Source organism: Streptomyces sp. NPDC090032 (assembly GCF_044748025.1).
Lineage (GTDB): Bacteria > Actinomycetota > Actinomycetes > Streptomycetales > Streptomycetaceae > Streptomyces.
On sequence record NZ_JBIVFF010000009.1, the window covers coordinates 115,344 to 230,686 of the forward strand.

Annotated in this window: 92 protein-coding genes, 5 tRNA genes and 3 pseudogenes (2 of these 100 cut by a window edge); 63 read left to right on the plus strand and 37 right to left on the minus strand. The window is 70.6% G+C overall.

Going from position 1 to position 115,343, the window contains the following annotated elements:
* A protein-coding gene (locus ACIPWY_RS23320; RefSeq protein WP_362904646.1) for a GNAT family protein crosses the window boundary here: on the plus strand, window positions 1-51 show its end. It extends 513 nt beyond the left edge of the window; the window shows 51 of its 564 coding nt (coding positions 514-564); the start codon falls outside the window, past its left edge; it ends in the stop codon at window positions 49-51.
* 39 nt (window positions 52-90) lie between these two features.
* Here the strand turns inward: ACIPWY_RS23320 and ACIPWY_RS23325 are convergent, their stop codons facing one another.
* The gene (locus ACIPWY_RS23325) at window positions 91-1,053 is read right to left on the minus strand and encodes a DUF6777 domain-containing protein (protein WP_401534767.1); all 963 of its coding nucleotides are present in this window, start codon (window positions 1,051-1,053) and stop codon (window positions 91-93) included.
* 544 nt (window positions 1,054-1,597) lie between these two features.
* Here ACIPWY_RS23325 and ACIPWY_RS23330 point away from each other — a divergent pair.
* On the plus strand, window positions 1,598-2,893 hold the full coding sequence (locus ACIPWY_RS23330; protein WP_362904650.1) for a streptophobe family protein: 1,296 nt from the start codon (window positions 1,598-1,600) through the stop codon (window positions 2,891-2,893).
* Window positions 2,894-2,902: 9 nt separating this feature from the next.
* Here ACIPWY_RS23330 and ACIPWY_RS23335 read toward each other — a convergent pair whose 3' ends face one another.
* The 3 genes from ACIPWY_RS23335 to ACIPWY_RS23345 are packed head-to-tail and all read right to left on the minus strand — an operon-like array spanning window position 2,903 to window position 7,158.
* A complete protein-coding gene (locus tag ACIPWY_RS23335; RefSeq protein WP_362904652.1) occupies window positions 2,903-3,904 on the minus strand; it encodes a serine/threonine-protein kinase in 1,002 nt (333 codons plus the stop codon).
* Complete coding sequence (locus tag ACIPWY_RS23340) at window positions 3,904-4,701, minus strand: hypothetical protein (RefSeq protein ID WP_362904654.1); 798 nt, start codon at window positions 4,699-4,701, stop codon at window positions 3,904-3,906. Before ACIPWY_RS23340 ends, ACIPWY_RS23335 begins: the two co-directional genes overlap by 1 nt.
* Window positions 4,702-4,725: 24 nt before the next feature.
* Complete coding sequence (locus ACIPWY_RS23345) at window positions 4,726-7,158, minus strand: FHA domain-containing protein (protein ID WP_401534772.1); 2,433 nt, start codon at window positions 7,156-7,158, stop codon at window positions 4,726-4,728.
* A gap of 162 nt (window positions 7,159-7,320) precedes the next feature.
* Here ACIPWY_RS23345 and ACIPWY_RS23350 point away from each other — a divergent pair, with 162 nt between their 5' ends.
* The 4 genes from ACIPWY_RS23350 (at window position 7,321) to ACIPWY_RS23365 (ending at window position 12,039) form a co-directional block, all read left to right on the plus strand.
* On the plus strand, window positions 7,321-7,986 hold the full coding sequence (locus ACIPWY_RS23350) for a hypothetical protein (protein WP_401534775.1): 666 nt from the start codon (window positions 7,321-7,323) through the stop codon (window positions 7,984-7,986).
* Between the two features lie 204 nt (window positions 7,987-8,190).
* Window positions 8,191-8,388 (plus strand): hypothetical protein, encoded by a 198-nt coding sequence (locus tag ACIPWY_RS23355; RefSeq protein ID WP_362904660.1) that lies wholly within the window; start codon window positions 8,191-8,193, stop codon window positions 8,386-8,388.
* 167 nt (window positions 8,389-8,555) lie between these two features.
* On the plus strand, window positions 8,556-11,615 hold the full coding sequence (locus ACIPWY_RS23360; protein WP_362904662.1) for an AAA family ATPase: 3,060 nt from the start codon (window positions 8,556-8,558) through the stop codon (window positions 11,613-11,615).
* 127 nt (window positions 11,616-11,742) lie between these two features.
* Complete coding sequence (locus tag ACIPWY_RS23365) at window positions 11,743-12,039, plus strand: DUF6191 domain-containing protein (RefSeq protein WP_393704275.1); 297 nt, start codon at window positions 11,743-11,745, stop codon at window positions 12,037-12,039.
* 35 nt (window positions 12,040-12,074) lie between these two features.
* Here the strand turns inward: ACIPWY_RS23365 and ACIPWY_RS23370 are convergent, their stop codons facing one another.
* Entirely contained in the window at window positions 12,075-13,226 is a 1,152-nt protein-coding gene (locus ACIPWY_RS23370) for a PQQ-dependent sugar dehydrogenase (protein ID WP_401534965.1), read from the minus strand.
* Window positions 13,227-13,431: 205 nt separating this feature from the next.
* A complete protein-coding gene (locus ACIPWY_RS23375; protein WP_362904666.1) occupies window positions 13,432-14,430 on the minus strand; it encodes an aldo/keto reductase in 999 nt (332 codons plus the stop codon).
* 98 nt (window positions 14,431-14,528) lie between these two features.
* Here ACIPWY_RS23375 and ACIPWY_RS23380 point away from each other — a divergent pair, with 98 nt between their 5' ends.
* The 6 genes from ACIPWY_RS23380 to serA all read left to right on the plus strand — a co-directional run bounded on the left by ACIPWY_RS23380 (window position 14,529) and on the right by serA (window position 24,519).
* Entirely contained in the window at window positions 14,529-15,479 is a 951-nt protein-coding gene (locus tag ACIPWY_RS23380) for a 2-hydroxyacid dehydrogenase (RefSeq protein WP_393704200.1), read from the plus strand.
* Window positions 15,480-15,811: 332 nt separating this feature from the next.
* Entirely contained in the window at window positions 15,812-18,844 is a 3,033-nt protein-coding gene (locus ACIPWY_RS23385; protein ID WP_393704202.1) for a putative bifunctional diguanylate cyclase/phosphodiesterase, read from the plus strand.
* Window positions 18,845-19,087: 243 nt separating this feature from the next.
* Entirely contained in the window at window positions 19,088-20,929 is a 1,842-nt protein-coding gene (locus ACIPWY_RS23390; RefSeq protein ID WP_362904672.1) for an acetolactate synthase large subunit, read from the plus strand.
* Between the two features lie 29 nt (window positions 20,930-20,958).
* Window positions 20,959-21,483: an acetolactate synthase small subunit gene (ilvN, locus tag ACIPWY_RS23395; RefSeq protein WP_362904674.1), complete on the plus strand. Its 525-nt coding sequence runs from the start codon at window positions 20,959-20,961 to the stop codon at window positions 21,481-21,483.
* Between the two features lie 109 nt (window positions 21,484-21,592).
* The gene (gene ilvC / locus ACIPWY_RS23400) at window positions 21,593-22,594 is read left to right on the plus strand and encodes a ketol-acid reductoisomerase (RefSeq protein ID WP_127830023.1); all 1,002 of its coding nucleotides are present in this window, start codon (window positions 21,593-21,595) and stop codon (window positions 22,592-22,594) included.
* Between the two features lie 299 nt (window positions 22,595-22,893).
* A complete protein-coding gene (gene serA / locus ACIPWY_RS23405) occupies window positions 22,894-24,519 on the plus strand; it encodes a phosphoglycerate dehydrogenase (RefSeq protein WP_362904677.1) in 1,626 nt (541 codons plus the stop codon).
* A gap of 99 nt (window positions 24,520-24,618) precedes the next feature.
* Here serA and ACIPWY_RS23410 read toward each other — a convergent pair whose 3' ends face one another.
* On the minus strand, window positions 24,619-26,154 hold the full coding sequence (locus ACIPWY_RS23410) for an MFS transporter (RefSeq protein WP_393704206.1): 1,536 nt from the start codon (window positions 26,152-26,154) through the stop codon (window positions 24,619-24,621).
* A gap of 135 nt (window positions 26,155-26,289) precedes the next feature.
* Here ACIPWY_RS23410 and ACIPWY_RS23415 point away from each other — a divergent pair, with 135 nt between their 5' ends.
* Window positions 26,290-26,871 (plus strand): TetR/AcrR family transcriptional regulator, encoded by a 582-nt coding sequence (locus ACIPWY_RS23415; protein WP_362904682.1) that lies wholly within the window; start codon window positions 26,290-26,292, stop codon window positions 26,869-26,871.
* Here the strand turns inward: ACIPWY_RS23415 and ACIPWY_RS23420 are convergent.
* A complete protein-coding gene (locus tag ACIPWY_RS23420; RefSeq protein ID WP_393704208.1) occupies window positions 26,860-28,038 on the minus strand; it encodes a PucR family transcriptional regulator in 1,179 nt (392 codons plus the stop codon). The genes ACIPWY_RS23415 and ACIPWY_RS23420 overlap by 12 nt on opposite strands.
* Window positions 28,039-28,221: 183 nt before the next feature.
* Here ACIPWY_RS23420 and ACIPWY_RS23425 point away from each other — a divergent pair, with 183 nt between their 5' ends.
* Window positions 28,222-29,148, plus strand: coding sequence for a proline dehydrogenase family protein (locus ACIPWY_RS23425; RefSeq protein ID WP_362904686.1), 927 nt, complete (start codon window positions 28,222-28,224; stop codon window positions 29,146-29,148).
* 32 nt (window positions 29,149-29,180) lie between these two features.
* Window positions 29,181-30,812, plus strand: a complete 1,632-nt coding sequence (gene pruA, locus ACIPWY_RS23430) for an L-glutamate gamma-semialdehyde dehydrogenase (RefSeq protein ID WP_362904688.1) — start codon at window positions 29,181-29,183, stop codon at window positions 30,810-30,812.
* A gap of 84 nt (window positions 30,813-30,896) precedes the next feature.
* Here pruA and bla read toward each other — a convergent pair whose 3' ends face one another.
* From bla to ACIPWY_RS23450, 4 genes are all read right to left on the minus strand, one after another.
* Window positions 30,897-31,799: a class A beta-lactamase gene (bla, locus tag ACIPWY_RS23435; RefSeq protein ID WP_362904690.1), complete on the minus strand. Its 903-nt coding sequence runs from the start codon at window positions 31,797-31,799 to the stop codon at window positions 30,897-30,899.
* 84 nt (window positions 31,800-31,883) lie between these two features.
* Window positions 31,884-33,080: a lysophospholipid acyltransferase family protein gene (locus ACIPWY_RS23440; protein WP_362904692.1), complete on the minus strand. Its 1,197-nt coding sequence runs from the start codon at window positions 33,078-33,080 to the stop codon at window positions 31,884-31,886.
* Window positions 33,077-33,931, minus strand: coding sequence for a phosphatidate cytidylyltransferase (locus ACIPWY_RS23445; protein WP_362904694.1), 855 nt, complete (start codon window positions 33,929-33,931; stop codon window positions 33,077-33,079). Before ACIPWY_RS23445 ends, ACIPWY_RS23440 begins: the two co-directional genes overlap by 4 nt.
* Window positions 33,928-34,821 (minus strand): CDP-alcohol phosphatidyltransferase family protein, encoded by an 894-nt coding sequence (locus ACIPWY_RS23450; protein ID WP_362904696.1) that lies wholly within the window; start codon window positions 34,819-34,821, stop codon window positions 33,928-33,930. Before ACIPWY_RS23450 ends, ACIPWY_RS23445 begins: the two co-directional genes overlap by 4 nt.
* Before the next feature lie 76 nt (window positions 34,822-34,897).
* On the opposite strand from ACIPWY_RS23450, the gene ACIPWY_RS23455 reads away from it, so the two are divergent.
* Window positions 34,898-35,434, plus strand: a complete 537-nt coding sequence (locus tag ACIPWY_RS23455) for a GNAT family N-acetyltransferase (protein WP_362904698.1) — start codon at window positions 34,898-34,900, stop codon at window positions 35,432-35,434.
* Between the two features lie 253 nt (window positions 35,435-35,687).
* Window positions 35,688-35,828: a hypothetical protein gene (locus ACIPWY_RS23460; RefSeq protein ID WP_362904700.1), complete on the plus strand. Its 141-nt coding sequence runs from the start codon at window positions 35,688-35,690 to the stop codon at window positions 35,826-35,828.
* Window positions 35,829-35,840: 12 nt separating this feature from the next.
* On the opposite strand, the gene ACIPWY_RS23465 is transcribed toward ACIPWY_RS23460, so the two are convergent.
* The gene (locus tag ACIPWY_RS23465) at window positions 35,841-37,472 is read right to left on the minus strand and encodes a purple acid phosphatase family protein (RefSeq protein ID WP_393704218.1); all 1,632 of its coding nucleotides are present in this window, start codon (window positions 37,470-37,472) and stop codon (window positions 35,841-35,843) included.
* Between the two features lie 155 nt (window positions 37,473-37,627).
* Between ACIPWY_RS23465 and ACIPWY_RS23470 the strand changes: the two genes are divergently transcribed.
* Entirely contained in the window at window positions 37,628-38,677 is a 1,050-nt protein-coding gene (locus ACIPWY_RS23470) for a 3-isopropylmalate dehydrogenase (protein WP_362904705.1), read from the plus strand.
* A 289-nt stretch (window positions 38,678-38,966) separates the two neighbouring features.
* Window positions 38,967-40,055 (plus strand): branched-chain amino acid aminotransferase, encoded by a 1,089-nt coding sequence (locus tag ACIPWY_RS23475; protein ID WP_362904707.1) that lies wholly within the window; start codon window positions 38,967-38,969, stop codon window positions 40,053-40,055.
* 70 nt (window positions 40,056-40,125) lie between these two features.
* On the opposite strand, the gene ACIPWY_RS23480 is transcribed toward ACIPWY_RS23475, so the two are convergent.
* Window positions 40,126-41,568: a cytosine permease gene (locus ACIPWY_RS23480; RefSeq protein ID WP_401534793.1), complete on the minus strand. Its 1,443-nt coding sequence runs from the start codon at window positions 41,566-41,568 to the stop codon at window positions 40,126-40,128.
* 226 nt (window positions 41,569-41,794) lie between these two features.
* Between ACIPWY_RS23480 and ureA the strand changes: the two genes are divergently transcribed.
* The 6 genes from ureA to cimA all read left to right on the plus strand — a co-directional run bounded on the left by ureA (window position 41,795) and on the right by cimA (window position 49,257).
* Entirely contained in the window at window positions 41,795-42,484 is a 690-nt protein-coding gene (ureA, locus tag ACIPWY_RS23485) for an urease subunit gamma (protein WP_362904715.1), read from the plus strand.
* Window positions 42,481-44,232, plus strand: a complete 1,752-nt coding sequence (locus ACIPWY_RS23490) for an urease subunit alpha (protein WP_362904717.1) — start codon at window positions 42,481-42,483, stop codon at window positions 44,230-44,232. Before ureA ends, ACIPWY_RS23490 begins: the two co-directional genes overlap by 4 nt.
* Window positions 44,233-44,242: 10 nt before the next feature.
* On the plus strand, window positions 44,243-45,271 hold the full coding sequence (locus tag ACIPWY_RS23495) for an agmatine deiminase family protein (RefSeq protein WP_362904719.1): 1,029 nt from the start codon (window positions 44,243-44,245) through the stop codon (window positions 45,269-45,271).
* 76 nt (window positions 45,272-45,347) lie between these two features.
* Window positions 45,348-45,902, plus strand: a complete 555-nt coding sequence (locus ACIPWY_RS23500) for a TetR/AcrR family transcriptional regulator (RefSeq protein WP_401534968.1) — start codon at window positions 45,348-45,350, stop codon at window positions 45,900-45,902.
* A gap of 117 nt (window positions 45,903-46,019) precedes the next feature.
* Window positions 46,020-47,336, plus strand: a complete 1,317-nt coding sequence (locus tag ACIPWY_RS23505) for an MFS transporter (protein ID WP_401534798.1) — start codon at window positions 46,020-46,022, stop codon at window positions 47,334-47,336.
* 295 nt (window positions 47,337-47,631) lie between these two features.
* Window positions 47,632-49,257, plus strand: a complete 1,626-nt coding sequence (cimA, locus tag ACIPWY_RS23510; RefSeq protein ID WP_362904723.1) for a citramalate synthase — start codon at window positions 47,632-47,634, stop codon at window positions 49,255-49,257.
* A gap of 85 nt (window positions 49,258-49,342) precedes the next feature.
* Here the strand turns inward: cimA and ACIPWY_RS23515 are convergent.
* A pseudogene (locus ACIPWY_RS23515) lies at window positions 49,343-50,821 on the minus strand (glycoside hydrolase family 30 beta sandwich domain-containing protein); the annotation flags it as partial.
* 279 nt (window positions 50,822-51,100) lie between these two features.
* On the opposite strand from ACIPWY_RS23515, the gene ACIPWY_RS23520 reads away from it, so the two are divergent.
* Together ACIPWY_RS23520 and ACIPWY_RS23525 are read left to right on the plus strand one after the other, a co-directional pair.
* A complete protein-coding gene (locus ACIPWY_RS23520; RefSeq protein WP_393704224.1) occupies window positions 51,101-54,127 on the plus strand; it encodes a glycoside hydrolase family 3 N-terminal domain-containing protein in 3,027 nt (1,008 codons plus the stop codon).
* 91 nt (window positions 54,128-54,218) lie between these two features.
* Complete coding sequence (locus tag ACIPWY_RS23525) at window positions 54,219-55,595, plus strand: hypothetical protein (protein ID WP_362904727.1); 1,377 nt, start codon at window positions 54,219-54,221, stop codon at window positions 55,593-55,595.
* A gap of 157 nt (window positions 55,596-55,752) precedes the next feature.
* On the opposite strand, the gene ACIPWY_RS23530 is transcribed toward ACIPWY_RS23525, so the two are convergent.
* Window positions 55,753-56,331 carry a TetR/AcrR family transcriptional regulator gene (locus ACIPWY_RS23530; RefSeq protein ID WP_393704226.1) on the minus strand — a complete coding sequence of 193 codons (579 nt, stop codon included), beginning with the start codon at window positions 56,329-56,331 and terminating at the stop codon, window positions 55,753-55,755.
* Window positions 56,332-56,421: 90 nt separating this feature from the next.
* Between ACIPWY_RS23530 and ACIPWY_RS23535 the strand changes: the two genes are divergently transcribed.
* Window positions 56,422-56,868 carry a DUF1772 domain-containing protein gene (locus tag ACIPWY_RS23535; protein ID WP_362904731.1) on the plus strand — a complete coding sequence of 149 codons (447 nt, stop codon included), beginning with the start codon at window positions 56,422-56,424 and terminating at the stop codon, window positions 56,866-56,868.
* A gap of 50 nt (window positions 56,869-56,918) precedes the next feature.
* Window positions 56,919-57,344: a DUF4267 domain-containing protein gene (locus ACIPWY_RS23540; RefSeq protein ID WP_362904733.1), complete on the plus strand. Its 426-nt coding sequence runs from the start codon at window positions 56,919-56,921 to the stop codon at window positions 57,342-57,344.
* A 142-nt stretch (window positions 57,345-57,486) separates the two neighbouring features.
* Here ACIPWY_RS23540 and ACIPWY_RS23545 read toward each other — a convergent pair whose 3' ends face one another.
* Entirely contained in the window at window positions 57,487-59,130 is a 1,644-nt protein-coding gene (locus ACIPWY_RS23545) for a cytochrome bc complex cytochrome b subunit (RefSeq protein ID WP_393704229.1), read from the minus strand.
* Between the two features lie 211 nt (window positions 59,131-59,341).
* Window positions 59,342-59,950, minus strand: coding sequence for a YceI family protein (locus ACIPWY_RS23550; protein WP_362904737.1), 609 nt, complete (start codon window positions 59,948-59,950; stop codon window positions 59,342-59,344).
* Window positions 59,951-60,194: 244 nt separating this feature from the next.
* On the opposite strand from ACIPWY_RS23550, the gene ACIPWY_RS23555 reads away from it, so the two are divergent.
* The 5 genes from ACIPWY_RS23555 (at window position 60,195) to ACIPWY_RS23575 (ending at window position 69,068) form a co-directional block, all read left to right on the plus strand.
* A complete protein-coding gene (locus tag ACIPWY_RS23555; RefSeq protein WP_329433917.1) occupies window positions 60,195-60,704 on the plus strand; it encodes a hypothetical protein in 510 nt (169 codons plus the stop codon).
* Window positions 60,705-60,821: 117 nt separating this feature from the next.
* On the plus strand, window positions 60,822-64,661 hold the full coding sequence (locus ACIPWY_RS23560; RefSeq protein WP_393704231.1) for an endo-alpha-N-acetylgalactosaminidase family protein: 3,840 nt from the start codon (window positions 60,822-60,824) through the stop codon (window positions 64,659-64,661).
* A gap of 91 nt (window positions 64,662-64,752) precedes the next feature.
* Window positions 64,753-67,095, plus strand: a complete 2,343-nt coding sequence (locus tag ACIPWY_RS23565) for a polysaccharide lyase 8 family protein (RefSeq protein ID WP_393704233.1) — start codon at window positions 64,753-64,755, stop codon at window positions 67,093-67,095.
* A gap of 154 nt (window positions 67,096-67,249) precedes the next feature.
* The gene (locus tag ACIPWY_RS23570) at window positions 67,250-68,851 is read left to right on the plus strand and encodes an acyl-CoA carboxylase subunit beta (protein ID WP_362904743.1); all 1,602 of its coding nucleotides are present in this window, start codon (window positions 67,250-67,252) and stop codon (window positions 68,849-68,851) included.
* Window positions 68,852-68,873: 22 nt separating this feature from the next.
* Window positions 68,874-69,068 carry an acyl-CoA carboxylase subunit epsilon gene (locus tag ACIPWY_RS23575; RefSeq protein WP_362904745.1) on the plus strand — a complete coding sequence of 65 codons (195 nt, stop codon included), beginning with the start codon at window positions 68,874-68,876 and terminating at the stop codon, window positions 69,066-69,068.
* 111 nt (window positions 69,069-69,179) lie between these two features.
* On the opposite strand, the gene ACIPWY_RS23580 is transcribed toward ACIPWY_RS23575, so the two are convergent.
* The 8 genes from ACIPWY_RS23580 to ACIPWY_RS23615 all read right to left on the minus strand — a co-directional run bounded on the left by ACIPWY_RS23580 (window position 69,180) and on the right by ACIPWY_RS23615 (window position 79,864).
* Window positions 69,180-69,761 (minus strand): ATP/GTP-binding protein, encoded by a 582-nt coding sequence (locus ACIPWY_RS23580; RefSeq protein WP_054239772.1) that lies wholly within the window; start codon window positions 69,759-69,761, stop codon window positions 69,180-69,182.
* A complete protein-coding gene (locus tag ACIPWY_RS23585) occupies window positions 69,742-70,344 on the minus strand; it encodes a DUF742 domain-containing protein (RefSeq protein WP_393704236.1) in 603 nt (200 codons plus the stop codon). The genes ACIPWY_RS23580 and ACIPWY_RS23585 overlap by 20 nt, the downstream gene beginning before the upstream one ends.
* Before the next feature lie 93 nt (window positions 70,345-70,437).
* A complete protein-coding gene (locus ACIPWY_RS23590) occupies window positions 70,438-70,851 on the minus strand; it encodes a roadblock/LC7 domain-containing protein (RefSeq protein WP_033321188.1) in 414 nt (137 codons plus the stop codon).
* Between the two features lie 10 nt (window positions 70,852-70,861).
* The gene (locus ACIPWY_RS23595) at window positions 70,862-74,104 is read right to left on the minus strand and encodes a nitrate- and nitrite sensing domain-containing protein (protein ID WP_362904749.1); all 3,243 of its coding nucleotides are present in this window, start codon (window positions 74,102-74,104) and stop codon (window positions 70,862-70,864) included.
* A 367-nt stretch (window positions 74,105-74,471) separates the two neighbouring features.
* Entirely contained in the window at window positions 74,472-75,053 is a 582-nt protein-coding gene (locus ACIPWY_RS23600) for an ATP/GTP-binding protein (RefSeq protein ID WP_100595019.1), read from the minus strand.
* Window positions 75,034-75,444, minus strand: a complete 411-nt coding sequence (locus ACIPWY_RS23605) for a DUF742 domain-containing protein (RefSeq protein WP_227297383.1) — start codon at window positions 75,442-75,444, stop codon at window positions 75,034-75,036. The genes ACIPWY_RS23600 and ACIPWY_RS23605 overlap by 20 nt, the downstream gene beginning before the upstream one ends.
* A 109-nt stretch (window positions 75,445-75,553) precedes the next feature.
* The gene (locus tag ACIPWY_RS23610; RefSeq protein ID WP_362904909.1) at window positions 75,554-75,967 is read right to left on the minus strand and encodes a roadblock/LC7 domain-containing protein; all 414 of its coding nucleotides are present in this window, start codon (window positions 75,965-75,967) and stop codon (window positions 75,554-75,556) included.
* A gap of 9 nt (window positions 75,968-75,976) precedes the next feature.
* Window positions 75,977-79,864, minus strand: coding sequence for a nitrate- and nitrite sensing domain-containing protein (locus tag ACIPWY_RS23615; protein ID WP_401534813.1), 3,888 nt, complete (start codon window positions 79,862-79,864; stop codon window positions 75,977-75,979).
* Window positions 79,865-80,442: 578 nt separating this feature from the next.
* Between ACIPWY_RS23615 and ACIPWY_RS23620 the strand changes: the two genes are divergently transcribed.
* The 9 genes and pseudogenes from ACIPWY_RS23620 to ACIPWY_RS23660 all read left to right on the plus strand — a co-directional run bounded on the left by ACIPWY_RS23620 (window position 80,443) and on the right by ACIPWY_RS23660 (window position 84,428).
* Window positions 80,443-80,637, plus strand: coding sequence for a hypothetical protein (locus ACIPWY_RS23620; protein ID WP_362904756.1), 195 nt, complete (start codon window positions 80,443-80,445; stop codon window positions 80,635-80,637).
* Between the two features lie 170 nt (window positions 80,638-80,807).
* Window positions 80,808-81,596 carry a fumarylacetoacetate hydrolase family protein gene (locus ACIPWY_RS23625; RefSeq protein ID WP_266559665.1) on the plus strand — a complete coding sequence of 263 codons (789 nt, stop codon included), beginning with the start codon at window positions 80,808-80,810 and terminating at the stop codon, window positions 81,594-81,596.
* The gene (gltX, locus tag ACIPWY_RS23630) at window positions 81,589-83,067 is read left to right on the plus strand and encodes a glutamate--tRNA ligase (RefSeq protein ID WP_362904760.1); all 1,479 of its coding nucleotides are present in this window, start codon (window positions 81,589-81,591) and stop codon (window positions 83,065-83,067) included. Before ACIPWY_RS23625 ends, gltX begins: the two co-directional genes overlap by 8 nt.
* A gap of 10 nt (window positions 83,068-83,077) precedes the next feature.
* Window positions 83,078-83,816 (plus strand): annotated as a pseudogene (locus ACIPWY_RS23635) (HAD family hydrolase).
* Between the two features lie 88 nt (window positions 83,817-83,904).
* Window positions 83,905-83,976, plus strand: a tRNA-Gln gene (locus ACIPWY_RS23640).
* 41 nt (window positions 83,977-84,017) lie between these two features.
* Window positions 84,018-84,090 (plus strand) — tRNA-Glu (locus ACIPWY_RS23645).
* 62 nt (window positions 84,091-84,152) lie between these two features.
* A tRNA-Glu gene (locus tag ACIPWY_RS23650) sits at window positions 84,153-84,225 on the plus strand.
* A gap of 30 nt (window positions 84,226-84,255) precedes the next feature.
* Window positions 84,256-84,327 (plus strand) — tRNA-Gln (locus ACIPWY_RS23655).
* 28 nt (window positions 84,328-84,355) lie between these two features.
* Window positions 84,356-84,428, plus strand: a tRNA-Glu gene (locus ACIPWY_RS23660).
* 153 nt (window positions 84,429-84,581) lie between these two features.
* On the opposite strand, the gene ndgR is transcribed toward ACIPWY_RS23660, so the two are convergent.
* Complete coding sequence (gene ndgR / locus ACIPWY_RS23665) at window positions 84,582-85,298, minus strand: IclR family transcriptional regulator NdgR (RefSeq protein WP_100595026.1); 717 nt, start codon at window positions 85,296-85,298, stop codon at window positions 84,582-84,584.
* A gap of 185 nt (window positions 85,299-85,483) precedes the next feature.
* On the opposite strand from ndgR, the gene leuC reads away from it, so the two are divergent.
* The 4 genes from leuC to ACIPWY_RS23685 all read left to right on the plus strand — a co-directional run bounded on the left by leuC (window position 85,484) and on the right by ACIPWY_RS23685 (window position 88,815).
* Window positions 85,484-86,914: a 3-isopropylmalate dehydratase large subunit gene (gene leuC / locus ACIPWY_RS23670; RefSeq protein WP_362904765.1), complete on the plus strand. Its 1,431-nt coding sequence runs from the start codon at window positions 85,484-85,486 to the stop codon at window positions 86,912-86,914.
* A gap of 6 nt (window positions 86,915-86,920) precedes the next feature.
* Window positions 86,921-87,514 (plus strand): 3-isopropylmalate dehydratase small subunit, encoded by a 594-nt coding sequence (gene leuD / locus ACIPWY_RS23675; protein ID WP_362904766.1) that lies wholly within the window; start codon window positions 86,921-86,923, stop codon window positions 87,512-87,514.
* Between the two features lie 269 nt (window positions 87,515-87,783).
* Entirely contained in the window at window positions 87,784-88,014 is a 231-nt protein-coding gene (locus ACIPWY_RS23680) for a hypothetical protein (RefSeq protein WP_362904767.1), read from the plus strand.
* A 138-nt stretch (window positions 88,015-88,152) separates the two neighbouring features.
* Entirely contained in the window at window positions 88,153-88,815 is a 663-nt protein-coding gene (locus ACIPWY_RS23685; protein WP_362904769.1) for an HU family DNA-binding protein, read from the plus strand.
* Window positions 88,816-88,910: 95 nt separating this feature from the next.
* Here the strand turns inward: ACIPWY_RS23685 and ACIPWY_RS23690 are convergent, their stop codons facing one another.
* Window positions 88,911-89,132, minus strand: coding sequence for a hypothetical protein (locus ACIPWY_RS23690; RefSeq protein ID WP_362904771.1), 222 nt, complete (start codon window positions 89,130-89,132; stop codon window positions 88,911-88,913).
* Window positions 89,133-89,145: 13 nt separating this feature from the next.
* Complete coding sequence (gene cofC, locus ACIPWY_RS23695; RefSeq protein WP_362904773.1) at window positions 89,146-89,781, minus strand: 2-phospho-L-lactate guanylyltransferase; 636 nt, start codon at window positions 89,779-89,781, stop codon at window positions 89,146-89,148.
* A gap of 165 nt (window positions 89,782-89,946) precedes the next feature.
* On the opposite strand from cofC, the gene ACIPWY_RS23700 reads away from it, so the two are divergent.
* The 3 genes from ACIPWY_RS23700 to ACIPWY_RS23710 are packed head-to-tail and all read left to right on the plus strand — an operon-like array spanning window position 89,947 to window position 92,968.
* A complete protein-coding gene (locus ACIPWY_RS23700) occupies window positions 89,947-90,747 on the plus strand; it encodes a lysophospholipid acyltransferase family protein (RefSeq protein WP_362904775.1) in 801 nt (266 codons plus the stop codon).
* A complete protein-coding gene (locus ACIPWY_RS23705) occupies window positions 90,744-91,754 on the plus strand; it encodes an NAD(P)H-dependent glycerol-3-phosphate dehydrogenase (RefSeq protein ID WP_362904777.1) in 1,011 nt (336 codons plus the stop codon). The genes ACIPWY_RS23700 and ACIPWY_RS23705 overlap by 4 nt, the downstream gene beginning before the upstream one ends.
* A 56-nt stretch (window positions 91,755-91,810) precedes the next feature.
* Window positions 91,811-92,968 (plus strand): D-alanine--D-alanine ligase family protein, encoded by a 1,158-nt coding sequence (locus tag ACIPWY_RS23710; protein ID WP_393704246.1) that lies wholly within the window; start codon window positions 91,811-91,813, stop codon window positions 92,966-92,968.
* A 30-nt stretch (window positions 92,969-92,998) separates the two neighbouring features.
* On the opposite strand, the gene ACIPWY_RS23715 is transcribed toward ACIPWY_RS23710, so the two are convergent.
* Together ACIPWY_RS23715 and ACIPWY_RS23720 are read right to left on the minus strand one after the other, a co-directional pair.
* Window positions 92,999-93,490 carry a DUF3515 domain-containing protein gene (locus tag ACIPWY_RS23715; RefSeq protein WP_393704248.1) on the minus strand — a complete coding sequence of 164 codons (492 nt, stop codon included), beginning with the start codon at window positions 93,488-93,490 and terminating at the stop codon, window positions 92,999-93,001.
* Window positions 93,491-93,510: 20 nt separating this feature from the next.
* On the minus strand, window positions 93,511-93,744 hold the full coding sequence (locus ACIPWY_RS23720) for an Lrp/AsnC ligand binding domain-containing protein (RefSeq protein ID WP_362904783.1): 234 nt from the start codon (window positions 93,742-93,744) through the stop codon (window positions 93,511-93,513).
* Window positions 93,745-93,968: 224 nt separating this feature from the next.
* On the opposite strand from ACIPWY_RS23720, the gene ACIPWY_RS23725 reads away from it, so the two are divergent.
* The gene (locus tag ACIPWY_RS23725; RefSeq protein WP_393704251.1) at window positions 93,969-94,934 is read left to right on the plus strand and encodes a thiamine-phosphate kinase; all 966 of its coding nucleotides are present in this window, start codon (window positions 93,969-93,971) and stop codon (window positions 94,932-94,934) included.
* A gap of 5 nt (window positions 94,935-94,939) precedes the next feature.
* Here ACIPWY_RS23725 and ACIPWY_RS23730 read toward each other — a convergent pair whose 3' ends face one another.
* From ACIPWY_RS23730 to rpmB, 4 genes are all read right to left on the minus strand, one after another.
* On the minus strand, window positions 94,940-96,247 hold the full coding sequence (locus ACIPWY_RS23730; protein ID WP_362904785.1) for an FAD-dependent monooxygenase: 1,308 nt from the start codon (window positions 96,245-96,247) through the stop codon (window positions 94,940-94,942).
* Window positions 96,248-96,281: 34 nt separating this feature from the next.
* A complete protein-coding gene (locus ACIPWY_RS23735) occupies window positions 96,282-96,986 on the minus strand; it encodes a tetratricopeptide repeat protein (protein ID WP_393704253.1) in 705 nt (234 codons plus the stop codon).
* A gap of 24 nt (window positions 96,987-97,010) precedes the next feature.
* Window positions 97,011-99,302, minus strand: coding sequence for a BTAD domain-containing putative transcriptional regulator (locus tag ACIPWY_RS23740; protein WP_393704255.1), 2,292 nt, complete (start codon window positions 99,300-99,302; stop codon window positions 97,011-97,013).
* A gap of 129 nt (window positions 99,303-99,431) precedes the next feature.
* Window positions 99,432-99,617: a 50S ribosomal protein L28 gene (gene rpmB / locus ACIPWY_RS23745; RefSeq protein WP_003951095.1), complete on the minus strand. Its 186-nt coding sequence runs from the start codon at window positions 99,615-99,617 to the stop codon at window positions 99,432-99,434.
* A 247-nt stretch (window positions 99,618-99,864) separates the two neighbouring features.
* Between rpmB and ACIPWY_RS23750 the strand changes: the two genes are divergently transcribed.
* The 9 genes and pseudogenes from ACIPWY_RS23750 (at window position 99,865) to mutM (ending at window position 108,879) form a co-directional block, all read left to right on the plus strand.
* Entirely contained in the window at window positions 99,865-101,526 is a 1,662-nt protein-coding gene (locus tag ACIPWY_RS23750) for a DAK2 domain-containing protein (protein WP_362904789.1), read from the plus strand.
* Between the two features lie 38 nt (window positions 101,527-101,564).
* A complete protein-coding gene (gene recG, locus ACIPWY_RS23755; protein WP_393704258.1) occupies window positions 101,565-103,793 on the plus strand; it encodes an ATP-dependent DNA helicase RecG in 2,229 nt (742 codons plus the stop codon).
* A 63-nt stretch (window positions 103,794-103,856) separates the two neighbouring features.
* Window positions 103,857-104,471, plus strand: a pseudogene (rsmD, locus tag ACIPWY_RS23760) (16S rRNA (guanine(966)-N(2))-methyltransferase RsmD); the annotation flags it as partial.
* A 26-nt stretch (window positions 104,472-104,497) separates the two neighbouring features.
* Window positions 104,498-104,977: a pantetheine-phosphate adenylyltransferase gene (gene coaD / locus ACIPWY_RS23765; RefSeq protein ID WP_199841845.1), complete on the plus strand. Its 480-nt coding sequence runs from the start codon at window positions 104,498-104,500 to the stop codon at window positions 104,975-104,977.
* Window positions 104,978-105,050: 73 nt separating this feature from the next.
* Window positions 105,051-106,109: an ATP synthase F0 subunit B gene (locus ACIPWY_RS23770; protein ID WP_362904911.1), complete on the plus strand. Its 1,059-nt coding sequence runs from the start codon at window positions 105,051-105,053 to the stop codon at window positions 106,107-106,109.
* A gap of 154 nt (window positions 106,110-106,263) precedes the next feature.
* Window positions 106,264-106,899 (plus strand): YceD family protein, encoded by a 636-nt coding sequence (locus ACIPWY_RS23775; RefSeq protein ID WP_362904913.1) that lies wholly within the window; start codon window positions 106,264-106,266, stop codon window positions 106,897-106,899.
* 2 nt (window positions 106,900-106,901) lie between these two features.
* Window positions 106,902-107,075, plus strand: a complete 174-nt coding sequence (rpmF, locus tag ACIPWY_RS23780; RefSeq protein WP_362904793.1) for a 50S ribosomal protein L32 — start codon at window positions 106,902-106,904, stop codon at window positions 107,073-107,075.
* A gap of 19 nt (window positions 107,076-107,094) precedes the next feature.
* Entirely contained in the window at window positions 107,095-107,895 is an 801-nt protein-coding gene (rnc, locus tag ACIPWY_RS23785; protein WP_362904795.1) for a ribonuclease III, read from the plus strand.
* A gap of 117 nt (window positions 107,896-108,012) precedes the next feature.
* Window positions 108,013-108,879 carry a bifunctional DNA-formamidopyrimidine glycosylase/DNA-(apurinic or apyrimidinic site) lyase gene (mutM, locus tag ACIPWY_RS23790; protein WP_362904797.1) on the plus strand — a complete coding sequence of 289 codons (867 nt, stop codon included), beginning with the start codon at window positions 108,013-108,015 and terminating at the stop codon, window positions 108,877-108,879.
* Here the strand turns inward: mutM and ACIPWY_RS23795 are convergent.
* Window positions 108,846-109,238: a helix-turn-helix domain-containing protein gene (locus tag ACIPWY_RS23795; RefSeq protein ID WP_362904799.1), complete on the minus strand. Its 393-nt coding sequence runs from the start codon at window positions 109,236-109,238 to the stop codon at window positions 108,846-108,848. The genes mutM and ACIPWY_RS23795 overlap by 34 nt on opposite strands.
* 84 nt (window positions 109,239-109,322) lie before the next feature.
* Window positions 109,323-110,426 carry a CAP domain-containing protein gene (locus tag ACIPWY_RS23800; protein WP_401534833.1) on the minus strand — a complete coding sequence of 368 codons (1,104 nt, stop codon included), beginning with the start codon at window positions 110,424-110,426 and terminating at the stop codon, window positions 109,323-109,325.
* A 134-nt stretch (window positions 110,427-110,560) separates the two neighbouring features.
* Here ACIPWY_RS23800 and ACIPWY_RS23805 point away from each other — a divergent pair, with 134 nt between their 5' ends.
* From ACIPWY_RS23805 to ACIPWY_RS23815, 3 genes are all read left to right on the plus strand, one after another.
* A complete protein-coding gene (locus ACIPWY_RS23805; protein ID WP_362904803.1) occupies window positions 110,561-110,842 on the plus strand; it encodes an acylphosphatase in 282 nt (93 codons plus the stop codon).
* 381 nt (window positions 110,843-111,223) lie between these two features.
* Window positions 111,224-111,427: a hypothetical protein gene (locus tag ACIPWY_RS23810; protein ID WP_116509408.1), complete on the plus strand. Its 204-nt coding sequence runs from the start codon at window positions 111,224-111,226 to the stop codon at window positions 111,425-111,427.
* Between the two features lie 273 nt (window positions 111,428-111,700).
* Window positions 111,701-115,343: the 5' portion of an AAA family ATPase gene (locus ACIPWY_RS23815; RefSeq protein ID WP_393704264.1), read on the plus strand. Its footprint extends 44 nt past the window's final position; the window shows 3,643 of its 3,687 coding nt (coding positions 1-3,643); it begins with the start codon at window positions 111,701-111,703; the stop codon falls past the right edge of the window.

The following is a 115,343-nucleotide window of genomic DNA, read 5'->3' on the forward strand; positions in this document are numbered from 1 at the left end:
TGGTCGGTGCTCGCGCCGGAGTGGCTCGCGCGTGAGGCCGTCTGTCGCTGATTGTCGCCGTCTGCCGCTGTCTGCCCAGGTAGGGCCGCACTAGCTCGCCGGTTGTGAGGCGGGTGACTTCGGGGCCGGGGACTTCGCGCCCGACGGCGGGGCCGGAGACGATCCGGTCGCCCCGGACGAGGGTGGTTGCGACGACTGGGACGGCTCGGAGGACGGGGACGACTGCTGTGACTGAGACTGCGACGAGCCGGACGACGGGGCTTTCGAGGCAGCCGAGGGAGAGGGCGGGGTGCGCGGCGTGGTCCTCATGTCGCCTGCGCCCGTGGTGCCCGCGTTCCGCGTGAACCAGCCCTCGGTCTCCGGGTCGTACATCACGAACCTGTTCACCGGCTGCGCCGCCGGCGACACGACGACCGCGTCCGACGACTTGTAACCGGACCAGGCCTTGCCCTCACGCTTCACCGACCCCTGCAGGGGCACCGGCGCGAGCAGCGGATTCCCGCACGAGCACCGCACGCGCGGCTCGCCGCGGTCGTTCACGAGCACGGCCGTGCCGGACTGGAGAACCGACTGGAACGTGGTCGCGGCGCCGTTGCGGAAGCCGTGATTGGTGACCCGTGTGTCGAGGCGGAGCTGAACCGGTGTCAGTGACCGCAGATAGGCGGGGACTCCGGACGGGTCGATACCGAGGACCGAGGCGAACGCCTTGTTCTTGTCCGGCTCCGCCCCCAGCGCGGAGATCTGCTTCTCCACGTCACAGCTGGAGACGTTGCGGGTGCCGCCGTACAGACCGGGGGCGGAGCCCTCGACTCCCCGGACGATGTTCGCGCCCTGAGACGAGGCGTCCCCGGACGGGCTCGGCAGCGTGGTCGGAGCCGTCGCGGTGGCACCCTTGTGGGTGCTCGACGCGGTGTACGGGTCGGGGCCGGACGAGTCGGCGCTCTGGAGGAAGAGCTCACCGCCGGCCGTGGTTCCGCCGCCCCCACCGCCGCCGGAGCTGGTGAGGACGATGGTGAGGACCACCGCGGCGACGATCAGGACGCCGAGCCCCACGAGCTTCTTGGGCGTGAACCGCCACCAGGGGCGATCGGGTCCCGGTCCCTCGGGGCGCGGGGTCTGACTCGGCGGGGGCGGGCTGCCGGGGGGCGGAGTGTCGCCGGGACCGCCGCCGCCCGTCCCGCCGGGGCCACCGCCGCCCGTTCTGCCGGAGCCGGCGCCCGAGCCGGTGCCTTCCCCGGACGGCCGGTGTTCGCCGTCACTGGGGTGCTCGGGAGGTGGCGGGGGTACGGACCCTGGCCGGGTCGGGCCCGAGAGTGGGCCGGATGGGGGGCCGGTGGGGCGGCCGGGCTCCGTCGGTCGGTCACTCACGGGCGCTTCTTCTCACCGTAGGAGGCATGGGGTGGGATGGGGAGGACCCGCCCTCTCGGTCCGGGGGCCAGGTCTCTCTGTCCCGTTACCTCCACATTGTGTGTTCCGTACTCGGACGGCTCGCAAGCCGAACCCGTACGCCTCGCAAGCCGAACGCCTACCGCTCGCAAGCCGACGCGGTCGGCCCTCCCGAGGGGCGGACCGTCGGGCGTCTGCCTAGCGTGGCCCCGTGAGTGAACAGGCATCCGACGGCCCGACCGGCACCAGGCGCAGCGCGAAACACGGCTGGGCCGCGGCCCTCGTGGCCGTGCTCGCCGGGCTCGTGGCCATGGTGGTCACGGCCGCCCTCGGCCTGTGGGCCGCGGGTGCGGCCGGGCTGCCCGGGAGCGCCTTCCCCCGAGTGGTCGCCGCCGTCGTGGTGATGGCGGCCGGCGGATCCGTCGAACTGGACGGAAACGCCGGTGACCTCGCCCGGACGCACGCCGACATCTCGGTCCTGCCCCTCTCCGTGACCCTCGCCGGAGCGCTGGTGATCGCCGCGGGCTTCCTGCGGCCCCTGCGGCACCGGGCCATCGCGAGCAGCGGCGAACTCCTCGGCTGGGCCGGGCGGGTGGCCGTGCCATGGGTGGTCGCGGTCATCGTCCTCTCGTTCCTGGCCAGGCAGGATTTCGACATCCCCGTCACGGACCCGACCGGCGGCATCATCGAGGGCGTCCTGGACGGCCCGCCCAAGGTCGGATTCCGGACGGACCTTCCCCTCACGATCCTCTTCGGCGTGCTGTGGCTCGCGGGTGTCATGATCCTCGCCGTCCTCGTGTCACGCGGCGCCCCGCTCCCCGCCCGCCTCGTCCGCTTCCAGGAGTCGGTGCGCCCGGCCGCGTACGCGATGGTCGCGCTGCTGCTCGTGTACGTGGTCCTCGGCATCGTCGTCGGGCTCGTAGTCGCCGCGACGCGCGGCCACGTGTCCGAGACGTTCGCCGTGATCCTCCTCGGCCTGCCCAACCTCGTCTGGTTCGGCTACACCATCGGCCTCGGCGCGTCCTGGGACGGCAAGGTCGACGGCCCGTTCGGTCTGCCCGTGCCGCACATCCTCGACGTCGTACTCCGTACGCCCGACATCTCCACCGTCAACGTCAGCACGCTCGCCGAGCAGGACGGCCGCATCTGGTGGTCGGTCGTGGTGGCCGCGATCCTGACGCTGGCGGCGGCGTTCGGGATGGCGCTGCGGTCACCCGCCCGTATGCGGGCGTGGCAGCACGCCGTCCACATGGCGGTGGCCCTCGTCCTGACCGTGCTCGCCATCTGCCTCCTCGCCCGCATCTCCGCGCACTACGGCCTGTCGCTCCTCGGCATCGGCGACATCGGCGGTGGGCTCGGCGGCGAGGTGTCGCTGCGCCCACACCTGTGGACCGCCCTCGGCCTCGCCGTCCTGTGGGGCCTGGTCACCGGGTTCCTCGGCGGTCTGCTCGCGTCGCGCCGCCATCGGCGCGGGGAGGTGGAGACGGCGAAGCCGGACCGGAGTTGAGCTGAGCGGCTAGCGCACGAGGCCCGTGAAGACCGGCAGCGCCCATCGCGGCGGGGCGGGCGGGGGTTCGGCGGTGGGAGACCACGCACTGATCCGGCCGTCCACCCGCGTCGGAGGATGGCTGTTCCGGACACCGCCACGCGCCGCCGCGCGCAGCGCCGCCACGAACTGGAGGCACGATTCGTAGCGGTCGTCCGGGCTCTTGGCCAGTGCCTTGGCGAGCACGGCGTCCATCGCGGCGGGGAGTTCGGGGCGCAGGCCGGTCAGGGGCGGTGGCGGGTCGAACTGGTGGGCCCACAGCAGCGCCATGTCGTCGTCGCGCTGGAACGGCGGCAGACCCGTCAGGGTCTCCTGGACGACGCAGGCGAGGCTGTAGACGTCGCACCTGCCGTCGACCGGGCGGCCGGAGATCTGCTCGGGCGCCACATAGTCGAGCGTGCCGACGAACTGGCCCACGGACGTGAATCCGGTCAGGGACAGCGACTTCTTCGTCAGGCCGAAGTCCGTGAGGTAGACGTGCTCGGGATGGTCGCTGTCCGTGCCCGCGGCGACCAGGATGTTGCCCGGCTTCACGTCCCGGTGCACCAGGTCGTGGTCGTGGGCGGCGTCGAGCGCGGACGCGACCTGCGCGGCGATCCGTACGGCCGTCCCCACGGGCAGCGGCCCCTGACGGTCGAGGAGCGCGCGAAGGTCCTGGCCCGCGACGAAGCGCATGGCGATGTAGAGGATGCCCTCGGCCTCGCCGGCCTCGAAGACCGGCACGATGTGCGGATGGTCGATGGCGGCGGCGACGCGCGACTCGTGCGTGAACCGTTTGCGGAAGGTGTCGTTACGGGCGAGTTCCGGGGCGAGCAGCTTGAGCGCGACGGTGCGTTCGAGACGCAGGTCCAAGGCCCGGTAGACGACCGCCATGCCGCCCCGGCCGATCTCGCTCTCCACGCGGTACCCGGCGATCCGCCGCCCGAGCAGATCGGACGGCCGTCCGGCGGGCAACCGCGGATCGTCAGCCATCACCGGTCACCCGGCCCCTGGGTGCTGCGCTCGCGCTCGCGCTCGGCCGCGTCGTAGCCGGTCATCTGCGCGGGGTCCACGACGCGGGTGGGTTCGGGGGACTTGGGGGTCGGGGTCCGGGTCCGGGCCGAGCTCTCGTTCGGGGTGGAGGGTGCCCCGTCGAGGGTCTCGTCCGGGCTGGGGCCGTCGGCTTTCTCGCCCGCGCCGGAGCCGTCGGCGTTCTCGTCCGGGCCCGAGTCGGCGACGCCCGTGGGTTCGGGGGCCGCGGGATGCGCGGGTTGCGCGGGCGCCGGTGTCGCCGCGCTCGGCCGTCCCGGTCCCGCCTCCGCCGCGTACGTACTCAGCTGCGTACCGTCGCAGTACACCCAGCGCTCGTGCTCGGCGTCGTACAGCCACACCGCCTCGCCGTCGACGACCATCCCCACCCGCAGCCCCTGCGTGCGGCGCCGGAACGTCTCCCCGTCGATGCGTTCCTCGGCCAGTTCCTGCGCGGCGCGCCGGTACTGGCCCGCCGCCTCCTCGACGCGCGCCATCAGCGGTCGCGGATCCGCCGTGCGGGCCATCGGCTTTCCGGCCTCCGGCGGGTCGTGCGGCACGGCGACGAGCAGACGCGCGTCGACCCATGCCGACCAGCCGTTGGCACACACGATCCGGCCCCAGTCCGCGCGCCGGTCGACCAACTCGACCGGGAGCAACGGGTCGAGGGGCTGCGTCGGCCGGGACACGTCCGGTTCCTCCCAGGCGGGCAGCCCGTCCGGGGGCACGACGTGGGTGGGGCGGAACTCCGGTGTCGCCATGGGCGCCTCTCCGCTGTCTCTCCGCTACTTCCGCATGATGGCGGGTTCGTGCCGGCGCAGCAGCCGTGCGACGGCGATCCCGAAGACGACCGAGAGCACGACCAGCATCCCCATGTTGAGCAGCCACACCCCGGCGGAGTGCTCGAACAGGGGGTCACTCGTCAGCTTCCCCGGCACGATCCGGGACAGACCGACCGTGCCCGCCATCGCGCCGAGTGCCCACCGCGACGGAACCAGCCACGACAACTGCTCGATTCCGGGCACCCCGTGCAGCTTGAGCAGCGCACCGCAGAACACGACCTGGATGATCGCGAGGAGCACCAGGAGCGGCATGGTGACCTCCTCCTTGCGCACCAGGGCGGACACGAGCAGGCCGAGCATCATCGCCGTGAACGACAGGAGCGCCACGGTGAGCGTGATCTCCACGAGCGGAGGCATCAACACCCCCTTGCCGCCCGGCGCGTTGAGGTCGACACCGACGAGCCCGACCAGCGTCAGGACGACGGCCTGAAGCACCGTGATGGTGCCGAGGACGACGACCTTGGACATCAGGTACGCGGATCTGGACAGCCCGACGGCACGTTCCCGCTGGTAGATCACCCGTTCCTTCACCAGCTCGCGCACGGCGTTGGCGGCGCCCGTGAGCACACCGCCCACACACAGAAGGAGCAGCGCGTTCATCGCCGACTCCTGGGTGAGGCGGCTGCCGGCCAGCGCACGGACCATCGCACCCATCACGAACGGCAGCGCGATCATGATGGCGAGGAAAGTCCGGTCGGCGCTCAGCGCGGCGGCGTACCGGCGTACAAGGGTCTGCAGCTGCGTGCCCCAGCTCCGCGTCCTCGGCGGCGGGGCGACCTCCGCCGACGGCGCGGCCGGCAGCCGGGGCTGCGCCGTGGAGTTCACGATGTACTGACGGTGGAACAGGGACGAGTCGTAGTCCTCCGCCCAGCCGCGGTCCCGGTCGTTCTCGAAGGCCTCGAACGCCTCCGGCCACTCCGTGAAACCGAAGAACCCGAGCGCGTCCCCCGGCGGCCCGTAGAACGCGATCTTCCCTCCGGGGGCGAGCACCAGCAGCCGGTCGCACACCTCCAGGCTGAGGACGCTGTGGGTGACGACGATGACGGTGCGCCCGTCGTCGGCGAGGTCACGCAGCATGTGCATCACCGAGCGGTCCATGCCCGGGTCGAGCCCGGACGTCGGCTCGTCGAGGAAGAGCAGGGACGGCTTCGTGAGCAGTTCGAGGGCGACGCTGACGCGCTTGCGCTGGCCGCCGGAGAGGCTGTGGATGGGCTGCGCTGCCCGCTGTTCGAGGCCCAGTTCGCGGACGACCTCGTCGACGCGCTCGCGCCGCTCGGAGCGTTCGGTGTCCTGCGGGAAGCGGAGTTCGGCCGCGTAGCCGAGGGCCCGGCGCACGGTCAGCTGGGAGTGCAGGATGTCGTCCTGCGGTACGAGTCCGATGCGCTGGCGCAGCTCCGCGTAGTCGCGGTACAGGTCGCGGCCGTCGTACAGGACCGTGCCCTGGTCGGCGGGGCGCAGTCCGGTCAGCGCGTTGAGCAGCGTGGACTTGCCCGCGCCGCTGGGGCCCACGACGGCGAGCAGACACTTCTCGCCGACCGGGAACGAGACGTGATCGAGCAGCGTCTTGCGGCCCTGGTCCACGGTGACCGCCAGGCCCTGGACGTCGAGCGAGACCTCGCCGGTGTCGACGAACTCCTGCAGCGTGTCGCCGACCAGGCAGAACGCGGAGTGGCCGATACCCACGACGTCCCCGGGCGAGACCCGGGCGCGGGAGACGGACGAGCCGTTGAGGTAGGTGCCGTTGTGCGAGCCGAGGTCGACGATCTCGTACGTGCCGTCGGGCTGCGCCCGCAGTTCCGCGTGGCGGCGCGAGACGATCAGGTCGTCGACGACGAGGTCGTTGTCGGCGCTTCGGCCGATGTGAACGGTGCGGGCGGGCAGCGGCCGCACGGTGGTCGGCTGCTTGAACGTGCCGGTCGCGCCGGGCATGGACACGGACGAGGGCCGTTCGGCGCGGCCGGGTGACGCTGCCACCTGATCGAGTACGTGATCCGGGATGTGGTCCGGCACTTGATCCGCCAGGTGATCCGTCACGGACTCGGGTACCGGTGGCTGCTCATGGTCGACCAGTACGGCGCGCGGCCCGTCGGCGGGGTGGCCGAACCTGATGACCGAGCCCGCTCCCACCCCGGACTCGTGGATGCGCCTGCCCCCGGTGTAGGTGCCGTTCGTGCTGTCCTCGTCCTCGAGGGACCAGTGGTCGGCGACGGGCCGGAGCACCGCGTGGTGCCACGAGACGCGGGCGTCGTCGATGACGATGTCGCTCAGAGGGTCGCGGCCGACGTGGTAGTCCCTGCTCGGGCTCATCACCGTGGGTCCCGCATCGGTTTCGAGCACAAGCTCGGGCGCGGTCGGGGCGACTGGCCGCTCTGCCATGTTCGAATTCTATCGATGTGTCCTGGTGTGCGCCTGATCGGCTGGATGCCCCGGCCACCCACTGGCCCCGCACAGACACCACACCGGCCCGGCACAGGCCGGACTCAGCCCGGACTCAGCTCGTTAAGAGAGCTCTCAGACTCCGTCCGTACGGTGCGGGGCATGGTTACGAAGACGGATGACGAGACGGCCGAGACCCCCGAGGCCACCACCGCTGGCGCCGCTGAGGCTGCTGCCGAGACCCCTGAGACCCCTGAGACCTCCAAGGCCCCCAAGACCATTGAGGTCACCAAGGACGCCGACAGCGCCGACACCGCTGACACCACTGACGCCATCGAGGCCGCCGACGGCACCGAAGCAGATGCGGACCTGGCGGCAGATGCGGACCTGTACGACGGGCCGTTCGCGCCCGCCGAGCCCGTGGAGAACTCCTCCGGTGCGGGGCAGGGTGCCGGCGCCGTCGTCTCCGCCGCGCTCGGCGTCGTCGCGCTCAGCGGCAGCTGGGTCGCGACCGTCGCCTCGGCCCGCGAGTCCCTGATCGGCCAGCTCCAGACCTCGCAGGGCGCGAGCGTCGCCAAGCAGGTCTCCGAGGTCTACGGCGACTCGTGGCACGCCACCGCCCTGGTCGGCGGGGCTTTCGCGCTTCTCGCGCTGATCGTCGGCGCCGTCGTCCTGGCCAGGCCCGCGTTCGGCGCCCCTGGCAGGCCGCAGGCCGTGTGGATCAAGTCGGTCGCCTGGGCGGGTGTCTCCCTCGGCGCCCTCGGTCTGCTTCTCGCCGTGGCCAAGTACACCGACATCTTGATGGCGCTCCCCTCGGCCTCTTCCTGACTCGGTTTCCTGAGTCGTTCCTCGGGGGTGCCTCAGGGTGCCTCAGGCAGGTCTGAGTACCTCTGAGGACCTCTGAGTCACGTCTAAGGCCCCCCGCACCCGGAACATGCGGCACTCTCCCGATGTGGCGGACCCCCCTGGGAGACGAGTGTTGAGGCATCGCAGAAAGCGAAGCCCACCATCACTCGCCACCAGGAGCGCCAGATGTACGAGTACGAGATCCACCAGGTCCGCGCCGCCGAACTGGTTCGCCGGGCCGAGCACAGCCGCCTGGTCCGGGAGGCCCGTGAAGCCCGCCGCGACCGGCGTGCGGAGCGCCGCGCCGCCTCTGCCGGCCAGGACGCGGAGGGGCGGGTGAGCAGTCCGCGCTCCCTCCGCTCCCGTTTCGCACGCGCGGCCTGACGATGAAGGCAGAACCGAGGGAGGGCCACGCGGGTGTGGTCCTCCCTTTCCACGCGCCTGACAGGCATCCCGACTTCCACACATCTGACAGGCGTCTCGACGCACTTGACCCGCACCCGGCTCCGCCGTCGGCGATAACGGGTGACGCTCCGTCGGACCCCTGTGCGATGCTCCCCCCTGTGGAGACCAGGTGCGTCAGCCCGGTGTTCGTCGGCCGCGCCGGCGAACTGGGCGTACTCAACAAGGCGCTCGCCCGTGCCACCACGGGGGAGCCGCAGGCCATGCTGCTCGGCGGCGAGGCGGGGGTCGGCAAGACCCGTCTCGTCGAGGAGTTCGCCCTCGCCGCACGCCGCGAGGGCGCCGTCGTCGCGCTCGGGGGATGCGTCGAGATCGGTGCGGACGGGCTTCCGTTCGCCCCCTTCTCGGCCGCCCTGCGGGCCCTTCGCCGGCTGCTGCCCGAGGAGTTCGTCGCGGCGGCCGCCGGACAGGAGACCGAACTCGCACGGCTCCTGCCCGAACTCTCCCCGGCGCCGGCCGGACGCGACGGACGCCACGACGAGGAGAGCATGGCCCGGCTCTTCGAGCTGACGGCCCGTCTCCTGGAACGCGTCGCCGCCGACCGCACCGTCCTCGTCGTCCTGGAAGACCTCCACTGGGCAGACGCCTCCACCCGCCACCTCCTCTCCTACCTCTTCCGTACGCTGCGCAGCGGCCGCCTCGTCATCGTCGCCACCTATCGCGCCGACGACGTCCACCGCCGCCACCCGCTGCGCCCGCTCCTCGCCGAACTCGACCGTCTGCGCACCGTCACCCGCCTCGAACTCGACCGGTTCAGCCGCGACGAGGTGTCCCGCCAGATCGCCGGGATCTTCGCGGCCGAGCCCGAACAGGCCCAGGTCGACGACATCTTCGAGCGCTCCGACGGAAACGCGTTCTTCGTCGAGGAACTGGCCGTCGCCACCAGCGAGGGCGGCTGCACCGGCCTGTCCGAGACGCTGCGCGACGTGCTCCTCGTCCGCGTCGAGAGCCTTCCCGACGACGCCCAGCGCGTGGCCAGGATCGTCGCCGAGGGCGGCTCCACCGTCGAGTACGCGCTGCTCGCCGCCGTCGCCCGACTCGGCGAGGACGAACTGATCGAAGCCCTGCGCGCCGCCGTCGGCGCCAACATCCTGCTCGCCACTGCCGACGGGGACGGCTACCGCTTCCGCCACTCCCTGGTCCGCGAGGCCGTCGGCGACGACCTCCTGCCGGGCGAACGCTCCCGGCTCAGCCGCCGCTACGCCGAGGCGCTCGAGGCCGACCCCTCGCTCGTCCGCGCCGACGAACGCGTCACGCGCCTCGCGAGCTACTGGTACCACGCCCACGACCCGGCCAAGGCCCTGCCCGCCGTCCTCGACGCGTCCGTCGAAGCCCGCCGCCGGCACGCCTACTCCGAGCAACTGGGGCTCCTGGAACGGGCGATGAACCTCTGGGACGAGACCCCCGAGGACATCCGCGCCGGACTGCGCCCCGTCGACTACACCGAGGTCTATCCCCCCTGCGGCTGCGATCCCGCCACCACCCCCCTGCGCTATCTCGACCTGATGGCCGAGGCCGCCGTCGCCGGCCGCCTGTGCGGCGAACGCGAACGCGCCCTGAAAATCACCAAACGCGCCCTGCGCCTCATCGACGACGCCGACGAGGAGAAGGACCCACTGCGCGCCGCCTGGTTCTGGATCCAGCGCTCCCGTCTCGTCCCGTCCCTCGGCCGCGGTGACGGCTGGGCCGAGATCGCCACCGCCCAGGAACTCGTACGCGGACTGCCGCCGTCGGAGGTGCACGCGGAAGTCCTCACCAACGTCGCCTCCTGGGGCATGCTCCACGAGCCGGGCGAAGAGACCCTGGCCGCCGCCGAACGGGCCGTCGAGTACGCCCGCATGGTCAAGGCCGAGGACATCGAGCTGAACGCGAGACTCACCCTCGGCGGCCTCCTCGTCGACGCGGGCGAGGCCGACCGAGGCTTCGCCGAGATGCACGCCGTCCGCGACCGGGTCGTCGAGATCGGTCTCGTCCCGCAGGTCGGCCGCGTCCACATCAACCTCGCCTCCGTCCTGGAGGGCGCGGGCCGCTCCCTGGAGTCCGTGACCGTCGCCGAGTCGGGCATGGACCTGTGCCGCCGGTACGGCCTCCTCGACACGGAGAGCTGGGTCCTCACCAACATGGCCGAGTCCCTCACCTCCCTGGGCCGCTGGACCGAGGCCGAGGCCGCGGTCGACACGGCACTGCGGTCCTCCGCCCTGAGCGCCAAGCCCCGCGGCACGGCCGCCACCCGTCTCGCGACCGTGGCCCTCGGCCGCGGTGACCACGCCGAGGCGGCCGCCCAGCTCGCCGCCGCCCGCGCCCACTACGGCACCCACGACACGATGCCCCAGTACGCCCTGCCCCTGTCCGCCCTCGCCGTGGGCATCGCGGCGGCCGCGGGCGGCACCCAGGGACTCCTCGACGCCCGCGCCGAACTCGCCCGCGTCGTGGCCGACGGCATCCCGCCGAGCAACCAGCGCTATGCGTGGCCCCTCCTCGTCGCGGCCGCCGTCGCCGAGGCCGACGCGCGGGGCCTGCCGGCCGCGGAGCCCGGCCGAGCCGGAGCCGTCGACCGCATCCGCACCGCTGCCAAGCGCCTGGCCACGCCCATGCCCGTGTGGCTCGCCCACGAGCAGTGGGTCCGCGCTGAGCTCCTGCGCGCCGAAGGCCGCGACACCCCTGACGACTGGTCCCATCCCCTCACCACCTTCGAATCGCTCGACCGCCCCTACGACCTCGCCCGTGTCCGCTTCCGTGCGGCGGAATCCCTCCTTGCGGCGGCCGCCACATTCGACGACGAGCGTGAGCGGGCCAAGGAACTGCTGCGGCTCGCCGGTGCTGTCGCCGACCACCTCGGAGCGCGTCCGCTCACCGAATCGGTCGCCCTCCTCGCCCAGCGCGCCCGCCTCACCCTGAACCGCGCCGCCCCACGCCCCCAGGCCCCCACCGACCCCGCCGAGGAACTCGGCCTCACCAGCCGCGAACGCGACGTCCTGCGCCTCGTCGCCGCCGGACGCAGCAACCGCCAGATAGCCGAGGAGCTCTTCATCTCCCCGAAGACGGCGAGCGTCCACGTCTCCAACATCCTCGCCAAGCTGGGCGTCGCCGGCCGCGGTGAGGCAGCCGCCCTGGCCCACCGCCTGAGGCTGTTCGCGCCGACGAGCTGAAGACCGGGGCCGGGACCTGGCCCGCCCGGATCTGCCTGGAACCGCGCCGGATCGCCACGGAGGGTGAAAATTCGCACTGTCGTACGCTGGACGGAGGTCTCGGCCACCCGGAGGCGCCGTGTTCAACATGTTCGACGAGCTGTTCTCGCCGGGCCGCAAGCACACCGACGAGGAACGCAAACGGCTGGAGCTGACTCGCGTCGACCTCAACGACGGCGATCCGGGTCGCGGCCCGATAGACCTCACCTCCGGCAAGGTCGTGGTCCGCGCCCCTGCCCAGGCCTCACCGGAGCCGACAGCCGAACCCGAACCAGTCCCTGAGCCGGACTCCGAGGCGGGGACGACCCAGAAGCCCGGCCCCGACCCGAGCCATGACTCAGCGCCCGACTCCGACCCGAGCGTCCCGTCCGACGATCAGAGCTGAGCGCGCCCCACCCCGCCGGGATCGGGCCCAGCCCCTCAGGACACCTCCAGCTCCAGGATCCGGTCGTCGCCCTTGCGCGGCGTGCCTCTCGAGTCCGTGTTGCTCGTCGTCAGCCACAGCTTGTTCCCGCCCGCGGAGACCACCGTGCGCAACCTCCCGTACGTGCCCTGCTCGGTCGCCGCGTCGATGAGGAAGGACTGGGGCGTGCCCGCCACCTCCGCCCCCCGCACGGGGATCCGCCACAGCCGCTCGCCTCTCAGGCCCGCCATCCAGACCGAGCCCTCCGCGTAGGCGATCCCGCTCGGGGACGCCTCGGACGTGTGCCACACGGCCACCGGATCATGGAACCCCGACTTGCCGCTCTTGCCCTCCACAACGGGCCAGCCGTAGTTGTCACCCGGCACGATCAGGTTGAGCTCGTCCCACGTGTCCTGGCCGAACTCCGACGCCCACAGCCGCTTGTCCTTGTCCCAGGTGAGCCCCTGGACGTTGCGGTGACCGTACGTATAGACCACGGAGTCGCCGAAGGGGTTTCCAGGCGCCGGTTTCCCGTCCGGGGTCATCCGGAGAATCTTGCCGCCCGGGGACTTCTTGTCCTGGGCGTACTTCGTCACGTACGTCTCGCCCGTGCCCACGTAGAGCAGCTTGTCCGGGCCGAACGCGATGCGCCCGCCGTTGTGGTTCGAGCCCTTCGGGATGCCCGTGAACACCGTCTCGGGCGCGCCCAGTTGATCACCGGGAGGCTTCTTCGCGTCGTACCGCATCCGCACGATGCGGTTGTCCGACTGCGCGGTGAAGTACGCGTAGAGCCAGTGGTCAGAGGCGAACGACGGGGAGAGGGCCAGGCCGAGCAGTCCGCCCTCGCCCCCAGGGACCACCCCGGGCACGGTGCCGACCTCGGTCTTCTTTCCGGTGTCCGTGTCGACCCGGGTGATCGTCGCTTCGTCCCGCGAGGACACCAGCAGTCCGCCGCCCGGCAGTGGCGCCAGGCCCCAAGGGGAATTCAGGCCCTCGGCGACCGTGCGCACCACCTTCACCGAGCCCTTCACCGGACCGGTGTCGCCCCCCGCGTGCCCGGAAGCAGACGCTCCTGGTCCGGAGGGGCTGGCGGAGGCGCTCTGCCGGCTGTCCGACGGACCGTCACCCGAAGAACACCCCGCCGTGAACAGGATCGAGGCGCAGGCCATCACGGCCAACACGGGCTGCACACCTGGACGTTGCACGATCGGATCCCCTCGACGCCGCGGACTGGGCTGCTGTTCTGCGCTGCGGTTCTACTGTTCATACACCGCAGCCACCCCGCAGGTTCCCGATCAACTCCGACGCGTTCGGACCAACCTGATCCCGCCACCGCTCTCACGGCCCCAGGCCTCAAGCCCCCCAAGATCCCCCTCAGTCCCAGGACCCCCGCGCCCGCGGCAGCTCCCCGATCTCCGCCAGGTCACGGTCCGTGAGCCGCAGCTCCGCCGCCGCCGCGTTCTCCGCCGCCCACCGCTCCCGCTTGGCGCCCGGCACCGGCACCACGTGTCGCCCGCGTCCCAGCACCCACGCCAGCGCCACCTGCGCCGGAGTCACCGCTTCCCCGTGCCGCGAGGCGATCCGGCGCAGGCCCGCCACGATCGGCTGGTTGGCCGCCATCATCTCCGCGATGAACCGGGGATGCCGGGCCCGCAGATCGTCGGGTTCGAAGCCCTGCCCCGGCGTCAGCGTGCCCGTGAGGAAGCCGTTGCCCAGCGGCATGGCCGCGAGGAACCCCACGCCCCGTGCCTCGCACCACGGCAGCAACGCCTCCAGGGCCTCCGGCGACCACACCGAGAGCTCGGCCTCCACCGCGCTCACCGGGAACACCTGCTGCACCCGCTCCAGCTGCTGGATCGTTCCCGCATGCAGCCCGGCCCCGCCCCTGCGCGCCGCCCGCGCCCCCACCGCGCACAGCCCGAGCGCCCGCACCTTCCCGGCGCCCACCAGCTCCGCCATGGCGCCCCACGTCTCCTCGACGGGCACCTCGGGGTCGGCGCGGTGCAGCTGGTAGAGATCGATGGTGTCGGTCTGGAGCCGGCGCAGCGACGCGTCGCAGGCCCGCTTCACATACCCGGGACGGCCGTTGGCGACGATGTGCTGCTCCCCGACGAGCAGCCCGCACTTGGTCGACACGAAGGCGTCGCCGCGGCGCTCCTTCAGGACCCGCCCGAGCAGCAGCTCGTTCGTGAACGGCCCGTACATGTCCGCCGTGTCCAGCAGGGTCGACCCCCGGTCCAGCGCGGCATGCACGGTGCGTACGGACTCGTCCCCCCGCTGCCGCGAGCCGGTGTAGGCCCAGCTCATCGGCATGCACCCGAGCCCGATCGCGCCCACCTCGAGCGCTGCCGCCCCGATCGTCCTGCGCTCCACCTGGAAGTAGCCTCCCCCTGCGTGTTCGAGAGGTCCCCAAACTAACCTCTGGGACCCGGCCCGCCGCGCACAGCCCACCTCCCATTAGCCTCCTGACCATGAGTGCTGAGGTATCCGCCGACGTATGGCTCCCGTTCCGTGAAGACGAGGTCCCCGGGCTTCCCGGCGGGCTCGACTACCGCTTCTGGGACGGCGGCCCCGACTTCCCCGCCGACCCGGCCGACTGCGCCTTCTACGTGGTCCCGTACATGAAGGGCGCGGACGTCGGCGTACGCCCCATGCCCGAGATGACGTCCGTACGGGCCGTACAGACGCTCTCCGCAGGCATCGACCACGTACAGGGAGGCCTCACGTCGCTCCCGTCGGGCGTGCAGCTGTGCAACGCGCGCGGTGTGCACGAGGCGAGCACGGCCGAGCTCACCCTCGCCCTGATCCTGGCGTCCCTGAGGGGCATCCCCGGCTTCGTGCGGGGACAGGAGAGCGAGGAGTGGCGCTCCGGCTTCTATCCGGCGCTGGCCGACAAGAACGTACTGATCGTCGGCTACGGGTCGATCGGCTCCGCCATCGAGGACCGGCTCGCCCCCTTCGAGTGCGCGCGGGTGGTGCGCGTCGCACGCTCCGCCCGCACGACCGCGCGCGGCCCCGTGCACCCGCTCACCGAACTGTCCGCGCTGCTCCCCGACGCGGACGTGGTGATCCTTTCGACGCCGCTCAACGAGGCGACGCGTGGTCTCGCGAACGCCGCCTTCCTGGCGCGACTCAAGGACGGCGCCCTGCTCGTGAACGTCGCGCGCGGGGCCGTCGTCGACACCAAGGCGCTCCTGGCCGAACTGGAGAGCGGCCGGATCACCGCCGCGCTCGACGTCACCGATCCCGAACCCCTGCCCCAGGGGCACCCGTTGTGGCACGCTCCGGGGGTACTCGTCAGCCCGCACGTCGGCGGCTCCACATCCGCCTTCTGGCCGCGGGCCAAGCGCCTGCTCGCCGCACAGCTGACCCGGTTCGCGGCGGGAGAGCCGCTCGAGAACGTCGTCCTGACGACGGACTGACCACAGACCGAACACGGACTGACGACGGCCCGATCACCGACGAGCCGGTCACCGACGGCCCGATCACCGACGAACGACGGACCGAGGGCGGGTTCAGGAGAGAGGCCGATCCGGGGTCTCTCGGCCCGGCTTCGCACGCCCCCGCACACGCTCCGCACCCGCTCGGATGCGCCCCGTGCGCGCATCGCCGCTGGTCGTCACGGAGAGTAGAGAGACTATGTCCCTGAGTGACGAGTCTGGTGTATCGTCCCGACTGGGGTAGCGCCGTGGAGAGTTCGGCGCCGGGGACGGACACCGGGACTGCGAGGGGGGCGACGGGCGATGCACGGCCTATGGGCGAACGATCCGACGCGGCGGGGCCGCCGGCGGCAACCCGCGCGCGCACCGGTCCGCAGAAGCCGGCCCCATTGCCTCGGCAGCCGCAGGGGCGTACGCCACAGGATCGGCGTACGCCACAGGATCGGCGGACGCCGGAGGCCTCAGCGAGCAGGGCACGGACACCGGGACACGGGGGCGGCACGGACCGGAGTGTCCACGTGAGCGCCCCCGGAGCCGTGCTCACCGGCCGCCGCCTGCTCCGGGGCGGCGGCACCGGCCTCGCCTCACAGCTTGCGCTCGCCCTCCTGTGTGCCGGGTACGCCACGGGGTCCGCGCTCGGCTGGGGATCCGACCGGCTCGCCCTGTTCATGGGCGACTTCGGGCTCAGCGCCGCCGCCGGGGTCGCCGCCGTGTCGAACTTCGCGTACGCGCGCAGCCGGCGCATCCGCTTCCGACCGGCCTGGATCCTGTTCGCGGCCTCCTCCGCCATGGCCTCCCTGGGGAACGGGGTGTGGGGCTGGTACGAGGTCGTCCTCCAGCGCCCCGTGCCGACGCCGAGCCTCGCCGACCTCTTCTTCCTGTGCTTCGCGCCGCCCGCCATCGTGGGGCTGCTCGTCCTCGCCAAGCGCCCCTTCACCAAGGCCGGTTGGGTCTGTCTCGCGCTCGACTCCTGGCTCATCGCCGGCTCGCTGATCACGCTGTCCTGGAGCCTCGCCCTCGAGCACGCCGCGCGGTACGAGGGGCAGAGCGTCACCCGCACCGCGCTCTCCCTCGCGTACCCCCTCCTCGACATCGTGCTGGTCAGCATGGTGCTCGCGCTGCACTTCCGCCGCTCGCCCGGCAACCGCACGGCGGTGAACACCGCGATCGGCGCGCTCGCCCTGACCGTGATGTGCGACGCCCTGTTCACCTCGCCCCTGCTGCACGCGAGTTACCGCTCGGGGGAGATCCTCGACGCCGGCTGGTTCGCGGGATCGCTGCTTCTCGCGTGCGCGCCCTGGGTGGGGCCGAAGGGCGCGGAGGCCGACGGAGTGCCCGCCTTTGCGCGGTACCAGGTCACCCGCCCCATCTCCGGATCACTCGGGGCGCTCACGCCCTACCTGGCCGCCGCCGTCTGCACGTTGGGGATCCTCTACAACATCTTCAACGGCCACAGCGTCGACCGCGTGGTCCTCTTCACTGCCTGCACGGTCGTCCTGGCCCTCGTCGTCCGCCAGGGCATCATGCTCCTCGACAACATCACCCTCACCCAGGAGCTGGCGCAGAAGGAGAACCACTTCCGCTCCCTGGTGCAGGGCTCCAGCGACGTCATCATGATCGCCGCTCCGAACGGCATCCTGAGATACGTCAGTCCGGCCGCCGCCGGGGTCTACGGGCGCGACGCCGAGGAACTCGTCGGGTCCGAGCTCGCCTCGATCATCCATCCCGAGGACCTCGGGCGCGTGGTCCACGAAGTGCGCCGCTTCCTCGCGGCGAGCCAGATCGAGGAGCCCACGACCCGGATCGAGTGCCGCTTCCGCTCCGGCGCCGGCGCCTGGCTGAACGTGGAGTCGACGATCAACCGCCACCACGGCGGCCTCATCCTCAACAGCCGGGACGTCACCGAACGGGTGCGCCTCCAGGCGCAGTTGCAGCACAACGCCGAGCACGACCCGCTCACCGACCTGCCCAACCGCGCCCTGTTCACCAAGCGGGTCGGCCACGCGCTGGGAGGCCGCCGCGCCACCGACCGCGGCACGGCCGTCCTCTTCATCGACCTCGACGGCTTCAAGCAGGTCAACGACACGATCGGCCACCAGGCGGGCGACGAGCTCCTCGTCCAGGCCGGCCGGCGGCTGGCCGAATCCGTGCGCTCCGGAGACACCGCCGCCCGCCTGGGAGGCGACGAGTTCGCGGCGCTGATCGTCGGCGACGGCAGCCGCGACGACACCGCGCGCGAGCAGCACATCTACGAGCTCGCGGACCGCCTCAGGATCACCCTCTCGCAGCCGTACACCATCGACGGCAACGATGTCCGGGTGGCCGCCTCCATCGGTGTCGCCTTCGCCGAACCCGACGTATCCGCAGGCGAGTTGTTGCGCAACGCGGATCTGGCGATGTACCGGGCGAAGGCCGCCGGCAAGGGTCGCGTGGAGCTGTACGCGCCCCAGATGCAGGCCGACGTCGTCCGCAAGGCGGAGCTCGCCACACGGCTGCGCACCGCCCTGCACGAGGGCGAGTTCGCCCTGCTGCACCAGCCGGTCGTCTCGCTCGCCACCGGCCGGATCACATCGGTCGCCGCCCAGGCCCGCTGGCGCTCGCATCAAGGCATCCTGTTCACGCCCGCCGAGTTCCTGCGCACCGCCGAGGAGGGCGAGCGCACCGCCGAGCTCGGCCGGTGGATGCTGGAGGAGGCCGTCGAGCAGGCCGCCGAGCGGGGCTGCGGAGGCCATGCCGTGCCCGTGGCCGTCCGGATGAGCGCCCGCAGGCTCCTCGACCGGTCGCTGCCCCTCGGGTCCATCGAGGCGCTCCTCACCCGCCACGGGCTGCCCTCCGGCGCGCTGGTCATCGAGCTGGCCGACAGCGACCCCCGCGTACCCCTGGACGAGCTGGAGCGCCGCCTCACCGCGCTGCGCAGGCTCGGCGTCCGGATCGCCCTCGACGGCTTCGGCAGCGGATACGCCGCCATCACGGCGCTGCGCAGGCTCCCTGTCGATGTACTGAAACTCGACCGCAGCCTTGTAGAAGGGGTGGTGGAATCCGCCCGCCTGCACAAGATCACCAGTGGCCTGCTGCGCATCGCCGGCGACCTCGGTCTGAAGTCCGTGGCCGACGGCGTCGACCTGCCCGAGCAGGTCGTCGCGCTGCGCGCCATGGGATGCACACATGGACAAGGGATGGCCTTCTCCGGGCCGCTCGACGAGTACCGGCTGCGCCGCGCGCTGGCCTCGGGGAACTACCCGGTGCCGAGCGGTCCGGCCGAGCCGGTGTTCGCGGGCGTACCCTCGCCGTCCGGCCGGACGACTCTGCTGCGCTCACATGATGAGACTCCCGTCCCACCTACTTGACACGCGCAGTGTGCCGGGGAGAGGGTCAATGTCATGCGCAACCGAATTCTCGTACTTGGAAAGCGCGTCGGCTGAAGCTGGGACACACCGGTCCGAACACCGGATCCCAGCGACCGCACCCGGCGCGCTCCCCTCGCTTGCCTCACGGCACGAGGGGTTTTTTGTTGCACAAGCGCGTGTAGTCCAGTAACCGAACACCGTACAAACCTCGCAAAAACCCTCAGCATCGAGAAGAGAATGCCGATGACCGAGCAGGCCACCGGGGCCCACCATCCGCAGCCGCGGCCCCGAGGACAGCAGTCCGCCCCCGTCGAGCACGTCACGGGTGCGAAGTCCCTCATCCGTTCGCTCGAGGAGGTCGGGGTCGACACCGTATTCGGCATTCCCGGCGGCACGATCCTTCCCGCGTACGACCCGATGATGGACTCGACCCGGGTGCGGCACGTTCTCGTCAGGCACGAGCAGGGCGCGGGGCACGCGGCCACCGGCTACGCGCAGGCCACCGGCAAGGTCGGCGTCTGCATGGCGACGAGTGGTCCGGGTGCGACGAACCTGGTGACGCCGATCGCGGACGCCATGATGGACTCTGTCCCGCTGGTCGCGATCACCGGTCAGGTCGTGACCAAGGCCATCGGTACGGATGCCTTCCAGGAGGCGGACATCGTCGGCATCACGATGCCGATCACGAAGCACAGCTTCCTGGTCACCAGGGCCGAGGACATCCCGAAGGCGATCGCCGAGGCATTCCACATCGCCTCGACCGGCCGTCCCGGCCCGGTCCTCGTGGACATCCCGAAGGACGTGCTGCAGATGCAGACGACGTTCTCCTGGCCGCCGCAGCAGGACCTGCCCGGCTACCGCCCGGTGACCAAGCCGCACGCCAAGCAGATCCGCGAGGCCGCGAAGCTGATCACCGCCGCGAAGCGGCCGGTCCTCTACGTCGGTGGCGGTGTGCTCAAGGCGCATGCCACGGCCGAGCTGAAGGTCCTCGCAGAACTCACCGGAGCGCCCGTCACCACCACCCTGATGGCGCTCGGCGCATTCCCCGACAGCCACCCGCTGCACGTGGGAATGCCGGGCATGCACGGTGCGGTCACCGCCGTCACCGCGCTGCAGAAGGCCGACCTGATCGTCGCCCTCGGAGCCCGCTTCGACGACCGCGTCACCGGCAAGCTGGACAGCTTCGCGCCGTTCGCGAAGATCGTCCATGCCGATATCGACCCGGCCGAGATCGGCAAGAACCGCGCCGCCGACGTGCCGATCGTCGGTGACGCCCGCGAGGTCATCGCCGACCTGGTCCAGGCCGTGCAGAAGGAGCACAGCGAGGGCCACACGGGCGACTACAGCGCCTGGTGGAAGGACCTCAGCCGCTGGCGCGACACCTACCCGCTGGGCTACGACCAGCCCGAGGACGGCTCGCTCTCGCCGCAGAACGTGATCGAGCGGATCGGCCAGCTCGCCCCCGAGGGCACGATCTTCACCGCGGGCGTCGGCCAGCACCAGATGTGGGCCGCGCACTTCATCCAGTACGAGAAGCCCGCCACCTGGCTCAACTCCGGCGGCGCCGGAACGATGGGCTACTCGGTGCCCGCCGCGATGGGTGCGAAGGCCGGCATGCCGGACCGCGCCGTCTGGGCGATCGACGGCGACGGCTGCTTCCAGATGACCAATCAGGAACTGACCACCTGCGCGCTCAACAACATCCCGATCAAGGTCGCCATCATCAACAACGGCGCCCTCGGCATGGTCCGCCAGTGGCAGACGCTGTTCTACAACCAGCGCTACTCCAACACCGTGCTCCACAGCGGCCCCGACGACATCAAGGACAACAAGGGCACCCGCGTCCCCGACTTCGTCAAGCTGTCGGAAGCCATGGGCTGTTACGCCATCCGGTGTGAGCGTCCCGAGGACCTGGACAAGGTCATCGAAGAGGCCAACTCCATCAACGACCGCCCCGTCGTCGTCGACTTCATCGTCCACGAGGACGCCATGGTGTGGCCGATGGTCGCCGCAGGCACCTCCAACGACGAAGTCATGGCCGCCCGCGGGGTCCGCCCCGACTTCGGCGACAACGAAGACGACTGAGACCGAGAGCGAAAGAGAGACCAAGAGCCATGTCCAAGCACACGCTCTCCGTCCTGGTCGAGAACAAGCCAGGTGTCCTCGCCCGGATCACCGCACTGTTCTCCCGCCGCGGGTTCAACATCGACTCGCTGGCGGTCGGCGTCACCGAGCACCCCGACATCTCCCGCATCACCATCGTGGTGAATGTCGAGGACCTGCCGCTCGAACAGGTCACGAAGCAGCTCAACAAGCTGGTCAACGTCCTGAAGATCGTCGAACTGGAGCAGGGCCACGCCGTCCAGCGTGAGCTCGTCTTCGCCAAGGTCCGCGCCGACAACGAGACGCGCTCGCAGATCGTCGAGATCGTCCAGCTGTTCCGCGCAAAGACCGTGGACGTGTCCCCGGAGGCCGTCACCATCGAGGCCACCGGCTCCAGCGACAAACTGGAAGCCATGCTCAAGATGCTGGAACCGTTCGGCATCAAGGAGCTGGTCCAGTCGGGCACCATCGCGATCGGCCGCGGCTCGCGCTCCATCACCGACCGGAGCCTGCGGGCGCTCGACCGTACGGCCTGAGCCCCCAGGCGCTTTCGAGCGCCCTCTCGTATACCGAGACCCGAAAACTTCCCTCCGCAATCCCGCCGTACGGTGGGACGCAACACCTGCACACCAAGGAGAAAATCCAGTGGCCGAGCTGTTCTACGACGACGATGCCGACCTGTCCATCATCCAGGGCCGCAAGGTCGCGGTGATCGGTTACGGCAGCCAGGGCCACGCCCACGCGCTGTCGCTCCGTGACTCCGGTGTCGACGTCCGCGTCGGTCTGCACGAGGGCTCCAAGTCCAAGGCCAAGGCCGAGGAGCAGGGCCTGCGCGTCGTGACGCCGTCCGAGGCCGCCGCCGAGGCCGACGTCATCATGATCCTGGTCCCGGACCCGATCCAGGCCCAGGTCTACGAGGAGTCCATCAAGGACAACCTCAAGGACGGCGACGCGCTGTTCTTCGGCCACGGCCTCAACATCCGCTACGGCTTCATCAAGCCCCCGGCCAACGTGGACGTGGCGATGGTCGCGCCCAAGGGCCCGGGTCACCTGGTGCGCCGTCAGTACGAAGAGGGCCGCGGCGTTCCGTGCATCGCGGCCGTCGAGCAGGACGCGACGGGCAACGGCTTCCAGCTGGCCCTCTCCTACGCGAAGGGTATCGGCGGCACCCGCGCCGGCGTCATCAAGACGACCTTCACCGAGGAGACCGAGACCGACCTGTTCGGTGAGCAGGCCGTCCTCTGCGGTGGCACCGCCGCGCTGGTCAAGGCGGGCTTCGAGACGCTGACCGAGGCCGGCTACCAGCCGGAGATCGCGTACTTCGAGTGCCTCCACGAGCTGAAGCTCATCGTCGACCTCATGTACGAGGGCGGCCTGGAGAAGATGCGCTGGTCGATCTCCGAGACCGCCGAGTGGGGCGACTACGTCACCGGCCCGCGCATCATCACGGACGCCACCAAGGCCGAGATGAAGAAGGTCCTCGCCGAGATCCAGGACGGCACGTTCGCCAAGAACTGGATGGACGAGTACCACTCGGGCCTGAAGAAGTACAACGAGTACAAGACCCAGGACGAGAACCACCTCCTGGAGACCACCGGCAAGGAGCTCCGCAAGCTCATGAGCTGGGTGGACAACGACGAGGCGTAAGCCTTGAGACGAAGGGGCCGGGGCCGACGCCCCGGCCCCTTCGCCCAGGTGGACGGCCCGTCGCGCTGCCGCGTCAATGGCTTGTCCACCTCGTCCAGCCACGGACGGGTGATCCTTCCACCGAGGCGCAAGACCACCTGTGAAGCGCCACTAGACTGCAGAACACATTCGCGTCGGGCCCACAGCGTCGTGCGTCTACCACGCGGCACAGCGACACCGAAGAAGTGCAAGCACGCCCCCACTTCCCGGCGCCGTTGACACCCCTCCACCGCCTGCGGCCGTCGGGACGGCCGTCCGCAATGGGACTTGTGAGGACTCACGTGAGCACTGCTGCAACCGGCAAACCTGTCGTACTCATCGCGGAAGAGCTGTCTCCCGCGACCGTCGACGCTCTTGGCCCGGACTTCGAGATCCGCCAGTGCAACGGCGCCGACCGGGCCGAGCTGCTCCCGGCCATCGCCGATGTCGACGCGATCCTGATCCGCTCGGCCACCAAGGTCGACGCCGAGGCGATCGCCGCCGCGAAGAAGCTGAAGGTCGTCGCCCGAGCCGGCGTCGGTCTCGACAACGTCGACGTCTCCGCCGCCACCAAGGCCGGCGTGATGGTCGTCAACGCTCCGACCTCCAACATCGTGACCGCCGCCGAGCTCGCCTGCGGCCTGCTCATCGCCACCGCGCGCAACATCCCGCAGGGCAGCCAGGCCCTCAAGGCCGGCGAGTGGAAGCGCTCCAAGTACACGGGCGTGGAGCTGGCCGAGAAGACCCTCGGCGTCGTCGGCCTCGGCCGCATCGGCGCGCTCGTCGCGCAGCGCATGTCGGCGTTCGGCATGAAGGTCGTCGCGTACGACCCGTACGTGCAGCCCGCGCGCGCCGCCCAGATGGGCGTCAAGGTCCTCACCCTCGACGAGCTGCTCGAGGTCTCCGACTTCATCACCGTGCACCTCCCCAAGACCCCCGAGACGGTCGGCCTGATCGGCGACGACGCGCTGCGCAAGGTCAAGCCGACCGTCCGCATCGTCAACGCCGCGCGCGGCGGGATCGTCGACGAGGCGGCGCTGTACTCGGCGCTCAAGGAGGGCCGCGTCGCCGGTGCGGGCCTGGACGTGTACGCGAAGGAGCCCTGCACGGACTCCCCGTTGTTCGAGTTCGACCAGGTCGTGGCCACCCCGCACCTCGGTGCCTCCACGGACGAGGCGCAGGAGAAGGCCGGCATCGCCGTCGCCCGCTCCGTACGGCTCGCCCTCGCCGGTGAGCTCGTCCCGGACGCGGTGAACGTCCAGGGCGGCGTCATCGCCGAGGACGTCAAGCCGGGTCTGCCGCTCGCCGAGAAGCTCGGCCGGATCTTCACCGCGCTCGCGGGCGAGGTCGCGGCCCGTCTCGACGTCGAGGTCTACGGCGAGATCACGCAGCACGACGTGAAGGTGCTCGAACTCTCCGCTCTGAAGGGCGTGTTCGAGGACGTCGTCGACGAGACGGTGTCGTACGTGAACGCTCCGCTGTTCGCGCAGGAGCGCGGCGTCGAGGTCCGTCTCACCACGAGCTCGGAGTCCCCGGACCACCGCAACGTCGTCACCGTGCGCGGCACCCTGACGGGCGGCGAGGAGATCTCGGTCTCCGGCACGCTGGCCGGGCCCAAGCACCTCCAGAAGCTCGTCGCCATCGGCGAGTACGACGTGGACCTCGCCCTGGCCGACCACATGGTCGTCCTGCGCTACGAGGACCGTCCCGGTGTCGTCGGCACCGTGGGCCGCGTGCTCGGTGAGGCGGGCATCAACATCGGCGGCATGCAGGTCGCCCGTGCGAATGTGGGCGGCGAGGCGCTGGCCGTCCTGACCGTCGACGACACGGTTCCCGCCGGGGTGCTCAGTGAGCTGGCCGACGAGATCGGCGCCGCGTCGGCGCGCTCGGTGAACCTGACGGACTAGTTACCCGGAACGTCCTGGGGCTCCGCCCCGGACCCCGGTCATCAAACGCCGGACGGGCTGAGAAATCAGCCCGTCCGGCGTTTTTTGAGGCCTGGTGGATCAGGCTGCCGCCTCCTCCAGTTCCGGCTGGGATTCCCGCTGCGGCGCAGCCACCTGGCGAAGGCCCCGCAGAGCCAGTACGGCCGCCCCCAGCAGAATCACCCCGCCGGCCAGCGCGGCGATGTGCATCCCGCTCGTGAACGCCTCCCGTGCCGACGTCAGGAGGGCGTCGCCCGTCCGGCCGGGCAGGTGCTGCGCCACCGCGAGCGCTCCGCCCAGCGTCTCCTTCGCCTCGGCCGGCGCGTCGCCGATCTCGTGGCGGTAGACCGCCGTACCGATCGAGCCCAGCACGGCCATGCCGAGGGCGCCGCCGAACTCCTGGCCCGTCTCGAGGAGCGACGACGCCGCGCCCGCCTGCTCCGCGGGGGCCGCGCCGAGCGCAAGGTCCGTGAGCTGCGAGCCCACGATCACCGCGCCGGAGGCGAGTACACCCGCGCCGGCCAGGACGGTCCACAGCGAGTCGGTGCCGGTCAGCGTCAGGAGGCCGTAGCCGCAGGCGCTGGTCAGGAAGCCGGCGGTGACGACGGAGCCGCGGTGCACGCCTCGCTGGACAAGGACCGTTGCTACGGGGGCGGCGAGGCCGATGAAGACGGTCGGCGCGAGCGCCCACAGCGCCGCTTCGAGCGCGCTCTTGCCGAGGACGGCCTGGAGGTACTGCGTCGTGAAGTACGCCGAACCCATCATCGCGAAGGCCGAGATGAGGTTGAGGGTGACGGCGGGGCCGAAGCCACGGCCCCGGAAGAGGGCCGGCGAGATCATCGGTGACTCGACGGTGCGCTGGCGGCGTACGAACAGCGCGGCGAAGACGAGGCCCACCACGATCGAGACGACGTAGAGCGGCTCGAAGCCCTCGGAGGGGATCTCCTTGATGCCGTAGACGAGGGGGAGCACCGCCGCCAGCGACAGCGGGACGCTCACGAAGTCGAAGCGGCCCGGCTTCGGGGCCTTGAACTCGGGGAGCAGGACCGGCGCGAGCAACAGGAGCAGGGCCATCGCGGGCAGGTTGACGAGGAAGACCGAGCCCCACCAGAAGTGCTCGACGAGGATGCCGCTCATCACCGAGCCGAGCGCGATGCCGCCGGTCATCACGCCGGACCAGATGCCGATGGCCGTCGCGCGCTGCTTGTCGTCGCGGAACATGTTGCGCACCAGCGCCATCGTGGTGGGCATCAGCGTCGCGCCGCCGATGCCGAGGACCGCGCGGGCCGCGATCAGCAGCTCCGCGCTGTTCGCGTAGGCCGCGCACACGGACGCCGCGCCGAAGGCGGTGGCGCCGATCATCAGGAGCTTGCGGCGGCCGATGCGGTCGCCGAGGGAGCCCATCGTCATCAGCAGGCCGGCGAGCACGAACGCGTAGATGTCGAAGATCCACAGCTGCTGGGTGCCGGTCGGCTCCAGGTCCGCGCTGATCGAGGGGATCGCGAAGTAGAGGACGGAGACGTCCATCGAGACGAGGAGCAGCGGAAGCATCAGGACCGCGAGAGCCGTCCATTCGCGGCGCCCCGCACGGGAGTTGGTGCTCGGTGAGTTCGTCATGGAGAGGACTGTACGAGCGTCTTAAACGCTTGTCTAGTACGTGCGTATAGATCAGGCGTATGGATCGGATGTGTGGAACGCTCGTATGGAACAGTCGTATGGGACGGCTGTATGAATCAGGGGTACGGTGGCGGCATGGGACATCGCGAGGATCTGCTCGAAGGCGCCAAGCGCTGCCTTCTGGAGAAGGGGTTCGTGCGCACGACGGCGCGCGACATCGTCAAGGAGTCCGGCGCCAACCTGGCGTCCATCGGCTACCACTACGGGTCGAAGGACGCGCTGCTCGCTCAGGCGTACGTCGCGCTGGCCGAAGGGGCCTCGGACGACTGGAGCGACGTGGGTGAACTGCCCGGCGCACCCGGCTCGTTGGAGCGGTTCCGGGCCGTGATGGCCGGGATCACCGACAGTCTCGGCAAGCCCGGGTCTATCTGGCACCTGAGCATCGAGCTCGTGACGATGGGCGACAAGATGCCGGTTGTGCGCGAGCACCTGGCGCAAGCTCAGCACGAGGCGGGGCGGGGCTTCATCGGCATGGTCATGGGGGAGGAGCCGCCGGCTGACGATCCGAGCGTGCACACGCTCGGAAAGCTCTTCTCGGTCCTGGTCCTCGGACTCGTCGCCCAGCACACCTTCGACGCGGACTACTCGCCCAGCGCCGACGAACTCACCGAGGGCGTACGGCAGTTGATGGCCGCCGCCCAGAAGTCACAGGCGTGACGCCTTGAGCCCCATGTGCAGCAGCAGCCGGTCCTCGCCGTCGTCCAGGTCGAGCCCGGTGAGCTGTTCCACGCGGGACAGGCGGTAGTAGAGCGTCTGGCGGTGGATGCCCAGCTCCGCCGCCGTACGCCCGGCCTGGCCCGCGCAGTCGAGGAACACCTCGGCGGTACGGGCCAGTTGGCGGTGGGCCGGCTGCAGGAGCGGGGCCAGGGCCGGGTCGTGCGCGGCGTCCGGCGGCAGCGCGGTGAGCAGGCGGTACGGGCCGATCGTCGCCCAGTGCGCGTCCGGGCCGAGCCGCGGCTCGGCGAGCGCCGCGCGCGCCGCGGCCGTCGCCTCCTGCCACGCGGCGCCCAGGTCGTCCAGCTCTCGTCGCGCGCCCCCGAACCCCGCCGCGACGACCGGGGCACCGGCGCGCTCCCGCAGCTTCGCCGCCGCAGCCGTGGCCGGCCCGAGCGCGTCCGCCGACCGCAGCCGCACCAGAAGGGCCAGAGCCTGCCCCGCCACGCCCCACGGCACCGTGCACAGCGCGTCGGCCGCGGGGATCGTACGGAAGGACGGTGCGTCGTCCGGATCGGGCGAGGGCCACGGGGCGACGCACACCACCGCGTGCAGCCCGTCCGCGCGCGACCCGAGCGCCGTGCGCAGGGCCGCCACCGCCATGTCCCGCTGCCAGCCGCGCTCGGCCGTGAGGACCTCGCGGAACTCGCGGGTCAGGTCCGCGCCCGCCTGCGCCTCGTCCGCGAGCAGCGCGCCGATGCGGCCCGCCACCTCCATCGCGGCGGTCAGCTGCTGCTCGGTCGGCCCCGGATCGTCGTCGAGCAGCCACACATAGCCGAGGACGACACCCCGATGGCGTACGGGAAGACAGATACGGCCCCGGTAGACCCCGGCCTCCGGGGTCGGCGGGATGCGGACCGGGCCGGTGGCGCGGGCGATGCCGAAGCCCTCGAACCAGGTGCGCACCGCCGAGGTGGAGCGGCGGGTCAGGATCGAGCGGGTGCGGACGGGGTCCAGCGTCGACGCGTCGAAATCGCTGTCACTGTCGTGCGCGCCGAACGCGATCAGCCCGAAATCCCGGTTCTCCAGCGTCGCGGGGGCGCTGAGCAGCGCCGAGATCTCGTCGACCAGTTCCTGGTAGTCGCCCTTCACCCCGCCATTCTCGCGCACCCCACCGCACTCTTCAGACAAATGTCTGAGGTGGCGGCCACAGATGCGTGACAGCTGTCGATGGCACACGATCGGGGGGATCCTTAGATTTCACGGTGGTTCTCCGTGCCGTACCGGTCTGTTGCGATTCAGTTCGCTTACGCCGAAACGGCCACTCGTTCGTACTCTCCGTGGAGGTGGCCCGTGCTGGGTCCCGTGATTCTCGCCGCGTCGCGCAGCGACAAGATGCGCCGCTTCATCTCGGCAGCCCCCGGCACGAAGCAGGTCGTCGACCGGTTCATCGCCGGTGAGAGCGTCGACGACGTCGTGCCGATCGTCGTGGACGCCTGCGGCAAGGGCCTCGAGGTCACCCTCGACGTGGTCGGCGAGGACATCACGACCCCCGAGCAGGCCGCCGCCGCGCGCGACGCCTACCTCGAGCTGATCGCGCGCCTCAAGGACCTGGGCCTCGGCACCAAGGCCGAGATGTCCGTCAAGCTGTCGATGTTCGGCCAAGCGCTGGACGGCGGCCACGAGCTGGCCCTCGCCAACGTCCGCCCGGTCGTCGAGGCCGCCGCCGCGATCGGCACCACGGTCACCCTGGACGCCGAGGACCACACCACCCTCGACTCGATGTTCGCCATCCACGAGGAGCTGCGGAAGGACTTCCCGCAGACCGGATGCGTCATCCAGGCGTACCTCTTCCGCACCGAGGACGACGCCACCCGCCTGGCCGCCGCCGGCAGCCGCGTGCGCATCGTGAAGGGCGCCTACAAGGAGCCCGCCTCCGTCGCGTACCAGGACAAGGCCGAGATCGACAAGGCGTACGTCCGCATCCTGAAGATTCTGATGGAGGGCGACGGGTACCCGATGATCGGGTCCCACGACCCCCGCCTCATCTCCATCAGCCAGGAGCTCGCCCGCCGCGCCGGGCGCAAGCTGGACGAGTACGAGTTCCAGATGCTGTACGGGATCCGCAGCGACGAGCACGTCCGCCTCGCCGCCGAGGGCCACCGGATGCGCGTCTACACCGCGTACGGCACCGACTGGTACGGCTACTTCATGCGCCGCCTCGCGGAGAAGCCCGCCAACCTGCTGTTCTTCGCCCGCTCCATCCTCACCAAGGGCTGAGCCCCACCCCTCTCAAAGGAGTTCCGAGACTCATGGACGCTGTAACCCAGGTCCCCGCTCCCGTCAACGAGCCGGTGCACGGCTACGCCCCCGGCTCCCCGGAGCGGGCGCGCCTCGAGGTCAAGCTCAAGGAGCTTGCCGAGAACCCGATCGAGCTGTCGATGACCATCGGCGGCGTCAAGCGCCTCGGTGGCGGTGACGAGTTCACCGTCGTCCAGCCGCACAACCACAAGGCCGTCATCGGTACGGGCCGTGGCGCCACGCAGGCGGACGCGCAGGACGCGATCGACGCCGCGCTCGCCGCCGCCCCGGCCTGGCGCGCGATGTCCTTCGACGACCGCGCCGCGATCATCCTGCGCGCCGCCGAGCTGCTCTCCACGACCTGGCGCGAGACGCTCGCCGCGTCCACGATGCTCGGCCAGTCGAAGACCGCGCAGCAGGCCGAGATCGACACCCCCTGTGAGCTCGTCGACTTCTGGCGCTTCAACGTGCACTACGCGCGCCAGATCCTCGCCGAGCAGCCCCCGGCGAACTCCACCGGCGTGTGGAACCGCATGGACCACCGCCCGCTCGAGGGCTTCGTCTACGCGATCACGCCCTTCAACTTCACCGCCATCGCGGGCAACCTCCCCACCGCCCCCGCCCTCATGGGCAACGTGGTGGTCTGGAAGCCGTCCCCGACGCAGACCCACGCCGCCGTGCTGCTCATGCAGCTCCTCGAAGAGGCCGGCCTGCCCAAGGGCGTCATCAACCTCGTCACCGGTGACGGCATCGCGGTCTCCGAGGTCGCCCTGAACCACCGCGACCTGGCCGGCATCCACTTCACCGGCTCGACCAAGACCTTCCAGCACCTGTGGAAGACGGTCGGCACGAACATCGACAAGTACCGCACCTACCCGCGGCTCGTCGGTGAGACCGGTGGCAAGGACTTCGTCGTCGCCCACCCGAGCGCCGACCGCGCCGTCCTCAAGACGGCCCTGACCCGCGGTTCCTTCGAGTACCAGGGCCAGAAGTGCTCCGCTTCCTCGCGCGCCTACGTTCCGGCCTCCATCTGGAACGACGGGTTCAAGGAGGAGTTCGCGGCCGAGGTCGACGGCATCAAGATGGGTGACGTCACCGACCTGACGAACTTCATCGGTGCCGTCATCGACGAGCGCTCCTTCGCCAAGAACAAGGCGGCCATCGACCGCGCCAAGTCGGACCCGACCTGCACGGTCATCGCCGGCGGCGAGTACGACGACTCGGTCGGCTACTTCGTCCGCCCGACCGTCATCGTGTGCAGCGACCCGGCGAACGAGGTCTTCACGACCGAGTACTTCGGCCCGATCCTCGCGGTGCACGTCTACGACGACGCCAAGTACGACGAGATGCTGGACCAGATGGAGTCCGCCTCGGACTACGCCCTGACGGGTGCGGTCATCTCGAACGACCGCGCCGCCGCCGCGCACACGATGGACAAGCTCCGCTACGCCGCGGGCAACTTCTACATCAACGACAAGTCGACCGGCGCCGTCGTCGGCCAGCAGCCCTTCGGCGGCGGCCGCGCCTCCGGCACCAACGACAAGGCCGGCGCCCCGCAGAACCTGCAGCGCTGGACCCTGACCCGCGCCATCAAGGAGACGCTGGTCCCGCCGACCGAGTACGGCTACCCGCACATGGGCTGACGCCCACCCGGCGCTTCGGCGCCCCTCTGAACCCCGCCTCCGACCAGGGCCCCACCCCGGTCGGAGGCGGTGTCGTGTCCGGGGTCAGAGCAGCGCGTCCACGCAGATGCGCGTGATGTCGGCGGCGATCCGGTCCTCGCCCGGCGTGTCCGGGTCGAGCCGGGTCGTGTACACGCAGACGACCAGGGGAGCCCCGCCGCCCGGCGGCCAGGCCACGGCCACGTCGTTGACCCCGCCGTAGGCGGGGGACCCGGTCTTGTCGCCGACCCGCCAGCCCGTCGGGAGCCCCGCGCGGATCCGCTTGTCGCCGGTGGTGTTCTCCACCAGCCACCGGGTCAACTGGCCGCGGTCGAGCGGGTGGAGGGCGTCGCCGAGGACCAGCGCGCGCAGGTCCGCGGTCATGGCGGCGGGCGTCGTGGTGTCCCGCCGGTCGCCGGGGATGTTCGTGTTGAGGTCGGTCTCCCACCGGTCGAGCCGGGTCACGGAGTCGCCGAGCGAGCGGGCGAACGCGGTGACGCCGGCGGGGCCGCCGATCCGGCGCATCAGCAGATTGGCCGCTGTGTTGTCGCTGTACGTGATCGCCGCGTCGCACAACTCCCTTACCGTCATGCCGGTTTCGAGGTGCATCTCGGTGCGGGGCGAGGCGGCCACGAGGTCGTCGCGTCCGTAGCGGATCAGTACGTCGAGCAGTCCGGGCTCCTCCTCGCGCGCCCTGCGCAGGACGGCCGCGCCGGCGAGCACCTTGAACGTCGAGGCGATCGCGAAGCGTTCGTGCGCGCGGTAGGCGAGGACAGCGCCGGTGCCGGTGTCCAGGGCGTGCACGCCGATGCGTCCGGGGTAGCCCGCCTCCAGTTCCCGCAGCCGTCGCCGGGCGTCACCGCCGGTGTCGGAGGAGGGCGTCGCGCTCGCGGTGCCGGGCACGGAGAGGAGGGCGGGCGCCAGAGCCGCGGCGCCGAGGAGGGTCCTGCGGGAGGGAGGTAATTTCATGATCTCGACGGTACGTGAGCGGGGTCGGGGACGCGGCGAGGATCGCCCGTTCCGAAGGCCCGCGCCCCTCTGTGAATGCCCGCGTCAGCTCCAGCCCGCCACGATGAGCGAGAGGCCGGCCGTGAAGCCGCCGCACAGCAGGCCCAGGTAGAGCCCGTAGAACCTGCGCAGCCGGTGCACCAGGAAGCCGAGCGCGCCGAAGGCGAGGCCCACGGTGAGGGTGCGGGAGCCGCGGGCGCGGGCCGACTCGGACAGCCAGCCCGTGACGGGGGCGTCCGCACGGCCCGCCTCCTTCGCGTAGACCTTGAACGGGATGCCGTTCCAGGGCTGGTGGCGTACCGCCGACGCGCCCTCGACGGACAGTTCGTGACGGACCTCCGCCCGCATCCGGTCCGTCGTCAGGGGCGCGGGCAACGAGACGCCCATGGAGGCCAGTTGGAGCGCGAGCACTCCGCCCGCGAGGCTGCCCGTGAGCGCCGTGACGGACAGTTTCAGGGCCCGGCGCGGCACCGCCACGCACGCCACCGCGAGGAACAGCTCCGGCATCAGCGGCCAGCTCAGCGCCTCCGCGAACGCCCACGCGAAGGCGAGGAGCAGCCCGAGCCGCGCGCTGATCACACGGGCCAGGACCTTGCGGACGCGGGAGTCCCGCAGCGGCTCCGCGACCGTACGGTCATGAAGGGCGGCCACCGCGACACGGGCCTCCTCCGGTGTCGCCGTGTACGGGAGCGGCTCACCGATGCGCACCCGGACCAGGGACGGGCGCAGCCTGCCGTGCTTGGGAAGGAGCCGCTCCGTGCCCGCGATCCCGACCGGCACCACCGGCACGCGCGCGTGCTCCGCCAGGACCAGGGCGCCGCGGTGGAACGAACCCAGCTCACCCGCACGCGCGCGCGTGCCCTCGGGGAAGAGGACCACGGCACGGCCCGCGCGCAGCGTGTCCGCCATGCCGAGCAGGTCGTCCATGCCCCCGCCCGACCGCCGCACCGGGAACCCGGCGGCGAGGCGACGGCAGATGCGGCTGCGCCAGGGCGAGGCGAACCAGTAGTCCGCCGCCGCGCCGATCGCCGGGGCGTGCGAGGCGTCGAGCGCCGCGAGCAGCGCCGCGGTGTCGGCGTGCGAGCTGTGGTTGGCGACCACGACGCAGCCGCCGCGCGGGAGCCGGCCCCGGCGCTCCACACCGCCGGTGAGGGTGAGGACGAGCCACCACAGGGCGTGGCGAAGGCGGGCGGCCGCACGGGGCGGGCGCACCCGGGCCGGAGCGGTCGCGGTCGTCGTCACAGGGTCACCACCATCACGAGGAGGAGGGCCACGAGGAGCGAGTCGACGCGGTCGAGGAGCCCGCCGAAGCCCGGCAGCCAACTGCCCGCGTCCTTCACGCCCGCCTCGCGCTTCACCATCGACTCGACGAGATCGCCGAGGACGCAGCCGGCCAGGACGGCCGCCCACAGGACCGGCGTGAACGCGCCGACTGCCGCGAGCGCGGCGGCAGTTGCGACCGCGGCGCCCAGTACACCCGCCCACGTCTTGTTGGGGGACAGCGGCGAAAGCCGCCGCGCGAGCGGCTCCCGCCGGCCGAGCGCCGTACCGCCGCACCACGCGCCCACGTCACCGAACGCCACCGCGACCCCCACCGCGAGCGCCGTGTCGCCGAGCAGCACCAGGCCGCTCAGCGACACCGGGATCCACAGCAGACCGAAGAGCGTGCGGCACGCGCGCGTGAAGCCCTGTTCGGCGTCGCCCGCGCAGACCGCCGCGAGGACGGCGAGCACGAGAAGCGCCCCGGTCGTACGGGGGTCGGGCCCCGCAAGTGCCGCACCAGGCACGGCAATTGCCGCGGCCACCAAGACGGCCCGTTCGGCGCGGGGCAGGCCCGCCATCCGCGCGTACTCGCCCACCGCGACCACACCGAGCCCGGCCGCAAGCACGAACGCGCCCGCGCGGCCTACGAAGAACGCTCCGATGAACAGCGGCGCGGACAGTGCCCAGGTCCGCCAGCGTCTGCGCAGCTCGGCCCGCATCCGGAGCCGGGACGGCAGCGAGGCGACGGCGACACCACCGGCCCCGAGCACCCCGGCCACGACCGGTACGGCCCGCCCGGCCACCTCGCCGGCGACGAACGCGGCGCTCATCGGGTGCCCCGCAGTTGCGTGCCGCGGTCCGCGGGGGACTGGGGGCGGGTGTGTGTGATGGAGCCGGACACTTCGCCGGGGTCGAGAGGGAGGCCTCGATCGGGCCTCGGGGGAGGGGAGTTGAGCGTGGGGGAGGGGGTAGGGCGGCGACGGGTGGCCGTGGTCCTGGCCGGGGCCGGTGCCGGGGGCTCCGCCACCGGGACCTGAGCCGTCTCCGTAGCTTCAGCCGTCTCCGTAGCCACGGCAGGCACAACCTCTCCCGTCACCTCAGCCTTCTCCGTAGCCGCAGCCTTGCCCGTAGCCACATCCGCCCCAGGCCGGCCCAGCACCCTCCACACCCACACCGCCCGCAGCACCGCCGTCACCGCGGACCCCGCCGCGACCACGGCGAGCACCGGCACCGCCCAGCCCGAGGCCGCGGCCACGACCGCGAGGAGGCAGCGCTCCGTCTTGCCGACCGGGCCGCCGTTGCGCCGGGGCGCGCCCGCCGCCGCGCCCGCCAGGGAGATCCACGAAGGGAGCGTCGACGCGAAGGCCGCCACGGCCACCAGCCACAGCGGGGCCAGCGGCAGGAAGCCCGCGATGACGAGCAGGTCGGCCGCGCGGTCGCCCAGTTCGTTCAGGAGCGCACCACGACGCGTCGTCCGGCCGGTGTCGCGGGCGAGCGCGCCGTCCAGGTTCGCGAAGGCGAGCCGCGCCGCGAGCAGCACCGCCACCGGAAGCGCGGCCAGGGGCGCGGGCAGCCAGGCGAGCGCCGCCGCCGCGCCCGCGGCACACCCGACACCGGCCGCCGTCAGGGTGTCGGGCGAGACCTGCCGGGCGGCGAGCGCGCGGCGCAGACCGGAGAGCCGGTCCGCGTACCAGGGCTTGAGAGCGTAGAGGCCGTTCATGAGTACGACTGTGCCGCCGCGGACGCGGCGTGAAATCGGCGCGCGTACTCAAATAGCGCGTGAGTACGGTGTCCCGGTGACCACGCTGAGCACCGCACACACCGCCGACCTCACCCGATCCGAACTCCGGTCCGTGCGCGCCCTGTTGGACGACGCCTTCAACGGCGGCTTCAGCGACGACGACTGGGACCACACCATCGGCGGGGTGCACGCACTGGTACGCGACAGTGCCGGCGCGCTCGTCGCGCACGGCTCCGTCGTGCAGCGCAGGCTCGCGCACGACGGCCGCTCGCTGCGCACCGGCTACGTCGAGGGCGTCGCCGTCCGCGCCGACGCGCGTAGGAGCGGCCTGGGCGGGCAGGTCCTGGCGGCCCTGGAGCGGGTGATCGACGCGGCCTACGAGCTGGGCGCGCTGTCCGCGTCGCCCGACGGAGCGGCGCTCTACCGGGCGCGCGGCTGGGAGGAGTGGCAGGGGGGATTCGGCGCGTACGGTCCCGACGGGCCGGTGCGGCTGCCGGACGACGAGAGCCCGCCGTTCCTGCGCCGCGTCACGGCCGCACTCGACCCGGCCCACGCGCTCCTCTTCGACTGGCGGGCCGGCGACATTCTCTGAGCTGGCAGGACGCGGGCCGGCCCGGCGCGAAGCGACCCGTCGACGTGGTTCCCGTCTCAGATAGTAGGAAGTCCGAGTAACTGTGGAGACAGAAGCGGGCTTCTCGCTTAGCTTTGTAGGAGCCGAACGTCTCGCTCGATCCAGCGAATGGCGGTCGTGAGCTGAGCAGAAGGCAGGTAACCCCTGCGGCTCCAGGCTCCCCGCCTCTTCCGGCGCCTCGAAATCCCCCGTGATCTCAAGGAGTCGATCTCTCATGGCCACAGCGACGCCCGTCCGCCGCCGAGTCCGTCACGCATCGCCGTCCGAATCGGACCGCAAGAACGCCGCCGCCGCGCTGCAGCGAGCCCTCGACCGCAGGGACAACGGCGGTGAGACGGGGCACGAGATCCGTTAGGGCCCCTCGCCCCTACGGCTTCGCGCCCCGCCTCACCTCGAAATAGTCGATGCGCTCGCCGCTCTCGGCCAGCGCGGAGACCTTCAGCCTCGGGGTCACGCCCGCCCCGCCGGTCTCCGCCTCCACCGCGAGGAACGAGAAGCCGGTGTACCGCACCCGCGACCACTGAACGGTGTCCGGGTTCGGCAGGCGTGACTTCGTCCAGTGGAACGTCACGATCGACTCGCGGTCGCGGACATGGCCCTCGTAGCTGTCCTCGACCCCGGTCCCGAACCCGTAGAGGTCCTTGCCGGCGCCGCCCGCGGTGACGTACACGATGCCGTCGCGCGTCGGATCGGTCGACGCGCCGACCGGCACCGGCCTGCCCACCTCTCCGTTCTTGATGGCGTCCGTGCGTTCGTACACGTGGTTGTGCCCGTTGATCACCAGGTCCACCTGGTGCTCGGTGAACAGCGGCAGCCACGCGGCGCGCACCCCGCCGTCGGAGGCGTGCGTCGACGTCGAGTACGCGCAGTGGTGGAAGAAGACCACCACGAAGTCGATGTCCTCGCGCGCCCGCAGCTCACCGAGCCGCCTGTTCAGCCACGCGGTCTGCTTGCCGTCCGTGTAGCCCTTGTTCGCGGGGATCTCGTACGAGACGTCGTTCGCGTCGAGCGCGACGACGCCCACGTTCCCGTACACGAAGGAGTAGACGCCCGGCGCGTTGTGCGGGTCCGGGCCGTTGTCCGGCAGGCTCCAGCGGGCCGACTGGCCGCCGTACCCGTTGGGGGAGTACCAGGCCTCCATGTCGTGGTTGCCGGTCGTCACCATCCACGGCACCGACTTCGCGACCGACTCCGTCTGCGCCAGGAACTGGTCCCACACGCGGGCGTCGTACGTGTCCGACTCCTTGCCGTGCCCGGTGCTGTCGGCGTAGCAGATGTCGCCCGCGTGCAGATGGAACGAGGGGTTCTGCCCAAGGATCAACTGATCGTTGGCGAGCGCGTCATAGCTGACACCCTGGTCGCCGAAGGCCGTGAAGACGAACTTCTCCGCCTTCGCCGGAGCCGTGCGGAAGGAGCCGATCGTCGCGATGCGCTCCGCGGACGCCGGGTCGAAACCGTCGTGGCCGACTCCGTAGTAGTACGTCGTCCCGGGGGTCAGGCCGTCCAGGGCCGCGTGCAGATAGTGCTGCTCGACCGCCGGGAGCTTCCTGGCGAGGGACGGGGTGTGCAGGGCGCGCACCTCGGCCTCGATCTTCCGGCTGAGGTCCCAGGGCTTCAGGCCCACCCGTACGAACGGCCTGCGCACCGCGAACGGCACCTGCCAGGAGATCCGCATCTGCGTCTTCGGGTCGGCGCCGAAGGCGAGATGGCGGGCGAAGGGGGCGACGAGGGAACCGTCGACCTGGACCGCCGCCGAGCGGACGGGAGCGGCGGGCGAGGCGGGAGCGGAAGGCCCCGCGTACGCCGAGGGGGCCGAGCCGCTCAGGAGGGTCAGGCCGCCCACGCTCGCGGCGGTCCCGGTCAGTGCGCGCCGCCTGCTGAACCGGGCGCGCAGGTACTCGTGCTGTTCCGGCATGCTCAGGCGGCGGGCCAGCTGCTCGGGTATGCCGACGTTCGGCGTGGGGGATCCGGGGGGTGTCCCCCTGGAAGGCGCAGTCATAGAACGAGAACTTCCCAGCAGAGACCAACAAGGGCCATACCTGCGGGTGAACACAGGTGGGCCGTACGGCGTCCCGCGCGACGGACCCGCACCACGCCTGTCCGAATGGTGGACAGCGAGTGTCATTCCATGGGACGCCGAAGTAGGGTGTCCGCATGTCGGCTAGCTCTCGCATCCTCAATCTCGCAGTGATCCCCGGTGACGGCATCGGCCAGGAGGTCGTGGCCCAGGGGCTCAAGGTCCTCGGCGCCGTCCTCCCGCAGGATGTGAAGCTGGAGACCAAGGAATACGACTTCGGCGCCAGGCGCTACCACGCGACCGGTGAGACCCTCACCGACGCGGACGTCGCGGCGCTCAAGCAGCACGACGCCATCCTGCTCGGCGCGATCGGTGACCCTTCGGTCCCGTCCGGCGTCCTCGAGCGCGGCTTCCTGCTCAAGCTCCGCTTCCTCTTCGACCACCACGTCAACCTCCGCCCGAGCAAGCTGCTCCCGGGTGTGGCGACGCCCCTCAAGGGTCAGCCGGAGATCGACTTCATCGTGGTCCGCGAGGGCACCGAAGGCCCGTACACGGGCAACGGTGGCTCGATCCGCACCGGCACACCGCACGAGGTCGCCACCGAGGTCTCCGTCAACACGGCGTTCGGTGTCGAGCGCGTGGTCCGTGACGCTTTCGCCCGCGCCCAGGCCCGCCCCCGCAAGAAGCTCACGCTGGTCCACAAGAACAACGTGCTGTCCTTCGCGGGTCACCTCTGGACGAACATCTTCAACAAGGTGGCCGCGGAGTTCCCCGAGGTCACCACCGACTACCTGCACGTGGACGCGGCGACGATCTTCCTCGTCACCGACCCCGAGCGCTTCGACGTGATCGTCACCGACAACCTCTTCGGCGACATCATCACCGACCTCGCCGCTGCCGTCTCCGGCGGCATCGGCGTCGCGGCCTCCGGGAACATCAACCCGTCCCGCGAGTTCCCGTCGATGTTCGAGCCGGTCCACGGCTCGGCCCCCGACATCGCCGGCCAGGGCAAGGCCGACCCCACGGCCACCGTCCTGTCCGTGGCGCTCCTGCTGCGTCACCTCGGCTACGAGGCCGAGGCCGCCCGCATCGAGGACGCCGTCTCCGCCGACCTCGCCGAGCGCGGCACCACCGCGCGGACGACCGACGAGATCGGCGACGCGCTCGCCGGACGAGTAGCCGGCTGACCCGCCGCTCTTCATGCACTTAAGAAGCCGCCGGGTCGCATCCGCACCCGGCGGCTTCACCTTTGCGGTCTCCGGGTGCCACCATCAACCCCAGGACCGCACCTCACGCCGGATCCGTACGGGCCGTTTTCGTCCATCGGACCCCCACGAGCGATAATCGAACGTGGGGCCGCGGTGAACGCAGAAGCTCGGACGACCAAGTAGTTGGGTAGTTGGATAGTTCGAGCTTCCATCTGCACGAGCGTGAAAAGCGGTCCGTCACACACAAACCGGTGAAGGACACGCAACCATGACGACGCCCACGATCGAGCTCAAGCCCTCCTCGACCCCGCTGTCCGACGCGGAGCGCGAGGCGATCCTGGCCAACCCGGGATTCGGCCGCCACTTCACCGACCACATGGTGACGATCCGGTGGACCGAGGGCCGAGGCTGGCACGACGGGCAGCTCGTGCCCTACGGACCGCTCTCCCTCGACCCGGCGACGAACGTCCTGCACTACGCGCAGGAGATCTTCGAGGGCCTCAAGGCCTACCGCCAGCCCGACGGCACCGTCGCCACCTTCCGCCCCGAGATGAACGCCAAGCGCTTCCAGGCCTCGGCGCACCGCCTGGCCATGCCCGAGCTGCCGGTCGAGACGTTCATCGAGGCGTGCGACGCGCTGGTCCAGCAGGACATCGCGTGGGTCCCGGCGCACGGCGGCGAGGAGTCCCTCTACCTGCGCCCCTTCATGATCGCGACCGAGGTCGGCCTGGGCGTGAAGCCCGCCAACGAGTACCTCTTCATCGTGATCGCCTCGCCCGCGGGCGCCTACTTCGCCGGTGGCGTCCGGCCCGTGTCGATCTGGCTGTCCGAGGACCGCGTGCGCGCCGTCCCCGGCGGCATGGGCGACGCCAAGACCGGCGGCAACTACGCGGCGTCCCTGCTCGCCCAGGCCGAGGCCGCCGCCCAGGGCTGCGACCAGGTCGCCTACCTCGACGCCGTCGAGCACAAGTGGGTCGAGGAGCTCGGCGGCATGAACCTGTACTTCGTGTACGGGGACAAGATCGTCACCCCGGAGCTGACCGGCTCGCTCCTCGCGGGCGTCACCCGTGACTCGCTCCTCTCGGTCGCCCGCGACCTGGGCTACGAGTCCGTCGAGAGCCGCGTCTCCATCGACCAGTGGCAGGCCGACACCGAGAACGGCACGCTCACCGAGGTCTTCGCCTGCGGCACCGCGGCGGTCATCACACCCGTCGGCACCGTCAAGCGCGCAGGCACCGAGTGGTCCCAGTCGGGCGGCGAGCCCGGCGAGGTCACGCTGAAGCTGCGCGAGGCACTGCTCGACATCCAGCGCGGCACGTCCGTGGACAAGCACGGCTGGATGCACCAGCTGGGCTAAAGGCGCTCGCCCACCGCAAACGAATGACCCGGCAACGTGCAGTTGCCGGGTCATTCGTTTCTGCTGGCCCTCAGCCGGCCGTCACGGGCTCCTTCGTCGGCTTCTCCGCCTCGGTGGAGGCCGGGACGGTGGGAGGCCTTTGGCCGATGTTCAGCGTCAGGTAGGCGAGGGCCGTGATGGTGGCGGACAGCAGGAAGCTGAAGTCGATGCCGCCGGTGTACGCCACCACGGGGCCGGTGTAGGTCGGGGTGGCGTCGACGCACAGGACCCCGACGGTCGCGCCGATCGCCCAGGCCAGGGCCGCGCGGACGTTCCAGCCGGCCTGGAACCAGTAGATGCCACCGACGCTGCCGCGGTTGTAGACCTGGAGCGACTCCGAGTCGTAGCGCGCCTTGCTGCGGATGTGGTTGATCAGGGTGATCACGGCCCAGGGGGTGCACAGGGCGGTCAGCATCAGTACGAACGCGGTCATGGCGTTCGTGGCACTCCACAGGAAGTGGCCTGCGTAGACGAGGACGGTGGAGACACCGGCGATGACGTACGTGCACCGGGTGCGGGTCGCCTTCGGCAGGATCGCGTCCATGTCCAGACCCATGCTGTAGAGCATCAGACCCGCGTTGCCGACGGAGCCGGCGGAGGCGGCGAGGATCAGCGGGACCAGGTACCAGGACGGGGCCCCGGCGACGAGGCCCGTGGCCCAGTCGTCGGCGTTCACCGCGATCGCGGTGAACGTACCGAACAGCTGCGGTACCAGCAGGCCGAGCATCAGGCCGACGTAGGTGCAGAAGTAGACGGCCTTGCTGCTGTGGCGCCGGGGCGAGATGTAGCGGGTGTAGTCGCCGAGCAGAGTGATGAAGGCGATCGGACCGCTGAGGCCGGCGGCGACAGCGGACAGGATCCAGGTCTGCCAGAAGCCCCCCAGCGCGTAGCCGCTCGGGTCGGGGGCGGCGGTGGTGAAGTGCGGCCAGTAGGCGACGACGCCCAGGATCAGCAGGATCGTCATGCCGATTGAGAGCACGCGGCTCATGCGGAGCAGGAGCTTGTAGCCGAACACGGCGCCGAAGGCCGTGGCGAAGGCCAGCGCCGCGTAGACGATGCTGGTGGTCACGCCGTTCGCGGGGAGCCCGACGACGCGGTGCAGAGCGCCGACCATCGAGTCACCGCCCACCCAGAGGGTCAGCGCGGTGTAACCGAGGGAGAGCAGCAGGCCGATGATCGAGCCGAGCAGACGGCCGCGGACGCCGAACGCCGCGCCACTGCTGGTGGAGAGATTGGTCGCGGTGCGCAGCGAGACCAGGGACAGCGGGGCCACCAGGATGCTGCCGACGACGGTGCCGGTCAGCAGAGCGGTGAAGGAGTCCCACCATCCGAGACCGAACGTCACGGGAAGCGCGCCGAAGATGATCACGCCGAGGGCGAGGTTGGAGCCGAGGAGGATGCTCACCAAGTCCCGAGGGCGGCTGGTGCGTTCGTCGTCCGGGACGGTGTCGACACCGCGCGTTTCAATCGGCATTGCGTGCTCTCCTGGAGGGACGATTCGCGGGTTAGAGCGTCGCTCAATGACGTTTTAATGTGACTGACACGTCAAGTTCAGTCAACACTTCACGGGCAATAATTCGGTTGTTAGAGTGGTGCTCTAAACCGAAGCCCGTCCGGCAATGACGACTGGTCGTCGACACGTGACGGATAGTGAGCGAGACGGCTTCAGGCAACGACTCAGGACACGGAGGTGTGGTGGCGTGCGTCTGACCCCCACGGAACGCGATCGGCTGCTGCTGTTCGGGGCCGCCGAGCTGGCCAGGGCCCGGAAGGCCCGGGGCCTGCGGCTCAACGTCCCCGAGGCGACGGCCCTGATCGCGGACACGGTGTGCGAGGCGGCCAGGGACGGCCGGCGGCTCGCCGAGGCCATCGAGGCGGCCCGCTCCGTCCTCGGCCCCGACGATGTGCTCCCCGGCGTCAGTGACGTCGTGACGGAGGTGCACGTCGAGGCCGTCTTCGACGACGGGTCCCGGCTCGCCGTGGTCAGCGACCCGATCGGCTCCTCGCTGGGCGACGAGGCGCCGGGCGCCCTGCTGCCGGGCCCCGAGCACAACGACCCGCCGGCCACGGTGACGCTCACGGCGACCAACACGTCGAGCGTCCCCGTCTCCGTGACCTCCCACTTCCACTTCTTCGAGGCCAACCCGCGGCTCGACTTCGACCGCGCGGCCGCCTACGGCATGCGGCTCGCCGTCCCCGCCGGTTCCTCGGTGCGGTTCGGGCCGGGGGAGAGCGCCGAGGTGGGCCTCGTGCCCATCGGCGGCGCGCGCGTCGCGATCGGCTTCGCCGGACTCGTCGACGGCCCGCTGGACGCGCCGGGCACCAAGGAGGAGGCCCTGCGCAGGGCAGCCGCCTGCGGATACCTCGGAGTGAAGGGAGCGGGCGCATGAGCAGGCCCACCAAGCACAGCGACCACTGCGCGCCGGGCAGCCGGCACATCGACCCCCACGCGTACGCCGCCACACACGGCCCGCGCGCCGGTGACCGCGTGCGCCTCGGCGACTCGGGCCTGACCGTCCGCGTCGAGTCCGACGCGCAGGCGTACGGCGACGAGTTCCTCGCCGGGTTCGGCAAGACGGCCCGCGACGGACTGCACCTCAAGGCCGCCGCCGTCCGCGAGACCTGCGACGTCGTGATCAGCAACGTCCTCGTGATCGACGCCGTGCAGGGGATCAGGAAGGTCTCCATCGGCATCCGCGAGGGCCGGATCCACGCCATAGGGCGCGCCGGTAACCCCGACACCCTCGACGGGGTCGACGTCGTCGTCGGCACCGGCACGTCCATCGTGTCCGGCGAGGGCCTCATCGCCACCGCGGGCGCCGTCGACACCCACGTACACCTGCTGTCGCCGCGCATCATGGAGGCCTCGCTGGCCTCCGGCGTGACCACGATCATCGGCCAGGAGTTCGGGCCCGTGTGGGGCGTCGGCGTGAACTCGCCGTGGGCGCTGCGCCACGCGTTCAACGCGTTCGACGCCTGGCCCGTCAACATCGGCTTCCTCGGCCGGGGTTCGTCCTCGCACGACGCCCCGCTGATCGAGGCGCTCGCCGAGGGCGGCGCGTCCGGCTTCAAGGTGCACGAGGACATGGGCGCCCACACCCGCGCCCTCGACACCGCGCTGCGCGTCGCCGAGGAGCACGACGTCCAGGTCGCCCTGCACAGCGACGGCCTGAACGAGTGCCTGTCCGTCGAGGACACCCTCAGGGTCCTCGACGGCCGCACCATCCACGCCTTCCACATCGAGGGCTGCGGCGGCGGACACGTACCGAACGTGCTGAAGATGGCGGGCGTCCCGAACGTCATCGGGTCGTCCACCAACCCCACGCTGCCCTTCGGCCGCGACGCCGTCGCCGAGCACTACGGCATGATCGTCTCGGTCCACGACCTCAAGACCGACCTGCCGGGCGACGCCGCCATGGCCCGCGACCGGATCCGCGCCGGGACGATGGGAGCCGAGGACGTCCTGCACGACCTGGGCGCCATCGGCATCACGTCGTCGGACGCGCAGGGCATGGGCCGCGCCGGCGAGACCGTGCGCAGGACCTTCGCCATGGCCGGGAAGATGAAGGCCGAACTCGGGCCCCTTCTTTCCCGGAACGGGGAGACCGGCGACGGCGAGTACGACGACAACGCGCGCGTCCTGCGCTACATGGCGAAGCTGACCATCAACCCCGCCATCGCGCACGGCCTCTCCCACGAGATCGGCTCCATCGAGGCCGGCAAGCTCGCGGACATCGTGCTGTGGCGCCCCGAGTTCTTCGGCGCGAAGCCGCAGCTCGTCCTGAAGTCCGGCTTCCCCGCGTACGGCGTCGTCGGCGACCCGAACGCGGCCACCGACACCTGCGAACCCCTCGTCCTGGGGCCGCAGTTCGGGGCGCACGGCGCGACCGCGGCGGACATCTCCGTCGCGTTCGTCGCCCAGGCCGCCCTCGACCAGGGCAACGACAAGATGCCCACCCGCCGCCGCCGCGTCGCCGTCCGCGGCACCCGCGGCATCGGCCCCGCCGACCTGCGGCTCAACTCCCGCACCGGCTCCATCGACGTCGACCAGGCCACCGGACTCGTCACGCTCGACGGCGACCCGGTGCGCTCCGAACCGGCCGACTCCGTCTCCCTGAACCGTCTCTACTTCCTGTGAGGACCCGCTCATGAGCAGCTTCCACATGCCCCCCGAGTGGGCCCCGCACGAGCGCACCTGGATGGCCTGGCCGAGCCCCAACCCGACCTTCACCAACGAAGAGGAGCTGGCCGAGGCGCGCGAGGCCTGGGCGTCCGTCGCCCGCGCCGTACGCCGCTTCGAGCCGGTCACCGTGATCGTCGCCCCCGGGCAGAGCGACTCGGCCCGTGCGCTGCTCGGCGACGACATCGACCTCGTCGAGCGCGACCTCGACGACGCGTGGATGCGCGACATCGGCCCCACGTTCGTCGTCGGCGACGGCCGACTGGCCGCCGTGGACTGGACGTTCAACGGCTGGGGCGCCCAGGACTGGGCCGTCTGGGAGCACGACGCGAAGATAGCGCGCCACATCGCGGACCTCGTCGGCGTGCCCGTCCACTCCTCCTCCCTCGTCAACGAGGGCGGCGGCATCCACGTCGACGGCGAGGGCACCGTGCTCCTCACCGAGACCGTGCAGCTCGACCCCGACCGCAACCCGGGCCGCACCAAGGCCGAGGTCGAGCAGGAGATCCACGCCCGGATCGGCACCACCAAGGCCATCTGGCTGCCGCGCGGCCTCACCGGCGACTACGGCGTCTACGGCACCCGCGGCCACGTCGACATCGTCGCCGCGTTCGCCGCGCCCGGCGTCGTCCTGGTCCACTCGCAGCAGGACCCCGCCCACCCCGACCACGAGCTGAGCAAGCAGCTCATCGAGCAGCTCAAGGGAGAGACGGACGCCAAGGGCCGGCCCCTGGAGGTCGTCGAGGTCCCCGCGCCGACCGTCCTCAAGGACGACGAGGGCTGGGTCGACTACTCGTACATCAACCACTATCTGTGCAACGACGGCGTCGTCCTGTGCTCCTTCGACGACCCGAACGACGAGGTCGCGGCCGGGATCTTCCGCCGTCTTTTCCCGGGCAGGACCGTCCAGCTCGTGGACGCCCGTACGATCTTCGCCGGGGGCGGTGGCATTCACTGCATCACCCAGCAGCAACCCGAGATCACGCCCGCACACTGAAAGACCCGCAGGAGTCCCCGTGGCCCAGGCCCGCCGGAAGAACGCCCCTCCGCGCGAAGAAGTCCTCGCCGCAGCCATGGAGATGATCGCCGAGCGCGGCCTGGAGAAGCTGACCATGGCCGCGCTCGGCCGCGAGGTCGGCATGAGCAGCGGCCACCTCCTCTACTACTTCGGTTCGAAGGACGAGCTGCTCCTGCGGACCCTGGAGTGGAGCGAGGGCCGCCTCGGCGCGGAGCGGGCGCGGCTCCTGTCCGGCGGCGGCACGGTCCGCGAGCGTCTCGACGCGTACGTCGACCTGTACGTCCCCGACGCTCAGGGCGACCCGCACTGGACGCTGTGGCTGGAGGTCTGGAACCGCTCGCAGAACGCCGAGGCCGACGGCGACGCGCGCGAGCGGCAGGCCGCGATCGAGCTGGCCTGGCACCGCGACCTCGTCGCACTGCTCGCCGAGGGCATCTCGCGCGGCGAGCTCCCGCCGCTCGACCCCGACCGGTTCGCGTCCCGGCTGCGGGCGCTGCTCGACGGCTTCTCCATCCATGTCGCGATCGGCCTGCGCGGCACGGACCGGGCCCAAATCCTGTCCCACGTACGGGAGTTCCTGGACGAGGCACTGGTCAAGAACCCCGCGTAGCCCTTCGTGCGCGCCGCGTCCGCCGACGTTCCATGAACACAATGAACACAAGTACGCGTGATCGTTGCGCGGTACACCCTTGTCATGGAGCGAAGCATTCCGGCACCGTGGCCGCCCATGGGACGAGAGCAATGGAAGAAGATCCTGGTCGGGTCGGCCGGGAACATGGTCGAGTGGTTCGACTGGTTCGTGTACGCGAGCTTCGCCACATACTTCGCGGGAGCCTTCTTCCCCGACGGGAACCCCACGGCACAGCTCATGAACACGGCCGGCATCTTCGCCGTCGGCTTCTTCATGCGGCCCGTGGGCGGCTGGCTGCTGGGCAGGGTGGGGGACCGCAAGGGCCGTAAGGCGGCGCTCACCCTGACCGTCACGCTGATGTCGGCGTCCGCCGTCCTCATCGCGGTCGCGCCCACCTACGCGGTCGCCGGGTACGGCGGCGCCGTCGTCCTGCTCGTCGCCCGCCTCCTGCAGGGCCTCTCGGTCGGCGGCGAGTACGCGGCCAGCGCCACCTACCTCACCGAGGCGTCCGACCCGAGCCGCCGCGGCTTCGCGTCCAGCTTCCAGTACGTCTCCATGACCGCCGGTCAGATCGTGGGTCTCGGCCTTCAGATCGTCCTCCAGCGCACCCTGTCCGACGACGCGCTGCACAGCTGGGGCTGGCGCATCCCGTTCATCGTCGGCGCGCTCGGCGCCGCGATCATCTTCTATCTGCGGCGCAACATGCTGGAGACCGACGTCTACGAGGAGTCCGCCGACGACGCGGGCGCCGACAGCAAGGGCACCCTGACGGCGCTGTGGGCGCACAAGCGCGAGGCGTTCCTCGTGATGGCCCTGACGATGGGCGGCACCGTCGCGTACTACACGTACACGACGTACCTCACCAAGTACCTCTCCAACTCCGCCGGCCTCAGCAAGCAGACCGCGACGCTCGTCTCGTTCTGCGCCCTGATCGTCTTCGCCTGCATCCAGCCGCTCGCCGGCAAGCTCTCCGACCGGATCGGCCGCCGCCCGCTCCTGATCACCTTCGCGGTCGGCTCCACCTTCCTGACCGTGCCGATCATGACGATGCTCAAGCACGCGGGCTCCTTCTGGCCGGCGCTCGGCCTCGCCCTGCTCGCCCTCGTCGTCGTCACCGGCTACACGTCGATCAACGCGTGCGTGAAGGCCGAGCTGTTCCCGACCGGCATCCGCGCCCTCGGCGTCGCCCTCCCGTACGCCATCGCCAACGCGCTCTTCGGCGGCACCGCGGAGTACGTGGCCCTGTGGTTCAAGGACGCGGGCGTGGAGTCGGGCTTCTACTGGTACGTCGCCGGGTGTGCCGCCGTGTCGCTGATCGTCTACCTGGCGATGCGCGAGACGAAGGACATCGACCTGAACCGGGTCGCGGCCGCCGCGCCCGAGACCAGGCAGCCCGCGGCCGAAGCGGTCTGAGCTCACATCGTGAGACCACGGTCCGGGCCACGCCCGGGCTGTGGCAGACTGCCGACGTGCTCTCGTTCGCCATGATTATTGGCAGCAGGCGCGCCGGTCCGCAGTGACCGCCACGTACGAACACGTACGGGCGGACATCGTCGTCTCGACCCGCGCGCAGACCTCTCGCACCCGCGAGGGGTTTTTTTGGTTTCCTGGCCCACCACAAGCCAGGACCGGAGCGCGAGGGATCATAGGGGGACGGTGGAGCCGGTCATTCCGGTAGACCGAGATCCGATACAGGAGCCAGATCAGCATGACGGACGCAACCGACGACAATCCCCGCTCTTCCCGCGTCGACGACGACTTCCACGTCTTCGACACCACGCTGCGCGACGGCGCGCAGCGTGAGGGCATCAATCTGACCGTCGCGGACAAGCTGACCATCGCCCGGCACCTGGACGACTTCGGCGTGGGATTCATCGAGGGCGGCTGGCCCGGTGCCAACCCCCGCGACACCGAGTTCTTCGCCCGCGCCCAGCAGGAGATCGACTTCCAGCACGCGGAGCTCGTCGCGTTCGGCGCCACCCGCCGCGCCGGCGCCAAGGCCTCCGAGGACCCGCAGGTCAGGGCGCTCGTCGAGTCCGGCGCCCCGGTCGTCACGCTGGTCGCCAAGTCGCACGACCGCCATGTCGAACTGGCTCTGCGCACCACGCTCGAGGAGAACCTGGAGATGGTCCGCGACACCGTCTCCTACCTGCGCGAGCAGGGCCGCCGCGTCTTCGTCGACTGCGAGCACTTCTTCGACGGCTACCGGGCCAACCCCACGTACGCCAAGGCCGTCGTCACGGCCGCGCACGAGGCGGGCGCCGACGTCGTCGTCCTGTGCGACACCAACGGCGGCATGCTGCCCGCGCAGGTCCAGGCGATCACCGCCACGGTCCTCGCCGACACGGGGGCCCGGCTCGGCATCCACGCCCAGGACGACACCGGCTGCGCCGTCGCCAACACCCTCGCCGCCGTGGACGCGGGCGCGACCCACGTGCAGTGCACGGCGAACGGCTACGGCGAGCGCGTCGGCAACTCCAACCTCTTCCCGGTCGTCGCCGCCCTGGAGCTCAAGTACGGCAAGAAGGTCCTCCCCGAGGGCGCCCTGCGCGAGATGACCCGGATCTCGCACGCCATCGCCGAGGTCGTCAACCTCACGCCCTCCACGCATCAGCCGTACGTGGGAGTTTCGGCGTTCGCCCACAAGGCGGGCCTGCACGCCTCGGCGATCAAGGTCGACCCGGACCTCTACCAGCACATCGACCCGGACCTCGTCGGCAACCGCATCCGCATGCTCGTCTCCGACATGGCCGGGCGCGCGTCCATCGAGCTCAAGGGCAAGGAGCTCGGCGTCGACATCTCCGACGACCGCGAGCTCGTCGCCCGCGTCGTCGCCCGCGTCAAGGAACGCGAGCTCCAGGGCTACACGTACGAGGCGGCCGACGCCTCCTTCGAACTCCTCCTGCGCGAGGAGGCCGAGGGCCGCGCCCGCCGCTACTTCCGCGTCGAGTCGTGGCGCGCCATCGTCGAGGACCGCCCCGACGGCAGCCACGCCAACGAGGCGACCGTGAAGCTGTGGGCCAAGGGCGAGCGCATCGTCGCCACGGCGGAGGGCAACGGCCCGGTCAACGCCCTCGACCGCGCCCTGCGCGTCGGCCTGGAGCGGATCTACCCGCAGCTCGCCAAGCTGGAGCTCGTCGACTACAAGGTCCGCATCCTGGAGGGCAAGCACGGCACGTCCTCCACGACCCGCGTGCTGATCTCCACCAGCGACGGCACGGGCGAGTGGTCCACCGTCGGCGTCGCCGAGAACGTCATCGCAGCGTCGTGGGGCGCCCTTGAGGACGCCTACACGTACGGTCTGCTGCGGGCCGGGGTCGAGCCGGTCGAGTAGGCGGCACATGTACGGACGCCGGAGGGGCCGCGGCCAGGCCCCTCCGGCTTTCCGCTGTCTTCTACTGCCTCTGCTGTCTCTACTGCCAGGTGAACGTCGCCGACGTCTTCGCGGGCAGCGAGTAAGTGGCGTGCTGTCCGCCCCAGTTGACGGTCACGGTCTTCGCGGACGTGCCGCCGTTGTACGCGATGAGCGCCTTCGAGCCGTCCGGGTTGCGCCAGGCCACGTTCGGCACGGCCGAGCTGCCGGTCGACGCGACGCGCTGGGCGCCGGGCCGGACGAACTTCGTCAGATGGCCCATCGTGTAGTACTCGACGGTGTAGTCGACCTGTCCGCTGCGCCCGTCACCGTTGTGCACGGTCACGAGCCCCGTGCAGGTGCCGCAGCCGCCGTTGTGCGGGCCCATGTTCTGGTCCACGGCGAGCGACCACTTGGTCACCGACTTCGCCCAGTTGCGGGTGTAGTCCACGATGTTGAGCATGTCCTCGCGCTGCTGGTCGGCGATCCACGTGCCGCCCGAGTGCTCGGTCCCGAAGGCGTCGAGCTGCGGGTAGCGGTCGTGGATGCTGCTCTGCTTGCCGACGTCGCCGCCGTAGCCGTGCCACGCGATCCCGCCGAAGTTCGGGTGCGAACGCACCGCCGCGTCGTCCACGGTCTGCGCCGCGTAGCCGTCGTACGTGTCCCAGTTCCAGTCGTGCGCGAGGACCTTGGTGTCCAGGCCGGCGGCCGCCAGCTTCGGCAGCAGCTCGCTCTTGGTGAAATAGGCGAGCCCCGAGGCGTTCCAGCTCATCGAGGGGTAGCCCCCGCAGCACGTCGGTTCGTTCTGCGCGCTGACGTAGTCGACCGGGACGCCCTGGTCCCGGTACGCCTGGAGGTACTTCACGAAGTACGAGGCGTAGGTGCCGTAGTCCTCCGCTTTCAGCCAGCCGCCGTTGAGCTGTCCGCTGTCCTTCATCCAGGCGGGTGCGGTCCACGGGGAGGCCATCACGGTGACGTCCGGGTTGAGCTGACGGGCCTGCTTCGTGAGGGGCAGGACGTCCGCGAGGTCGTGGGCGACGGAGAACTCGGAGAGGTCGGGATCGGTCTGCCCGGCGGGCACGTCGTCGAACGTGTAGCCGAAACGTGCCAGGTCGGAGCCGCCCATCGGGTTGCGCAGGAACGACAGGCCGATGCCGTCGGTGGGGGAGAACAGCTTGCGCATCGTGGCGTCGCGCGTGGTCGCCGACAGGGCTCCGCTGCTGTTCATCAGCCAGGCCGCGGTGTCCGTGAAGGAGGCGCCGCCGCCGGTGAAGGTCTGGTAGCGGGTGCTGTCGTCGACGGTGATGTTCTCGCCATCGCCGCCCGTGCCCGCCTGGAACGAGAACGGGGCCTGCTGTTCGAGGCCGCGGACGACATGGCGTCCGCCGGCGTCGTCCGTGGTGGTCAGCCAGGCCGTGACCGGCTCGCCCGCGGCCTGCGCGGGGGAAGCCACGAGCCCGGTCAGGCCCGCGGTCGTGAGCAGTCCCGCGGCGAGCAGCCGGGCCGCCCGGCGCGGACCCGAACGGAGCCGTGTGGGGGTTCTCATGGTGCGCCGCCCTTCTGTGGGGGTGAGGAGATGGGGCGTGCGAGGCGTGAGTAAATGACGGCTGCGAACGGGAGTCAAGGGGGCGCGCGTTCAGAAAATGAATGCTCAACTGCCCAGTAACCCGGGGGGAATTGGCTGTGCACCGGTTCTGACGTGAAGTCTTGACGGGTTCACGGGGCGCCAGTTAACTCACGGCGTGAGCTAAGTCATGAGCTTCACCAGGGACTCCCGTCACCCCAGAGGTTGCGGCGCGTACCCGAACCGGCCGAAGGGAAGTCCATGCGAAGAACCGCCCTGCTCGTCTCCGCAGCCCTGCTCACGGGGCTGCTCCCGCTCGCCTCGGCGGGCGCGGCGACCGGCGCCGAGGAACCGCCGCCGGTGCCCGTCGACCGCTTCGAGGGCGAGGTCCCCTTCGCGTCCCAGCCCGCGGAGGGCATCTTCACGTGGGGCGGCGACAGCGACGACCCGCCCAGGCTGGAGCTCGCGGCACGCGACGACGCCCCCGAGGGCGACAAGGTCCTCTCCGGGACGTACGACATCAGCGGCTACGGCGGCTTCACCCACGACTTCGCCGCGAACGAGCCGGGCCACGACTGGTCCGCGCACAAGGGCATCCGCTTCTGGTGGGACGGGAAGAACACCGGCAAGAAGGTCAACTTCGAGATCAAGGACGGCGGTTCGAACGGCGAGGCGTCCGAGCTGTGGACGACCTCCTTCACCGACGAGTGGACCGGCTGGCACCAGGTCGAGATCCCCTTCACCGACTTCGCGTACCGCACCGACTACCAGCCCGTCGGCGGCATCGACCAGAACCTCGGCCTGACCGAGATGTGGGGCTACGCGCTCACGCTGCCCACCGGCACACCCGGCACCTTCGCCATGGACGGCGTGGAGCTGTACGGCAAGGCCGACCCCGCCCTGACCACGAAGGTCCTGACGGGTGCCGCCGTCTACCCGGTGAAGGAGGGCGGCACGGCCCGCGTGCCGATCTCCGTCGCCACCACCGGCTCCGTCCCGCTCGGCGAGCCGGTCACGGTCGCGTACGAGAGCGCGGGCGGCAGCGCCGGTGCGGGCACGGACTACACGCCGGTCAAGGGAGAGTTCACCTTCCCGGCCGGTACCGCGTCCGGCGCCGCGCACACCGTGTCCGTACCGACCCTCAAGGACAAGGCGGCCGAGTCCGCCGAGACGATCCCCCTGAAGCTGACGGTCACCGGCGCGAAGGCGCCCGCCGAGACCCCGCAGGTGGTGATCGACGCCCACGGCCTGCCCTACCTCGACACCAGGCTCCCCGTGAAGCGGCGCGTCGCGGATCTGCTGTCCCGGATGTCCCTGGACGAGAAGGCCGGCCAGATGACGCAGGCCGAGCGCAACGCGGTCGGCACGGGCGGCGACATCGCCGCGTACGACCTCGGCTCGCTGCTCTCCGGCGGCGGCTCGACACCGACGCCGAACACCGCCGCGGCCTGGGCGAAGATGATCGACGGCTTCCAGCTCCGGGCACAGGCGACGCGGTTCCAGATCCCGCTGATCTACGGCGTGGACGCGGTGCACGGCCACAACAACCTCGTCGGTGCCACGGTCCTGCCGCACAACATCGGCATCGGCGCGACCCGCGACCCGGGGACGGCCGAGAAGGCGGGCGCGGTCACGGCCGCCGAGGTCCGCGCCACCGGCATCCCCTGGGACTTCGCGCCCTGCCTGTGCGTCTCCCGTGACGAACGCTGGGGCAGGTCGTACGAGTCCTTCGGCGAGGACCCCGCCCTCGTGAAGCAGATGGAGACGGTCGTCCAGGGGCTCCAGGGAGCACGCAGCGGCAAGGATCTGGACAGGAACGACAAGGTCCTCGCCACCGCCAAGCACTTCGTCGGCGACGGCGGCACCGAGTACGGCTCGTCGACCACCGGCTCGTACACCATCGACCAGGGCGTCACGAAGGTCACGCGGCAGGAGCTGGAAGCGGTGCACCTCGCGCCGTTCCAGGAGGCCGTGGACCGCGGGATCGGCACGGTCATGCCGTCGTACTCGTCGCTCGACATCATCGGCGACGACGAGGGCCCGGTGAAGATGCACGCCGACGGCGCCATGATCAACGGCGTCCTGAAGGACCGCATGAGCTTCGACGGCTTCGTCATCAGCGACTGGCAGGCCATCGACCAGCTCCCCGGCGACTACGCGTCCGACGTCCGCACATCGGTCAACGCCGGCCTCGACATGATCATGGTCCCGTCCGCGTACAAGGACTTCCGGACGACCCTGATCGACGAGGTGAAGGCCGGCCGGATCGGCGAGCAGCGGATCGACGACGCGGTCTCGCGGATCCTGACCCAGAAGTTCAAGCTGGGCCTCTTCGAGAAGCCGTATGCCGACACGAGCGGCGCCGCAGCCATCGGCTCGGCCGGACACCGCTCCGTGGCCCGCACCGCCGCCGCCGAGTCCCAGGTCCTCCTGAAGAACGCGGGCGGCGTGCTCCCCCTCAAGAAGAGCCAGAAGGTGTACGTCGCCGGGTCCAACGCCGACGACATCGGCAACCAGACCGGCGGCTGGACCGTCACCTGGCAGGGCTCGTCCGGGAAGATCACCGACGGGACGACCGTCCTGGAGGGCATGAAGAAGGCCGTGCCCGGCGCCACCATCTCCTACTCCAAGGACGCCTCCGCGCCCACGGACGGCTATGACGTGGGCGTCGTCGTGGTCGGCGAGACCCCGTACGCGGAAGGCATCGGCGACGTCGGCAACGGCAACGACCTGGAGCTCACGGCCGCCGACCGGGCCGCCGTGGACAAGGTGTGCGGCGCCATGAAGTGCGCCGTGCTCATCGTCTCCGGGCGCCCGCAGCTCATCGGCGACCGGCTCGGCGACATCGACGCGCTCGTCGCGTCCTGGCTGCCCGGCACGGAGGGCGACGGTGTCGCCGACGTCCTGTACGGGGCCAAGCCCTTCACCGGGCAGCTCCCCGTGACCTGGCCGAAGTCGCAGGCCCAGCTGCCGATCAACGTCGGGGACACGGCGTACGACCCGCAGTTCCCCTTCGGCTGGGGCCTGACGACGCTGCGCACCCCGCCGGGCGGCGGCACGCTCACGCTGAAGGCCCTATCCCTCGCGGCCGCCGCCGCGCAGAAGGCAGGGTCGGCCGAGGCGGGCCGCGCGGTGGTGGGCAAGGCGCGGCTGCTCGTCCAGCAGAAGGTGGGGCAGGACATCACGCCGGCCGTGGCCAAGCCTTTCGCCGACGCGGACCATCTGCTCCTGTCCGGGCGTTACGCGGACGCGGTCGCGAAGCTGACCGAGGCGTACCGCGCCACGTGACAGCGCGCGGAGAGGGGCCCGCCGCGACGCCGGTGGGCCCCTCTCCGCGGTACGTACGGCATAGGGGCCCCTCCTGAGTTAGCGTCGAGGTATGAGGCCCATCCGTCGGGCATCGCGCCTGATATCCGTCCTGTCCGGTTCACTCCTCGCCCTGGGGGCCATGACGGCGGTGACACCGGGGGCCCAGGCGGCCGCCTCCGACGTCTCGACCGTGGCCGACGCCCTGAAGAAGGACCCCGTCTACGTCGACCCGGCCGCCTCCGCGCAGTTGTCCGCCGGGGACGCCGACGCCCTCACCAAGAAGATCAAGGACGCGGACAAGCCCGTCATGGTGGCGGTGCTGCCCGCGAACTTCCCCACGCAGGACCTCTTCACCGACCTGCGCACCAAGACCGGCATCACCGGCGTCTACGCGATCCGCCTCGGCCAGAAGTTCGACGCCAGGGCCGACAGCCGGGTCATGTCCCAGGACGCGGTCAGAAATCTGACGACCAGCGTCCAGGGCGAGAACGTCACCACGCAGCTCAACGACTTCGTCGACACGGCTGTCCGCAACGCGGGCGGCTCCGCGCCCGCCACGTGGGGTGCGGGCGGCGGCGGTGACAGCGGCGCCCCGGTCGGCGCCCTGATCGGCATCGGCGCGGTCGTCGTCGCGGGCGGCGGCGCCGCGTACGCCGTGTCCCGCAGGCGGCGCCGGCAGCGCGAGGACGAGCAGCGGGCAGCCCTGGAGAAGCTGCGCGTGGTCGTCGACGAGGACATCACGGCGTTCGGCGAGGAACTGGACCGGCTCGACTTCCACCCCGCCGAGCCCGGCGCCGACGACGCGATGCGCGCCGACTACGAGCGGGCGCTCGACTCGTACGAGAAGGCGAAACAGTTCATGGGTGCGGCCCAGCGGCCCGAGGAGGTGCGCGGGGTGACCGAGGCCCTGGACGACGGGCGGTTCTCGCTGGCCATGCTGGCGGCGCGCCGCGAGGGCCGGCCGCTGCCCGAGCGCCGGGTGCCCTGCTTCTTCGACCCGCGGCACGGTCCCTCCGTGACGGACGCGCTGTGGGCGCCCCCGTCCGGCGCCGAGCGCGAGGTCCCGGTCTGCGCGGCCGACGCGACGCGGCTCAAGGACGGCGTCGACCCCATGGTCCGCACGGTCGACACGGGTTATGGCGAGCGCCGCCCCTACTACGACGCGGGCCCGGCCTACGGCCCCTGGGCGGGCGGCTACTTCGGCGGCGGCATCCTGCCCGGACTCCTCCTCGGCACGGTGCTCGGCTCGATGATGGCGAGCCCCGCCTACGCGGCCGACTACGGCTCCGGATACGGCGACTTCGGCGCCGGGGCCGGGTACGACGGCGGGGACTACTCGGGGGCGGACTTCAATTCGAACGACTTCGGGGACTTCGGGGGAGGCGGGGACTTCGGAGGCGGCGGCGACTTCGGCGGAGGCGGCGGCGACTTCGGCGGAGGCTTCTGAGCGGGGGCCTGGGGTGCGGGGCATGAGCGCGCGGGCCCGGCGCTCGGTCCGGACGGCCTGATCGCTCGCGCCGTGCGGGCGCGAGCGACCCGAAGCGCAACCGCCCGCGGACAGCGGGGCCCGAGGACCTCGGTCGCGTGCCCGCCGGGACGGTCCGTCAGACCATGGGGAGGCGGTCCACCAGCAGTTCCACCCTCGCCTCGGTGTCCTGCGGCGGCAGCCGTCCCGACCGGGTCAGGGTGGCGACCCCGTGCAGGGACGCCCAGAACGTCTCGGTGAACAGCCCCGGCTCGACGCCGTCCCCGGCGACCTCGCCGAGGCTCTCCAGCAGCGCGGCGAAGGCGTCCTTGAGAGGTTGCGGGGTGTCCTCCTGTGCGTAGGGGAGACCGCCGTCGAGCTGGAAGATGGCGTCGTAGACCGCCGGGTTGTGCGCGGCGAAGTCGAGGTAGGCGCGGGCGAGGGCGTACACCCGCTCGCGCGGGCCGTCCGCGGCGGCGGTCGCGGCGTGCACCGCCACGGCCAGCTCGGCGGCACCCTCCAGGGCGACGGCGCCGATGATCTCCCGTTTGCCGCGGAAGTGGCTGTAGAGGACGGGCTGGCTGTATTCGATGCGCTCGGCGAGCCGGCGCGTGGTGACCGCGTCCCAGCCCTGCTGCTCGGCGAGTTCGCGAGCCGTCGCCACGATGAGGCGCTCCCGGCTCGCCCGTTCGCGTTCCTTGCGTTCCTGTACCGACATGATTCGATCCTAGCACCGCTAGACAATCAAGCGGCAGTAGTATTAGCGTTGCTTCATCACCTAGCAACGCTAGAAACCAGAGGGGTCGTCATGCTCAACGCACTTGAGATCGTCACCACCGTGGTCGTCGGCGTGATGGTGGGGGTGGAGTTCTCCGTCGCCTTCGTCATGAACCCGATCCTCAACGCGCTCCCCGAGGACAGCCGTCAACTCGGCAACGCCCACGGGGGCCGGATGCTCGGCGCCGTGATGCCGGTCTGGTACATCGGCTCGCTCGTCCTCGTCGCGGTCTGGGGCATCGCCGGACGGCACCACCCCGGCACCGGCCTCGTCGTCACCGCCGGCGCGCTCCTGCTCCTCAGCGTGGTCATGTCGATCCTGCTGCTCGTCCCGATCAACAACCGGAACAAGACGTGGACCCCTGACAACCGGCCCGCCGACTGGAAGGAGCAGATGAACCGCTGGAACCGCTACCACTACGTCCGCGTCGCCGTCATCATCGCCGCCTTCGCACTGCTGGTCACCGCTCTCACCTGAGCCCGCGGGCTCACCGACTGAACTGACGAAGACTCGCAGGGAGAAGAAGAATGTCACTGAAGAAGATCAACACCGTCCTGGCCGCCGCCTTCATCCTCTTCATCCTGTGGTTCGGGACGGAGTTCATCCTGAGCCCGGAGACGACGGCACCGGGCTTCGGCCTGCCGAGCCGGCCGTCCGGCGACGGCGGCGGCTTCCTGATCGTCAAGGGAATCCGCGACGTCGTCCTGGCCCTGGTCCTGGGCGTCCTGCTGGTGACTGGCCACCGCCGGGCGCTGGGCTGGGCGCTGCTGGTGGAGGCCCTCGCCGCGTACGGCGACATGACCACCGTGCTGGCCCACCACGGCTCCGTGGCCACCGCGCTCGGCGTCCACTGCCTGACCGCGACACTGATGGTGGTCAACGGCCTGCTGATCATGCGCGAGACACGCAAGGCCGTGACCGCTCCGGCAATGCCCGCCGCGCAACCCGCCTGACGCCACGGCGGCCGGCCGTCATCGCCGACGGCATGCTGCACACCGTGCCGCGGCGCCGAGCGAACGGTGGGTCGGTCGGGCCGATCCGGCCCGACCTGTTCCCCCCACCGGCAAGTGCCTCTGATCCCCGCCCCGTCGTGTCTCACGGGTGCTCGCGCCAGGCCTCCTCGTACTCCTGCGCGGTCGGCTTCGGCACGCGCGCGCCCTCGCCGTAGAGGGCGTGCGAGAGGCGCACCCGGAGCCGCTCTGAACGGGGTATGCGCCGCCGCACGCCGTTCACGTCGGTCTCCGGCCGGTGCTCCAGGGCCGGGGGCTGCTCGTGCGCGGTCAGGGTGTGCAGCTCGGCCTGGGAGAGCGGCTCGTGGATCTCGACGTACTCGCCGTGCGGAAGGCGCTTGATGCGGCCGGACTCCCTTCCGTGCAACGCCAGTTCGCGGTCGCGGAGCTGGAGCCCGAGGCAGATCCGCCGGGTGACGGCGAAGGTGATCACCGGGCCCACGACGAGTGCGACGCGCACGAACCAGGTGACCGCGTTCAGCGACATATGGAAGCGCGTGGCCCAGATGTCGTTGCCGCCGCCCATCAGGGCCACCAGGAAGAACGTCAGCCAGGCCACCCCGAGCCCGGTGCGCACCGGCCGGTTGCGCGGCCGGTCCAGGAGATGGTGTTCGCGCCGGTCGCCCGTGACCCAGGCCTCGACGAAGGGGTACGCGCCGATCACGACCAGCACCGCGGGGAAGACGACGAGCGGGACGAGTACGCCGAGGGCCAGCGTGTGCCCCCACAGCGTGATCTCCCAGCCCGGCATGACGCGCAGCAGCCCTTCCGCGAACCCCAGGTACCAGTCGGGCTGCGCTCCCGTGGACACCTGGTCGACGCGGTAAGGCCCGTAGTTCCAGACGGGGTTGATGGACGCGACGGCCGCGATGAACGCGACGACGCCGAACACCAGGAAGAAGAAGCCGCCCGCCTTGGCGAGGTAGACGGGGAAGAACGGCGCCCCCACGACGTTGCGCTCGGTCTTTCCGGCGCCCGGGAACTGCGTGTGCTTGTGGTAGACGACCAGGATCAGATGGGTCACCACGAGCGCCGCCATGATGCCGGGGAACAGCAGCACGTGCACCGAGTAGAACCGCCCCACGATGTCGTGCCCGGGGAACTCCCCGCCGAAGAGGAACATCGACAGATACGTCCCGACGACGGGCACGGACAGGATCGCCCCGTCGAGGAAGCGCATGCCCGTGCCGGACAGCAGGTCGTCCGGCAGCGAGTACCCCAACAGGCCCTCGAACAGGCCGAGTACGAGCAGCGTCCAGCCGAACACCCAGTTCAGCTCGCGCGGTTTGCGGAACGAGCCGGTGAAGAAGTGCCGCATCATGTGGATGAGCATCGCGGCGACGAAGATCAGCGCCGCCCAGTGGTGGATCTGCCGGATCAGGAGTCCGCCGCGCACGTCGAAGCTGATGTCGAGCGTGGAGGCGTATGCCTCGGACATCCGGATCCCGTTCAGGGGGACGTAACTGCCGTGGTACTCCACCTCGTTCATCGACGGGTGGAAGAACAGGGTGAGATAGACCCCGGTCAGGACCAGGATCACGAACGTGTAGAGGCAGATCTCGCCGAGCAGGAACGACCAGTGGTCCGGGAAGACCTTGCGCAGGTACTTCCTGGACAGGGTGTGCAGGCCCAGGCGGCCGTCCGCCCAGTCCGCGAGGCGCTCACCGCCTGATGCCGGTCCTCGCTCGCGCGCCGTCCCCGTGCTGCCTTCCGCGGTCCTCTCGGACATCTGGCCGGCTCCTCCCCTGGGCGCTCACCGCATGGGTGCTCACCACTTGGACGGGAGAGACGGGCCGGAGTGTGACATCACGGGGCATGACTGTGGTCCACGTCACATCCACGTGACGACGAGAGCCCGCCCTTCGTCCGCGGGGGGACGGGAAGGGCGGGCGTGCTCGTGGCGCGGGGAGCCGTGAGGGGGCCCGCCCCCTGGCGTGGCGTCAGGCGGCGTTCTTGATCGCCGAGATGTCGAAGGTCAGCTTGATCTTGTCCGAGACGAGGACGCCGCCGGTCTCCAGGGCCGCGTTCCAGGTCAGGCCCCAGTCGGAGCGCAGGATCGTGGCCTTGCCCTCGAAGCCGACGCGCTCGTTGCCGAACGGGTCCGTGGCGGCACCGTTGAACTCGAGGTCGATCGTGAGGGGCTTGGTGGTGTCGAGGATCGTCAGGTCGCCGGTCATCCGGTAGTCGTCGCCGCCCAGGGACTCGGCGGAGGTGGAGCGGAACGTCATCGTCGGGAACTCGTCCGTCTTGAAGAAGTCGGCGCTCTTGAGGTGCGTGTCACGGTCGGCGGAGCCGGTGTCGATGCTGGCCATCGTGACGTCGATCGACGCGGTCGACTTCGACGGGTCCGCGCCGTCCAGGTGCAGGGTGCCCGACGACTGGGTGAAGGAGCCCTTGACGTTGGTGACCATCGCGTGGCGGGCCACGAAACCGATCGAGGTGTGCGCGGGGTCGACGGTGTAGTCGCCGGTCAGCACGGCGAGATCGGGGCCGGCGGTGCCGGTGGCTGCGGGGGCGGCGTCGTCGTTCTTGCGGCCGAAGAGACCCATGACTGCTCCTTGGGGACGGGGCGTGGCGGGGGAGTCGGTTGAATGTTTAACGTTCAACGAGAGTGACTGTAGCGCCGTTCTGTTCAACTTTCAACATCAAACAACTCGTGTCTTCTCGATTACACCGCGTCGTCACCTGACGCGCTCTGGCGGACGCGCGTAGAACTCGGGCACTATCTCCTTGCTCCACCTGCACAGCCGTCTCACAGCCAGCACGGTCACCAGCAGGAAGGACTTCCTCCCCATGAGAATCCGCTCGGTCGTGAGCGCCCTCGCGCTCGTACTCGGCGCCCTCTTCGCCCCCGGCTTCGGTGTGTTCAGCTCCGCCACCGACGCCCAGGCCGCCACCAAGATCACCCACGCCACCGCCACCTCGATGTTCAGCCAGGTCGGCATCACCTGGTCGTCCTCCGGCGGCTGCTCCGACCGCAACAACTCCACCTGTACGTCCTTCGACCAGCTCAACCTCGCCACCGCCCAGGGCGCCCAGACCCTCAAGCGCGCCACCGGCTGCGCCCTGAACATCACCGGCGGAACCGAGACCGGCCACGCGAGCGGCACCTACTCGCACTGGAACGGCTACAAGCTCGACTACGGCAAGAACACCTGCGTCACGAACTACATCAAGAACACGTTCACCTACATCGGTCTGCGCGGCGACGGAGCCCCGCAGTACCAGTCGGGCTCCGGCAACATCTACGCCGACGAGGGCAACCACTGGGACGTCCTCTACTACAACTGCGGCGGCTGCTGACCCAACCGGCGCCCGCACGCGCCGACTTGGACTTCCGGGCGGCGTTGTTGGACTGCCGCCGCCCGGAAGCGCCGGGTCCGTTGACCCGGCCGCGCCCGCGCCGATACCCAGTCCCCTATGTCACGAAGATCTCGCGCCGCCTGCGCAGTCGCCGTCGTCGCCGCATCGTCCGCCGTGTTCGCCCTCGCGAGCCCCGTATCGCCGGCCGCCGCCGACCCCGTGCCCGCCGCGGCGCAGGCCGTCATCGGGTCCGCGCAGCTGTCCGTCACCGTCGCCGACGACTTCCCGCGCGTCCTGACGTACACCGACCGCGCCTCGGGGGCCGAACTCCTGGGGAGTACGAGCCCGGTGGACAAGGTCACCCTGAACGGCAAGGCCTACCCGGTCGCCGTGAAGGGCGCGCCGGTCCTCACCGGCTCCAAGGCCTCGTACACGCTGACCTTCCCGGATCTTGCGGGCGTCGAGATCGACGCCTCGCTGAGCGTCAGCGGGCGCGCGACGACCTTCAAGGTGGCGGCCGTGCGGGACACCGCGGCCTTCCGGGTCGGCACGATCGACATACCCGGGCACGACCTCGTCTCCGTGGGCAGTTCGGACGGCGGCGCAGAGACCGCGTTCACGACGCTGGACAACGACTCGACGCGGACCGCAGACGTCTTCGGCAAGATCACGGGAGACACCCCGGCGGACGCCTCACCCGTCGGCGCCTCGTACGCCATCGTCAACACCGGCTCTCTCGCCGCCGCCGTCGAGTCCAACTCCACGTACGACAAGCCGAGCGGCAACACCGGCGGGGACCACGCCCGCTTCTGGCACCAGGCGCGCAAGTCGGCCGACGGCTCCACGCGCGTCGGCGTCTGGTCGGGCCAGTGGACCTACCGCGGCGAAGGGGCCCCCGCCCCCGACAAGGATCTGCCGTGGGCCAAGGTCGTCGTCACCCCGGACGCCAACGGCGACGGCACGGTCGACTGGCAGGACGGCGCCGTCGCCTTCCATGACATCGGCGTCAGGGCGAAGGGCAGCGACGGCACCCCCGACCGAGTCATCACGCACATCCCCTTCAACTTCGCGAGCCAGGCCACGCACCCCTTCCTGCGCACGCTCGACGACGTCAAGCGGATCTCGCTCGCGACCGACAACCTCGGCCAGTTCGCGCTGCTCAAGGGCTACGCGTCCGAGGGGCACGACTCCGCGCACCCCGACTACGGCGGCAACATCAACAAGCGCGCGGGCGGCCTGACGGACCTCAACAAGCTGCTCAAGGGCGGCAAGAAGTTCGGCACCAGCTTCGGCGTGCACGTGAACGCCACCGAGGCGTACCCCGTCGCCAAGCACTTCACCGGCGACCTCGTCGACCCCAAGGCCCCGGGCTGGAACTGGCTCGACCAGAGCTACTACATCGACCAGCGCCGCGACATCAACAGCGGAGACCTCGCCTCCCGGTTCAAGCAGCTGCGCGAGGAGACCGACCCGAACCTCACGACGATCTACCTCGACGTGTACTACACGCACGGCTGGATCGCCGAGAAGACCGCCGAGGCCGTCCGCGCGCAGGGCTGGAACCTGGCCTCCGAGTGGGCCGACAAGTTCGAGCGCGAGTCCCTGTGGTCGCACTGGGCCAACGACCTCGACTACGGGCCCAAGACCGACAAGGGCCTCAACTCGAAGATCATCCGCTTCATCCGCAACGGCGAGAAGGACGTCTGGAACAGCGACCCCGTCCTCGGCCAGAGCGCCATCGACGAGTTCGAGGGCTGGACCGGCGAGAACGACTGGAACGCCTTCTACGACAACGTCTGGCAGCGCGACCTGCCCGCCAAGTTCCTCCAGCACCAGCGGATCACCCGCTGGAACGGCAACGACATCACCTTCACCGGCGGGCTCCGCGGCACCGTCGAGGACGGCCGCCGCACCTTCTACGACCACGGCAGGAAGGTCCTCGACGGGGGCGCCTACCTGCTCCCGTGGGACGGCGGCAAGAAGCTGTACCACTACAACAAGGACGGCGGCACGACGAGCTGGGCGGTGCCCGGATCTTCGTACACCGTCTACAAGCTCACCGACAACGGCCGCGTGAAGGCCGGCACCGTGCGTGCCTCCGGTGGCCAGGTCACGCTGAAGGCCGACGCGAAGCAGCCGTACGTGCTCTACCCCGCGGACAAGACGCCTCGCGCGGTCGACCCGGCCTGGGGTGAGGGCACGCACCTCAAGGACCCCGGCTTCAACGACGCCCGCCTCGCCGCCTGGGGCAAGGACGGCACGGTCGGGCGCGACACCGACGACCACGGCCGCAACAGCGCCGCACTGAGCGGCTCCGGTACCGCCGCGATCGAGCAGCGCGTGAGCGGACTGGACGCGGGCAAGCGCTACACCGCCTCCGCCTGGGTCGAGGTCGAGCCCGGGAAGTCCCGCCGTACGACGCTCGGTGCGGGCGGCAGGTCCGTCGCGGTCGAGCGCTCCACGCTGCAGAACGGCATCTCCTCGAACGACTGGGGCGGCACCTACATGCAGCGCGTGAAGGTCAACTTCACGGCCCCCGCGAACGGCCGCACCACCCTGCGGATCGAGGCCGCGAAGGGCTCGCCCGCGCAGGTCCGCATCGACGACGTGCGCCTCGTGAGCAATGCCCCGTCGACGAAGCCCGGCACCGTAGTGCACGAGGACTTCGAGAACGTCGACCAGGGCTGGGGCCCCTTCGACAAGGGTGACGCGGGCGGCGTCACGGACCCGCGCACGCACATCGCGCAGAAGAACGCCCCGTACACCCAGGCCGGCTGGAACGGGAAGCTCATCGACGACGTCATCGGCGGCGGCGAGTCCCTGAAGTCCCACGAGGAGAACACCGGCGTCGTCTACCGCACGTCCCCGGCCGACGTCCCGATGGCGGACGGCCACGCCTACAAGGTCGCGTTCGACTACCAGTCCAGCCACGCGGGTGCCTACCAGTGGGTGAGCGGCTACGACCGGATCGCCGCCGACGGCACCCCCGACCAGGTCGAGACCGCGAGCACCCCGATCGGGCAGCAGCGCACCACGGGCCACTACGAGGGCACCGTCACGGCGGGCTGCGGCGACGCCTGGACCGGCCTGCGCAAGCTCGAAGGGGCCCCGGACGGCGCCGACTTCGTGCTCGACGACTTCACCGTCACCGACCTCGGCCCCGCGAAGGAGAAGGCGGCCTGCGGCACCCTCGCCCTGAAGTCGGACGAGACGCTGGAGCCCGGCCAGAAGAACAAGGTCGAGGCCACCTTCACCAACTACGAGGCGAGCGAGGTCAAGGGCGCGTCCCTCTCGCTCGGCCTGCCCGAGGGCTGGACGGCGGAGCCCGCGGGCCCGGTCGCGCTCGACCCGGTCGCGCCCGGCGCCAAGGCGACGGCCACCTGGCAGGTCACCCCGCCGGTCGACGCCAAGTACCAGCCGTACCAGCTGAGTTCGAAGGCCACGTACAGCGTCGGGGACAGTGTGCGGACGCTGACCGCGGGCGCCACCGTGCGCACGCTCCCGCCGCCGCCCACCACGGACACGTACGCCAGTGACCTGGACTGGACGGCCATGGACAACGGCTGGGGTCCCGCCGAGAAGGACCTGGAGAACGGCGAGACCGGCACCGGCGACGGCAAGCCGCTGACCGTCAACGGCACCGTCTACACCAAGGGCCTCGGCACCGCGTCCCCCGGGAAGATCCGCTACTACCTGGGCGGCCGGTGCACCTCGTTCACCGCCGAGGTGGGCCAGGACGACTCGCAGGGGACGCGCGGCAGCGTGCAGTTCTCCGTCGAGGCGGACGGCACCAAGAAGGTCCAGTCACCGGTGCTCAAGGCCGCCGACGACGCCTGGTCCCTGACCGCCGACGTGACCGGCGCCAAGTACGTCGACCTGATCACCGGCGACGGCGGCGACGGCCCGGGCAACGACCACGCCGACTGGGGCAACGCCCGCTTCCACTGCGGGAGCTGATCCCACCACGCGCGGGGTCCCGCCCCAGTGGCGGGGCCCCTTTCGCGCACGCCGTAGACAGCGCTTTCTACGACTGATTAGGTGCAACCCCATGACACCCACGCGCCGCACGATCCTCATCGCGTCGACTCTCCTCGCGGGCGCGGCACTTGCCCCGCCCGCCCATGCCGCCGACGCTTCGGACGCCCTCGACGACGAGTTCGAGACCCTGCGCAAGCGATGGCTGGAGATCTCCCTCGGCACCGGCTACGACGCCACCGCCGAGCCCTACGCCTCGCGTCTGAAGGAACTCGGAGAGCTCGCCCGCGGCTTCAGGGCGACGATGGCCCCGACCGCCACCTCCCTCTGGCCGGGCTACCCGTTCGACCCACCGGCCGGCATCACCCAGGGCTACAACCGCCTGTGGACCATGACGCAGGCGTACGCCCAGGAGGGCACGGGTTCGACCGGCGACGCGGCCCTCCTCGCCGACATCGTCAAGGGCCTCGACCACCTCTCCGCGACCGTCTACAAGGCGACCACGACCCCGTACGGGAACTGGTGGGAGTGGCAGATCGGCAGCCCCCGCCTCCTGATGGACATCGTCGCCGTCCTCCACGACCACCTCACGCAGGACCAGCGCGACGCCGCCTTCGCCGCCGTCGACCACTTCATCCCCGACGCGATCCTCCGCGACTACTCCGGCACCTCCACCGGCGCCAACCGTGTGGACCTGTGCCGCTCGGTCGCCCTGCGCGGCATCCTCGGCAGGAACCCCGACAAGACGGCCCTGGCCCGCGACGCCCTCTCGCCCGTCTTCCCCTACGTCACCAAGGGGGACGGCCTCTACGCCGACGGCTCGTTCATCCAGCACACGTACATCGCCTACTCGGGCACGTACGGACAGGTCATGCTCGACGGTCTCGGCCGGCTCTTCGCGCTGCTCGCCGGGTCCACCTGGGCCGTCACCGACCCGAACCGGCAGATCATCCTCGACAGCGTCGAGCACGCCTACGCCCCGCTCCTGTTCGACGGCCTGATGATGGACAGCGTCAACGGCCGTGCCATCAGCCGCGGTTACCTCAACAGCGACGACCTCAAGGTCATGCGCAGCGACCACTTCCACGGCCAGGGCCTGATCGCCGCCATGGCGCAGCTCGCCGCCGGCGCGAGCGCGGCCGAGCGCGAGCGCTGGCACGGGCGGATCAAGGGCTGGATCGAGCGGGACACGGTCACGCCCCTGCTGACCGCCGAGCAGTTCGGGGTCGCGGACCTGTCCCGGCTGCACGCCGTCGCGGACTCCGCCGTCGAGGCCGCGCCCGAGCCCGTCGGCCACCAGTTGTTCGCCGCCATGGACCGCGCGGTGCACAAGCGCCCCGGCTTCGCCGCGAACGTCTCCATGTCCTCGGACCGGATCGCGTACTACGAGTGCGGCAACGGCGAGAACCCGCGCGGCTGGCACACCGGCGCCGGCATGCTCTCGTGGTGGGCCACCGGCGAGCGGTCCGACCAGTACACGGACTGGTTCTGGCCGACCGTCGACTTCTACCGGCTGCCCGGCACGACCGTCTCCACCAAGCGTCTCGCCGACAAGGCCGGCGGCGAGTGGGGCGCGGCCCGGCCCGATGCGAAGTGGGTCGGCGGCGCGACGGACGGGGAGTTCGCGTCGGTCGGGCAGCATGTCAAGGGGCTCGGCTCGACGCTCCAGGCCCGCAAGTCGTGGTTCTGCCTCGCCGACACCGTGGTGTGCCTGGGCGCCGGGATCACGGCGGCCGACGGCGTACCCGTCGAGACCGTCGTCGACAACCGCAACCTCGGAGAAGGCGGCACCCAGGCCTTCACCGTCGACGGCGCCGCCCGCGCCCGATGGGCCCACCTGGAGGGCCACGGCGGCTGGGTCTTCCCCGGCGGCGCCCCGCTGCGGCATCTGCGCGAGGACCGCTCCGGTGCCTGGTCCGACATCAACACCACCAGCTCCACCGAGCGCCGCACGCGACGCTGGCAGACCCTCTGGCTCGACCACGGCACGGACCCCACCGACGCCGCGTACGCCTATCTGCTGATGCCGGGCGCCTCGAAGCACGACCTCGCGCGGCGCGCGGGCGACCGCCACTGGCTGTCGGTCCTGGCCAACACGGCCGCCGCCCAGGCCGTCGCCGTGCCCTCCCTCGGCGTGAGCGCGGCGAACTTCTGGGAAGCGGGGAGCGCGGGGGAGCTCACGGTGTCGGCTCCCGCGAGCGTCCTCCTGCGCAGGAAGGGACGCACCGCGGTGCTGACCATCAGCGAACCGCCCCGCACGGGCGAGCCCGTGGATGTCGTCTGGGACCGGCCCGTGCGCCGCGTCGCCAGCCACGACCCCTCCGTCGAAGTGGTCGCCACGGGCCATAGGCTGCGGCTGCGCGTCACCCCTGGGGCGGCATGTGTGAGCCATCGGTGTGAGGTGACTCTCAGTTGAGCCGTTTGTGTGACCTCTACAAGGCAGCAGGGTCCTGAGCAGTCACTTCGCCTGCATGGCGACGGCGTTCTGTTCGGGGGCACCAGGAAAACGGGTCGGAGACTGTACGGAGTCGACGGCCCGTTTTGCTTGGTCGCCTTCGTAAGGTCGCTACATGACCGTTTTGGACGACACCGCCTCAGCCGGTTCCCCCGGGGATGAGCCCACCGACGCGCGCGGACGCGTCGCCGAGCTGCACGCGATCCGTGAGGAGGCGCTGCGCGGGCCCAGCGACAAGGCGACCGAGGCCCAGCACGCGAAGGGCAAGCTGACCGCTCGTGAGCGGATCGAGTTGCTGCTGGACGCGGGATCGTTCAACGAGGTCGAGCAGCTGCGCCGGCACCGGGCGACCGGCTTCGGCCTGGAGTCCAAGAAGCCCTACACCGACGGTGTCATCACCGGCTGGGGCACGGTCGAGGGCCGCACGGTCTTCGTCTACGCGCACGACTTCCGTATCTTCGGCGGCGCCCTGGGCGAGGCCCACGCCACGAAGATCCACAAGATCATGGACATGGCCATCGCGGCCGGTGCCCCGCTGGTCTCCCTCAATGACGGCGCGGGCGCCCGTATCCAGGAGGGCGTCTCCGCCCTCGCCGGTTACGGCGGCATCTTCCAGCGCAACACCAAGGCGTCCGGTGTCATCCCGCAGATCAGCGTGATGCTCGGCCCGTGCGCGGGTGGCGCGGCCTACAGCCCGGCCCTGACCGACTTCGTCTTCATGGTCCGCGAGACCTCGCAGATGTTCATCACCGGACCGGACGTCGTCAAGGCGGTCACCGGTGAGGAGATCACCCAGAACGGCCTCGGCGGCGCCGACGTGCACGCCGAGACGTCGGGCGTCTGCCACTTCGCGTACGACGACGAGGAGACCTGCATCGCCGAGGTCCGCTACCTCATCTCGATGCTGCCCTCCAACAACCGCGAGAACCCGCCGACCGTGGCCTCCGAGGACCCCGCCGAGCGCCGCTCGGACGTCCTGCTCGACCTGGTCCCGGCCGACGGCAACCGCCCGTACGACATGGCCAAGGTCATCGAGGAGCTCGTCGACGACGGCGACTACCTCGAGATCCACGAGCGCTGGGCGCGCAACATCATCTGCGCCCTGGCCCGCCTGGACGGCCAGGTCGTCGGCATCGTCGCCAACCAGCCCTCGTCCCTCGCGGGCGTCCTGGACATCGAGGCCAGCGAAAAAGCTGCCCGCTTTGTCCAGATGTGCGACGCTTTCAATATTCCGATCGTGACCCTCCTCGACGTCCCCGGCTTCCTGCCCGGTGTCGACCAGGAGCACGGCGGGATCATCCGTCACGGCGCCAAGCTGCTGTACGCGTACTGCAACGCCACCGTGCCGCGGATCTCGCTCATCCTGCGCAAGGCGTACGGAGGTGCCTACATCGTCATGGACTCGCAGTCGATCGGTGCCGACCTCACCTACGCCTGGCCCACGAACGAGATCGCCGTCATGGGCGCCGAGGGCGCCGCCAACGTCATCTTCCGCCGTCAGATCGCCGAGGCCGAGGACCCCGAGGCCATGCGCACCCGCATGGTCAAGGAGTACAAGGCCGAGCTGATGCACCCGTACTACGCGGCCGAGCGGGGCCTGGTCGACGACGTCATCGACCCCGCCGAGACCCGCGCGGTGCTCATCCGCTCCCTCGCGATGCTGCGCACGAAGCACGCCGATCTGCCTTCGCGCAAGCACGGCAACCCCCCGCAGTAACCCCACAAGGAGATCACTGCACATGTCTGCATCCGACATCCGCGTTGAGAAGGGCCACGCCGAGCCCGAGGAGGTCGCGGCCCTGACCGCGATCCTGCTGGCCCGCGCCGCCGCCACACCGACCGACAGCCCCGCCCTGCGCGGCCGCGACAAGGCCGGCTGGCGCCGCCTGGAGCGTCAGCACGGCTTCCGCGCCCCGCACAGCTGGCAGGGCTGAGCGCGGACATCCGGCCCGTCCGGCGTCCGAGGACGAGCCCGAAGGGCGAAAAAGCCCCCGGTGACCCGAAGGTCACCGGGGGCTTTCCCGTGTTCGCGCCGGCGCCGCAGGCTAGCGCAGGCGAGCCATCAGCGCGTGCTCCACGAGCGTGATGAGCGCCGACTTCGCGTCCGCGCGGTGTCGGGCGTCCGTCGTGATGATCGGGGTGTCCGGACCGATCTGCAGCGCCTCACGGACCTCGTCGGGCTGGTACGGCTGGCTGCCGTCGAAGCCGTTGAGGGCGACGACGAAGGGCAGGCCGGAGTTCTCGAAGTAGTCGACGGCCGGGAAGCAGTCGGCGAGACGGCGCGTGTCGACGAGCACGATCGCACCGATCGCGCCGCGGACCAGGTCGTCCCACATGAACCAGAAGCGGTCCTGACCGGGCGTACCGAAGAGGTACAGGATCAGGTCCTGGTCCAGGGTGATGCGGCCGAAGTCCATGGCGACGGTGGTCGTCGTCTTGTCCCCGGTGTGGGTGAGGTCGTCGATGCCCGCCGACGCGGACGTCATGACGGCCTCGGTGCGCAGAGGGTTGATCTCCGAGACGGCGCCCACGAAGGTCGTCTTGCCGACGCCGAAGCCGCCCGCCACCACGATCTTCGCGGACGTGGTGGAGCGGGAAGGCCCTCCGCTAGAGCTTGCGAAGTCCACTGAGCACCCTTTCGAGCAAAGTCACGTCTGGCTGACCGCCGGCGTTCTCTTCGCCGCCGGGCTGATGAATGGCGACCAGGCCCGCCTCCGCCAAGTCGGCGACGAGAATCCTGGCCACGCCGAGGGGGATGCTGAGCAGGGCCGAGACTTCGGCCACTGACTTGATCTCTCGGCAGAGGGTGCAGATCCGCTGGTGCTCGGGCAACTGGCCCTGCAACTGGTGCGGCTGCGCGGTGGTGTGCACCAGTGCCTCGATGGCGAGCTGGTAGCGCGGCCTGGTGCGGCCACCCGTCATGGCGTACGGACGCACCAGGGGATTGTTGGCGGCCGGTGCGGGGCTGTCGGGGCGCCGCTGAGGCTGCACGGGCTGAATGCGGGGTGCCGACGGCTGGTCGTACGGCCCCGGCTGCCGCGGCTGCGGCGGGTGCGGGGGCGCGTACGGCTGACGCCGGTGGCTCGGCGCGGAGGGGAAGTTGTACCGGTTCGGCGCGTCACCCTGCCCCTGACCCTGGCCCTGGCCCTGGCCAGGCCCGTAGGACCAGTTCGCCGATGAACCGCTCGGGGGTGTTGCAGAACCAGCCACGCTTTCCTCCTCCAACTGTGCCGGGCACCATCACCGTGGAGCCGCGTCCCGAAACCTTACGGCCACGGGGCGCGAAATCGCACCGCTTGTCTGTCAGTTGAGAAGGCTCCCCTGAAGCTCGGCCCGCAGGTCGGGAGTGAGAACCGTACCCGCGCGGTCGACAAGAAGTGCCATCTCGTACCCGACGAGGCCAATGTCCGCCTCCGGGTGTGCGAGGACAGCGAGGGAAGAACCGTCGGAGATGGACATGATGAAGAGGAATCCTCGCTCCATCTCCACAACTGTCTGGTTCACGCTGCCGCCCTCGAAGATGCGGGACGCGCCCGCGGTCAGCGAGGTAAGACCCGACGCGACGGCCGCCAGCTGGTCGGCACGGTCACGCGGGAACCCTTCGGACATCGCCAGAAGGAGTCCGTCGGCGGAGACCACCACCGTGTGGGACACCCCAGGGGTGTTGTCCACGAAGTTGGTGATCAACCAGTTCAGGTTCTGTGCCGCCTGGCTCATCGGGCTCACACTAACGCTCCTGGTTGTAGGTGCTGTCAGGACCACTGTGCTGGTTCGTGGCCTGGCCGTTCGTATCGCTTCCTGCTTCGCGTCCCCGCTGCACGCCCCGGCGCAGGTTGCTCAGCCTGCCCCTGACGTCCTCAGGCGCGCGGGAGACCTGGGGGCCGCCCTGCGGGGTCGATTCCGCCGTGCCCTCGACCAGATTGGCCTTGGGCACCCGGCGCGGCAGACCGGAGGAGGTGACTCCGCCCGCCTTCGGCTTCCGGAGCTGCTCCGCGCGGACCCAGCGCTCGTCGTTGGACGAACGCCAGTCGTCGGGGCCGCTGCCGTCGCTGCCGGCGCTGCCGTTGTCCTGGGTGGTGTTGTCGGCGCGGTCGGGCGCCGGTGTCGCCGCCGGGGCCTGGCGCTGCTGCCCGCCCGAACCGCGCATCGGAAGACCGGCGTCGGTGAGCGAACGGGCGGCGGACGGGGTGGGTCCGGCCGGGGCCGCGGGACCGTGCGGGTCAAAGCCTACGCGCTCCGGCTCACCGGCGTCAGCGCGCTGCGCGGATTCCGTTTGAGCGGTGTGCTCGGACCGGTACTGCTCCTGGTAGCCGTCCTGCGTCTGCCAGTCGCGCTGCTGCGAGCCGCGCAGCGGGGCGTCGCCGAAGGCCGAGTACGTCTCCTGGACGGGTTCCGCATAGGCGTCCTGAGACGCGTAGCCGTCCTGCGGTGCGAAGAACGAGTCGTTGTAGGAGCCGTTCTGCGGCTGCTCGTCGTACGTCTGCCGGCCCTGCCCGTAGCCGGACGAGGGGTCCTCGTACGCCTGCTGCTGACCGTCGTCGTACGCGGGCTGTGCGGGAGCGTACGCGGACTGCTGCTCGTACGGGTCCTGCGCCTGCGCCGGAGCGATCTCGTCGCGGAACAGCGGGCGGTCCTCGCCCGGCTCACCGAGGTGCGACTCCAGAGCCGCGCGGCGCTCCTCGCGCATCAGCGAACGGCCGACCGGGTCCAGGTCACGCAGGTCGTCAGGGACGTCCGTGTAGCGGCTGTCGTCGAAGCCGAGCTCCGCGGCGGTGCGCAGCGGGGCGGGCTCGTACGCCGACTGCGACGGGATCATCGACGAGACGGTGAACTCGGACTCGGGGAGGTGCTCGCCGCTGCCACCGTGGGTGATGGCGTCGGGCAGCATGACGAGCGAGGTCGTGCCGGCCTGCTCGCCCGAGGGGCGCAGCTGGACGCGGATGCCGTGCCGGTCGGACAGGCGGCCGACCACGAACAGGCCCATGCGCTGCGAGATCGCGGCGTCCACCGTCGGCGGGTTGGCCAGCTTGTGGTTGATGTCCGCGAAGTCCTCGGCGGTGAGGCCGATTCCCTTGTCGTGGATCTCGATCATGACGCGGCCGTCGGGGAGACGGGTCGCGGTGACGCGGACCTTGGTCTGCGGCGAGGAGAACGTGGTGGCGTTCTCCAGGAGCTCGGCGAGCAGGTGCACGAGGTCGGTCACCGAACGGCCGTGGATCTCGGCCTCCGGCACGCCCGACAGCTCGATGCGCTCGTACTGCTCCACCTCGGAGGAGGCGGCGCGCAGGACGTCGACCAGCGGGACCGGCTGGTCCCAGCGGCGGCCCGGCTCCTCGCCCGCGAGGACGAGGAGGTTCTCGCCGTTGCGGCGCATACGGGTCGCCAGGTGGTCCAGGCGGAAGAGGTTCTCCAGCTGGTCCGGCTCGGCCTCGTTGTTCTCCAGGTCAGTGATGAGGGTCAGCTGACCCTCGATCAGGGACTGGTTGCGGCGCGACAGGTTGGTGAAGATCGCGTTGATGTTGCCGCGGAGCAGGGCCTGCTCGGCGGCGAGGCGGACGGCCTCGCGGTGCACCTGGTCGAAGGCGCGGGCGACCTCGCCGATCTCGTCCGTGGAGTTGATCGGGATGGGCTGCACACGGGTGTCGACGCGGCCCGGGTCGGTGCGCGAGAGCTGGTCGACGAGCATCGGCAGGCGCTGCTCGGCGACGTCGAAGGCGGCGGTGCGCAGGCGGCGCATCGAGCGGCTCATCTGGCGCGCCATCATCCCGGCCAGCGCGAACGCGGCGAGCAGGGCGACCAGGACGACCGCGCCGGTGACGAACGTGGACTGCTTGGCGTCGTCGGCGATGCCGGCGGCCTCGTTCACCGCCTTGTCGGCGAGGTCGGACTCGATGGTGCGGTATGCGTTGAACTTGGCGGTGTTGACCGCCCACCAGTTCTCCTTGGTGACGCCCCGCTGCGCGATGGCGAGGCGGGCGCTCGGCTGCGTGGTGGGCAGCGTCGCGATGTAGGAGACCATGTCGGTGGGGTCGGCCGGCGGCGGGACGTAGGTCTTGCCCTGCGCCTTCGCGGCCGCGGCGGTCTGCTTGGCCTGCTTCGCGCCGTCGATCGCCAGCTGCTTCTGGGCGGCACCGAGCTTGTCGACGTCGGCCTGCGTGCCGCCGCCCTTGTACTCCTCGATGGCGATGCCCTCGAGATAGGCGTACGAGGAGAGCGCGATCTTCTGCTTGCCGAAGGTCGAGGCCGAGGGGCCCGGGGCGACCAGCAGGTGCATACCGATGGACCGCTCCAGCGAGAGCGCGGCCTTGGAGAGCGAGATGGCGTAGACCGTGCGGCCGTAGCTCGTGATGTTTCCGGTGCCGAGGCCGAGTTCGTTGGCGAACTCCATCAGCGGGTGCTGGATGCCGACGTAGCCCTCTTCGGTCTGCACGCCGGGGAGCTTGCTCGTGTACGCGGCGGCCCGCAGCTTCTCCAGGCCGGGCTCGACCTGCCGGAACTGCGTGAGGCGGCGCTCCAGGCCTTCCTTGGCCGGCATGTTCTTCGCGGCGGCGTCGAAGGCGTCGGCGGCCTCGTTCGTCGCCTCGCGGGCCTTGACGACCGACGGGTCGTTCTTCTTGCCCAGCAGGAGAGGAGCCGCGGAGATGTCGCGTTCCTCGATCAGGCTGTTGGCGTACGTCAGCGACGCCTGCACCAGACGCGCGGTGTTCTCCGCGTCCTCGGCCTCGTTCCAGGTGTCGATCGAGCCCTTGACCTGGAAGCCACCCATGATCAGACCCACGAGCACGGGTATGAGGAGGATCGCGTTCAGCTTGGTGGGCACGCGCCAGTTGCGCGGTGACATCCGGCCGCCGGACGGCGCCGGGGGCTGCTCGGCCCGTGGCACATGCGCGGCCGGCGCCGCTGCACGCGGCGGCGGGGTGAAGTTGCCCCGCGCCGACGACGGCTCGGGACTGTTCTTGCTTCGCCTCACTCGACCAACAACCTCTCGGCGTCGGCACTTACGCTGTGCCGCTGTCTCCAGGCCCTTACCTACTGGGCAGTTCAGCGCATTCCAGCACGTCAGGCGGTTCTCTTCCAAACACTGGGAACCGGAAGCTCCGAGTGACGCATGCCCCAGATAAAACGGTCATAAAGAGCGAGCCCCGCCAAAAGGCGGGGCTCTTGTGCGCGCTGTGGAACCGGGTGTGCGCGACCTGTGGCGGCGGCACCGGAATTCTCTGTCGAAACGTTATGAACACGGAGGCCGACCGTGTCAAAGGACACAGCGGCCTCCGGGCGCACTACGACAACTGCCGTATGGATCTGGCCACTTGGTGGCCGGATTTTCGGCGGTCGGGCTACTTCAGGCGGGCCATCAGCGCGTGCTCGACCAGCGTGATCAGGCCACTCTTTGCATCCGCACGGTGTCGGGCGTCCGTGGTGATGATCGGGGTGTCCGGGCCGATCTGGAGCGCCTCGCGCACCTCGTCGGGTGTGTAGGGCTGATGACCCTCGAAGCCGTTGAGGGCGACGACGAAGGGCAGGCCGGAGTTCTCGAAGTAGTCGACGGCCGGGAAGCAGTCGGCGAGACGGCGCGTGTCGACGAGGACGATCGCGCCGATCGCGCCGCGGACGAGGTCGTCCCACATGAACCAGAAGCGGTCCTGACCGGGCGTACCGAAGAGGTACAGGATCAGGTCCTGGTCCAGGGTGATGCGGCCGAAGTCCATCGCCACCGTGGTGGTGGTCTTGTCCCCGGTGTGGGTGAGGTCGTCGATGCCCGCCGACGCGGACGTCATGACGGCCTCGGTGCGCAGAGGGTTGATCTCCGAGACGGCGCCCACGAACGTGGTCTTGCCGACGCCGAAGCCGCCCGCCACCACGATCTTCGCGGACGTGGTGGAACGGCCGCCTCCGCCGTTAGAGCTTGCGAAGTCCACTGAGCACCCTTTCGAGCAGTGTCACGTCAGGCTGGCCGCCGGCGTTCTCGTCGCCACCGGGCTGGTGGATGGCCACCATTCCCGCTTCCGCCAGGTCCGCGACGAGGATCCGGGCCACACCGAGAGGCATCGACAGCAGGGCCGACACCTCCGCCACCGACTTGACCTCCCGGCACAGGTGGCAGATGCGCTGGTGCTCGGGGAGCAGCCCTATCAGCTGGGCCGGGTCGGCGGTCGTGCTGACGAGCGCCTCTATGGCGAGCTGGTAGCGCGGCCGTGTCCGGCCACCGGTCATCGCGTATGGACGCACCAGCGGCTGGTCGCCTTCAGGACCGTACGCGGCGTGCGGAGATACGCCGTACGGGTCGTGAGAGGCGGTGGGCGGGGTCATGGATCCTCCGGGCGGGACAGCAGGTGGTCTGCGTGCCGTCTGACGGGGCCGGTGGGGGGCGGTGGCGGCCTGACGGTGCGGTCGTACGTGCGTGTGGGGGAGGTCGTGACTAGTGCAGCAGGCTGCCCTGCAGTTCGGCGCGGAGATCGGGGGTCAGTACGGAACCCGCACGGTCCACGAGCAGCGCCATCTCGTAGCCGACGAGGCCGATGTCGCAGTCCGGGTGCGCGAGCACCGCGAGGGAGGAACCGTCCGAGACCGACATGAGGAAGAGGAAGCCACGCTCCATCTCCACCACGGTCTGGGCCACGGTGCCGCCCTCGAAGATCCGGGACGCACCCGCGGTCAGCGAGGTGAGGCCCGAAGCGACGGCCGCCAGCTGGTCGGCGCGGTCCCGGGGGAACCCCTCCGACATGGCGAGCAGCAGGCCGTCCGCGGACACGACGACGGTGTGGGAGACCCCCGGCGTGTTGTCCACGAAGTTGGTGATCAACCAGTTCAGGTTCTGTGCCGCCTGGCTCATCTGGCTCAACTAACGCTCCTGCTGGTGAGTGGGGCTGGGGAAGCTGCCGGTCTGGCCCGTACCGGCCTGGCGACCCTGCTGGATGCCCCGACGGAGATTGGTCAGCCGGCCGCGAACGTCATCAGGCGAACGCGAGACCTGCGGACCGGTTTGGTGCTGTTGCTGCTGAGCCGTACCCGCGACGAGGTTCGCACGCGGGACGCGACGCGGGAGCCCGGAGACGGTGACCCCGCCGGCCGAAGGCTGGCGGACCCGCTCGGCCTGGCGGCCGAGCTCGTCGTTGGGCGACTGGCGCCAGTTGGCGGGCGCCTGGGCCTGCTGGGGCGCCGCGGGTGCGGCGGCCGCCGGGCGGGCGGGCGCGGGGGAGGGGTTGGGCGACTGGGGCTGCTGCTGCGACGAGCGCTGCGGCAGGCCGCCCGGCCGGCCGTTGTTCTGCTGCGGCGCGGGCGCCTGCGGCCGGTCCTGCTGCGGCGGTCCGGCCTGCTGGCCCGACTGCTGGCCGTGGAACCAGTTGGTCTCGAGGGTGTCGAAGAGCGGGGTGCGGCCGTCGCCCGGTCCGGCGGGCGGCAGTTCGTCCTGCCGTCCGGGACCCTGCGGCTGCGGCGGGAAGTGCTGGTCCTGGCCGCCCTGGACGGGAGGCCGCGGCATCGAGAAGTCCGCCGCGCCCCGGGAGCCGAGCTGCGGCAGGTCACGCGCGGGACCGCCGGGGCGACCCTGCGGCTGGCCCTGGCCCTGGCCCTGGCCCTGGCCCTGGCCCTGGCCCTGGCTCTGACCCTGCCCCTGTGTCTGTCCGAAGCCGTCGCCGCCGGGGAACTGGCCGTCCTGGCGCGGACGCCCGGAGTTGTTCTGGCCGGGAGCGGCGAACTGGCCCGTGGAGGACGGGTCCTGAAGCCCCGGGCGCAGACCGTCGTCGAAGCCGGGCGCCGCGAACTGACCGGTCTGGTGACCCTGGTTCTGCGGCCGGCCCTGCGACGGGTTCTGGGGCGGGAAGTGGTTCGGGTTCTGGGACTGGCCCTGGTGGCCGCCGAAGACGTCGTTACGGACGAACGCCCCCGTGTCCTGTCCCTGGCCCTGACCCTGGTCGTGCGGGGCGGGCGCGCCGGGACGGGGCCCGTCGAAGTCGGGCCGGGCGAACTCGGCCGTCGAGCCGGGTCCCTGGCGGTCGTCCACCCGCGGGAACTGCGTCGTGGAGTCCGGCTCCTCGTGCCCGCGCGGGGCGTCGAGCGAGGCGCGCGGCACCGGCGGCTGCGCGTCGTCGTTGCCCCAACTCGCCGCGCGAGGCTGGGGGTTGTTGCCCCCGGGCAGCTCGGCGCGGGGACCGCCACGCGGCGGCAGGACCGGCCGGCGGCCCTGCTCGGGCGCCTGGTTCGTACGCTGCTGGGGCGGCACGGGACCGTTCTGGCCCGGCCCCTGGCCGAGGCCCTGACCCTGCGGCTGACCCTGGCCGGGACCGCCCTGCGCACCGAACGCGCCGGCCGGAGCCGGACGACCCTGCTGAGAGGACTGCTGCGGCTGCTGGGACTGCGGAGACTGAGGCGCCTGCGGGCCGTTGCCGTCACGGCCGGGCAGCGCCGCGCGCGGACCCGATCCGGCAACCTGCGGACGCGTCGCGCCGGGACCGGCACCGAGCAGGCCCCCGCCACCGGAACCACCAGGACCGCCCTGCGCACCCGCGCCGACCCCACGCCGTGCCGCGGCCACACCGGCGGCGGCCTGCGCCGCGGCCGGGCCACCGGAGGCGGCGCCGGGCTTGCCGGGAGCCTTCTTGCCGCCCTGGGCGACGTCGACGGGCAGCATGACGAGCGCCGTCGTGCCACCGGAGTCGGACGGGCGGAGCTGGATACGGATGCCGTGACGCTGCGACAGACGGCCGACCACGAACAGACCCATGCGGCGCGAGACCGACACGTCCACGGTGGGCGGCGACGCGAGGCGCTCGTTGATCGCGGCGAGGTCCTCGGGGGAGAGGCCGATGCCGGTGTCGTGGATCTCGATCAGCACACGGCCGTCGGGCAGCGCGTGACCGGTGACCTTGACCTTGGTCTGCGGCGAGGAGAACGAGGTCGCGTTCTCGAGCAGCTCGGCGAGCAGGTGCACGAGGTCGTTGACGACGCGGCCGGCCACTTCGGTGGTCGGCACGGAGGCCAGCTCGATGCGCTCGTACTGCTCCACCTCGGAGGCGGCGGCGCGCAGCACGTCGACGAGCGGGACCGGGCGGGTCCAGCGGCGGCCGGGCTCTTCACCGGCGAGAACGAGGAGGTTCTCACCGTTACGGCGCATGCGGGTCGCGAGGTGGTCGAGCTTGAACAGCGAGGACAGCTGGTCGGGGTCGGCCTCGCGCGACTCCAGCTCGGAGATGAGCGAGAGCTGGCGCTGGATAAGACCCTGTGAACGGCGCGAGAGGTTGGTGAACATCGCGTTGACGTTGCCTCGCAGGAGGGCCTGCTCGGCGGCGAGGCGGACCGCCTCGCGGTGCACGTCGTCGAAGGCCGAGGCCACCTGGCCGATCTCGTCGCGCGAGTGCACACCGACGGACTCGACGGAGGTGTCGACGTCCTGCGGGTCCGACTCGGACAGCTGCTTGACCAGCTCCGGCAGGCGGTCCTGGGCGACCTTGGTCGCGGTGTCCTGGAGCCGGCGCAGCGAGCGGATCATGGAGCGGGCCACGACGAACGCGCCGACGAGCGAGACACCGAGGACGAGCAGGATCAGCGCACCGTTGATGATGGCCGAGCGCTCGGACTCGTTGCGCAGCTCGCGGGCCTGCTGCTCCATCTGGTTGAGCAGCGTCAGCTCGATCTTGGACATTTCCTGCAGACGCTGGCTGTCCGCGTCGACCCAGTCCTTGTAGGACCGCTTGTCCTCGTTCTTGATGCCGCCCTCCCTGTCGAGGGCGCGGCGGGCGTACTGGTCGGCGGCCTTGATCGTCGCGTTGCCCGAGTCGATGGGCTTCATCAGCTCGGTGGCGGCGACGTTTCCGTAGACGGAGCTGAAGCCCTTGAGGTCGGACTCCTGGTTCTCCAGCGCGGACTCGCCGTAGCGGCGGTCGGTCTCGGAGAGCTTGCCGAAGTCGCGGTCGTTCGGGGGCAGGGCGGCTGCGATGACGGCGCGCTGCACGGACGCGTACTCCTTGGCGGAGGAGAACGACGCCAGGGCGCGCGTGCGCTTGATCATCTCGGGGTTGCTGGTCGCCTGCGCCATGTCGGTGGACAGCGACAGGAGCTGCTCGACGAGGCGGCTGTAGGCGTCGATCGTCTGGGACGAGGTGCTGCGGTCCTTGAACGCGTCCTGCCGGATGCCCTTGAGGTTGTTGAGCTGGCCGGCGATCTGCGTGACGTGGTCCTGCACACCGTCGAGACCACTGTTGGTGTCCCCGTCGGTGATCTCGTACGTGCCTTCCATGAAGGCCTTGCGCGCGCGGTCGGTCTTCTCGCGCGCGCCCCTGACGGTGTAGTCCTCGGTCGCCTTGCCGCCGTTGGCCAGCGGGCCCGCCGACTGGTCGCGCTCCTCCTGGAGCGCGGACGCGAGCTCGGTGGCCTGCTTGGTCATGTCCGTCAGCAGCTTCATGTTGTCGAGCTGCTGGATGTCGCTCATCGACTCGCCGATACGCAGCGCGCCGAGGGAGGTCGCGGCGACCACGGGGAGGGCGAGCAGCGAGACCAGGCGGGTGGAGATGCGCCAGTTACGCAGGGCTATTCGCGAGCCGGGGCCGGTCGGGCTCTTCGGCTTCGCGGCGGTCTTGGGCGCGGCCGAGGAGGCCGTACTGCCCTCGACGGAGGCGGTCCGGCCCGGGTTCTGGGCGTGCTGGGGCGAGGAACTGCCTGTCATCGGGCCAGTCCCGCCGCGCGGCTCCGGCTCCGCCGCAGCGCTGCCATCCCTGTTCTTACGTCCCTGCACTAGCGTCGCAACCTCTGGACCAGGCGTCCCCCGCGTGCGCGGACGGGACGGTGTCGGCGTAGTTCGGGGGCGAGCTGAAACGCCCCCTTCGGTCGTCGGTGACCGGCGCTGCTCCCCCTTTCCGCCGCGACTCGGCGCTGCGTTGCGCCCCGTGCGCGCCGGCTCGATCTCGCGGCGGTCCCGCGAATTCCAGCACAGTGCAGGATCTCCAACAAGGGCCGAGGGTCAGGGCCGTATCAGTGTGACGCCTTGTGAGGGGTGCGTCACGAGACGTAGAAAGTGATCTCGTCGATAACGGACTTTTACTGACGTTCCACCTACACCCCGGGGGTGTCCCAGTCGCCATGATCGGGAGCGGAATGGTGGCTTCAGTGGAGGAATGCCCGTTTCGGGACCGCGTACTTCGGGTCCGAATTGCAGCTTTTGTCACCCCCCTGGTGAGCAAACTCACATGAACAACATCGTCTCTTCCTCTCTTTCGACGGGAATCAGATGTTTAGCCTGGCGCTTTACAGGGATGGCGAATCCGACAACCGGCGCCCTGCGGGCGCCCGCACCGACAAGGTCACGAGCGACACATGAAGACTGTGAAGTCCCCGATGTTCCGCAACATCGCCAACCCGCGGCGTACGACGCTGATGCACCTGAAGGACGCCGACGAGCTGCAGGCGGCACCGGAGCAGCCGGAGTACTCCGTCGCCCTCCCCGCTCAGACGGCCAACCCGCGCCGCGCCATCCTGATGGAAGTCCCGGAGACGACTCCGGCGGCGTGAGGACGCGCCGCTGAAGGATGCCGCGCCCCAAAGGGGCGCGGGGACGCGGGGAACTGCGCGACAAGCCCCCACCGGCGGGGAACGGGCAAACAACCCCGAGCCCCCGCCCGCGTTAGCCTGAAGCGTCACACTCCACCAGGCACATGCAAGAAAAGGGGCGCAGCCAACCCGTGCGCATCGCCAGATTCTCCATCGACGGCAATGTCGCCTTCGGCGCGGTCGAGGGCGACAGTCCCCCCGGAACGACCGAGGGGCTTGTCCTCGACATCATCAAGGGCATCCCGTTCGCGGACTTCGAACTCTCCGGCACGAAGGTCCCGCTGAGCAAGGTCAGGCTCCTGCCGCCGGTGCTCCCCAACAAGGTCGTCGCCTTCGGCCGCAACTACGCGGAACACGCGAAGGAACTGGGCAACGAGGTCCCGGACGCCCCCTTCGCGTTCTTCAAGCCGTCCACCTCGGTGATCGGCCCCGGCGACCAGATCGCGTACCCCTCCTTCTCGCAGGAACTGCACCACGAGGCCGAGCTCGCCGTCGTCATCGGCCGCATGTGCCGCGAGGTCCCGCGCGAGCGCGTCAAGGACGTCATCCTCGGCTACACCTGCGCGAACGACGTCACCGCGCGTGACGTGCAGAAGCGCGAGAAGCAGTGGGCCAGGGCCAAGGGCTTCGACACCTCCTGCCCGCTCGGCCCCTGGGTGGAGACGGACCTCGACCCCAGCGACCTGACGATCCAGTGCACCGTCAACGGACAGCAGCGCCAGCTCGGCCGCACGTCCCAGATGATCCACTCGATCGAGGACCTGATCGTCAACATCTCCGAGGCCATGACGCTGCTTCCCGGCGACGTGATCCTCACGGGCACCCCGGAAGGGGTCGGCCCGCTCAACGTCGGCGACGAGGTCGCCGTCACCATCGAAGGCATCGGCACTCTCACCAACAAGGTGATCAAGCGTGGCTAACGCGACGAACGTCCGCGTACGTTTCTGTCCCTCCCCGACCGGCAACCCCCACGTGGGCCTGGTCCGCACCGCCCTCTTCAACTGGGCCTACGCCCGGCACAACCAGGGCACCCTCGTCTTCCGCATCGAGGACACCGACGCGGCCCGCGACTCCGAGGAGTCGTACGAGCAGCTCCTCGACTCGATGCGCTGGCTCGGCTTCGACTGGGACGAGGGCCCCGAGGTCGGCGGCCCCCACGCTCCGTACCGCCAGTCGCAGCGCATGGACATCTACAAGGACGTCGCCGAGAAGCTCCTGGCCGCCGGCCACGCGTACCGCTGCTACTGCTCCACCGAGGAGCTCGACGCCCGCCGCGACGCCGCCCGCGCCGCGGGCAAGCCCTCCGGTTACGACGGCCACTGCCGTGACCTGAGCGCCGAGCAGGTCGCCGCGTACGAGGCCGAGGGCCGCGAGCCGATCGTCCGCTTCCGTATGCCCGACGAGGCGATCACGTTCGAGGACCTGGTCCGCGGCGAGATCACCTACCAGCCGGAGAACGTCCCGGACTTCGGCATCGTCCGCGCGAACGGCGCCCCGCTGTACACGCTGGTCAACCCGGTCGACGACGCCCTGATGGAGATCACCCACGTCCTGCGCGGCGAGGACCTCCTCTCCTCCACGCCCCGCCAGATCGCCCTCTACATGGCGCTCAACGAGCTCGGCATCGCGAAGCTCATCCCCGCCTTCGGACACCTGCCGTACGTCATGGGCGAGGGCAACAAGAAGCTCTCGAAGCGCGACCCGCAGGCCTCGCTCAACCTCTACCGCGAGCGTGGCTTCCTGCCCGAGGGGCTGCTCAACTACCTCTCCCTGCTGGGCTGGTCCTTCTCGGCCGACCAGGACGTCTTCTCCATCGAGGACATGGTCGCCAAGTTCGACCTCGCGGACGTCAACTCCAACCCGGCGCGCTTCGACCTCAAGAAGGCCGAGTCGATCAACGGCGACCACATCCGCATGCTGGACGTGAAGGCGTTCGCGGCGGCCTGCGAGCCGTGGCTGCGCGCCCCGTTCGCCAACTGGGCGCCCGAGGACTTCGACCAGGCGGCCTGGGAGGCCATCGCCCCCCACGCGCAGACCCGTGTGACGGTCCTGTCCGACATCACGGCCAACGTCGACTTCCTCTTCCTGAAGGAGCCGGTGGAGGACGAGGCGTCCTGGACCAAGGCCATGAAGGGCGACCCGGCCGGCCTCCTGACCACGGCCCGCGCGAAGCTCGAGGCCGCCGACTGGGCATCGGCCGACTCCCTCAAGGAGGCCGTCCTGGCCGCCGGTGAGGAGCACGGTCTCAAGCTCGGCAAGGCGCAGGCCCCGGTCCGCGTCGCCGTCACCGGCCGCACGGTCGGCCTGCCCCTCTTCGAGTCCCTGGAGATCCTGGGCAAGGACAAGACCCTGACCCGCATCGACGCCGCCCTGGCCAAGCTCACGGCCTAAGCTCGGGCACATGCCGATCCGCGCGGTCCTGTGGGACGTAGACGACACGATCTTCGACTACGCCAACGCGGATCGCGCGGGAATGCGGGAACACCTTCGGGCCGAGGGCCTGGCCGACGGATTCACCTCCGTCGGCCAGGCCCTCGCCCGTTGGCGCACCCTCACACGGGAGCACTGGGCGCGCTTCGAGTCGGGCGAGACCGACTGGGAGGGCCAGCGCCGCGATCGCGTACGGGCCTTCGTGGGGCGCGGCGCCGACATCGCCGACACCATGGACGAACGCGGAGGCGGACGCCTGGTTCGGGCGCTACATCGTCCACTACGAGGCCGCCTGGGCGCTGTTCCCCGACACTGTCCCCGTGCTCGACCTGCTCGCGGACCGCTACCGGCACGCGGTGCTGTCCAACTCCTCCGTCCACAACCAGGACCGCAAGCTGCGCGTCCTCGGCGTCAGGGACCGCTTCGAGGCCGTCGTCTGCGCCGCCGAACTCGGTGTGGCCAAGCCGCAGGCCGCCGCCTTCCACGCCGCCTGCGAGGCCCTGGAACTGCCCCCGCACGAGGTCGCGTACGTCGGCGACCAGCCCGACACCGACGCCCGCGGCGCCGAGGAGGCGGGGCTCACCGGCATCTGGCTGGACCGCGCGCGGACCGGCGGCCGTCCCGAACTCACGCGCATCACAGCGCTCGACCAGCTCCCCGCCCTGCTGGCCCCGGATACCCGTTTTGGAGCGCCGTCCACCTTCGGGTAATGTTCTTCCTGCGCCAAGGGAAACGGGCCGAAAGGCCGGACCCGGAAGCGTAAATCAAACAGAACCCTCGCAAGGGGTTGCTTTTTGATGGCCTATGGTGTAATTGGCAGCACGACGGTTTCTGGTTCCGTTAGTCTAGGTTCGAGTCCTGGTAGGCCAGCTCGCAGAGCTTATCTGCATCGCGGATTCCAGATCCGCAAAGCCCCCGTTGTGTAGCGGCCTAGCACGCCGCCCTCTCAAGGCGGTAGCGCCGGTTCGAATCCGGTCGGGGGTACAGATCCTTCCCAGGGGGACAGTCCGGGTCGCACCCGCTGTTTTTCATGCAGGATCGCTAGGGCCCCCGTTGTGTAGCGGCCTAGCACGCCGCCCTCTCAAGGCGGTAGCGCCGGTTCGAATCCGGTCGGGGGTACTGATCAGGCCATCCAGGCCTGGATCGCATTGGGCTATGGTGTAATTGGCAACACGACGGTTTCTGGTTCCGTTGTTCTAGGTTCGAGTCCTGGTAGCCCAGCTGGACAGTGTGGCAACGCACGATCCTTGCCCCCGTTGTGTAGCGGCCTAGCACGCCGCCCTCTCAAGGCGGTAGCGCCGGTTCGAATCCGGTCGGGGGTACAAGACAGCAAGAGGCCCTCCCCAACAGGGGAGGGCCTCTTCGCGTTGTCCGGAGCGCGTGCGCCTGAAAGGTTTCTCACCAAGTGTCAACTCGAGCCGGTCGCTGCGGCGTTGAAGCGGCCGGCCCGAGTTGGGCGGTGTGGTGGGGGAAGGTCAGCCGGTGCGGCGCAGGGCCTCGGACAGACGGCCTGCCGCGTCGATGACGGCCTGCGCGTGCATGCGGCCCGGGTGGCGCGTCAGGCGCTCGATCGGTCCGGATACGGAGACCGCCGCGACGACGCGGTTCGAGGGGCCGCGCACCGGCGCGGAGACGGACGCGACGCCCGGCTCCCGCTCGCCGATCGACTGGGCCCAGCCGCGGCGCCGTACGCCCGACAGGGCCGTCGCCGTGAAGCGGGCGCCCTGGAGGCCGCGGTGGAGGCGCTCGGGCTCCTCCCAGGCCATCAGGATCTGTGCGGACGAGCCCGCCTTCATCGTGAGCGTGGAGCCCACGGGGACGGTGTCCCTGAGGCCCGAGAGGCGCTCGGCGGCCGCGACACAGATACGCATGTCGCCCTGCCGGCGATAGAGCTGCGCGCTCTCGCCCGTCACGTCACGGAGGTGGGTGAGTACCGGCCCCGCCGTCGCGAGCAGGCGGTCCTCGCCCGCCGCCGCGGCCAGCTCGGCCATGCGCGGGCCGAGGATGAATCGGCCCTGCATGTCACGCGCCACCATGCGGTGGTGTTCCAGTGCCACGGCGAGACGGTGTGCCGTGGGTCTTGCCAGTCCGGTCGCCGCGACCAGCCCCGCGAGGGTGGCCGGACCGGACTCCAGGGCGCTGAGAACAAGGGCCGCCTTGTCCAGAACGCCGACGCCGCTAGAGTTGTCCATGCGTCGATACTCGCGTCTCACTCTGTGAAACGCAAGTTCAATTTGCCGTGAAACTTGACACCCTGTACTTACAGCGGCCCGCAGACCAACGGGCCGGGACGTTCACGTCCGGTACGAGGGGTACGGACGTCGGCGACCACGATCTCTAGTTAGGCCGGCTCACGATGTCGGCCGGAGGGAAAGCGATGGGTAGGACACTCGCGGAGAAGGTCTGGGACGACCACGTCGTCCGGCGCGCCGAGGGCGAGCCCGACCTCCTCTTCATCGATCTTCACCTGCTGCACGAGGTGACCAGTCCGCAGGCCTTCGACGGCCTGCGCCAGACCGGTCGCCGGGTGCGGCGGCTCGACCTCACCATCGCGACCGAGGACCACAACACCCCGACGCTCGACATCGACAAGCCGATCGCCGACCCGGTCTCGCGTGTTCAGCTGGAGACGCTCCGCAAGAACTGCGCCGACTTCGGTGTGCGTCTGCACTCGCTGGGTGACGTCGAGCAGGGTGTCGTGCACGTCGTCGGTCCGCAGCTGGGTCTGACCCAGCCGGGCACGACCGTCGTCTGTGGCGACTCCCACACTTCCACGCACGGCGCGTTCGGCGCGCTGGCCTTCGGCATCGGTACCTCCCAGGTCGAGCACGTCCTGGCGACCCAGACGCTGCCGCTGGCCCGCCCCCGCACGATGGCCATCACCGTCGACGGCGACCTGCCCGACGGCGTCACCGCCAAGGACCTGATCCTCGCCATCATCGCGAAGATCGGCACGGGCGGCGGCCAGGGCTACATCCTGGAGTACCGCGGCTCCGCCATCGAGAAGCTCTCGATGGAAGCCCGCATGACCATCTGCAACATGTCGATCGAGGCCGGCGCCCGCGCGGGCATGATCGCCCCGGACGAGACCACCTTCGCCTACCTCGAGGGCCGCGCGCACGCCCCGAAGGGCGAGGACTGGGACGCCGCGGTGGCGTACTGGAAGACGCTGAAGTCGGACGACGACGCGGTATTCGACGCCGAGGTCGTCATCGACGCCGCCGCGCTGTCGCCGTTCGTCACCTGGGGCACCAACCCCGGTCAGGGTTCGCCCCTGTCGGCGCAGGTCCCCGACCCTGCTTCGTACGAGGACGCTTCGGAGCGCCTCGCCGCCGAAAAGGCCCTGGAATACATGGGGTTGACCGCCGGGCAGCCGCTGCGCGACATCAAGGTCGACACCGTCTTCGTAGGTTCGTGCACCAACGGCCGCATCGAGGACCTGCGTGCCGCCGCCGAGATCGTCGGGGGCCGCAAAGTCGCCGACGGCGTACGGATGCTGGTCGTTCCGGGCTCCGCGCGAGTGGGGCTGCAGGCTGTCTCCGAGGGCTTGGACAAGGTCTTCAAGGAGGCCGGCGCCGAATGGCGGCACGCGGGCTGTTCGATGTGTCTGGGCATGAACCCCGACCAACTCGCCCCCGGCGAGCGCTCCGCGTCCACCTCGAACCGCAACTTCGAGGGCCGGCAGGGCAAGGGCGGCCGTACCCACCTGGTCTCGCCCCAGGTCGCCGCAGCCACCGCCGTGCTGGGCCACCTGGCCTCTCCGGCCGACCTGTCCGACACTGACGCCCGTACGCCCGCTGGAGTCTGATCAGCCATGGAAGCATTCACCACGCACACCGGCCGGGCCGTCCCGCTGCGCCGCAGCAACGTCGACACCGACCAGATCATCCCCGCCCACTGGCTCAAGAAGGTCACCAGGGACGGTTTTGAGGACGGGCTCTTCGAGGCCTGGCGCAAGGACCCCGAGTTCGTGCTGAACAAGGCCGAACGCCGCGGTGCCACCGTCCTGGTGGCCGGCCCCGACTTCGGTACCGGCTCCTCCCGCGAGCACGCGGTGTGGGCGCTGCAGAACTACGGCTTCAAGGCCGTCATCTCCTCCCGGTTCGCCGACATCTTCCGCGGTAACTCGCTCAAGAACGGCCTGCTGACCGTGGTCCTCGATCAGAAGGTCGTGGAAGCGCTCCAGGACCTCGTGGAGAGCGACCCCAAGGCCGAGATCACGGTCGACCTGGAGGCGCGTGAAGTACGGGCCGAGGGCGTCACCGCGGCCTTCGAACTCGACGAGAACGCGCGCTGGCGGCTGCTGAACGGCCTGGACGACATCAGCATCACGCTCCAGAACGACGACGCCATCGCGGACTACGAGTCCAAGCGTCCGTCGTTCAAGCCGCAGACCGTGCAGATCTGAACTCTGCAAGGCTGATTCCGGCCATCGCAACAAGCCTCTGTACCCCCAATCGTGGACGGTTGGGGGTACAGCTGTGTCCGGCCCCCGACGGCTCGCGAAGCGCCGTTCCAGGGGCCTCAACTCCCCGCGTTTTCAAGGGTGTTCATGGGGTACGCGAGCCCCGTGGCGCTGGTGCGCGCACGCCCCGTCGAGGGGCCCAGGAGGCCCGCCAGGGACGGCAGTTACCCCCTGCGGAGGCGACAACTCGCCCCAGATGGCACAATCTGTGCATGGGACACGACGGCCAACTCCAGCTCTATGCGGCGGTCGCGGACCAACTCAAGGAAGCGCACTCCAGGGTGCGCGCACTGCAAGTCCCGGAGGGCGTACGGATGGCGCTGACCCGGAAGCTGCTGGTCATTACGGCCGCGGCCAAGCACGATCTCGCCGATGCGGCAAGGCGGCTGGACCGATTCATGGTGGACCTCGACGAGGGTCGATTCCCACAAGAGGGCCACTGAAGAACTTCGAGACAGCCCGAGTTCGTTGCGGCACAAGGGTGATTAGCCCGTTTCGTGTTTGATTTGCGGTATATATCTGCCTAACGTGCGAAAAAGCCGGATCGGATACGTTCCGGCAATGTCTCCGAAGGGGAAGACGTGAACAAGGCGCAGCTCGTAGAAGCGATTGCCGACAAGGTCGGCGGCCGTCAGCAGGCCGCGGACGCCGTCGACGCGGTCCTGGACGCCATCGTCCGTGCCGTCGTCAGCGGGGACCGGGTCTCGGTCACCGGCTTCGGCTCGTTCGAGAAGGTCGACCGCCCGGCCCGCTACGCCCGTAACCCGCAGACGGGTGAGCGCGTACGGGTCAAGAAGACCTCCGTTCCGCGTTTCCGTGCCGGTCAGGGCTTCAAGGACCTCGTCGCGGGCTCGAAGAAGCTCCCGAAGAACGACGTGGCCGTGAAGAAGGCGCCCAAGGGCAGCCTGACCGGCGGCGCTTCGGCGACGGTCAAGAAGGCCGCGGCCAAGAAGGCCACCGCCAAGAAGGCCACGGCGAAGAAGGTCACCGCCAAGAAGGTCACCGCCAAGAAGACGACGGCGAAGAAGGCCACGGCGACGGCGAAGAAGGCCACCGCCAAGAAGGCCACCGCCACGGCGAAGAAGACCACCGCCAAGAAGGCCGCCCCGGCGAAGACCGCCGCGAAGAAGGCCACCGCGAAGAAGACGGCGCCCGCCAAGAAGGCCACGGCCAAGAAGGCGCCCGCCAAGAAGTCCACTGCGCGCAAGACGACCGCCAAGAAGACCACCGCCCGCAAGAAGTAAGGGCGACGGCCTCGAGGGCCCCTCACGCGCCGGGCCGGGCTCCCCTCGGGGAGCCCGGCCCGCGGTGTTTCGCGAAAGCCCAGTTCAGAAGGGGATCAGAGCGTCTGCAGCGTCACCAGCGTGATGCGCAGCGCCGTGCCTTCACCCTCGCCTTCACTCTCACTTTCGACCTCGATACGGACCCGCTGCCCGGGGCGCAGCAGCCTGAGGCCGCCCGCGTCGAACGCCGGGGCGTCGAAGGGGATGGGGGTGCCGTCGTCGAGCAGCACGCTGCCGCAGCGGGAGTCGGAGTCGTATGTGTACGCGGTCGCCTGCATGCAGGCAGCGTACTCAGTCCGGGATCAGCAGCCCGGCGGCCGCCCCCGCGGTGCGCGGGCCGACGCCGAGTGACAGTGCCGCCCGCAGGTCCTCGCCGGTGTCCACGTCCTGGCGTACGGAGTCGACGCCCGTCAGCGGGAGTTCCACCGCGCCGGACGCGGCATGACGCGCGCGGGACGCGGTGCCGAATGCGGGGCGCAATTCCGTTCCGGGGCCCGCACTGAGAAGTGTCGTTCCGATTCCCGCGGCATCGGGGAGAAATGCGCGGGGAAATAGCGCGGCATCCGCGAGAACCCGGGACAATTCCGCCGACCGCAACGCCGGCAGATCTGCGTTGAGTGCCGCGACGGCCGCATCCGGGCGCCGGGCCCGCGCAGTCGCCGCACCGTGCGCCAGAGCGGCGTTCAGACCCGCTCCCGGGGCATCGGGGACGATCAGGGCCCCCAGGGTGGCCAGCTCCCTCCCGGCGAGCGCGTCGTCCGTGACTACCACCACATCCCGCACCCCGGCCGAGGCGGCCGCGGCAGCCACGGTGTCCTGCGCGAACGCCAGCGCGAGCCCGGGACGCACCCCGTCCCCCGCGGTGGGCGCCAGCCTGCTCTTGGCCCGCACCAGGGGTTTCAGCGGGATCACCAGGGTCCAGTGCACGTGAGGTCCGTCCCTTCGGGTCGCGCTCATTGTGACCTGGCGCGTGAGGTGGGCATAAACGTGCGGGCGTACGGTGTTCTCGACAGACCGGCGGCCTGGGGCGACACTTGTGCGGCTGACCAGGTCCGAGAGGGCCTTCAAGGGTCCATAGAGGAAGGTGTCCGAGTGTCCCGCCGCAGAATCGGCTTCTGGTACCGCCTGGCGGCGGTCATCGCTAAACCGCCGCTCGTGGTTCTGATCAAGCGGGACTGGCGCGGAATGGAGAACATTCCGGCCGACGGCGGATTTATCACCGCGGTGAACCATAATTCGCATCTGGACCCGTTCGCGTACGCGCACTTCCAGTACAACACCGGACGCGTTCCGCGATTCCTGGCCAAGCACGGGCTCTTCAAGAAGGGGTTCATCGGCGCCATCATGCGTGGCACCGGGCAGATCCCCGTCTACCGCGAGACCACGAATGCGCTCAGCGCGTTCCGTGCCGCCATCGACGCCGTCGAGCGCGGGGAGTGCGTCGCCTTCTACCCCGAGGGCACCCTCACCCGCGATCCGGACCTGTGGCCCATGACCGCCAAGACGGGCGTCGCGCGTGTGGCACTGCAGACCAAGTGCCCCGTGATTCCCGTCGCCCAGTGGGGCGCCAACCTCGTGCTCGCGCCGTATGCGAAGAAGCCCGACCTGCTGCCGCGCAAGACGCATCACGTCCTCGCCGGTCCGCCGGTCGACCTGGAGCGCTTCTACGACAAGGAGATGACCCCGGAACTCCTCAAGGAGGTCACCGAGGTCATCATGACGGCGATCACCGAACTGCTCGGTGAACTGCGCGGTGAGCAGCCGCCGCAGCGGCGTTACGACCCCCGTGAGGCGCGCATCGCGCAGCGCCGCAAGGCCGCCAAGACCAACACCCTTACGGAACAGGCCGGTTCGGCCGCCATCGAGCACGGAAGTCCTGAGGAGAGCAAGTGACCCGACCCGTCAAGGCGGCCGTCTTCGGAACCGGCTCCTGGGGCACGGCCTTCGCCATGGTGCTCGCCGACGCGGGGTGCGACGTCACCCTGTGGGCGCGCAGGCCCGAACTGGCCGAAGCGGTCAACTCCACGCGTACGAACCCCGATTACCTCCCCGGCATCGAACTCCCCGGCAACATCAGGGCCACCACCGACGCCGCCGAGGCCGCGGACGGCGCCGAGTTCACCGTCCTCGCCGTGCCCTCGCAGACGCTGCGCGCCAACCTCGCCGAGTGGACGCCGCTGCTCGCCCCCGGCACGGTCCTCGTCTCCCTCATGAAGGGCGTCGAACTCGGCTCCGCCATGCGGATGAGCGAGGTCATCGAGGACGTCACCAAGGTCGGCGAGGACCGCATCGCGATCGTCACGGGCCCCAACCTCGCCCGCGAGATCGCCGCCAGGATGCCCGCCGCCGCCGTCGTCGCCTGCAGCGACGAATCGGTTGCGCAGCGCCTCCAGACCGCCTGCCACACGCCGTACTTCAGGCCGTACACGAACACCGACGTGATCGGCTGCGAGCTCGGCGGAGCCGTGAAGAACGTCATCGGGCTCGCGGTCGGCATCGCCGACGGCATGGGTCTCGGCGACAACGCGAAGGGCTCGCTCATCACGCGCGGGCTCGCGGAGACCACCCGGCTCGGCCTCGCGATGGGCGCCGACCCGCTCACCTTCTCCGGGCTCGCGGGCCTCGGCGACCTCGTCGCCACCTGCTCCTCGCCCCTGTCGCGCAACCACACCTTCGGCACCAACCTGGGCAAGGGCATGACCCTCCAGGAGACGATCGCGGTCACCAAGCAGACCGCGGAGGGCGTCAAGTCCTGCGAGTCGGTCCTCGACCTGGCGCGCCGGCACGGCGTCGACATGCCGATCACCGAGACCGTCGTCGGCATCGTGCACGAGGGGAAGTCCCCGGTCGTCGCGCTGAAGGAGATGATGTCGCGCAGCGCCAAGCCCGAACGGCGCTGACGCGGGCCTCGCCGGACGCTGACTCCGCTGCTACCAGCAGGTACGCTCAACGCGATATGAGCAGCGAGAACCTTCCCCAGAGCAGCCGCCCGTCGGGCCAGAAGCCCCGTGTGGCCGTCGTCTTCGGCGGTCGCAGCTCCGAGCACGGCGTTTCCGTCGTCACCGCAGGCGCCGTGCTGCGGGCCATCGACCGCACCAAGTACGACGTGCTGCCGATCGGCATCACGCGGGAGGGGCGTTGGGCGCTGACGGCCGACGATCCCGAGCGGATGGCCATCACCGACCGCAAGGTGCCGGACGTCGCCGAGCTCGCCGAGTCCGCCGAGGGCGGCGTCGTGCTTCCCGTCGACCCGTCGAGCCGCGAGGTCGTCTACACGGAGCCCGGCTCCGTGCCCAAGGTCCTCGGCGACGTCGACGTCGTGTTCCCCGTCCTGCACGGCCCGTACGGCGAGGACGGCACCATCCAGGGCCTGCTCGACCTGTCCGGGACGCCGTACGTCGGCTGTGGCGTCCTGTCCTCGGCCGTCGGTCAGGACAAGGACTACATGAAGCGGGTGTTCACCTCGTTCGGGCTGAAGGTCGGTCCGTACCTGGTGATCCGGCCGCGCGAGTGGGAGCAGGACCGCGAAGGCGCGCGGCGCCGCATCGCGGACTTCGTCGGTGAGCAGGGCTGGCCGCTGTTCATCAAGCCCGCGCGCGCGGGCTCGTCGATCGGCATCACCAAGGTCGACTCCTTCGAGGGCCTCGACGAGGCGATCGAGGAGGCCCGCAGCCACGACCCGAAGATCATCGTGGAGGCGGCGCTCGTCGGCCGCGAGATCGAGTGCGGCGTCCTGGAGTTCGAGGACGGGCCGCGCGCGAGCGTGCCGGCCGAGATCCCGCCGGTCCAGGCCCACGACTTCTACGACTTCGAGGCCAAGTACATCGACTCGGCGTCCGGCATCGTGCCCGCGCCGCTCACCGAGGAGCAGACGGCCGAGGTGCAGCGGCTCGCGGTCGAGGCGTTCGACGCGGCGTCCTGCGAGGGCCTCGTGCGCGCCGACTTCTTCCTCACCGAGGACGGCGAGTTCGTGATCAACGAGATCAACACGCTGCCCGGCTTCACCCCGATCTCCATGTACCCGCGCATGTGGCAGGAGAGCGGCGTGAGCTACCAGGAGCTGGTGGACCGCCTCATCCAGGCGGCGCTGAACCGGTCGACGGGCCTGCGCTAGGCCCGTAGCGCCACAAGAACGTCAGTGACGTCAGTTGGCGATCCCCTCGGGGATCGCCTTCTTGACGGGACCGGCGAAGTCGACCAGGGGCGAGGCCCCCTCGGAGGCCAGCTCCTTGGGCAGAGTGACCTCCACGTAGGCGACCCGCAGCGTCGTCGTGAGCACCTGCGTGCCGTCGTCGCGCTTCTCGTACGCCCAGCCCACGCCGTTCACCTTCACCGGCAGGGCCTTGGGGTCGTCCATCAGCGCGGGCCGTTCGACACCGCAGCGCAGTATGATCGCCGGATCTCCCCACCCCGCGGTCAGCTCGGACCGCGGAGAGGGGTCGTTCCTTCCGTGCCCGTCCACCGTGTCCGGAAGCCTCTTGTGCAGGTTGCGGCACAGGTCGGTGACCTTGGCGTCAGGGGTGGGAACCGCTGCGTGAGCCGCGTCGTCTGCTGAGGAGCAGCCCGAGACGGCGAGCAGCAGGGCCAGGGCGGGGAGCCCGGTGGCAAGACGAGGCCGGTGACGGAAGAAGTTCACCGGCCAAGGTTAGACGGGGGCTACAAGTGCACGACCGGGCAGGTCAGAGTTCGGGTGATGCCGTCCACTTGCTGGACCTTGGCGACCACCATGCGACCCAGCTCATCGACTGTTTCGGCCTGTGCGCGCACGATGACGTCGTAGGGACCTGTCACGTCCTCGGCCTGGATCACCCCCGGGATCTTGCCGATCAGCTCGGCTACGGTCGACGCCTTGCCGACTTCGGTCTGAATCAGGATGTACGCCTGTACCACGGAACCTCCAGGGCGGCCACGAGGATCATGTGGGGAGAAGAGACGCCACGGTATCGCGTCGCCGCTCGCCGCGGGGAGACCCGCGGAGGCTGTGGCGTACACACTGCGACTGAAGAACGGCGGGCACCGTTCAACGGGACGGTCCCGCCCATGACAATGACCGTACCTATGACAGAGACGGCTCGCGACCGCAAGCGGACCGGGGCAGAAGGGGCAGTACGCGCATGAAGGGCACCGTCGGCGAGCTCGGCGAGTTCGGGCTCATCCGAGAGCTCACCTCCCGGCTCACCACCACCCCGGCCGTACGACTCGGCCCGGGCGACGACGCGGCCGTGGTGGCCGCGCCGGACCGCAGGGTCGTCGTGAGCACGGACATCCTCCTCGAAGGGCGGCACTTCCGCCGCGACTGGTCCACGGCCTACGACGTCGGGCGCAAGGCGGCCGCGCAGAACCTCGCGGACATCGCCGCCATGGGCGCCGTCCCGACCGCGCTCCTGCTCGGCCTCGTGGTCCCCGCCGAACTCCCCGCCAGCTGGCCGAACGAGCTGATGGACGGCCTGCGCGACGAGTGCCAGGTCGCGGGCGCCGCCGTCGTCGGCGGTGATGTCGTACGCGGTGACACGATCACCGTCGCGATCACCGCGCTCGGCGACATGCGCAACCACGAGCCCGTCACGCGCGCCGGCGCACAGCCCGGCGACGTGGTCGCGGTGACCGGCTGGCTCGGCTGGTCCGCGGCCGGCCACGCGGTCCTCTCGCGCGGCTTCCGCTCGCCCCGCGCCTTCGTCGAGGCCCACCGCAGGCCCGAACCGCCGTACCACGCGGGCCCCGCGGCCGCCGGGCTCGGCGCCACCGCCATGTGCGACGTCAGCGACGGCCTCATCGCCGACCTCGGGCACATCGCGGAGGCCAGCAAGGTCCGTATCGACATCAAGTCCGGGAAGGTCGACGTGCCTTCGCAGATGAACGACATCGGGCAGGCCGTCGGCGTCGACCCCATCCAGTGGGTGCTGACCGGGGGAGAGGACCACGCGATCGTGGCCACCTTCCCGCCGGACGTGAAGCTGCCCGCCCGCTGGAAGGTGATCGGCGAGGTCCTCAACCCGTCGGCGCTGCCCCAGGTGACGGTCGACGGCGCGCCCTGGACGAACAAGGGTGGCTGGGACCACTTCGGGGGCATAGAGGCCTGACGGACTCACCGGCCGCGACCGTGCGCGGCCGGTGAGGCCAGCAGGGCGGGGTAGTCCTTCAGATCCAGCGCGGTCGCGGCCTTCTCCGTCAGGCGCTTGAAGAACCCGGCCATCAGGCGGGAGCTGAGCAGCCGGTACATCCGGTCCCGGCTGCGGATCTTCCGCTCGGTGGGCGGGGCGAAGAACGGGCCCGCGTTGCCCGAGATCTTCTGGCAGCCCTTCGCGAAGTCCCCGATCTGCGCCTCGTAGGCGGCGAACGCGGTGCGGTGGTCGCCGCCGGCCAGGGCCAGTTCACCGGCCAGGACGTACGCGCCGACGATCGCGACGCCGGTGCCCATGCCGCCCATCGTGGCGCCGTACCCGGCGTCGCCCAGCAGGACCACGCGGCCCTTGGTGAGCCGGTCGACGTGGATCTGGGCGATGGCGTCGAAGTACAGATCGTCGGCGTCCGCCAGCGCCTCCAGGACCCGCGGCGCCTGCCAGCCCATGCCGGCGAACCGCTCCGCGAGGATCCGCTTCTGCCGGTCCACGTCCCCACGGTCGAAGTCGAGGGGCGCGGAGCGGAACACGAGGAGCGCGCCCGCGCGGTCCGGGTCACCGTCGTAGTTGCTGACGCCGACCGCGCGGCCCGGGTCGCTGTACAGGAGTCCGGTGCGGTCGAGGCCCAGGTGGTTGGGGATGCCGAAGCCCGCCACGTAGTGGTCGAGGAAGCGCAGGTACCGCGACTCGTCGCCGAACGCGAGGCGGCGGGTGGGGGAGTGCAGCCCGTCGGCCGCCACCACGAGGTCGAAGCGGCGCGGGGCCGCGCGCTCGAAGGTGACGTCCACCCCGTTGTCGTCCTCGGCCAAGGTGGCGATCGAGTCGCCGAAGACGTACTCCACGGCGCCCTTGCCGTGCTCGTCCTTGCCGTGCTCGTACAGGCTGTGCTCATGGAGGATCTGCGAGAGGTCGCCGCGGAAGATCTCCACGTCGCCGCTCATCAGCTCCGCCGGCAGATCGACGCGCGGAGTGCCGTCCGCGTCGACGACCGTCTGCGGGCCCATGTGGGTCTGGCGGGCATGGATGTCGTCGTGGACGCCGAGCGCGGTCAGGACGGTGCGGTGCACCCGTCCGCGGAAGTCGACGGCGAAGCCGCCCTCGCGCAGGGCGGGGGCCTTCTCGACGACGGTGACGCGCGCTCCGTGCAGGGACAGGGCGAGGGCAGCGGCGGGGCCGGCGATGCTGGCGCCGGAGACCAGGACGTCGAGATGAGACAGCCGGGTCGACGCGTAATTCGATGAGTAAGGGGCCGGGGTGTGGTGTGTGTTCTCCATGCACCGAGCGTCGCGGGCGGCCCTGACCGCCCGCTTACCGTCGGCTGACCGCCGCTGACCGCATCGCTCTGCCTTCTGCGAACGCCTTCTCGTACGTCTCCGGAGTGAGCGCCGCACGGACCCGCTCCGCTACGGAGGCGACGTCCGGGTCCCCGGCGAGCGCGAGGCCGCGCAGCCCCGCACCGGCGCCCAGGAGCACCGCGGCCTCGCGCGGATCCTGCGCCACGGAGGCCAACGCCTCGGCCACATCGGCGAGTTCGAGGACGCGCGTGGGGCCGTCGCAGAGAGCGAGGGCCTGCTCGAACCAGTCGGTGGCCTCGTCGGGCCGGGACGCGGCGAGGGCGGCCCGGCCCAGACCGATGAGGGTCCGCACGGTCTCGCCGACGCTGAACCAGTTCGCGGCACACAGTTCGAGGGCCGCCTCGTAGTGCACGCGCGCGTGCTCCGCGTCCCCGCCGATCCGCGCCACGTCGCCGAGCCCGCGCCGCGCGCTCGCCACCTTGTCGGGGGCGGCCGCCGTACGGGCCAATGCGGCGGACCGGGCGAAGTGGTCGGCGGCGTCCGGGAGTTGGCCCTGGTGGAGCAGGGTGTACGCGCGCCGGTGCAGCAGGTCGGCGGTCTCCTCAGGTGCTTCGAGCGCGGCCACGTGCGCGAGACCCTCGTCGAGCAGCTCCAGGGCCCGCTCCCGGTCGCCGCGCCAGTTCGCGAACATGCCCAGCGGATCGAGGCAGTTGGCCATGCCCCACCGGTCCCCGGTCGCCCGTCAGCCGTCGAGCGCCCGCTCGAAGTGCTCCTCCGACGTGACGGGTCGCCCCGCGAACCACTCCTGGAAGCCCAGGCCGACTTCGAGCAGCGCGAGCCCCCAGGGCTCCTCACCGACCTGCCGGCGCACCCGCTCGTGCACGGCGTGCTGCGGCCCGTACGCCACCGACCACAGGACCACCACGAACGGCCGCCGCAGCGCGTGGTCCCGGGACGCGAGCACGGCCTCCGCGCGCGCCAGGCGCTCCGGCTCGCGAGGGTCGTTCCCGTCGCCCGTCACCGTGTTGATCACACACAGGACGTACTCCTCGGCAAGGTCCTGCGGCCACTCGTCCCCGAGCGCCGCGAACAGCTCGCGCGCCAGCGGCACATGCGCGCCGTGCAGCCCGCGCAGCCGCCAGAACCAGGACAGGTCCGCCATCAGCCGCAGCCCCGCGCGCGGGTCGGCGCGCACGAGATGGCGTAGGGCCGCCGACAGGTTGTCCCGCTCCGCCCCGAGCGCCGCCAGCCACGGCAACTGCCCGCCACCGCGCAGATACGGCTCCGCCTGCGCCGCCAGGCCCTGGAAGTACGTGGCGTGCGCGTCCCGCAGCCGCGACAGTTCGCCCTCGTCGGCCAGGTGCTCCGCGCAGAACGCGCGAATCGTCTGAAGCATCCGGTAGCGCCCGCCGGCCGCGTCCAGGAAGGACTTCTCCGTCAGCGAGGCCAACAGGTCCTCCGGGTACGGCACCCCGCACACGGCCTCGACCGCGGCCGGCGTCGCGCCTCCGGACGCCCCGCCGGCGAACACGGCCATCCGCCGCGCGAGATCCCGCTCCTCCTCGTCGAGCAACTCCCAGCTCCACTCGACGACCGCGCGCAGCGTGCGGTGCCGGGGCGCCTTGGTGCGGTCGCCGCGGGACAGCAGCCGGAAGCGGTCGCCGAGGCGGGCGGCGAGTTCGTCGAGGGTGAGTGTGCGCAGTCGGGCCGCGGCGAGTTCGATGGCGAGCGGCAGCCCGTCGAGGGCCTCGCAGATGCCGTGAACGGCCTCCACGCGCGCGTGCAGATCGGCATCGGGCCGTACGGCGGCCGCCCGGTCCATGAACAGGCGCGCGGCGGGACCCGCGGCGAGCGGGGGCACCGGGCACAGCGCCTCGCCGGTGATGCCGAGCGACTCCCGGCTCGTGGCGAGGATCCGCAGCCCGGGGCACGCGCCGAGCAGCGCGACCGCGGTACGGGCCGCGTCGTCGACGAGGTGCTCGCAGTTGTCGAGCACGAGCAGCACCTCGCGCTCCTCCAGCGCGTCGATCAGCCGCTCGACCGGATCCCCCTGAGGCCCGCGGAACCCCTCATGCACTCCGAGCGCCGCGAGCAGCGCGTACGGCACCTGCTCCCCGTCGGCGAGGGGCGCCAGCTCGGCCCAGCAGACATCGGCTCTGCCGCGGGCGGCCTCGGCCGCGAGCCGGGTCTTGCCCGCGCCGCCGGGACCGGTCAGCGTCACGAGCCGGGACCCGGCGAGCAGCGCGTCGATCCGCGCGAGTTCGTCGGTCCGTCCGACGAACCGGGTCAGCTGGGCGGGAACCCCCCGCCCGCGCGCGGGTTCGCGTCCCCGCAGGAGTTCCAGGTGGAGCGCCGAGAGCTCCGCCGAGGGATCCGCCCCCAGCTCGTCGGCGAGAACGCGGCGCACCTCCTCGTACACGGCGAGCGCCTCCGCGGGCCGCCCGTCCGCGTGGAGGGCGCGCATCAGCTGACCGTAGAGGCGTTCGCTCAGGGGATGGGCGGTGATCAGTTCCCGCAGCTCAGGAACGAGGGCGCCGCCCGAGCCGAGCGCGAGTTCCGCCTCGATGCGGGTCCGGGCGGCGGTGAGCCTGACCTCGTCGAGACGGCTGCCGAAGACGGCGGGAAGGTCGACGAGCGCGGGACCGCGCCAGAGCCCGAGGGCCTCCCCGAGGAGTGCGGCCGCCCGGTCGGGGTCCCCGGCGGTGAGCGCCCGCTCGCCCTCGGCGGCCAGCCGCTCGAAACGGTGCACGTCCACGTCGTCCGGGCCGACGGCCAGCCGATAGCCGGCCGGGGTGGCCTCGATGTCCAAGGAGAGCCGTTTGCGCAGCCGTGAGACCTGCGACTGGAGCGCGTTCGCGGCGCCGGCCGGCGGCTCGTCCCCGTACAGGCCGTCGATCAGGCGCTCCGCCGGGACGGTGCGGCCCGCCTCCAGGAGCAGCAGCGTCAGCAAGGCGCGCGGACGCGGACCGCCGGGGTCGAGCGAGGCGCCGTCGGGCGCGCGTACGTCGAGGGGGCCGAGGATGCCGAAGCGCATTGGGCAGATTGTGGCAGCCGGGCCTCTTCACGGCATGAGACCGGGACTCTTCACGGCATAAAAAAGGACCGGTCCCCGAGGGGACCGGTCCTTCAAGCAACCAGCTAGGTGGCCGCGCTACGCGTTACGTCAGCGCGAGACCTTGCCGGCCTTGATGCACGAGGTGCAGACGTTGAGCCGCTTCGGCGTCCGCCCGACCACTGCACGCACACGCTGGATGTTCGGGTTCCAGCGACGGGACGTACGGCGGTGCGAGTGCGAAATGTTGTTGCCGAAGCTCGGCCCCTTGCCGCAGACGTCGCAGTTGGCAGCCACGGGTCACTCCAAGACTTCAGATGCACTTACGGTTGATCCCGGCATGCCGGGATCGGATCGGAGGATCTGAGTGGCGGTGCCAGGGGAAGGCCCGATGGATATCGGGCAACCGGAGCAGCATACAACGGCTGCTTCGGTAGAACGAAACTACCATGGTTGACCCGGTTGCCGTCCCGGGCCCTCTTCCGGAGGGACCCCCTCCGGGGTCTACGCTGCGATGCCAGTTCGGCTGCTCTAGGAGGCGCAGGTGCCGCAGGTGCTCGACGTCCACGCGGTGCGCGCCTGGTGCGCACTGGCCCTGGAGGCGCTCGGGCGGGACCGCGAGGAGATCGACGCGATCAACGTCTATCCCGTCGCGGACGGGGACACAGGCACCAATCTGTACCTGACCGTCGAGTCCGCGGTGCAGGCCGTGGAAGCCGTCTTCGCGGGACTCGAACCCGCGCCGCCCGCGCTGCCCGACGTGGTCCGCGCGATGGCTCACGGAGCCCTCATCGGGGCCCGCGGAAACTCCGGAACGATCCTCGCCCAGCTCCTGCGCGGCATGTCCCAGGTCCTCGCGGGTGACGCCGGCGGTGAGGGGGATCACAGCGAAAGCGCCGATGGGGACAGCCTGCGCCGCGCCCTGCGCCGGGCCGCCGAGTCCGCGAGGGAGGCGGTCGCGCATCCCGTGGAGGGCACGGTCCTGACCGTGGCCGCCGCCGCGGCGGACGCCGCCGACGGTCCCTCCGCGGACTGCGGTGACGTGGCCCGTGCCGCGTACGACGGTGCCCGTGCGGCGCTCGACGCGACGCCGGGGCAGCTCGCGGTCCTGGGGCGCGCGGGTGTCGTGGACGCGGGCGGGCGCGGGCTCGTGGCCGTCCTCGGCGCCCTGACCGAGGCGCTCTCGGGCGATCCGGTGGCACCCGCGGGCGGTCGGGGCGTGCACCACGCGCGCGTGGCCGCCGACCAGCCCCTGGAGTGCGCCGACGGCGAAGGGCCCGCCTTCGAGGTCATCTATCTCCTGGAGGCCGACGACCAGGCCGTGGCGCGGTTGCGGACCCGGCTCGACGGCCTCGGCGACTCCCTGGTCGTCGTCGGCGGCGACGGGCTGTGGAACGTCCATGTGCACGTCGACGACGCGGGTGCCGCCGTCGAGGCGGGTGTCGAGGCCGGCCGGCCGTACCGCATCCGCATCACACACTTCGCCGTCGGCGACGCCCACATGACGCACCCCACCAAGGGCTCCGCGCCCACCGGCGAGCCCGCCCAGCGCGCGATCGTCGCCGTGGTCCCGGGAGAGGGACTCGCCGGTCTGTACAGCGAGGCGGGCGCCACCGTCGTACCCGAGCGGCCCGGCGAGGCGCCCGGCAGCGGTGAACTGGTCGAGGCGATCCGGCGCGCGCACGCGCGTGAAGTGGTGCTCCTGCCGAACGACGCCGAGCTGCGCCACACCGCCGCCGCGGCGGCCGAGCAGGCCCGCACCGAAGGCGTGCGCGTCGCTCTGATCCCCACCCGGTCCGCGGTCCAGGGCATCGCCGCGCTCGCCGTCCACGAGAAGGAGCGACGCTTCGACGAGGACGTCGTCGCGATGACGTCGGCGGCCGGCGCGACCCGCTACGCCGAACTGGCCGTCGCCGAGCGGCAGTCGTGGACGATGGCCGGCATCTGCCAGGCCGGGGACTTCCTCGGCCTCATCGACGGGGACGTCGCCGTGATCGGCGAAGACGTCACGCGGACAGCCCGTACGACGCTCGACCGGATGCTGGCCGCGGGCGGCGAGATGGTCACCCTCGTCCTCGGCGACGACGTGCCCGACGAGGTCGCCGACCGGCTCGAACGGCACGTACGCGAGACGTACCTGGCCGTCGACACCGTCGTCTACCGGGGCGGGCGGAACTCGGCGCTCATGCTGATCGGCGTGGAGTAGCCCCCGCGTAGTCCCCTTTGTCAGTGGCGTGGTGTGCAATGGATCTCGTGCCCGCGCTCGAAGAACCCCTGAAGAAGGTGATCGGTCCCGCCACCGCGAAGGTGACGGCCGAGCACCTAGGCCTGCACACGGTCGGTGACCTCCTTCACCACTATCCGCGCAGATACGCGGAGCGCGGCGAGCTCACGCGCCTCGCCGACCTGCCCCTCGACGAGCACGTCACCGTGGTCGCCCAGGTCGCGAGCGCCCGCATCCTCAGGTTCGGCGGCGGCAGCGGGCAGCGCCTCGAAGTCACCATCACCGACGGCAGCGGCCAGCTCCAGCTGGTCTTCTTCGGCCGCGGCATCCACAAGCCGCACAAGGACCTCCTGCCCGGCACACGCGCGATGTTCGCCGGCAAGGCCTCCGTCTTCAACCGCAAGATGCAGCTCGCGCACCCGGCGTACGAGCTGCTGCGGGCCGACGCCCTGGACGCCGGCGAGGTCGACGAGGCGATCGGCTCCTGGGCCGGCGCGCTCATCCCGATCTACCCGGCCACCGCCAAGCTGGAGTCCTGGAAGATCGCCAAGGCCGTCGACATGGTGCTGCCCAGCGCCCAGGAGGCCCTCGACCCGCTGCCGGACTCCCTGCGCGAGGGCCGTGGTCTCGTCCCGCTGCCCGAGGCACTCCTGAAGATCCACCGGCCGCACACGAAGGCGGACATCGCCGACGCCCGCGCCCGCCTCAAGTGGGACGAGGCCTTCGTCCTCCAAGTCGCCCTCGCCAGGCGGAGGTTCGCCGACGCGCAGCTGCCCGCCGTGGCCCGCGTCCCCCGCCCGGACGGCCTGCTCACGGCGTTCGACGCGAAGCTCCCCTTCACCCTCACCGACGGCCAGCAGAAGGTCTCCAAGGAGATCTTCGACGGCCTCGCCACCGAACACCCCATGCACCGGCTGCTCCAGGGAGAGGTCGGCTCGGGGAAGACAATGGTCGCGCTGCGCGCCATGCTCGCCGTGGTCGACGCGGGCGGGCAGGCCGCGATGCTCGCCCCGACCGAGGTTCTCGCCCAGCAGCATCACCGCTCCATCACCGAGATGATGGGCGAGCTCGCCCAGGGCGGGATGCTCGGAGGCGCCGAGCACTCCACCAAGGTGGTCCTGCTCACGGGCTCCATGGGCGTCGCGGCCCGCCGTCAGGCCCTTCTCGACCTCGTCACGGGCGAGGCGGGCATCGTCATCGGGACGCACGCCCTGATCGAGGACAAGGTCCAGTTCCACGACCTGGGTCTGGTCGTCGTCGACGAGCAGCACCGCTTCGGCGTCGAGCAGCGCGACGCGCTGCGCGGCAAGGGCAAGCAGCCCCCGCACCTGCTGGTCATGACGGCCACTCCCATTCCCCGTACGGTCGCGATGACGGTCTTCGGTGACCTGGAGACGTCCGTCCTCGACCAGCTGCCCGCCGGGCGCTCGCCGATCGCCACCCACGTCGTGCCCGCCGCCGACAAGCCGCACTTCCTCGCGCGCGCCTGGGAGCGCGTACGCGAGGAGGTGGAGAACGGGCATCAGGCGTACGTCGTCTGCCCCCGCATCGGCGACGAGGAGGAGCAGAGCGCGAAGAAGGGCAAGGGCGGCAAGGGGGCCAAGAAGGAGTCGGCCGAGGACGCGGCGGAGAAGCGGCCGCCGCTCGCCGTCCTGGACGTGGCCGAAGAGCTGGCGCACGGCGCCCTGCGGGGGCTGAAGGTGGAGGTTCTGCACGGCAGGATGCAGCCCGACGACAAGGACGCCGTGATGCGGCGCTTCGCCGCGGGCGAGACGGACGTCCTGGTCGCGACCACGGTCATCGAGGTCGGGGTGAACGTGCCGAACGCCACGGCCATGGTGATCATGGACGCCGACCGCTTCGGCGTCTCGCAGCTCCACCAGCTGCGCGGCCGCGTCGGCCGTGGCTCCGCGGCGGGCCTGTGCCTCCTCGTCAGCGAGATGCCGGAGGCCAGTCCGGCCCGGGCCCGCCTCGGCGCCGTCGCCGCCACGCTCGACGGATTCGAGCTCTCCCGCATCGACCTCGAGCAGCGCCGCGAGGGCGACGTCCTCGGCCAGGCCCAGTCCGGCGTCCGCTCGTCGCTGCGCATGCTCGCCGTCATCGAGGACGAGGAGATCATCGCCGAGGCCCGCCAGGAGGCGACGGCCGTCGTCGCAGCCGACCCGGATCTGGAGCACCTGCCGGGGCTGCGCACGGCCCTGGACGCGCTCCTGGACGAGGAGCGTGAGCAGTACCTCGACAAGGGCTGACAAACTGGAGTTCCCCGTAAGTCCCCTCAGCCCCTTCGACCCCTTCTCCACACTCCACTCTCCACGAGGACTCAGATGACCCGCGTGATCGCCGGCCGGGCCGGCGGACGTCGCCTGTCCGTCCCGCCGGGCAACGGCACCCGCCCCACGTCCGACCGGGCGCGCGAGGCTCTCTTCTCCACCTGGCAGTCGCTGCTCGGCGGCGGCCTCCTGGACGGCGAGCGCGTGCTCGACCTGTACGGCGGCTCGGGTGCCGTGGGCCTGGAGGCACTGTCGCGCGGCGCGGGGCACGCGCTCCTGGTGGAGGCCGACGCCCGTGCGGTGCGCACGATCCGCGAGAACGTGAAGTCCCTCGGCCTGCCCGGCGCCGAGGTCAGAGCGGGCAAAGCGGAACAGATCGTTCGGGGCCCGGCCCCCGCCACCCCGTACGACCTGGTCTTTCTCGACCCCCCGTATGCCGTCCCGGACGATGATCTTCGGGAGATTCTGCTCACACTCGCCTCTGGGGGCTGGCTCACGGACGAAGCGCTCGTCACCGTGGAGCGAAGCACCAGGGGCGGTGTTTTCCCGTGGCCGGAGGGATTTGAAGCACTGAGGTCCCGTCGCTACGGCGAGGGAACGTTTTGGTACGGTCGCGCCGCCCTGAAGAGCACCGTCACGTGCGAGGAAGCGCCGTGACCGGACCGGAGAGCGAGGGACTCACGTTGCGCCGCGCCGTCTGTCCGGGGTCGTTCGACCCCATCACCAATGGCCACCTCGACATCATCGGCCGAGCGTCCAAGCTGTACGACGTCGTGCACGTCGCGGTGATGATCAACCAGTCGAAGAAGGGTCTCTTCGAGATCGAGGAGCGGATCGAGCTGATCCGCGAGGTCACCGCCGAGTTCGGCAACGTCGAGGTCGAGTCCTTCCACGGACTGCTCGTCGACTTCTGCAAGCAGCGCGACATCCCGGCCATCGTGAAGGGCCTGCGCGCCGTCAGCGACTTCGACTACGAGCTGCAGATGGCCCAGATGAACAACGGCCTCACGGGCGTGGAGACCCTCTTCGTCCCCACCAACCCGACGTACAGCTTCCTGTCCTCGTCGCTGGTGAAGGAGGTCGCGGCCTGGGGTGGCGACGTCTCCCACCTGGTGCCGCCGGTGGTCTTCGAGGCGCTCACCCAGCGCCTCCCCAAGAAGTGACATCAGGGCGCCAGTTGGCCGTACAGTCGCCTTGTCCGTCTCCAACACCCCTGTAGAGAGTGGCGAGCACACGGTGGACGTGCAGAAGAAGCTCGACGAGATCGTCGCCGCGGTCGGCAATGCCCGGTCCATGCCCATGTCGGCCTCGTGCGTGGTCAATCGCGCCGACCTGCTCGCGATGCTCGAAGAGGTGCGCCAGGCGCTGCCCGGCTCCCTCGCGCAGGCCGAGGAGCTGATCGGCGGCCGCGAGCAGATGGTCGAGCAGGCCCGTCAGGAGGCCGAGCGGATCATCGAGACGGCGCACGCCGAGCGTGGTTCGCTGATCTCAGACACCGAGGTCGCGCGCCGCTCCCAGGACGAAGGGGAGCGGATCCTCACCGAGGCCCGCAAGGAGGCCGAAGAGATCCGCGCGGAGGCCGACGACTACGTCGACTCCAAGCTCGCCAACTTCGAGGTCGTCCTCACCAAGACCCTCGGCTCCGTGGGCCGCGGCCGCGAGAAACTCCTCGGCACCGGCCCCGGCGTCGACGCCCAGGGCTACGAGGACGAGGACGCCCCCGAGCGCAGCCACGACCCCGAGACCCTGCGCCGCGACGCCGACTCGTACGTGGACGTGAAGCTCGGCGCCTTCGAGGCGGTTCTCGCCAAGACCCTGGAGGCGGTCGGCCGCGGCCGGCACACGCTCCAGGGCAGGGTCGCCAGCGACGAGCTCGGCACCCTCGGCGAGGACGGCCTGCACACCAGCGACGCCGACTACCTCGCCGGACTCGCGGAGATCGGCAGCGCCCCCGCGGAGCCGGGCCGGGAGATCCCCCAGGCCCCGCAGATCCCGGCCCAGCAGCCGGTGTACGCCCAGCAGCAGGACCCGCAGCAGGATCTGTACGGCTACCAGCAGCAGCCCTACGGCCAGCAGGACCCGTACGCCGTGTACCAGCAGGACCCGTACGCGTACCAGCAACAGCAGGACCCGTACGCGTACCAGCAGCATCAGCAGCAGGGCTACGACCAGGCTCAGGCGGGCTACGCGCAGCCGCAGGCGGCGCACGAGCCGGCGGCGCTCGACGAGACCAGCCTCTTCGACACGGGCATGATCAGCACGGAGCAGCTGAGGCAGTACGAACAGGGGCGCTGACCGACGGATTGGGCCGTGAGCGAAAGGTCCAGTATCCTGGCTCTTCGGTCGCGCGTACGTCCGCGATCTCAGCTGCCCGGGAACGTTCGGGGCAGCGAAACCCCTTGAACAGCTTGAGAAACTTGAGCATCGAAGACCGAAAGCAGGACCAGCCCTGAGTACGCACCTCGACCACCGCAACCCTCTCGTGTTCGATACGCACGAGCTGGGACGGCGTCCTGGTGCCCAGCAGCGGCTGACCCGCACGGTCGACGCCCCCAAGGACTTCGGTATCGAAGGGGTCATCGGAGTGCCGGAAGGCGCGCCGGTGGAGCTCGAGGTCCGTCTCGAGTCGGTCATGGAAGGGGTGCTTGTCACAGGCACCGCCCGTGCATCGGCTCAGGGGGAGTGCGTAAGGTGTCTGGAGCCGCTCGGCCTCGAGGTCGACGCGGACTTCCAGGAGATGTTCTCGTACCCTGACGCCGACGATCGGGGCCGCACCGCGGAACCGGCCGACGACGCCGAGGAAGACGAGGACAGGCTCTTTCTTGAGGACGGCATGTTCGACCTCGAGTCTGTGCTGCGTGATGCGGTAGTGCTCGCACTGCCGATGCAGCCGGTGTGCCAGGACGACTGCCCGGGTCTGTGCTCCCAGTGCGGAGCTCGGCTCGCGGACGATCCGGACCACCACCACGACGCCGTCGACATCCGTTGGGCGGCACTGCAGGGACTCGCCGGGACCATCCAGGACGGCGAGAAGGACGAGATGAGCGGCGCCGAAGCTGGCGTCGACGAGAAGCAGGAGAAGTAGCCGTGGCTGTTCCGAAGCGGAAGATGTCGCGCAGCAACACGCGCCACCGCCGGTCGCAGTGGAAGGCTGCGGTCCCCACCCTGGTTGCGTGCGAGCGCTGCCACGAGCCCAAGCTGCAGCACATCGCGTGCTCCGCTTGCGGCACTTACAACAAGCGCCAGGTCCTCGAGGTCTGAGCGGCTGGTGAGAGGCGCAATGTCTGAGTCGAACAAGACGGACAATGCCTCGTCCCACACGCTTCTGGAAGGGCGGCTCGGGTACAAGCTCGAGTCCGCCCTTCTGGTGCGTGCACTGACCCACCGTTCGTACGCGTACGAGAACGGCGGTCTTCCGACGAACGAGCGGCTCGAGTTCCTCGGGGACTCCGTGCTCGGTCTCGTCGTCACGGACACGCTGTACACCACCCACCCCGACCTGCCCGAAGGCCAGCTGGCCAAGTTGCGGGCCGCGGTGGTCAATTCGCGTGCACTTGCGGAGGTCAGCCGTGGGCTCGACCTGGGTTCCTTCATCCGGCTCGGCCGGGGTGAAGAGGGCACGGGCGGCCGGGACAAGGCGTCCATCCTCGCCGACACGCTTGAAGCGGTGATCGGCGCTGTCTATCTCGACCAGGGTCTGGACGCGGCGGGCGAACTCGTCCACCGACTCTTCGATCCCCTGATCGAGAAGTCCTCGAATCTGGGTGCGGGCCTGGACTGGAAGACCAGTCTCCAGGAGCTCACCGCGACCGAGGGGCTCGGTGTTCCCGAGTACCTGGTCTCGGAGACCGGCCCCGACCACGAGAAGACCTTTACTGCTGCCGCCCGCGTCGGAGGCGTCTCGTACGGCACCGGCACCGGCCGCAGCAAGAAGGAAGCGGAGCAGCAGGCCGCTGAATCGGCATGGCGCGCGATCCGCGCGGCTGCCGACGAGCGCGCCGAGGCGGCGAAGACGGCTGACGCCGTCGAGGCCACCGCGGCAGCCGAGGGGAACGCCGACTCCTCCTCGGCGTCGGCCTGACGCCCCGCATCCGAACTGTCCGGTGCCGACCGTCCTGAGGGACGGTCGGCACCGTTCGTTTGCATCCGGGCTTCCAGAGCCCTCACAAAGCTTCCAGAGCCCTCACAAGGAGACACCGTGCCCGAGCTGCCCGAGGTCGAGGTCGTACGGCGCGGACTCGAGCGCTGGGTCGCCCACCGCACCGTCGCCGACGTCGAGGTCCTGCATCCGCGCGCCGTGCGCCGCCACATCGGGGGCGGCGAGGACTTCGCCCACCGTCTGAAGGACCAGCGCATCGGCGTACCCGAGCGGCGTGGGAAGTATCTGTGGCTGCCCCTGGAGCCGACGGGCGGCGCCGTCCTCGCGCACCTCGGGATGAGCGGACAGCTCCTGGTGCAGCCGGCCGAGGCGCCGGACGAGAAGCATCTGCGCATCCGCGTCCGCTTCGCCGACGACCTCGGTACGGAACTGCGCTTCATCGACCAGCGCACCTTCGGCGGCCTCTCGCTGCACGAGACGGGTCCCGACGGGCTGCCGGACGTCATCGCACACATCGCGCGCGACCCGCTGGACCCGAAGTTCGACGACGCCGCGTTCCACGAAGCGCTGCGCAGGCGCCGTACGACCATCAAGCGCGCCCTGCTCGACCAGTCGCTGATCAGTGGCGTCGGCAACATCTACGCGGACGAGGCGCTGTGGCGCTCGAAGCTCCACTACGAGCGGCCAACCACTGGCTTCACGCGCCCGCGCACCGCCGAACTCCTCGGCCATGTACGGGACGTGATGAACGCGGCCCTCGCCGTCGGCGGCACCAGCTTCGACAGCCTGTACGTGAATGTGAACGGCGAGTCCGGCTACTTCGACCGCTCGCTCGACGCCTACGGGCGCGAGGGTGAGCCGTGCCGGCGCTGCGGCACGATCATTCGCAGGCGCCCCTGGATGAACCGCTCCAGCTACTTCTGCCCGCGCTGTCAGCGCCCGCCGCGCCCTGCGGCAGCGTCGTAACGGGCGCGCGACCCGAGCACGTCGTCCATGCGCCCCTCGACGAACTGGATGAGAGCCAGGAGCCGGTCGGAGACCTCGCGTCCGAGCGGCGTCAGCTCGTAGTCCACGCGCGGCGGGTTGGTCGGCTGCGCCTCGCGGTGCACCAGGCCGTCCCGCTCCAGCGCGTGCAGGGTCTGAGACAGCATCTTCTCGCTCACGCCGTCCACCCGGCGCCGCAGCTCGTTGAAGCGGAAGCTGCCCTCGTGCAGCGCCCCGAGCGTGAGCGCACCCCAGCGGCCCGTCACGTGCTCGAGGGTGCCGCGGGACGGGCACTGTCGGGAGAACACGTCGTACGCGAGGTCGCTGCCGCTCGATTCCATGCGGCAAGCGTACTGCGGCACAGCGCCAACCCTCGGGACGCGCTAACCAGTGGTTAGCGTGGGAGCTGGCGCCGGCCGGTGCGGTCAGAAGCCGAAGTCCTGGGTCCACCACGGGCCGCCCGACCCGAAGTGCACGCCGACCCCCAGCGTCTTGTAGTCGCAGTTGAGGATGTTCGCGCGGTGGCCGGGGCTGTTCATCCAGGAGTCCATGACGGACTGGGCGTTGGCCTGGCCACGGGCTATGTTCTCGCCGCCCAGGTCCGTTATGCCGGCCTTCTTCGCGCGGTCCCAGGGCGTCGCGCCATCCGGGTCGGTGTGGTCGAAGAAGCCGCGCGCCGCCATGTCCTCGCTGAAGTTCCCGGCGAGGGCGGCGAGGCCGCCGTCGGCGGTCACGGGTCGGCAGCCGGCCTTGGCCCGCTCCGTGTTGACCAGCGCGAGTACCTGGGCCTCGGCCGACGCCTCGCCGGACGGGGCCTTCAGGCTCGGAGCCGTCGCCGGGGGCTTCGGCTTCGTGGTGGCGGTCGTCGGCGGAGTCGTGGGCGAGGTCTTCGCGCTGTCGGAACCGGAACTGTCGGACTTGCTTGGCGACGCCGTCTTCGAAGCCGTCTTCGACGGGGTCGACGCCGGCTTCGAAGAAGACTGCGAGGGAGAAGCGGAGGGAGAGTCCGAGCGCTTCGCGCCGCGGCTCGCGGCGGACGGGGCACGGTCGGCGCTGCTGTCTGTGCCGCCCTGCGTCTCGAGCCCCGAGGGGGAGTCGGCGGCGCGCACCTTGTCGGCGTCACCGCCGCCCAGCGAGTAGTTGTCCATGCCGGGGATCACCCCGGAGGCCACCGCGACGGCGCCCATCGCCACGGCGGCGGAGACGCCGAGGAGCCCCGTCCGCACCGGCCTGGCGGCGCGCTTCCTGCGGCGGTGCGAGGTGTGACCCTGGGTGCCGGCAGGCGTGTACGCGGTCTCGGGTGCGGCCGGGTGGGCGTTGTCGGAGTCCCGGCCCGGGTCGCCGTTCGCCGCGGCGTGCGGGCCGGTGATGTACGGGGCGGCGAACCCGTACGGGGCATACATCTCTTCGTACGCGCCCGTCTGCCCGATCTCGTACGGACCGTCGTGCCCGGCATACGAACCGGCCGCGCCGTCCGTGGCGCGGCCCGTGGCGGCGCGGCCGGCGTCGGCGCGTCGGTGGCGTCCCATCCTGTGGCCTTCCTCGTCCTCGCTGTGGGTAATGCGACTCACCCGTTCGAGTGAGCCGCATTGGTCCGGGACGGTACCCCACGGCGGAAGGGGGCGAAGTGCTCCGCGTGCAATTGGCCGGTTAGCGTGCCCCTATGAACGAAGACGTACGCATCACCGCCTGGGTGCGCGGACGCGTCCAACGTGTGGGTTTTCGCTGGTTCACGCGGGCGAAGGCCCTTGAGATCGGCGGCCTGAGTGGCTTTGCTCTCAATTTGGACGACGGTCGGGTCCAGGTCGTCGCGGAGGGGTCACGCGAGGGCTGTCAGGGTCTTCTCGACTGGCTCCGCGACGGCGACACACCCGGGAGGGTCGACGGAGTCACCGAGATCTGGGACGCCCCGCGCGGCGGATACGCCGACTTCGCCATTCGCTGAGAAGGACGCGCAGGCCAGGCCCGTGAGAGGTGTTCATGGCATGCCCCCGGCAACTGCGTGGGGCATGAATGACCTGGTGGTTGCCAATAAGGGCTTGTCGTGGCAGGCTCGCGAAGTAAGGATGATCTCCACGCCCTCAGGGGCCCGAAGTGAGGCCGCGCCGAAGATTTCACGGCGCAGTGCCCCCGGGCTTACCCGCCGATACGGGGCGTGATCGTGTTGACCGTCAAACTTTTTGGTGAGACTCTGGAAGCCCCGCGCACCTTAGCTGTTTGGCATGTATGAACGGCAGCAAGACAACGAGTGCCAGGCACCGCGGGTGCGATTCCCTCACGACCCACACCGCTTCGGTCGGTCACTCATTGTGGAGGACCATCCATCATGGCAAAGGCGCTTCTCGGTTACGTCGGCGGTTCCGACCCGCGACTCCTCGCCGAGATGCGACGGCTCCAGCAGCGCGTCCAGGACCTCGAGTCCGAACTCGTTCGGATCCAGTCCGAGAACGACGCGCTCGCGGCTGCCGCTTCTCACGAATCGCTCCTCGAGAGCATCGACGTACCCCAGGCGGAGCCTGCGCTCACCTGACCACATCCCGCACACGACACCAGTAGTCAGGCAGCCCTTTCATCAAGCCGCTTGATCAGATTGCTCAGATCTGCAAGGGACGCTTTTCGCGTCCCTTCTTTCTGACTTTCCGCTCCCCGTGAGCCGCGCCGTACCCGTCCGCGCTCCCTCGAATGCCTCGTCAATGCTCCGCGCGTCGACGTCCTTCTTTAACGTCTGATGTGCCCTGCACTTTCCTGGGCGAAACCGCGGGTTCATGGAGTGAGACACACGCGGCGGGTAGAGTCCGGCGGCGTGCACCTCAAGGCCCTGACCCTGCGCGGGTTCAAATCGTTCGCCTCGGCCACCACATTGCGGTTCGAGCCGGGCATCACCTGCGTCGTCGGCCCCAATGGCTCGGGCAAGTCCAATGTCGTGGACGCCCTCAGCTGGGTGATGGGTGAGCAGGGTGCCAAGTCCTTGCGTGGCGGCAAGATGGAAGACGTCATCTTCGCCGGCACGACCGGGCGCCCGCCGCTCGGCCGCGCCGAGGTCTCCCTCACCATCGACAATTCCGACGGCGCGCTGCCCATCGAGTACGCCGAGGTCACCATCACGCGGATCATGTTCCGCAACGGCGGCAGCGAGTACCAGATCAACGGTGATACCTGCCGGCTGCTCGACATCCAGGAGCTGCTGTCCGACTCCGGTATCGGGCGCGAGATGCACGTCATCGTCGGGCAGGGCCAGCTCGACTCCGTGCTCCACGCCGACCCGATGGGGCGCAGGGCCTTCATCGAAGAGGCCGCCGGTGTCCTCAAGCACCGCAAGCGCAAGGAGAAGGCGCTGCGGAAGCTGGACGCGATGCAGGCCAACCTCGCGCGCGTGCAGGACCTGACGGACGAACTGCGGCGGCAGTTGAAGCCGCTCGGCCGCCAGGCGGCCGTCGCGCGCCGCGCCGCCGTCATCCAGGCCGACCTCCGCGACGCGCGGCTGCGGCTCCTCGCCGACGACCTCGTACGGATGCGGGGTGCGCTGCGCGCCGAGATCGAGGACGAAGCGGCGCTCAAAGAACGCAAGGACGCGGCCGAGGCCGAGCTGAAGAAGGCACTCCAGCGCGAGGCGCTCCTGGAGGCCGAGGTACGGCAGCTCACGCCGCGCCTCCAGCGCGCCCAGCAGACCTGGTACGAGCTGTCGCAGCTGGCCGAGCGGGTGCGTGGCACCGTCTCGCTCGCCGACGCGCGGGTCAAGAGCGCGACGTCCGCCCCCGCGGAGGAGCGGCGCGGGCGCGACCCCGAGGACATGGAGCGCGAGGCCGCGCGGATCCGCGAGCAGGAGGCCGAGCTGGAGGCCGCCCTCGAAGCGGCCGAGCACGCCCTCGACGACACCGTGGCCCATCGGGCCGACCTGGAACGGGAGTTGGCGGCCGAGGAGCGCCGGCTCAAGGACGCCGCCCGGGCCATCGCCGACCGGCGTGAGGGGCTCGCGCGGCTGAACGGGCAGGTCAACGCCGCCCGTTCGCGAGCCGCCGCGGCGCAGTCGGAGATCGACCGGCTGGCCGCCGCGCGGGACGAGGCGCGGGAGCGGGCCGTCGCGGCGCAGGAGGAGTACGAGCAGCTCAAGGCCGAGGTGGACGGCCTCGACGCCGGGGACGCGGAGCTCGGGGACCGGCACGACGCCGCCCGGGCCGCCCTCGCCGACACGGAGTCCGCGCTGACGGCGGCCAGGGAGGCTCTGACGTCCGCGGAGCGCAGGCGGGCGGCGGTTTCGGCACGGCATGACGCCCTCGCCCTCGGGCTACGGCGCAAGGACGGCACCGGTGCGCTGCTCGACGCCCGCGAACGCCTGACCGGAGTCCTCGGCCCCGCGGCCGAACTGCTCTCCGTCACCCAGGGCTTCGAGGTCCCGGTCGCCGCGGCGTTCGGCGCCGCGGCCGACGCCATCGCCGTGACCACCCCCGCCTCCGCCGCGGAAGCGATCCGCCTCCTGCGCAAACAGGACGCGGGGCGCGCGGCGCTGCTGCTGGCGGGGGAGGACGCGCCCACGGCGGCTGGGCCGGATGGGGGGCCGGCCGATGTTGACGGTGGCGGAACCACGGCAGCGCACGGCGGCACGCCCGCCTCGGCCGATGGCGGTGCCGGTGGCGAGGTCGGTGGCTTCGGGCGTGCGTACCCCGGACGGCCTGCGCGGGACGGGGGCGGGCCGCCCCTCGCGTCCGATCTCGTGCGCGGGCCCAGTGAGTTGATGCCTGCCGTGCGGCGGCTGCTGCGGGGGATCGTGGTCGTGGGCACGCTGGAGGATGCCGAGGACCTTGTCTACGCACGGCCCGAGCTGACCGCCGTCACCGCTGAAGGGGACCTGCTCGGGGCGCACTTCGCGCAGGGCGGCTCCGCCGGTGCGCCCAGTCTTCTGGAGGTGCAGGCCTCCGTCGACGAGGCCGCGGGCGAGCTGGCCGAACTCGGGGTGCGGTGCGAGGAGCTGGCCGAGGCGCAGCACACCGCGGTCGCTCGGCGCGCAGAGGCCGCCGCGCTCGTCGAGGAGCTGGGGGAGCGGCGCCGCTCCGCCGACCGGGAGAAGTCGTCCGTGGCGCAGCAGCTCGGCCGGCTGTCCGGGCAGGCGAGGGGCGCGGCCGGGGAGGCCGAGCGCAGCGCCGCCGCGGCCGCCAAGGCGCAGGACGCGCTGGAGAAGGCCGTACAGGACGCCGAGGAACTGGCTGAACGGCTCGCCGTCGCCGAGGAGATGCCGGCCGACGAGGAACCCGACACATCGGTACGCGACCGGCTCGCCGCCGACGGGGCCAACGCCCGGCAGACCGAGATGGAGGCCCGGCTCCAGGCGCGTACGCATGAGGAGCGGGTGAAGGGCCTTGCCGGACGCGCCGATTCGCTGGACAGGGCGGCGCGTGCGGAGCGCGAGGCACGCGCGCGTGCGGAGCGGCAGCGCTCCCGGCTGCGCCACGAGGCGGCCGTGGCCGAGGCAGTGGCCTCCGGCGCCCGGCAGTTGCTCGCCCATGCGGAGGTCTCGGTCGGACTGGCCGAGCAGGAACGCTTGTCCGCCGAGAGCGCCAAGGGCGAGCGGGAGCGGGAGCTCGTCGCCGAGCGGGCCCGCGGCCGGGATCTGAAGGCGGAGCTCGACAAGCTGACGGACTCGGTGCACCGGGGCGAGGTGCTCGGCGCCGAGAAGCGGTTGCGGATCGAGCAGCTTGAGGCCAAGGCGCTGGAAGAACTCGGTGTCGAACCGGCGGGGCTCGTGGCGGAGTACGGGCCGCAGCAGCCCGTACCGCCCTCGCTCCCTGCCGAGGGCGAGGAGCTGCCCGACGACCCGGAGCACCCCCGTAACCAGCCGCGGCCGTTCGTCCGGGCGGAGCAGGAGAAGCGGCTCAAGTCAGCCGAACGGGCGTACCAGCAGCTTGGAAAGGTGAATCCGCTGGCCCTTGAGGAGTTCGCCGCGCTGGAGGAGCGCCACAAGTTCCTCAGCGAGCAGCTCGAGGACCTGAAGAAGACGAGGACTGATCTCCTTCAGGTGGTGAAGGAAGTCGACGAGCGCGTCGAGCAGGTCTTCACCGAGGCGTACCGGGACACGGCCCGCGAGTTCGAGGGTGTCTTCAGCCGGCTCTTCCCCGGTGGCGACGGACGGCTGATTCTGACCGATCCCGACAACATGCTCACCACGGGCGTCGATGTGGAGGCCCGCCCTCCGGGCAAGAAGGTCAAGCGGCTCTCGCTGCTCTCCGGCGGTGAGCGCTCCCTGACCGCCGTGGCGCTGCTCGTCTCGATCTTCAAGGCGCGCCCCAGCCCCTTCTACGTGATGGACGAGGTCGAGGCCGCGCTCGACGACACCAACCTCCAGCGCCTCATCCGCATCATGCAGGAGCTCCAGGAGGCTTCCCAGCTCATCGTGATCACGCACCAGAAGCGCACGATGGAGGTCGCCGACGCGCTCTACGGGGTGTCGATGC

What these genes read in the sequence shown, in the direction of transcription:
- ACIPWY_RS23335 (WP_362904652.1), bottom strand. Translation starts at nt 3,904, where the DNA reads ATGGCTGACGATCCGCGGTTGCCCGCCGGACGGCCGTCCGATCTGCTC.
- ACIPWY_RS23340 (WP_362904654.1), bottom strand. Translation starts at nt 4,701, where the DNA reads ATGGCGACACCGGAGTTCCGCCCCACCCACGTCGTGCCCCCGGACGGG.
- ACIPWY_RS23345 (WP_401534772.1), bottom strand. Translation starts at nt 7,158, where the DNA reads ATGGCAGAGCGGCCAGTCGCCCCGACCGCGCCCGAGCTTGTGCTCGAA.
- ACIPWY_RS23350 (WP_401534775.1), top strand. Translation starts at nt 7,321, where the DNA reads ATGGTTACGAAGACGGATGACGAGACGGCCGAGACCCCCGAGGCCACC.
- ACIPWY_RS23355 (WP_362904660.1), top strand. Translation starts at nt 8,191, where the DNA reads ATGTACGAGTACGAGATCCACCAGGTCCGCGCCGCCGAACTGGTTCGC.
- ACIPWY_RS23360 (WP_362904662.1), top strand. Translation starts at nt 8,556, where the DNA reads ATGCTCCCCCCTGTGGAGACCAGGTGCGTCAGCCCGGTGTTCGTCGGC.
- ACIPWY_RS23365 (WP_393704275.1), top strand. Translation starts at nt 11,743, where the DNA reads ATGTTCGACGAGCTGTTCTCGCCGGGCCGCAAGCACACCGACGAGGAA.
- ACIPWY_RS23370 (WP_401534965.1), bottom strand. Translation starts at nt 13,226, where the DNA reads ATGGCCTGCGCCTCGATCCTGTTCACGGCGGGGTGTTCTTCGGGTGAC.
- ACIPWY_RS23380 (WP_393704200.1), top strand. Translation starts at nt 14,529, where the DNA reads ATGAGTGCTGAGGTATCCGCCGACGTATGGCTCCCGTTCCGTGAAGAC.
- ACIPWY_RS23385 (WP_393704202.1), top strand. Translation starts at nt 15,812, where the DNA reads ATGGGCGAACGATCCGACGCGGCGGGGCCGCCGGCGGCAACCCGCGCG.
- ACIPWY_RS23390 (WP_362904672.1), top strand. Translation starts at nt 19,088, where the DNA reads ATGACCGAGCAGGCCACCGGGGCCCACCATCCGCAGCCGCGGCCCCGA.
- ilvN (WP_362904674.1), top strand. Translation starts at nt 20,959, where the DNA reads ATGTCCAAGCACACGCTCTCCGTCCTGGTCGAGAACAAGCCAGGTGTC.
- serA (WP_362904677.1), top strand. Translation starts at nt 22,894, where the DNA reads ATGGGACTTGTGAGGACTCACGTGAGCACTGCTGCAACCGGCAAACCT.
- ACIPWY_RS23410 (WP_393704206.1), bottom strand. Translation starts at nt 26,154, where the DNA reads ATGACGAACTCACCGAGCACCAACTCCCGTGCGGGGCGCCGCGAATGG.
- ACIPWY_RS23415 (WP_362904682.1), top strand. Translation starts at nt 26,290, where the DNA reads ATGGGACATCGCGAGGATCTGCTCGAAGGCGCCAAGCGCTGCCTTCTG.
- pruA (WP_362904688.1), top strand. Translation starts at nt 29,181, where the DNA reads ATGGACGCTGTAACCCAGGTCCCCGCTCCCGTCAACGAGCCGGTGCAC.
- bla (WP_362904690.1), bottom strand. Translation starts at nt 31,799, where the DNA reads ATGAAATTACCTCCCTCCCGCAGGACCCTCCTCGGCGCCGCGGCTCTG.
- ACIPWY_RS23445 (WP_362904694.1), bottom strand. Translation starts at nt 33,931, where the DNA reads ATGAGCGCCGCGTTCGTCGCCGGCGAGGTGGCCGGGCGGGCCGTACCG.
- ACIPWY_RS23450 (WP_362904696.1), bottom strand. Translation starts at nt 34,821, where the DNA reads ATGAACGGCCTCTACGCTCTCAAGCCCTGGTACGCGGACCGGCTCTCC.
- ACIPWY_RS23460 (WP_362904700.1), top strand. Translation starts at nt 35,688, where the DNA reads ATGGCCACAGCGACGCCCGTCCGCCGCCGAGTCCGTCACGCATCGCCG.
- ACIPWY_RS23465 (WP_393704218.1), bottom strand. Translation starts at nt 37,472, where the DNA reads ATGACTGCGCCTTCCAGGGGGACACCCCCCGGATCCCCCACGCCGAAC.
- ACIPWY_RS23470 (WP_362904705.1), top strand. Translation starts at nt 37,628, where the DNA reads ATGTCGGCTAGCTCTCGCATCCTCAATCTCGCAGTGATCCCCGGTGAC.
- ACIPWY_RS23475 (WP_362904707.1), top strand. Translation starts at nt 38,967, where the DNA reads ATGACGACGCCCACGATCGAGCTCAAGCCCTCCTCGACCCCGCTGTCC.
- ACIPWY_RS23480 (WP_401534793.1), bottom strand. Translation starts at nt 41,568, where the DNA reads ATGCCGATTGAAACGCGCGGTGTCGACACCGTCCCGGACGACGAACGC.
- ACIPWY_RS23490 (WP_362904717.1), top strand. Translation starts at nt 42,481, where the DNA reads ATGAGCAGGCCCACCAAGCACAGCGACCACTGCGCGCCGGGCAGCCGG.
- ACIPWY_RS23495 (WP_362904719.1), top strand. Translation starts at nt 44,243, where the DNA reads ATGAGCAGCTTCCACATGCCCCCCGAGTGGGCCCCGCACGAGCGCACC.
- ACIPWY_RS23500 (WP_401534968.1), top strand. Translation starts at nt 45,348, where the DNA reads ATGGAGATGATCGCCGAGCGCGGCCTGGAGAAGCTGACCATGGCCGCG.
- ACIPWY_RS23505 (WP_401534798.1), top strand. Translation starts at nt 46,020, where the DNA reads ATGGGACGAGAGCAATGGAAGAAGATCCTGGTCGGGTCGGCCGGGAAC.
- cimA (WP_362904723.1), top strand. Translation starts at nt 47,632, where the DNA reads ATGACGGACGCAACCGACGACAATCCCCGCTCTTCCCGCGTCGACGAC.
- ACIPWY_RS23520 (WP_393704224.1), top strand. Translation starts at nt 51,101, where the DNA reads ATGCGAAGAACCGCCCTGCTCGTCTCCGCAGCCCTGCTCACGGGGCTG.
- ACIPWY_RS23525 (WP_362904727.1), top strand. Translation starts at nt 54,219, where the DNA reads ATGAGGCCCATCCGTCGGGCATCGCGCCTGATATCCGTCCTGTCCGGT.
- ACIPWY_RS23530 (WP_393704226.1), bottom strand. Translation starts at nt 56,331, where the DNA reads ATGTCGGTACAGGAACGCAAGGAACGCGAACGGGCGAGCCGGGAGCGC.
- ACIPWY_RS23535 (WP_362904731.1), top strand. Translation starts at nt 56,422, where the DNA reads ATGCTCAACGCACTTGAGATCGTCACCACCGTGGTCGTCGGCGTGATG.
- ACIPWY_RS23540 (WP_362904733.1), top strand. Translation starts at nt 56,919, where the DNA reads ATGTCACTGAAGAAGATCAACACCGTCCTGGCCGCCGCCTTCATCCTC.
- ACIPWY_RS23545 (WP_393704229.1), bottom strand. Translation starts at nt 59,130, where the DNA reads ATGTCCGAGAGGACCGCGGAAGGCAGCACGGGGACGGCGCGCGAGCGA.
- ACIPWY_RS23550 (WP_362904737.1), bottom strand. Translation starts at nt 59,950, where the DNA reads ATGGGTCTCTTCGGCCGCAAGAACGACGACGCCGCCCCCGCAGCCACC.
- ACIPWY_RS23555 (WP_329433917.1), top strand. Translation starts at nt 60,195, where the DNA reads ATGAGAATCCGCTCGGTCGTGAGCGCCCTCGCGCTCGTACTCGGCGCC.
- ACIPWY_RS23560 (WP_393704231.1), top strand. Translation starts at nt 60,822, where the DNA reads ATGTCACGAAGATCTCGCGCCGCCTGCGCAGTCGCCGTCGTCGCCGCA.
- ACIPWY_RS23565 (WP_393704233.1), top strand. Translation starts at nt 64,753, where the DNA reads ATGACACCCACGCGCCGCACGATCCTCATCGCGTCGACTCTCCTCGCG.
- ACIPWY_RS23570 (WP_362904743.1), top strand. Translation starts at nt 67,250, where the DNA reads ATGACCGTTTTGGACGACACCGCCTCAGCCGGTTCCCCCGGGGATGAG.
- ACIPWY_RS23575 (WP_362904745.1), top strand. Translation starts at nt 68,874, where the DNA reads ATGTCTGCATCCGACATCCGCGTTGAGAAGGGCCACGCCGAGCCCGAG.
- ACIPWY_RS23590 (WP_033321188.1), bottom strand. Translation starts at nt 70,851, where the DNA reads ATGAGCCAGGCGGCACAGAACCTGAACTGGTTGATCACCAACTTCGTG.
- ACIPWY_RS23605 (WP_227297383.1), bottom strand. Translation starts at nt 75,444, where the DNA reads ATGACCCCGCCCACCGCCTCTCACGACCCGTACGGCGTATCTCCGCAC.
- ACIPWY_RS23610 (WP_362904909.1), bottom strand. Translation starts at nt 75,967, where the DNA reads ATGAGCCAGGCGGCACAGAACCTGAACTGGTTGATCACCAACTTCGTG.
- ACIPWY_RS23620 (WP_362904756.1), top strand. Translation starts at nt 80,443, where the DNA reads ATGAAGACTGTGAAGTCCCCGATGTTCCGCAACATCGCCAACCCGCGG.
- ndgR (WP_100595026.1), bottom strand. Translation starts at nt 85,298, where the DNA reads ATGGACAACTCTAGCGGCGTCGGCGTTCTGGACAAGGCGGCCCTTGTT.
- leuC (WP_362904765.1), top strand. Translation starts at nt 85,484, where the DNA reads ATGGGTAGGACACTCGCGGAGAAGGTCTGGGACGACCACGTCGTCCGG.
- leuD (WP_362904766.1), top strand. Translation starts at nt 86,921, where the DNA reads ATGGAAGCATTCACCACGCACACCGGCCGGGCCGTCCCGCTGCGCCGC.
- ACIPWY_RS23680 (WP_362904767.1), top strand. Translation starts at nt 87,784, where the DNA reads ATGGGACACGACGGCCAACTCCAGCTCTATGCGGCGGTCGCGGACCAA.
- ACIPWY_RS23690 (WP_362904771.1), bottom strand. Translation starts at nt 89,132, where the DNA reads ATGCAGGCGACCGCGTACACATACGACTCCGACTCCCGCTGCGGCAGC.
- ACIPWY_RS23710 (WP_393704246.1), top strand. Translation starts at nt 91,811, where the DNA reads ATGAGCAGCGAGAACCTTCCCCAGAGCAGCCGCCCGTCGGGCCAGAAG.
- ACIPWY_RS23725 (WP_393704251.1), top strand. Translation starts at nt 93,969, where the DNA reads ATGAAGGGCACCGTCGGCGAGCTCGGCGAGTTCGGGCTCATCCGAGAG.
- ACIPWY_RS23730 (WP_362904785.1), bottom strand. Translation starts at nt 96,247, where the DNA reads ATGGAGAACACACACCACACCCCGGCCCCTTACTCATCGAATTACGCG.
- ACIPWY_RS23735 (WP_393704253.1), bottom strand. Translation starts at nt 96,986, where the DNA reads ATGGCCAACTGCCTCGATCCGCTGGGCATGTTCGCGAACTGGCGCGGC.
- ACIPWY_RS23740 (WP_393704255.1), bottom strand. Translation starts at nt 99,302, where the DNA reads ATGCGCTTCGGCATCCTCGGCCCCCTCGACGTACGCGCGCCCGACGGC.
- recG (WP_393704258.1), top strand. Translation starts at nt 101,565, where the DNA reads ATGGATCTCGTGCCCGCGCTCGAAGAACCCCTGAAGAAGGTGATCGGT.
- rnc (WP_362904795.1), top strand. Translation starts at nt 107,095, where the DNA reads ATGTCTGAGTCGAACAAGACGGACAATGCCTCGTCCCACACGCTTCTG.
- ACIPWY_RS23795 (WP_362904799.1), bottom strand. Translation starts at nt 109,238, where the DNA reads ATGGAATCGAGCGGCAGCGACCTCGCGTACGACGTGTTCTCCCGACAG.
- ACIPWY_RS23800 (WP_401534833.1), bottom strand. Translation starts at nt 110,426, where the DNA reads ATGGGACGCCACCGACGCGCCGACGCCGGCCGCGCCGCCACGGGCCGC.
- ACIPWY_RS23805 (WP_362904803.1), top strand. Translation starts at nt 110,561, where the DNA reads ATGAACGAAGACGTACGCATCACCGCCTGGGTGCGCGGACGCGTCCAA.
- ACIPWY_RS23810 (WP_116509408.1), top strand. Translation starts at nt 111,224, where the DNA reads ATGGCAAAGGCGCTTCTCGGTTACGTCGGCGGTTCCGACCCGCGACTC.